At 44.5% G+C, this 85,501-nt stretch carries 79 protein-coding genes and 1 pseudogene; 55 read left to right on the top strand and 25 right to left on the bottom strand.

Features of this window, described 5'->3' with window-relative positions:
• The first annotated feature begins 280 nt into the window (after nucleotides 1-280).
• Complete coding sequence (locus tag RQP52_RS33865; protein ID WP_315955927.1) at nucleotides 281-1,330, top strand: sulfite oxidase; 1,050 nt, start codon at nucleotides 281-283, stop codon at nucleotides 1,328-1,330.
• Nucleotides 1,331-1,646: 316 nt separating this feature from the next.
• Here RQP52_RS33865 and RQP52_RS33860 read toward each other — a convergent pair whose 3' ends face one another.
• On the bottom strand, nucleotides 1,647-2,480 hold the full coding sequence (locus RQP52_RS33860) for a YitT family protein (protein ID WP_315955926.1): 834 nt from the start codon (nucleotides 2,478-2,480) through the stop codon (nucleotides 1,647-1,649).
• Nucleotides 2,481-2,866: 386 nt separating this feature from the next.
• The gene (locus tag RQP52_RS33855; protein WP_315955925.1) at nucleotides 2,867-3,988 is read right to left on the bottom strand and encodes a PepSY-associated TM helix domain-containing protein; all 1,122 of its coding nucleotides are present in this window, start codon (nucleotides 3,986-3,988) and stop codon (nucleotides 2,867-2,869) included.
• Nucleotides 3,989-4,288: 300 nt separating this feature from the next.
• On the opposite strand from RQP52_RS33855, the gene RQP52_RS33850 reads away from it, so the two are divergent.
• From RQP52_RS33850 to RQP52_RS33815, 8 genes are all read left to right on the top strand, one after another.
• The gene (locus tag RQP52_RS33850) at nucleotides 4,289-5,779 is read left to right on the top strand and encodes an FTR1 family iron permease (protein ID WP_315955924.1); all 1,491 of its coding nucleotides are present in this window, start codon (nucleotides 4,289-4,291) and stop codon (nucleotides 5,777-5,779) included.
• Between the two features lie 18 nt (nucleotides 5,780-5,797).
• On the top strand, nucleotides 5,798-7,009 hold the full coding sequence (locus RQP52_RS33845; RefSeq protein ID WP_315955923.1) for an EfeM/EfeO family lipoprotein: 1,212 nt from the start codon (nucleotides 5,798-5,800) through the stop codon (nucleotides 7,007-7,009).
• 24 nt (nucleotides 7,010-7,033) lie between these two features.
• The gene (gene efeB / locus RQP52_RS33840) at nucleotides 7,034-8,308 is read left to right on the top strand and encodes an iron uptake transporter deferrochelatase/peroxidase subunit (protein WP_315955922.1); all 1,275 of its coding nucleotides are present in this window, start codon (nucleotides 7,034-7,036) and stop codon (nucleotides 8,306-8,308) included.
• Nucleotides 8,309-8,469: 161 nt separating this feature from the next.
• On the top strand, nucleotides 8,470-9,111 hold the full coding sequence (locus tag RQP52_RS33835; protein ID WP_315955921.1) for a DedA family protein: 642 nt from the start codon (nucleotides 8,470-8,472) through the stop codon (nucleotides 9,109-9,111).
• Nucleotides 9,112-9,115: 4 nt separating this feature from the next.
• Complete coding sequence (locus tag RQP52_RS33830; protein ID WP_315955920.1) at nucleotides 9,116-10,129, top strand: alkaline phosphatase family protein; 1,014 nt, start codon at nucleotides 9,116-9,118, stop codon at nucleotides 10,127-10,129.
• Between the two features lie 165 nt (nucleotides 10,130-10,294).
• A complete protein-coding gene (locus RQP52_RS33825; protein WP_315955919.1) occupies nucleotides 10,295-10,870 on the top strand; it encodes a class I SAM-dependent methyltransferase in 576 nt (191 codons plus the stop codon).
• 105 nt (nucleotides 10,871-10,975) lie between these two features.
• Nucleotides 10,976-11,677, top strand: a complete 702-nt coding sequence (locus RQP52_RS33820; protein WP_315955918.1) for a response regulator transcription factor — start codon at nucleotides 10,976-10,978, stop codon at nucleotides 11,675-11,677.
• 112 nt (nucleotides 11,678-11,789) lie between these two features.
• Complete coding sequence (locus RQP52_RS33815; protein ID WP_315955917.1) at nucleotides 11,790-12,788, top strand: HAMP domain-containing sensor histidine kinase; 999 nt, start codon at nucleotides 11,790-11,792, stop codon at nucleotides 12,786-12,788.
• Between the two features lie 73 nt (nucleotides 12,789-12,861).
• On the opposite strand, the gene RQP52_RS33810 is transcribed toward RQP52_RS33815, so the two are convergent.
• Together RQP52_RS33810 and RQP52_RS33805 are read right to left on the bottom strand one after the other, a co-directional pair.
• The gene (locus tag RQP52_RS33810) at nucleotides 12,862-13,599 is read right to left on the bottom strand and encodes a helix-turn-helix transcriptional regulator (protein ID WP_315955916.1); all 738 of its coding nucleotides are present in this window, start codon (nucleotides 13,597-13,599) and stop codon (nucleotides 12,862-12,864) included.
• A gap of 56 nt (nucleotides 13,600-13,655) precedes the next feature.
• Complete coding sequence (locus RQP52_RS33805) at nucleotides 13,656-13,820, bottom strand: hypothetical protein (RefSeq protein WP_315955915.1); 165 nt, start codon at nucleotides 13,818-13,820, stop codon at nucleotides 13,656-13,658.
• A gap of 19 nt (nucleotides 13,821-13,839) precedes the next feature.
• Here RQP52_RS33805 and RQP52_RS33800 point away from each other — a divergent pair, with 19 nt between their 5' ends.
• The 5 genes from RQP52_RS33800 (at nucleotide 13,840) to RQP52_RS33780 (ending at nucleotide 24,374) form a co-directional block, all read left to right on the top strand.
• Nucleotides 13,840-14,250 (top strand): hypothetical protein, encoded by a 411-nt coding sequence (locus RQP52_RS33800; RefSeq protein WP_315955914.1) that lies wholly within the window; start codon nucleotides 13,840-13,842, stop codon nucleotides 14,248-14,250.
• 171 nt (nucleotides 14,251-14,421) lie between these two features.
• Entirely contained in the window at nucleotides 14,422-17,496 is a 3,075-nt protein-coding gene (locus tag RQP52_RS33795; RefSeq protein ID WP_315955913.1) for a hybrid sensor histidine kinase/response regulator, read from the top strand.
• Nucleotides 17,497-17,504: 8 nt separating this feature from the next.
• Nucleotides 17,505-18,662: a response regulator gene (locus RQP52_RS33790; protein WP_315955912.1), complete on the top strand. Its 1,158-nt coding sequence runs from the start codon at nucleotides 17,505-17,507 to the stop codon at nucleotides 18,660-18,662.
• A gap of 87 nt (nucleotides 18,663-18,749) precedes the next feature.
• Nucleotides 18,750-22,646, top strand: coding sequence for a beta strand repeat-containing protein (locus tag RQP52_RS33785; protein WP_315955911.1), 3,897 nt, complete (start codon nucleotides 18,750-18,752; stop codon nucleotides 22,644-22,646).
• A 99-nt stretch (nucleotides 22,647-22,745) separates the two neighbouring features.
• Complete coding sequence (locus RQP52_RS33780; protein ID WP_315955910.1) at nucleotides 22,746-24,374, top strand: S-layer homology domain-containing protein; 1,629 nt, start codon at nucleotides 22,746-22,748, stop codon at nucleotides 24,372-24,374.
• Between the two features lie 87 nt (nucleotides 24,375-24,461).
• On the opposite strand, the gene RQP52_RS33775 is transcribed toward RQP52_RS33780, so the two are convergent.
• The gene (locus tag RQP52_RS33775) at nucleotides 24,462-25,328 is read right to left on the bottom strand and encodes a helix-turn-helix transcriptional regulator (RefSeq protein ID WP_315955909.1); all 867 of its coding nucleotides are present in this window, start codon (nucleotides 25,326-25,328) and stop codon (nucleotides 24,462-24,464) included.
• A gap of 156 nt (nucleotides 25,329-25,484) precedes the next feature.
• Between RQP52_RS33775 and RQP52_RS33770 the strand changes: the two genes are divergently transcribed.
• The 9 genes from RQP52_RS33770 (at nucleotide 25,485) to RQP52_RS33730 (ending at nucleotide 34,088) form a co-directional block, all read left to right on the top strand.
• The gene (locus RQP52_RS33770; protein ID WP_315955908.1) at nucleotides 25,485-26,060 is read left to right on the top strand and encodes an amidohydrolase family protein; all 576 of its coding nucleotides are present in this window, start codon (nucleotides 25,485-25,487) and stop codon (nucleotides 26,058-26,060) included.
• Nucleotides 26,061-26,073: 13 nt separating this feature from the next.
• The gene (locus tag RQP52_RS33765; protein WP_315955907.1) at nucleotides 26,074-26,346 is read left to right on the top strand and encodes an amidohydrolase family protein; all 273 of its coding nucleotides are present in this window, start codon (nucleotides 26,074-26,076) and stop codon (nucleotides 26,344-26,346) included.
• Between the two features lie 2 nt (nucleotides 26,347-26,348).
• Entirely contained in the window at nucleotides 26,349-26,720 is a 372-nt protein-coding gene (locus RQP52_RS33760; protein WP_315955906.1) for a Rieske (2Fe-2S) protein, read from the top strand.
• A gap of 309 nt (nucleotides 26,721-27,029) precedes the next feature.
• Nucleotides 27,030-28,724, top strand: coding sequence for a DHA2 family efflux MFS transporter permease subunit (locus tag RQP52_RS33755; RefSeq protein ID WP_379173954.1), 1,695 nt, complete (start codon nucleotides 27,030-27,032; stop codon nucleotides 28,722-28,724).
• A 61-nt stretch (nucleotides 28,725-28,785) separates the two neighbouring features.
• Nucleotides 28,786-29,355 carry an NAD(P)H-dependent oxidoreductase gene (locus RQP52_RS33750; protein WP_315955905.1) on the top strand — a complete coding sequence of 190 codons (570 nt, stop codon included), beginning with the start codon at nucleotides 28,786-28,788 and terminating at the stop codon, nucleotides 29,353-29,355.
• Between the two features lie 110 nt (nucleotides 29,356-29,465).
• Nucleotides 29,466-30,572, top strand: a complete 1,107-nt coding sequence (locus RQP52_RS33745; protein ID WP_315955904.1) for a GntR family transcriptional regulator — start codon at nucleotides 29,466-29,468, stop codon at nucleotides 30,570-30,572.
• Nucleotides 30,573-30,812: 240 nt separating this feature from the next.
• Nucleotides 30,813-32,255, top strand: coding sequence for an ABC transporter substrate-binding protein (locus tag RQP52_RS33740; protein WP_315955903.1), 1,443 nt, complete (start codon nucleotides 30,813-30,815; stop codon nucleotides 32,253-32,255).
• 95 nt (nucleotides 32,256-32,350) lie between these two features.
• Complete coding sequence (locus tag RQP52_RS33735) at nucleotides 32,351-33,235, top strand: carbohydrate ABC transporter permease (protein WP_315955902.1); 885 nt, start codon at nucleotides 32,351-32,353, stop codon at nucleotides 33,233-33,235.
• A gap of 19 nt (nucleotides 33,236-33,254) precedes the next feature.
• Entirely contained in the window at nucleotides 33,255-34,088 is an 834-nt protein-coding gene (locus RQP52_RS33730; RefSeq protein WP_315955901.1) for a carbohydrate ABC transporter permease, read from the top strand.
• 130 nt (nucleotides 34,089-34,218) lie between these two features.
• On the opposite strand, the gene map is transcribed toward RQP52_RS33730, so the two are convergent.
• Nucleotides 34,219-34,965, bottom strand: coding sequence for a type I methionyl aminopeptidase (map, locus tag RQP52_RS33725; RefSeq protein ID WP_315955900.1), 747 nt, complete (start codon nucleotides 34,963-34,965; stop codon nucleotides 34,219-34,221).
• Between the two features lie 7 nt (nucleotides 34,966-34,972).
• Nucleotides 34,973-35,557: a TetR/AcrR family transcriptional regulator gene (locus tag RQP52_RS33720; RefSeq protein ID WP_315955899.1), complete on the bottom strand. Its 585-nt coding sequence runs from the start codon at nucleotides 35,555-35,557 to the stop codon at nucleotides 34,973-34,975.
• Between the two features lie 246 nt (nucleotides 35,558-35,803).
• On the opposite strand from RQP52_RS33720, the gene RQP52_RS33715 reads away from it, so the two are divergent.
• The 5 genes from RQP52_RS33715 (at nucleotide 35,804) to RQP52_RS33695 (ending at nucleotide 40,605) form a co-directional block, all read left to right on the top strand.
• The gene (locus RQP52_RS33715; protein ID WP_315955898.1) at nucleotides 35,804-37,246 is read left to right on the top strand and encodes a spore germination protein; all 1,443 of its coding nucleotides are present in this window, start codon (nucleotides 35,804-35,806) and stop codon (nucleotides 37,244-37,246) included.
• On the top strand, nucleotides 37,243-38,340 hold the full coding sequence (locus RQP52_RS33710; protein WP_315955897.1) for a GerAB/ArcD/ProY family transporter: 1,098 nt from the start codon (nucleotides 37,243-37,245) through the stop codon (nucleotides 38,338-38,340). The genes RQP52_RS33715 and RQP52_RS33710 overlap by 4 nt, the downstream gene beginning before the upstream one ends.
• Nucleotides 38,337-39,476 (top strand): Ger(x)C family spore germination C-terminal domain-containing protein, encoded by a 1,140-nt coding sequence (locus RQP52_RS33705; protein WP_315955896.1) that lies wholly within the window; start codon nucleotides 38,337-38,339, stop codon nucleotides 39,474-39,476. The genes RQP52_RS33710 and RQP52_RS33705 overlap by 4 nt, the downstream gene beginning before the upstream one ends.
• A gap of 42 nt (nucleotides 39,477-39,518) precedes the next feature.
• Nucleotides 39,519-40,034, top strand: coding sequence for a GrpB family protein (locus tag RQP52_RS33700; protein ID WP_315955895.1), 516 nt, complete (start codon nucleotides 39,519-39,521; stop codon nucleotides 40,032-40,034).
• A gap of 94 nt (nucleotides 40,035-40,128) precedes the next feature.
• Complete coding sequence (locus RQP52_RS33695) at nucleotides 40,129-40,605, top strand: hypothetical protein (RefSeq protein WP_315955894.1); 477 nt, start codon at nucleotides 40,129-40,131, stop codon at nucleotides 40,603-40,605.
• Between the two features lie 31 nt (nucleotides 40,606-40,636).
• On the opposite strand, the gene RQP52_RS33690 is transcribed toward RQP52_RS33695, so the two are convergent.
• Entirely contained in the window at nucleotides 40,637-41,791 is a 1,155-nt protein-coding gene (locus RQP52_RS33690; RefSeq protein ID WP_315955931.1) for an MFS transporter, read from the bottom strand.
• 337 nt (nucleotides 41,792-42,128) lie between these two features.
• On the opposite strand from RQP52_RS33690, the gene RQP52_RS33685 reads away from it, so the two are divergent.
• Entirely contained in the window at nucleotides 42,129-42,710 is a 582-nt protein-coding gene (locus RQP52_RS33685) for a TetR/AcrR family transcriptional regulator (RefSeq protein ID WP_315955893.1), read from the top strand.
• A gap of 128 nt (nucleotides 42,711-42,838) precedes the next feature.
• Here RQP52_RS33685 and nagA read toward each other — a convergent pair whose 3' ends face one another.
• The 4 genes from nagA to RQP52_RS33665 form a co-directional block, all read right to left on the bottom strand.
• Nucleotides 42,839-43,984, bottom strand: a complete 1,146-nt coding sequence (nagA, locus tag RQP52_RS33680) for an N-acetylglucosamine-6-phosphate deacetylase (protein WP_315955892.1) — start codon at nucleotides 43,982-43,984, stop codon at nucleotides 42,839-42,841.
• Complete coding sequence (locus RQP52_RS33675; RefSeq protein ID WP_315955891.1) at nucleotides 43,974-44,774, bottom strand: DeoR/GlpR family DNA-binding transcription regulator; 801 nt, start codon at nucleotides 44,772-44,774, stop codon at nucleotides 43,974-43,976. Before RQP52_RS33675 ends, nagA begins: the two co-directional genes overlap by 11 nt.
• Nucleotides 44,775-45,181: 407 nt before the next feature.
• Nucleotides 45,182-45,394, bottom strand: a complete 213-nt coding sequence (locus tag RQP52_RS33670) for a hypothetical protein (RefSeq protein ID WP_315955890.1) — start codon at nucleotides 45,392-45,394, stop codon at nucleotides 45,182-45,184.
• 59 nt (nucleotides 45,395-45,453) lie between these two features.
• Nucleotides 45,454-45,882, bottom strand: a complete 429-nt coding sequence (locus RQP52_RS33665; protein WP_315955930.1) for a MerR family DNA-binding transcriptional regulator — start codon at nucleotides 45,880-45,882, stop codon at nucleotides 45,454-45,456.
• Nucleotides 45,883-46,039: 157 nt separating this feature from the next.
• Between RQP52_RS33665 and RQP52_RS33660 the strand changes: the two genes are divergently transcribed.
• The 7 genes from RQP52_RS33660 (at nucleotide 46,040) to RQP52_RS33630 (ending at nucleotide 51,638) form a co-directional block, all read left to right on the top strand.
• Entirely contained in the window at nucleotides 46,040-46,549 is a 510-nt protein-coding gene (locus tag RQP52_RS33660; protein WP_315955889.1) for a DUF6022 family protein, read from the top strand.
• 270 nt (nucleotides 46,550-46,819) lie between these two features.
• Nucleotides 46,820-47,482 (top strand): signal peptidase I, encoded by a 663-nt coding sequence (lepB, locus tag RQP52_RS33655; RefSeq protein ID WP_315955888.1) that lies wholly within the window; start codon nucleotides 46,820-46,822, stop codon nucleotides 47,480-47,482.
• 520 nt (nucleotides 47,483-48,002) lie between these two features.
• Complete coding sequence (locus RQP52_RS33650; RefSeq protein WP_315955887.1) at nucleotides 48,003-48,227, top strand: DUF896 domain-containing protein; 225 nt, start codon at nucleotides 48,003-48,005, stop codon at nucleotides 48,225-48,227.
• A 163-nt stretch (nucleotides 48,228-48,390) separates the two neighbouring features.
• Nucleotides 48,391-48,954, top strand: a complete 564-nt coding sequence (locus RQP52_RS33645; protein WP_315955886.1) for an NADPH-dependent FMN reductase — start codon at nucleotides 48,391-48,393, stop codon at nucleotides 48,952-48,954.
• A 37-nt stretch (nucleotides 48,955-48,991) separates the two neighbouring features.
• A complete protein-coding gene (locus tag RQP52_RS33640) occupies nucleotides 48,992-49,990 on the top strand; it encodes a type I glyceraldehyde-3-phosphate dehydrogenase (RefSeq protein ID WP_315955885.1) in 999 nt (332 codons plus the stop codon).
• A 284-nt stretch (nucleotides 49,991-50,274) separates the two neighbouring features.
• The gene (locus RQP52_RS33635) at nucleotides 50,275-50,730 is read left to right on the top strand and encodes an NUDIX hydrolase (protein WP_315955884.1); all 456 of its coding nucleotides are present in this window, start codon (nucleotides 50,275-50,277) and stop codon (nucleotides 50,728-50,730) included.
• Nucleotides 50,731-50,996: 266 nt separating this feature from the next.
• A complete protein-coding gene (locus RQP52_RS33630) occupies nucleotides 50,997-51,638 on the top strand; it encodes a hypothetical protein (RefSeq protein WP_315955883.1) in 642 nt (213 codons plus the stop codon).
• A gap of 138 nt (nucleotides 51,639-51,776) precedes the next feature.
• Here the strand turns inward: RQP52_RS33630 and RQP52_RS33625 are convergent, their stop codons facing one another.
• Nucleotides 51,777-52,385, bottom strand: coding sequence for a hypothetical protein (locus tag RQP52_RS33625; RefSeq protein ID WP_315955882.1), 609 nt, complete (start codon nucleotides 52,383-52,385; stop codon nucleotides 51,777-51,779).
• Nucleotides 52,386-52,547: 162 nt separating this feature from the next.
• On the opposite strand from RQP52_RS33625, the gene RQP52_RS33620 reads away from it, so the two are divergent.
• The 6 genes from RQP52_RS33620 (at nucleotide 52,548) to RQP52_RS33595 (ending at nucleotide 58,425) form a co-directional block, all read left to right on the top strand.
• Nucleotides 52,548-53,066 (top strand): DUF4275 family protein, encoded by a 519-nt coding sequence (locus tag RQP52_RS33620; protein WP_315955881.1) that lies wholly within the window; start codon nucleotides 52,548-52,550, stop codon nucleotides 53,064-53,066.
• A gap of 47 nt (nucleotides 53,067-53,113) precedes the next feature.
• Complete coding sequence (locus RQP52_RS33615) at nucleotides 53,114-53,809, top strand: CTP synthase C-terminal region-related (seleno)protein (RefSeq protein WP_315955880.1); 696 nt, start codon at nucleotides 53,114-53,116, stop codon at nucleotides 53,807-53,809.
• Between the two features lie 144 nt (nucleotides 53,810-53,953).
• A complete protein-coding gene (locus RQP52_RS33610) occupies nucleotides 53,954-55,042 on the top strand; it encodes an endospore germination permease (protein WP_315955879.1) in 1,089 nt (362 codons plus the stop codon).
• Nucleotides 55,039-56,511, top strand: coding sequence for a spore germination protein (locus RQP52_RS33605; RefSeq protein ID WP_315955878.1), 1,473 nt, complete (start codon nucleotides 55,039-55,041; stop codon nucleotides 56,509-56,511). The genes RQP52_RS33610 and RQP52_RS33605 overlap by 4 nt, the downstream gene beginning before the upstream one ends.
• Before the next feature lie 5 nt (nucleotides 56,512-56,516).
• Nucleotides 56,517-57,662 carry a Ger(x)C family spore germination protein gene (locus tag RQP52_RS33600; protein ID WP_315955929.1) on the top strand — a complete coding sequence of 382 codons (1,146 nt, stop codon included), beginning with the start codon at nucleotides 56,517-56,519 and terminating at the stop codon, nucleotides 57,660-57,662.
• Between the two features lie 214 nt (nucleotides 57,663-57,876).
• Entirely contained in the window at nucleotides 57,877-58,425 is a 549-nt protein-coding gene (locus RQP52_RS33595; protein WP_315955877.1) for a hypothetical protein, read from the top strand.
• Between the two features lie 60 nt (nucleotides 58,426-58,485).
• Here the strand turns inward: RQP52_RS33595 and RQP52_RS33590 are convergent, their stop codons facing one another.
• Nucleotides 58,486-59,376, bottom strand: coding sequence for an AraC family transcriptional regulator (locus RQP52_RS33590; RefSeq protein ID WP_315955876.1), 891 nt, complete (start codon nucleotides 59,374-59,376; stop codon nucleotides 58,486-58,488).
• Between the two features lie 145 nt (nucleotides 59,377-59,521).
• On the opposite strand from RQP52_RS33590, the gene RQP52_RS33585 reads away from it, so the two are divergent.
• Nucleotides 59,522-60,433 (top strand): DMT family transporter, encoded by a 912-nt coding sequence (locus tag RQP52_RS33585; protein ID WP_315955875.1) that lies wholly within the window; start codon nucleotides 59,522-59,524, stop codon nucleotides 60,431-60,433.
• Nucleotides 60,434-60,503: 70 nt separating this feature from the next.
• Here the strand turns inward: RQP52_RS33585 and RQP52_RS33580 are convergent, their stop codons facing one another.
• Entirely contained in the window at nucleotides 60,504-61,301 is a 798-nt protein-coding gene (locus RQP52_RS33580) for an AraC family transcriptional regulator (RefSeq protein WP_315955874.1), read from the bottom strand.
• Between the two features lie 224 nt (nucleotides 61,302-61,525).
• Here RQP52_RS33580 and RQP52_RS33575 point away from each other — a divergent pair, with 224 nt between their 5' ends.
• Nucleotides 61,526-62,989, top strand: a complete 1,464-nt coding sequence (locus RQP52_RS33575) for a sulfatase family protein (RefSeq protein WP_315955873.1) — start codon at nucleotides 61,526-61,528, stop codon at nucleotides 62,987-62,989.
• 67 nt (nucleotides 62,990-63,056) lie between these two features.
• On the opposite strand, the gene RQP52_RS33570 is transcribed toward RQP52_RS33575, so the two are convergent.
• The 9 genes from RQP52_RS33570 to nikC all read right to left on the bottom strand — a co-directional run bounded on the left by RQP52_RS33570 (nucleotide 63,057) and on the right by nikC (nucleotide 71,967).
• A complete protein-coding gene (locus RQP52_RS33570; RefSeq protein WP_315955872.1) occupies nucleotides 63,057-64,136 on the bottom strand; it encodes a stalk domain-containing protein in 1,080 nt (359 codons plus the stop codon).
• A gap of 119 nt (nucleotides 64,137-64,255) precedes the next feature.
• Complete coding sequence (locus tag RQP52_RS33565) at nucleotides 64,256-65,143, bottom strand: DMT family transporter (protein ID WP_315955871.1); 888 nt, start codon at nucleotides 65,141-65,143, stop codon at nucleotides 64,256-64,258.
• A 15-nt stretch (nucleotides 65,144-65,158) separates the two neighbouring features.
• Nucleotides 65,159-66,472 (bottom strand): sodium:solute symporter family transporter, encoded by a 1,314-nt coding sequence (locus RQP52_RS33560; RefSeq protein WP_315955870.1) that lies wholly within the window; start codon nucleotides 66,470-66,472, stop codon nucleotides 65,159-65,161.
• Nucleotides 66,473-66,474: 2 nt separating this feature from the next.
• Nucleotides 66,475-67,173, bottom strand: coding sequence for a response regulator transcription factor (locus RQP52_RS33555; RefSeq protein ID WP_315955869.1), 699 nt, complete (start codon nucleotides 67,171-67,173; stop codon nucleotides 66,475-66,477).
• Nucleotides 67,173-67,940 carry a sensor histidine kinase gene (locus RQP52_RS33550; protein WP_315955868.1) on the bottom strand — a complete coding sequence of 256 codons (768 nt, stop codon included), beginning with the start codon at nucleotides 67,938-67,940 and terminating at the stop codon, nucleotides 67,173-67,175. The genes RQP52_RS33555 and RQP52_RS33550 overlap by 1 nt, the downstream gene beginning before the upstream one ends.
• Nucleotides 67,941-68,017: 77 nt before the next feature.
• Nucleotides 68,018-69,025: an ABC transporter ATP-binding protein gene (locus RQP52_RS33545; RefSeq protein ID WP_315955867.1), complete on the bottom strand. Its 1,008-nt coding sequence runs from the start codon at nucleotides 69,023-69,025 to the stop codon at nucleotides 68,018-68,020.
• Entirely contained in the window at nucleotides 69,022-70,053 is a 1,032-nt protein-coding gene (locus RQP52_RS33540) for an ABC transporter ATP-binding protein (protein WP_315955866.1), read from the bottom strand. The genes RQP52_RS33545 and RQP52_RS33540 overlap by 4 nt, the downstream gene beginning before the upstream one ends.
• Before the next feature lie 14 nt (nucleotides 70,054-70,067).
• Nucleotides 70,068-70,988, bottom strand: coding sequence for an ABC transporter permease (locus tag RQP52_RS33535; RefSeq protein WP_315955865.1), 921 nt, complete (start codon nucleotides 70,986-70,988; stop codon nucleotides 70,068-70,070).
• Nucleotides 70,989-71,067: 79 nt separating this feature from the next.
• Entirely contained in the window at nucleotides 71,068-71,967 is a 900-nt protein-coding gene (gene nikC / locus RQP52_RS33530; protein WP_315955864.1) for a nickel transporter permease, read from the bottom strand.
• A gap of 192 nt (nucleotides 71,968-72,159) precedes the next feature.
• Between nikC and RQP52_RS33525 the strand changes: the two genes are divergently transcribed.
• The 7 genes from RQP52_RS33525 to RQP52_RS33495 all read left to right on the top strand — a co-directional run bounded on the left by RQP52_RS33525 (nucleotide 72,160) and on the right by RQP52_RS33495 (nucleotide 81,613).
• Complete coding sequence (locus tag RQP52_RS33525; protein ID WP_315955863.1) at nucleotides 72,160-73,386, top strand: amidohydrolase; 1,227 nt, start codon at nucleotides 72,160-72,162, stop codon at nucleotides 73,384-73,386.
• On the top strand, nucleotides 73,383-74,867 hold the full coding sequence (locus RQP52_RS33520; RefSeq protein WP_315955862.1) for an amidohydrolase family protein: 1,485 nt from the start codon (nucleotides 73,383-73,385) through the stop codon (nucleotides 74,865-74,867). The genes RQP52_RS33525 and RQP52_RS33520 overlap by 4 nt, the downstream gene beginning before the upstream one ends.
• 39 nt (nucleotides 74,868-74,906) lie before the next feature.
• Nucleotides 74,907-76,133 (top strand): amidohydrolase family protein, encoded by a 1,227-nt coding sequence (locus RQP52_RS33515; protein ID WP_315955861.1) that lies wholly within the window; start codon nucleotides 74,907-74,909, stop codon nucleotides 76,131-76,133.
• 292 nt (nucleotides 76,134-76,425) lie between these two features.
• Nucleotides 76,426-76,959: an RICIN domain-containing protein gene (locus tag RQP52_RS33510; RefSeq protein ID WP_315955860.1), complete on the top strand. Its 534-nt coding sequence runs from the start codon at nucleotides 76,426-76,428 to the stop codon at nucleotides 76,957-76,959.
• 341 nt (nucleotides 76,960-77,300) lie between these two features.
• Nucleotides 77,301-78,869 carry a glutathione ABC transporter substrate-binding protein gene (locus RQP52_RS33505; protein ID WP_315955859.1) on the top strand — a complete coding sequence of 523 codons (1,569 nt, stop codon included), beginning with the start codon at nucleotides 77,301-77,303 and terminating at the stop codon, nucleotides 78,867-78,869.
• A 10-nt stretch (nucleotides 78,870-78,879) separates the two neighbouring features.
• A complete protein-coding gene (locus tag RQP52_RS33500; protein WP_315955858.1) occupies nucleotides 78,880-80,178 on the top strand; it encodes a purine/pyrimidine permease in 1,299 nt (432 codons plus the stop codon).
• 241 nt (nucleotides 80,179-80,419) lie between these two features.
• The gene (locus RQP52_RS33495; RefSeq protein WP_315955857.1) at nucleotides 80,420-81,613 is read left to right on the top strand and encodes an MFS transporter; all 1,194 of its coding nucleotides are present in this window, start codon (nucleotides 80,420-80,422) and stop codon (nucleotides 81,611-81,613) included.
• A 359-nt stretch (nucleotides 81,614-81,972) separates the two neighbouring features.
• Here the strand turns inward: RQP52_RS33495 and RQP52_RS33490 are convergent, their stop codons facing one another.
• Nucleotides 81,973-82,161 (bottom strand): sporulation protein Cse60, encoded by a 189-nt coding sequence (locus RQP52_RS33490; protein WP_315955856.1) that lies wholly within the window; start codon nucleotides 82,159-82,161, stop codon nucleotides 81,973-81,975.
• Between the two features lie 179 nt (nucleotides 82,162-82,340).
• Here RQP52_RS33490 and RQP52_RS33485 point away from each other — a divergent pair.
• The 4 genes and pseudogenes from RQP52_RS33485 to RQP52_RS33470 all read left to right on the top strand — a co-directional run.
• Nucleotides 82,341-83,104: pseudogene (locus tag RQP52_RS33485) on the top strand (LLM class flavin-dependent oxidoreductase); the annotation flags it as partial.
• Between the two features lie 114 nt (nucleotides 83,105-83,218).
• Nucleotides 83,219-83,578 (top strand): DUF1304 domain-containing protein, encoded by a 360-nt coding sequence (locus RQP52_RS33480; RefSeq protein WP_315955928.1) that lies wholly within the window; start codon nucleotides 83,219-83,221, stop codon nucleotides 83,576-83,578.
• 171 nt (nucleotides 83,579-83,749) lie between these two features.
• Nucleotides 83,750-84,529 carry a putative protein N(5)-glutamine methyltransferase gene (locus RQP52_RS33475; protein WP_315955855.1) on the top strand — a complete coding sequence of 260 codons (780 nt, stop codon included), beginning with the start codon at nucleotides 83,750-83,752 and terminating at the stop codon, nucleotides 84,527-84,529.
• Between the two features lie 82 nt (nucleotides 84,530-84,611).
• The gene (locus RQP52_RS33470) at nucleotides 84,612-85,121 is read left to right on the top strand and encodes a GNAT family N-acetyltransferase (protein ID WP_315955854.1); all 510 of its coding nucleotides are present in this window, start codon (nucleotides 84,612-84,614) and stop codon (nucleotides 85,119-85,121) included.
• Nucleotides 85,122-85,501 lie beyond the last annotated feature (380 nt).

The raw sequence follows: 85,501 nt of genomic DNA, 5'->3' as shown, positions 1-85,501 counted from the left end.
ATAGTAGAGCGTCCTCCTGGATGATGGAATTAAAGGGCTTTTGACCCGTTGCGTACTTCCATCGTACCGAGGCGCTCGTTTTTTTACAAAGCTGAAATTTATCCATCTACAGGAATCTAACGGGACACGATAGTTGAATGACTAAGCTGCCGGCAGTTCGGAAGCTTCACTACGTTAACGGGCAGAATAGTTTGACCATCAAACAATTATGGCCATCCAAGAATGGATGGATCCAGAATTTCATAAAATAGGGAATCCTTGCTTAGGAAAGGAGCCTTAAATGAATCTGTATGACCCCAAGCGAATTCCTCGCTCTATTATTCCTGAGAATCAGGAATTTCCAATGTTATCTCTTTCAAGCTGGGTTACACCAGAAAACAAGTATTATATCCGCAATCATTTCCCTTATCCTGTATTGTTATTAAATGATTGGGCGCTTAAAATAGAGGGACTTGTTCAAAAGCCAATTCTCCTGAATTATCAAGCGTTATTTCAATTTCCTCAAATCATATTGCCAGTTACTATGGAATGTTCAGGAAACAAAAGAGCGTATTTCCAACCTAAAGCCAAAGGGGTTCAATGGGAACAGGGGGCTGTCAGCCATGCGCTCTGGACTGGAGTGCCTCTTCGAACTCTTTTACAGGTAGCTGGAATAATGCCTAATGTTCGGGAAGTCATATTTGAAGGAATGGATACAGGTGAACGAGTAGACCTCCCAGGCACTTTCCGATTTGCCCGAAGCCTTCCTGTAGAAAAAGCTATGCATCCCGATACTCTGATTGCTCTCTGTATGAACGGAAAACCTATTCCCTACAAACATGGACACCCAGCAAGATTAATCGTTCCGAATTGGTACGGTATGGCTTCTGTCAAATGGCTTTACCGTATAGTGGCTACAGATCAAGTTTTTAAAGGTCCCTTTCAAAGAAATGATTATGTAGTATACCGTTCGGAGACAGATTCTCAGCGCAGACCAGTTACTTTAATGAAGGTGAATTCCGTAATATCCCAGCCCACGGATCAAACTGTTTTAAGACGAGGAAAGCATTTCATTACAGGTACAGCATGGTCAGGTCAGGGATCTGTTAAAATGGTTGAGATCAGTCTTGATCATGGAGGATCATGGAACTTAGTGAACTGGCTTGATTCAGAGGAAAAGTACAGCTGGAGAAGGTGGGGATGGGATTGGAATGTACCTGTACCTGGAACCTACCTTATTATGGTAAAGGCGACTGATGACAAGGGTAATATCCAGCCCCTTCAAGCGGAATGGAATGTGATGGGATATGAAAACAACTCAATTTCTCAAATTCAGGTATATATAGAGTGAACAGTATAAGGAATCATTGAACTAACGAAGAACGATAGTTCAGCAAGTCTTCTGACTTGTAACTATATTTAATTTGTCAGAAGTATTTCACATCTAATTCGTTACTCAAACAAATTACCCCAAAATCCATTTCAAAACTTTATTTGTCATTTTATTCTCATTGAGAAGGCCAGCAAATCCTTATACTTGCTGGCTTTCTTCATTTCAAGACCAATTTGTAATTTTAACAGTTGGTTGACAAGTAAGTTTTGAAATGACAAATAAATTTTTGAAACGCCGAATGAACTTTGGACTACTCAATCTACAAACAGAATTTTTAGGGATTCTGAATGTCGACAAAACCTTTACCAAACACATCCTGCACATTTTGAACTGTCATGAAAGCTTCGTGATCTGCGGATTTTACGATGTTCTTCAGCAGGGCAACCTCCTGTTTCTTGACTATAATATAGAGAATATTCATGGAAGTCTTCGTATAATAACCATGACCGCTTAAGACCGTAACACCTCGATCCATAAGAGTGTTTACTTGTTGAGCTATCTGGTCTTGTTTTTTGGAAATAATCGTTATAGATTTCGTTGGGTTCAATCCTTCTATCACGAACTCCATCACTTTGGTAGCTACGAAAAGCATAATAATGGTGAACATCAGTCTTTCGGGGCCAATGATAAAGTAAGAGGACATTGCTACAAGAACATCGCACAACAACAACGCAAAACTGATATTCCAGTCCCAGAACTTGTTCATGGCTATAATAACAGTGCCAGCAGTCGTACCTCCTACCCTAACAATAAGTCCGATGCCAAATCCAACCATAGCTCCTCCGAAAATGGAACTCACAATTAAATCGTTTGAAGCAATATGCCAACCCTGGGTCAGATGAAGAAACAATGAATGGAGAGAAACGGCAACGATTGTATATAATACAGTCTTTCTTGTTAACAAACGGCATCCAATTGCCAACAGTAACAGATTAATAATTAAACTTGTCCAACCTGGAGACCATTCCATCAAATAATATAAAATGATAGTAATGCCAACCACACCACCCTCGCCCAACTCGTGAGGGATGACAAACACATTAATGCCCAACGCAAAAGCTAGTGCACCAACTGTTATAATTAACAAATCTATGAATGTTCTTTTCACTTCTATAGCCTTCTTTCTCGCTATGGTACTAAGCAATGACGCAAGCCTGCCGTGTCATTTCATGCTATTGTTACATTTAAACACGGCCTTCATAACTTCTCAAGGAGTTATACTACCATGCTACCATGCTAACAATTTAACAGATTAAAGACAGACTTCACTGAAAGCTTTAGACGTATACAATCTCAGCTGGCTCTCCACCAGGCAGAGATCGCGGGAACTTAGAAGATGTTGATAGGACGGTAAAGACTCCTGGTGATTTAACTTCGAGGACGCTAGTACTCTTTCAAATAGAGAAAATATTCTTTAAAGAGCAAGGTATTTTTTCAAAAATAAAAGCACCGCGTTAAAGCTTTTCGCGGTGCTCTTTACTATGTATTTTTTTGTTACGCGGCAATAGCTTCATTAGTTTTTTTCTTCGCATTTCTTCTGCGGGTACGTGCTTTTAACTGCCACATGATGATTCCAGTGAACATTAATAGGAGAGGCGTCATTCCAAATACAAAGTAGATAAGCTTGGCAGTCTCCCCACCCCAAGTAGCAAAATGAAGTCCTTTTCTCCATGTGTTGTAAAGGTTAATGGCGAGATTTGGATTTGTTTTATACAAAATATCTCCCGTGGAAGCATCCATGTAAACCGTGCTATTGTTACTGCGTGATGCACCAAACCCTTCTTTCAAACCAACCTGAATGGATTGCCCGGGCTTGAGTGGAAGCTGAATTTTTGTCAATGTACTTTCCGGGTAAGACTTCTCAACCAGACTAACAACATTCTCAATGCCGATCATTGGTTGGTCTTTGCTTTTTGACTGTAAAGCTGAGGCAGGTATAGTATCCTTTGCAGTAAAGCCAAACCATACAGGAATTGATTTCTCATAGGCGTTAACGACACCTGTTAGCGTGATGATCAATAACACAGGAATAGAAATGATTCCAACGAGTTTATGTAGGCTCATATTATAGGCTAGTTTACCCCGATTTCGTATGAAACGAAAACCAAACGCCCATTTTCGAAGGCCTGGCCACCATAAATATATACCTGTCAGAAGGATTAGTAGCAATCCTATACCTAGAAATCCGACGAAGTAAGCGGCTTGCTGCTTGCCTATTACATCTGTTAGTAAAAAGTAGCGGTGCAAGTTATAAATAGTCGCGAATGGTTCACGACGTTCTTGCTGTACTTTTCCAAAGACTTTACCCGTGCCAGGGTCCGCATAGACTAATCCGGCATCTTTGCCACCTTCCTTGATAAGATGGATGTGATAGAAACCATCTTGAGCAGGCCATTCAATTCGATCCGATTTCAAAATAGGGTTCATCGCGTCTGCCTGCTGCTGAATGACTTTAACTCCAACATCTCCGGGTGTTGGTTGTTGGCCGATAGGATGAAGGAACCGTTCAACGTCGGGTTCGATCATTAAAAGGCTGCCACTTGTACAGGTAACTACAACAAAGATTCCAAGAATTAAACTGAGAAACAAATGAATGGTTAAAACAATTTTTCGCAAAGAGTATCCCTCCGGTATGGTTGTATAATGCCAATGTATTACTGAGAATCATTTTTAGGATATTGCAAATGATATTCATTATCACTTGCGATGTCAACAGCATTTTGAAAACGGGGCTAAGAATTTGTTTGATGTTTATATGTAAGCGATTACAAATATATGTATAATATTTCAAGCGGGTGATTGTGAAAATTGCAATTGACAGATCCAGTAAGGAGAGTAGAATAGACTGAGTAATCGATAATGATAATCAATGTTAATGAAATTTGTTTAAAAAACTATTATTAGGTGTGGTGATATATGCGCAAAGTTTTGATAATTAGTTGGATAGCTCTTCTTTTGATGTGGATTGTTCCGATTTCAGCGAGTGCAAGCGGGGAAGATGATCTGAAAAAGGCCGATGTGGACATCCAACAAGCTATTCAATTAGCCCAGAGCGGCAAGGTAGAGGATGCATCTAAGCTATTCGACAAGTTTCAAGTAAACTGGCTTACGATAGAGGAAGGCATTAAAGTAACTTCACTAGCCGCTTATCAAAAGATCGAGCAAGCCATGGGAGAGGTTTCATTTGCCACTTTGAAACAGCCCATTGATCAAGCCAAGCTTACAGATACATTGAAAGTGCTTCATGAATTAAATACAAGCTTCATATCCGGGAAGCTGGATGTTTTCGGGCAAGTAGCACAAAGCACGGAGAAGGTTACGATTGCCTCCTTGGTTACTTTGCTTGAAACAACGCAGGAGCAACTGAAACAAAGCGATTTTGAGGGAGCCAAAGCCAATATTGAGAAACTTCGGAGTTCTTGGCTTGACATCGAAAGTATTGTCTTAACACAGTCTTCGGCGGTATATGCCTTAATGGAAAGAGACATGGTTACAACTTATGCATTGCTGAGTGCAGAACCCGTTAAATCCAAAGAAGCCGCGATGACAGTCGAGCGCATGCATGAAGCTCTTGGACCATTAGCAGGTAAAACAAGCTATACCATGCTTGATGCCACGACCATTTTGTTAAGAGAAGGATTGGAAGCCCTTCTTGTCATTATTGCTTTGCTAGGCTTTCTGACCAAGTCAGGCCATGCAGATAAGAAGCGCTGGATCTGGTATGGTGTAGGCGGAGGACTATTCGTTAGTATTGTGCTAGGCATTATCGTTCAACAATTATTTTCCACAAGTGCTTTTGGTAACAACAACTTCCTAATTGCAGGTTGTACCGGGATATTTGCAGCACTTATGTTGGCTTATATGAGCTATTGGCTTCACAGTAAATCTAATATCTCAAATTGGCAGCAGTACATACGTAATCAAAGCGTAAAAGCATTAGCTACAGGCAGCCTTTTTTCACTAAGTTTGTTAGCTTTTCTAGCCGTTTTCCGCGAAGGGACCGAAACTGCCCTATTCATGATTGGCATGGCATCTTCGATCTCGATAACCTCTTTACTAGGCGGTATTTTAATCGGGGTTGGCATATTGATTGTTGTTGCTTTCTTGATCTTGAAGATCGGAATGAAGGTGCCGATGCGTCCATTCTTCCTAATTTCAAGTGTGTTCGTTTTTTATCTTTGCTTTAAATTTGCAGGCATGGGGGTACATGGCTTGCAGTTGGCAGGTTACTTACCTGCGACAACAGCATCTTGGTTACCGAGTTGGGAGTTCCTTGCTTTGTATCCAACGCTTGAAAGTGCAATTCCTCAGTTTGTTCTTCTTATCTGTGCTCTTATTGCGGTTCTAACGGATGCACGTAAAACGATGAAACTCAGAAAAACATCTTTGATTATAAAAGAAAACTAACATTTGGAGGTTTATCCTATGAATAAACGTAAACAATTAATCATTTTAACAGCTGCTATTGCACTTGTAGCAGTAGGGTGCAGCAAGGCGCCAACGGCTCCTGCAGCAACAACTGGCGCAACTCCTGTGGCAAGCCCTACACCAAATGTAACAAAAGTGCCAGCGAAAGAAGGCGCAGCAGCTTTTCTAAAGACAATCGATGGTTTGAAAGGACAGTTAGATAAAAAGGAGTTGACTGATCCTAAAAAGGTATCTTCTTCGCTGGTTGTTGACTGGGCTACCTTTGAAGATGAGGTTAAACTGAAATATCCTGAACTGTATGTAAAAGTTGAGAAATTTTTAGCACCATTAGAAGCAGGATTAACACAAGATAAGCTCGACTTTGCGATTCTGGGCCAGCTAAATGACGGTTTAAAAGGTGCATTAACAGAGCTGAGCACTTCCTTAAACGAGAATAAAGGTGCAGTAAACGACGCGGCGATTTCAGGTTCACAAGCTCTGCAAGAAGCCACGAAAGCTTATAATAAATACGTACAAGACCAAGGTAATCAAATGGTCTCGCTTTTGGAACAGTTAAACGCTGCTGTGAAAAGCGGTGATTTGAAAAAAGCGCAGGAAGCCTATGTTGCAGCACGGATGCCGTATGAAAGAATTGAGCCTGTAATTGAAAAATTCAAAGAGCTTGATGGTGTGATGGATGCGCGCGTTGACGACTTTAAAGATGAAAAAGATCCTGAATTTACAGGTTACCATCGTATAGAGAACTTATTATTTGTTCAAAAAGCAGTAAAAGACGCTGAACCTTTCGCTGCGAGATTGCTAGAAGACGGTAAGAAGATGCAACAAAGTATTGCTGCAACTAACATCGAAGCAACAGATTTTGTTACTGGTGTTGGTGAGCTGATGGAAGAAGCGCAGACCTCGAAGATTACGGGGGAAGAAGAGCGTTGGAGCGGTGCAACAGTACCTGTAATTAGAGCGAATGTAGAAGGCGCTCAGCAAATCTACGATCTTGTAAAAATCGAATTAAAGAAGAAAGATGCTGCGCTTGATGATAAAATTAGTAAAAGCTTATCAAGTGTTATTGAAGCTATGAATACCTTGTCTCCAGTGGGAACGACATGGAATGATTTTGCTAAAATTGAGCAATCGAAACAGATAGATTTGAAAAATAAATTGGAAGCATTAGCAGAACCACTTGTGAAAATGCCTGGAACACTAGGACAATAATCAATAAAGGAGTATGACATCGCTATGGGAGACAAAATAAATCGTCGTACATTTCTAGGGATGACTGCCGCAGGTGCTGCTGGATTGATTCTAGGAGATTTTATTGGCAAGGAGCAGCAACATGAACTTGGCACTCCTGTAACAAAACAAGAGGCAGCTGCTGATGGAAAGGCTGAAACGCTTCCTTTTTACGGTACCCATCAGGCCGGTGTCATAACTCCGCAGCAAAACTTTGCAAATGTTGCAGCTTTCGATATAACCATAGATGATCGACAGCAGTTACAGCAATTATTCAAGACTTGGACGGAAATGGCAGCCACCTTAATGGAGGGTAAACCGCTAGCAGCCGAACCGCAAGACGGCAAGTTTCCTCCAATAGACACTGGGGAGCAAATCGGACTGTCTACAGGTAAGCTGACTCTGACCTTTGCTGTTGGTAGTACTCTTTTTGAAAAAGAGGGAAAAGATCGTTTCGGACTCCGCTCACGCAAGCCTCAAGGTCTCACAGAGATGCCAATTTTTCACAAAGATTCTCTGCAGGATCAGCTGACACACGGGGATATTGTCGTTCAAGCTTGTTCCGACGATCCTATGATATGCTTCCATGCCATTCGAAATTTGGCTAAAGCGGCGCGAGGCGTAGCACATTTGAGATGGCAGCAAACAGGTCAGTTAGGCATTAAATCGGATGGTACGAAACGTAATTTGTTCGGTTTCAAAGACGGTACGAACAATCCCGCTCTGAATGATGAAGCTTTTATGAAAAATAACGTTTGGATTGAAAGTGCTGACGGAACCCCATGGCTTGAAGGCGGAACTTATATGGTCGTCCGACGCATTAATATGCGAATAGAGACATGGGATCAGCAACCATTTTCCAATCAGGAAGAAATTATTGGTCGTCAGAAAGTTTCTGGCGCTCCGATGGACGGTAAAAACGAATTTGATCAACCCAATTTCGCATCAGATTCTAAAGGTGATACTACGGCATTAGATTCCCATATTCGACTCTCCAATCCAAGAGATGGTGAGAAATCCGAACGTGAACGAATTCTTCGTAGGGGATATAACTTTATGGAGAATCTAGATAGTGTGGGAAGAATGAACGCAGGTCTCTTATTTGTATGTTTTAATAGAAATTTACAAACTCAATTTGAGTCCATTCAAAAGCGTTTAACAAACCCTAAAATGCCAGATCAGATGTTATCTTATACGACGACTACGGGTGGAGGATACTTTGCGGTACTTCCGGGTGTAGTAAGTAAAGACAACTATTTGGGTCAGAATTTATTTAGTTAAATAACTTATGAGAAAAACGAGAGACACATGTCTTTCGTTTTTTTATTTTATATCGGTAAATGAAAAGTTCTCATTTAATTCTCATTTTTTATTGTTAAAGTAGGAAACGAGCTTTATTAGAGGTACCTTACTGCAAATTTGCCCGAAAATATACGATTGAGGTGACTTTATTGCATCAGTTAATTGAATGGATTTCAAATAATGCTATAGGATTAATCACGAGTTACGGAGTATTGGGAATCTTTATTGGGATGTTGTTGGAGAGTGCATGTATTCCCATCCCAAGTGAAGTTATCATGCTTTTTGGAGGCTTTTTCATTCAAGAAGGTGCTTTTAATTATTTTGAGGTTGTTAGCGCTGGTGTATTAGGCAATTTAGTAGGATCTATCCTTATTTATTGGGTAGGAGCAACTGGGGCAAGAACATTGATAGAGAAATACGGTAAATACGTATGGATTCAAGCTGAACATATCAAAAAAGCTGAGCACTGGTTTAACCGATATGGTGAATACGCGGCTTTTTTCGGAAGAAATTTGCCCATCATTCGCACATTTATATCTTTACCTGCAGGTATTGCAAAAATGAATTTCTCACGCTTTGTTCTCTTTACATTTCTCGGATGTTTGCCTTGGAATTTGGTGTTAACCTATCTTGGTTATAAACTGGGAGAAAACTGGAATCGTGTCGAGCCCTACATACGACCGTTCAGCTATGGGATAGCGCTTATACTTGTAGTGCTTCTTTGTAGACACGTTTATAAATTAGTTCGAAATCATAAACGAAATTTTGGGACAGGACAATAAGTGTATGAAAGCATCTGTTGCGGTCATTTCTATTTTTATTTTGGTACTGACAGCTTGCACCAATATGGATCAAAGTCAACAAGTGATAATGAAGCCGACTCCAAGCGCTACTTCCATCGTTTCACAATCAAGTGCTCCAATTAGCTCAAGCCATCCACTTCAATCAGAGAAGGTCACTTCTAGCCAAACTCCTGCACCGACCAGTTCGGCAGCAACAGTTCCTGAGCAACAAAAGGTTACAATCCCGCCTGATGAAGGGACAAGACCTGATCATGTCGTCATTGTTGTAGAAGAAAATCACTCATATGAGACATTAATTGGGAATCGAGCTGCTCCCTACATCAATGCATTGACCAAGCAAGGTGCGTTTTTTACACATTCCTATGCCGTGGCGCACCCGAGTCAGCCCAATTATTTTGTTCTGTTCTCTGGCTCTGATCAGGGCGTTAAAGACGACTCTTGCGGACATTTGCTTAAAACTCCAAATTTGGCGAGCGAGCTGGTACAAGCCGGCTTTTCCTTTTCTGGATATTCGGAAGATTTACCTGGGATTGGTTCTACGGCTTGTACCAATCATCAATACGGTCGAAAACATAGCCCTTGGGGAAGTTTCTCTAATGTTGCGAAAGAAAGTAACTTACCGTTCTCTCAATTTCCAACTGATTATAGCAAACTCCCTACAGTTTCTTTCGTCATACCGAATTTGGATAATGATATGCACGATGGAACGATTCTATCCGCAGATAATTGGCTGAAAACCCACATCGGCCCTTATGTCACTTGGGCACAAAGCCATAACAGCTTGCTTATACTTACATGGGATGAGGATGATTCTTCGAAAGATAATCATATCCCGACGATCTTTGTTGGAGCGATGGTCAAACCTGTAACTTACGATCAGAAAATAACGCATTTAAATGTTTTGCGAACAGTAGAAGATTTATATCATCTGCCATATATGGGGGCTACCGCGGATGCATCTGCCATTCAAGGTATATGGAGGAACAAGCTCAAATAACATGAAACAAGGCTATCCCCAATAAGTCAGGAAATGACTAGGGGAAATCGAAAAGTGAATTCCCTTCCAACTTTCTTCAGAAATTCTTTATCTTTTTCTTAGCTCATTCTGCAGAATTTTTCGTTACGATAGTTGCAACGTACGGAATGAGAGGAGAGTTATTTCATGATTAGAGCCATGCAGGAGCAGCTTTTGTTTCTATATAAATTCATGCATGCACCGAGGCAGATCGGCAGCGTCGCCCCGAGCTCCGTGTTTTTAGCCAAAAAAATGCTCGAACCAGTTCAATGGAGTCAGGTAAGGAGCGTAGCTGAACTCGGGGTTGGCACTGGCGCCATTACCAGACATCTGGCACAAGTTCTGCATAAAGAGGCAAATGTTCTATTGTTCGAAAAAGACCAACAGATGCGAAGTCAATTGTCCGAGCGTTTTCGGCACTTCGCTTGCTATGCCGATGCATGTAACATGCAGCATGCCTTACAGAAAGAAGGAATCGATGAGCTAGATTGCATCTTGAGCGGTCTTCCGTTTTTTAATTTTTCGCCGGCTCTGCGCGAGCAATTAATGTGCCAGATCGAAACGACGTTGAAACCGGGTGGCTTATTCATCGCCTTCCAGTATTCGCAGCAGATGCGTAAGCAGCTCAGTCAGCGATTTGAAATCGAGCGAGTTCATTTTATTCCTCTCAACGTCCCTCCCGCTTTCGTATACGTCTGCCGTAAAAGGGGAGTATCTCGATAACAATATTTGCGTTTTTCGGAGACGTTTTTCCGGAAATATGGTAGCTTTGCAATAGGGCATTAGGCGGCGGCTGGTCGAAAGATAAAAATCGGGGAGTGATTGAATTTGACAATCAGCGTTCTTGTCGCAGACGACGATCCGGAAATTCGCGACGTCATTCGTATTTACCTGCAAAATGAAGGTTACTGCGTTTTTGAAACGGAGGACGGCGTTCAAACACTCGAGCAGCTGCGCCGTGAATCGATCGATTTAATCATTCTGGACGTTATGATGCCGAACATGGATGGAATCAGAGCTTGCTTCAAGATTAGAGAGATGACGAAAATTCCGATCATTATGCTCTCAGCCAAAAGTGAGGATATCGACAAAATAACGGGGCTTACGACCGGGGCGGACGATTACGTGGCCAAACCGTTCAATCCGCTAGAGTTAATCGCAAGAGTGAAGGCGCAGTTGCGCAGACAAACATTCACCGGCGCCGCTGATCATCAGGTCAAAGCTTCCGATGGCAGCGTAGTTGAAATCGACGAGCTGGTCATTAACAAAACCAAACATCTCGTGACGGTACGCGGCCAAGAGGTGCCTCTTACGCCAATCGAATTCTCCATTCTGGAGCTGCTTGCCGGTCATCGCGGGCAAGTGTTTAAAGTAGAGCAAATTTATAGAAACGTTTGGAAGGAAGATAAATTTTTGTCCGACAATACGGTAATGGTCCACGTGCGCAACATTCGAGAGAAGATTGAAGACAATCCGCGTGAGCCGCGATTTATCAAAACGGTTTGGGGAGTGGGTTATAAAGTTGAATAGAGACTTCTTTTCCCTCTTAAACTGGAAAAAAAGTATTAGGCTGCGCTTGCTCGGATCGCTTCTCTTTAGCCTTATCGTCGCTTTTATGGGATCGTCCCTCATCAATAGCCTTTTGAAATTTATTTTTCCGCAGATTATTGCACGGAAGACTGAAGGCGCAACTGTGGACTTTGTTGGCGTGGCCTTTATTTTCCTCGCGTTTCTGTTTTTCTTTTTGCTCATATTTTTCTTCCTGATGCGTCCTATCGTCAAAAAAGTGAGAACTCTTGCCGATGGACTCATGGCGATCGCAAAGGGGGATCTCAATTATCGGGTGCCCCTGCCGGGGCAAGACGAGCTGGGGGAAGTCGCTCAGAACATCAATTACATGGCCGAGCAGCTTCAAAACATGATGAAGAGAGAACGTCAGATCGAGACATCCAAAATGGAGCTGATCACGCACGTATCCCATGATTTGCGCACGCCTTTGACGAGCATCATCGGCTATTTGAACCTGCTCAAAAATGACCACTACAACGATCTCGAGGAACACAAGAGGTATATCCATAACGCTTTTAACAAGACCCAGCAAATGAAAAAGTTAATCGATGATCTGTTCGAGTATACTCGTCTTACCAGCGGCGATACAAGTCTTACCTTACAGAAGATCGATCTCAACAACCTCCTAGAGCAAATCATCATCGAGTTCGAGCCGATCGCGCAAGAGCTCTCTCTAACGGTCAAGAAGGATTGGGAACATCAATCTCTATTTGCTCATGTAGATGTTGAAAAGCTGGTGCGGGCGATCGATAATCTGCTCATGAATGCACTCAAGTTTTCCTTGAAGCCGGGCGAAATTACGGTTCGGCTTGCCCAACATGGCCAATCTATCTTGTTAGCAGTTGAAAATTGGGGAAACCCGATTACCAAGGAGCAGGAGAAGCTTTTGTTTGAGCGTTTTTATAAGGCAGAGCCCTCCAGAAGCGATCGAGACGTGCCTTCAGGAGCAGGACTCGGTTTATCGATTGCGAACTATATCGTCGAGCTGCACGGAGGGAAATTCGGACTTAAGCATGCAAACGGGCATTTCACCTTTTTTATTGAACTGCTGAAAACGGCTGAAGCGAAATAGCGTGCACTCATTGAGTGCACGCCAATTTATGTAGAAACAATTTATTATTCGTATGAAGTCCTAGTACCCCCATCTATTCTTTCCGCACCTGTCGCTGAATGCGATACTCCGTCGGAGATATACCTTCCAGATTTCTGAATGTTCGGATGAACGAGTTACGGTTGTTAAAGCCGATCTCTTCCAATATTTTCTGGATTGGCTTTGTTGTATGCTGCAGCATCTCCTTGGCTTTCGCGATTCGCAGCTCCTGCAGATATTTCTGAAACGTCATTCCTAGTTCTTTTTTCAACAATTTGGACATGTACTTGGGTGAGGTGTTGTATTTGTCGGCGAGCATGTCCAGACTAATGTCTTCGTAATAATATTCATCAATATACTGCTTAAATAACTTAAAATTAAATACTGGCTGACTAGGGGTACATGCCTCTAGAACACTATCGTAAAATGAAACGATGAAATCTGCCATATCCCCGATCGAGTGAGTACTGATGGACATGACGAACTCGCTGTAGTTCTTGAAGATGGATTCGTCCATCGTTTTATCAAGCTGCTTCAACGCTTGTGTGCCGATCAGATACAGATGCATATACAGCTGTCTACTGCTCATATCGGTCATGGCGCTGTTCATATTGGCAGTAATAATTGTCTTCAGCAGTTGCTGCAAATCCTCTTGCTTGTTGGAGAGCAGCAGGTTAAAGAGCTTGTTTTCATCTGTTTTACTTAGCAAATATCCAGACTCGTCCTGATTGTTCTCATTATAAATGCTGATCCTTTTAGTATCGAATGGGGATACCCGCCAGAGCGCCTTCATTGCCTCGACCGGCTCAAGCCGTCAAGCATGTGATGGCAGATCAAGTGCTCGCGATGTCAAGGAAAGAGGCGCTGATCGCGAAGGAAGCCATTGAGAAGGCGGGCATTATTTTTGCCCTCGACATGTCTCTCAAGCGTTGGCCGATTCATCTCGCCGCCAAGCAAGTGCTGGAGTCCGGCAGGATCGGATCGGTCACCAGTTTGAGGGTGCGCAACGCCCACTCGGGGGCGCTGGGAGGGCTTGGCCAGCAATGGCCGCCTCGCAGCCAGCATCTTCGAATTCGAAAACGGCACGATCGCCATCTGCGATACGAGCCATGTCGCCAATAATTCGCCGTTCTCTATGGAGATGTACGGCACAATGGGCAGCTTCCGTGCAAACGGTTTGAATGGGGTTCATCACAAGCTGCTGAAGCAGGAAGACGTGACGGTGCATTTGTTTACCCAAGAACAGCAGACGCACCCGAATCCAATGAGGTTACTTCCGCCTGTGCCGGGGGAGTCATCCATTCATCGCTGGATCAAGGCTATGGATGGCGATATGGAACTTGCTCTGAACGGAACACAGGAAGGCATCGCACTTGCTATCATACTTGAAGGTTTGTATCTATCAGCACGCACAGGAACCAAAGTATACTTTGATGAAATTTGATTATTTCGCCGAAGTTAAGTTCCTCGCTGAAAGGCGTTCACCCAAATGGGGGAACGCTTTTTTATCGTGATCAAGCGCTGCTCGTCAAACAGTATCTCGATTTTCAAAGGAATTTGTAAATTTTTGTCGAATACTCATCTATTATACTATTTGACAAAAAAGGCGAAGCGGATGCTTAAAAAGGGCAAGATCACTATAACGATTATTTGTATCATTTTAGGTTTTGTTGGGTTATTCATTAAATATGGGGCTACCCCGAATTATCCCGAGGCAGTAAAAGGCGAATTGGATTTAACCAAATGGGATTTTGCCAATAACGGGTCCACCCGCTTGGACGGGGAATGGGAGTACTATCGAAATCAGTTGCTCACCCCGGACGATTTCGATCCGCTAAGACATAACGGCAAACGGCCGGAGATGACAGGGTTCGTTCACGTACCAGACAGCTGGGAGAAGTATGCGGTCGGGGGCTTGAACGGGTCTTCGAATGGATATGCGACATTCCGGCTGCATGTTAATTTGCAGGGCGCCTCCGGACAGATCTACGGAATCAGGCAGATAAACATTAAAACAGCTCACAAGCTGTTCGTAAACGGCAGGGAGATCGGTTCCGGGGGACTTCCAGGGACGAACAGGCAGGCGACGATTTCCGTCAATACGCCATACGTTCATTTTTTGCAAATTGACGGAAACAATGCGGATATCATCGTCCAAGTAGCTAATTTTCAGTACTTCCAGGGAGGAATCACCCATCCTATTTATTTAGGGTATCAAGGAGACATTCTGTCCATGCGGGAGTTTGCTGTGGTGGAGGATTTATTAGCCACATCCTGCTTTTTGTTAATCGGCGCTTATTTCATTGTTCTTTTCTTGATGAGAGGACGAGAGCGTTCTTGGCTCTATTTTGGTCTGTGCTGTATAGCGGTCTGCGTATATTTGGCGACTCACGGCGAGAAAATTGCAGCGATGTTTGCGCCGGGGATTTCTTTTGAATTGTTTTTGAAAATACAAACAATCTCCGGTGCAGCATCCGAATTATTTCTCCTGCTATACGCCATGCAATCTTTTCCGGGACTATTTAAGAAAGTCGTCATGAAAGGGTTCGGATTGACTCTCGCAGTGAGATTGCTGCTTATTCTGCTTACACCCGCACCGGTCTTCAGTAAACTTAACAGCGTGGGACTGGTACTGGCATTTGTTGAGATCCTCTACGTCGCCTATGTGATGTCTGCCGGCATGATGCGACGGAGAGAAGGCTCGTTGTTGATGTTGATCGGCGCATTGTCGCTTCTGATCATTGAAGTCGCTTCCGCATTGGACATTTTGGGGATTTTATCCGTCCTGTCCATTCAGACTGCCGCTTGGATAAGTTTTGCCGTTGCCCAAGGGTTATTTTTGTCAAAACAGTTTGTGAATACGTTCAAGAAAGTGGAGACTCTTTCAGAACGGCTGCGATATATGGACCGATTGAAGGACGAATTTCTTGCCAATACATCCCATGAAATGAAAACGCCACTTCACGCCATCATCAATATTGCCGGGTCGCTGCTTGAAGGCGCGGCAGGTCCAATGTCGCCGCATCAGAAGACGAATGTAGCCATGATCAAAGATACCGGCAGGAGGATGGCCAACCTGTTAGGCGATCTGCTTGATTTCTCCAAATTAAAGAATGGAGAGCTTGTTTTGAAGCGGAAAGCAGTAGCTTTACAACCGATCGTTCGCCTTATTTTTGAGATGTTTCGCCATATGGCGGGGGACAAACCGGTGCAATTCGTTGATTTTCTGGACGATCGTCACTATGTTTATGTGGATGAAGACAGGCTCGTCCAAATTTTGAACAATTTGGTCGGTAATGCGCTTAAGTTTACGGATTCAGGTCAGATTGCCGTATCAGCGCGGGAGAATGATGGTTGGCTTGTGATTTCCGTTTCGGATACCGGCATCGGCATTCCGCAAGACAAGCTGGAAGTCGTCTTCGAATCGTTTGAGCAGGCTGGGAAGGCGGTTGCGATGGAGTACGGCGGAATGGGGCTCGGACTCAGCGTTACCAAACGATTGGTGGAATTGCACGGAGGAAGCATTTGGGTGGAATCGGAACAGGGGACAGGGGCCGTATTTACCTTTACAATGCCATCCGCAAATCGGGAAGACGAGAAACGGACCGAAGCGGGAATGAATTTGACGAACGCTTGGCAGGAGTTGGCTGCGCCCCAAATGACGTCTTCGAGTAATGTTCGATTGGATGGGGAAGGCATCTATACGATCCTGATTGCCGATGACGATGCTGCCAATCGGCAGGTGCTGCTCAATCTTTTGTCCGTCGAGAAATATTCAGTCATTGCCGTTTCCAGTGGCATGGATGCGATACGTGAAATTGAGATGAACCGGCGTATCGATTTGGCGATTATCGATCTGATGATGCCTGGCATGTCAGGCTACGAAGTGTGCCGGCATATTCGCAAACGATACTCGTTGTCGGAACTCCCGGTGTTGCTGTTAACTGCTAGAAATCGTCCGGAGGACATTGTGACAGCTTTCGACTCAGGTGCGAACGACTTTCTCGGCAAACCGATCGAGGCGGGCGAATTAAAGGCTCGCATCCGGACACTGCTTGAATTGAAAAAATCGGTTAGCGATTTAATTCATAGCGAGATGGCTTTTTTGCAGGCCCAAATTAAGCCCCACTTCTTGTTTAACACGCTCAATACGGTGATTTCAGTAAGTCATACAGACGTAAGCAAAGCTCAGGATTTACTTGTTGAATTGAGCTTGTACTTGAGAAGCAGCTTCGATTTCCACAACCGGGAACAACTCGTCTCGATCCACAAAGAGCTTGAACTCGTAGAGTCGTATCTGTTCATCGAAAAAGCCCGCTTTGGTCAGCAACTGCAAGTGATCTATGACATCGATGAGGACATTCGCTGCCGCATTCCTCCGCTCATTATTCAGCCAATTGTGGAAAATGCCATTCGGCACGGCGTGATGAAGCGGCCAGAAGGGGGAGTCGTGCGAATTTCCGTGAAAGCGGACCAAGACTGTCTTGTTATTGTTGTATCGGATAATGGACCGGGAATTCCAGATGAAACGAAAGCGTCTTTGTTAAAAGGAAAAAACGGGACGAGAGGAGTTGGGCTCGCCAATATCGAAGGGCGCTTAAGGACACTCTACGGAACGGCTTTAAAGATCGATAGTGTGTCAGGAGAAGGTACGCAAGTTATGATTCGCATTCCGAATTCGATTGGGTGAGGTGACTTATGCTGCGCGCAATATTAATCGACGATGAGCAGCCCGCGCTGGATTTGCTTAAAAAATTGTTGATGACGATCGGAAACATCGAGATTGTCGGAACGTTTACGAAACCGGGCGAAGCAATCCATAGGTTATTGCAGGAGCGCGTGGATGTTGTGTTTTTGGATATTGAAATGCCTGGCTTGAACGGGATCGAAGCAGCCGAACATATCATGGCGATTGACCCAGGAATCGATGTGGTATTTGTGACGGCCTATAATCATTATGCCGTCGAAGCTTTTGAGCTGAATGCCATCGATTACGTGCTGAAACCAACCACAGTTGAACGATTAAGGAAAACTACCACGCGGATCATGTCAGCTGGTAAGCAAGAAAAATTCAACAATGCGGGGCAAACAAGCAAATCCACGTTTATCTGTTTTGGCCGCTTTGAATGGATACGTGATGAGAACGCGGAAGCCGTGTCTCCCGTAAAATGGAGAACATCCAAGGAACGCGAACTGATGGCGTATCTCGTTCATCACCGGAATACGTTTGTTACGAAAGAAAAAATTCTGGAGGATATTTGGCCCAATGCAAATTTGGAGCAAGTTACCGCATTTTTGCATACATGTATCTATAGCATTAGGAAAAAGATAGCGAGCGCCGGCGACAACTATAAGTTGGAGTTTCATAACAACTGCTATCGTTTGGAGATACGTGGTGTTGAATGTGATGCGGCTGGATTTGAGCGGGTTACCGGTGGTGAAATGGTCATAACTCCAGATTCTATCGGGGAATTCGAGAAGATAGCAAACCTTTACAAAGGCAATTATATGGAGGAAGATGGTTTTGCTTGGGCGCAGGAAGCGCAGGAGAAATATAAAAGCGATTATATTGAGTTAATGAGACGAATGTCGGATTACTATTTATCTGTCAAAGAGTTCCGTGCGGCGGTACAATGTTTGCAAAGCGCCCTTCGCCATAACCCTTATCTTGACGATGTCAATGAAAGAGTATTGCTGGTATACGCGAAGTCGGGGGACCGATTGTCCATGATGAGGCATTATGAACGCTTTACGAAGTTATTGCAAGAAGAACTGGGAACCCTTCCATTAAAATCCACGGTTCGATTATTTTCCGAGCTGTACAGCGGCAACGCCGACGATGAGTCGAAGGCGTAAGCCGTTTTTTTTTGCTCAGAATTTGCTTAGAACGATGTGATAAGGTTAAACGAGCTAAGCATGAAATTTGGGGAAGGAAGATGAAAGTTGTCGAATAAAGGAAAAACGGCAAGAAAATTGAATGCGAATTTCTCTGCTTGGAAGCAAATGGCTTATAAAATCATTCGACTGAAATTATCATTATTGTTGCTGTTTAGCACATTTATGTGGATCAATCCTGGGAAAGATGCACATGCAGAACCAACTACGAGTTCTCTTGATAACTGGTACATTCGATCCACGGGACAAACTATGGTTGGCGTCACCTATGGCAACGGCATATATGTGGCGGTAGGTACAAGTGGAACGATAGTGACCTCCAGTGACGGAGTGAGCTGGGTGACTCGCACGTCGGGCACCACGAATACGCTTGATAGCGTCACCTACGGCAACGGCATTTTTATGGCTGTAGGGGTAAGTGGAACGATATTGACCTCCAGTGATGGAGTGAGCTGGACGAGCCAAACGTCGGGCACCTCGTATGAGCTTCGTAGAGTCACCTATGCCAACAGCACTTTTATGGTTGTGGGGTATGGGGGAACGATATTGACTTCCAGTGACGGAATGAATTGGACGAGCCGCACGTCGGGCACCGCGAATGTTCTTTTTGGCGTCACCTACGGTAACGGCACCTATGTGGTGGTGGGGACAAGTGGAATGATACTGGCCTCCAGTGACGGCGGAGTGAGTTGGACGCCCCGCACGTCGAACACCCCGTATCCTCTTTATACCGTTACCTACGACAACGGCACGTATGTGGCGGTTGGGGCGAGTGGAACGATCTTGACTTCCAGCAACGGAGTGAGCTGGGCGCCACGCACGTCGAACACCGCAAATGGACTTAATGGCGTGACCTACGGCAACGGTACGTATGTGGCGGTGGGCTTAAATGGAACGATATTGACTTCCAGTGACGGTGGAGCGAGTTGGGTAACCCGTACGTCGGGCATCACGATTCATCTTTCTGGCGTCAGCTACGTCAACGGCATGTATATGGCAGTGGGAGCAAGTGGAAGGATCTTAACCTCCAGTGATGGATCGAGTTGGACGAGCTCCCTGTATGGTGTAACCTTGAATCCTATTTACAGCGTCATCTACGCCAACGGCAAGTATTTGGCGGTGGACTATAATGGAGTCATATTGACCTCGAGTGACGGAGCGAGCTGGACGAGCCGCACGTCGGGCACTACGTTTCCTCTGTACGGCGTCACCTTCGACAACGGCAAGTATGTAGCGGTGGGGTATGGTGGTAGAATCTATACCTCCAGTGACGGAACGAACTGGACGAGCCAAACGTCGGGCACCGGGAATCATCTTTATGGCGTCACCTACGCCAACAGTAAATATGTTGCAGTGGGGGCAAGTGGAACGATCTTAACCTCCAGTGACGGAGTGATTTGGACAAACACTGCGTCGGGCATTCCGAATGATCTATGGAACATTACCTACGGCAATGACACCTATGTGGCGGTGGGTGCAAATGGAACGATCCTTACCTCCATGGACGGAATGAGTTGGACGAGCCAAACGTCGGGCACCACGAATATTCTTTACGGCATCAGTTACGGCAATGGTAAGTATGTGACGGTGGGTGCAGGTGGAACGATCATAACCTCCAGTGACGGAGCGAGCTGGATGAGCCAAACGTCGAGCACTTCGAATGAGCTTCGTGGCGTCGGCTACGGCAACGGTACGTACGTGGCGGTTGGAGCAAGCGGAACGCTCTTGACCTCCAGTGACGGAACGAGCTGGGCGAGTCACGCGTCGGGCACCTCGAGTGTTCTATATAGTGTCAACTACGCTAATCGCACGTATGTGATGGTAGGGTACTCTGGCACGATTTTGCAATCGTCAATCGTAGATGCGCTGACCAACGCGGCAACGCCGGGCATTGATACGCAGCCAACGGGCGCAGCGGTCAATGAAGGAGATAGCAGCCCGACTTTGAGTGTAGCAGCTAGCGTGAGTGACGGCGGATTGCTGACGTACCAGTGGTACAGCAATACGACGAACAGCACGAGCGGCGGCACAGCGATCAGCAGTGCAACAAGCCCAACCTATGCCGCACCGACGGCAACTTCAGGCACGACCTACTACTATGTGGTCGTGACCAACACGAACAACAACGCGAGCGGCAAGAAGACGGCAACGGCAACGAGCAGCATCGCTGTGGTCACGGTGAATGCACTGACCAACGCGGCAACGCCGGGCATGGATACGCAGCCAACGGGCGCAGCGGTCAATGAAGGAGATAGCAGCCCGACTTTGAGTGTAGCAGCTAGCGTGAGTGACGGCGGATTGCTGACGTACCAGTGGTACAGCAATACGACGAACAGCACGAGCGGCGGCACAGCGATCAGCAGTGCAACAAGCCCAACCTATGCCGCACCGACGGCAACGGTTGGTACGACCTACTACTATGTGGTCGTGACCAACACGAACAACAGCGTGAGCGGCACGAAGACGGCAACGGCAACGAGCAGCATTGCTGCGGTCACGGTGAATGCGCTGACCAATGCGGCAACGCCGGGCATGGATACGCAGCCAACGGGCGCAGCGGTCAATGAAGGAGATAGCAGCCCGACTTTGAGTGTAGCAGCTAGCGTAAGCGACGGCGGATTGCTGAGCTACCAGTGGTACAGCAATACGACGAACAGCACGAGCGGCGGCACAGCGATTAGCAGTGCAACAAGCCCAACCTATGCCGCATCGACGGCGATGGTAGGTACGACCTACTACTATGTGGTCGTGACCAACACGAACAACAGCGTGAGCGGCACGAAGACGGCAACGGCAACGAGCAGCATCGCTGCGGTCACGGTGAATGCGCTGACCAATGCGGCAACGCCGGGCATGGATACGCAGCCAACGGGCGCAACGGTCAATGAAGGAGATAGCAGCTTGAGTTTGAGCGTAGCAGCCAGCGTAAGCGACGGCGGATTGCTGAGCTACCAGTGGTACAGCAATACGACGAACAGCACGAGCGGCGGCACAGCGATCAGCAGTGCAACAAGCCCAACGTATGCCGCATCGACGGCAACGGTAGGTACGACCTACTACTATGTGGTTGTGACCAACACGAACAGCAGCGTGAGCGGCACGAAGACGGCAACGGCAACGAGCAGCGTCGCTGCGATCACGGTGAATGCGTTGACCAATGCGGCAACGCCGGGCATGGATACGCAGCCAACGGGCGCAGCGGTCAATGAAGGAGATAGCAGCCCGACTTTGAGTGTAGCAGCTAGCGTAAGCGACGGCGGATTGCTGAGCTACCAGTGGTACAGCAATACGACGAACAGCACGAGCGGCGGCACAGCGATCAGCAGTGCAACAAGCCCAATCTATGCCGCACCGACGGCAACGCCAGGCACGACGTACTACTATGTGGTTGTGACCAATACGAACAGTAGCGTGAGCGGCACGAAGACCTCAACGGTAACGAGTAACATCGTAGCGGTCACGGTGAGCATTGCACCTACTTATACGATTGCTCCTATAACAAATCAAACGTTAACTGAACTTACTCAAGGTTACGCTTCGGGTACCCAAGAGACAAAAACCATTAATATAACAAATACCGGAACGAGCGATTTATCGAATTTGTCGGCAGCGATTAGCGGCGAACATGCTAGTAATTTTGTGATTACCCAACCAAGTTCGACATTAGTGAGCGGAGCGGCCGCAACAAGCTTTACGGTTAAAGCAATAGACGGGTTGCCAACCGGCAGATATACCGCAACGGTAACGTTATCGGCAACACATATGACGGATGTGACGTTTACCGTAACACAAACTGTCAACTTGCTGAACTCTCCTGCGAGTCCGCAAAATCTCATAGCTACCGGAGGAGACCGTAATATTACACTAAATTGGAGCACGGTAACGGGAGCAACGTATTACAACATTTATATGACGACTGCTTCAAATGAATTTGGTGACGCTTAAATTGCTACCGTTACTTCTTCTACCTATCATGTACAAAACTTGTTAAACGGCACGACTTATTACTTTACAGTGAAAGCAGGTAACTCTGGAGGCTTGAGTGTGGAATCCAATCAAGCCAACGCCACTCCGGCAACGGTTCCGGCAGCACCAACGAATGTTTCGGCAGTAGTTGGAAATGGAACAGCGACCATTACTTTTACGGCTCCAACCGACAATGGAGGAAGTGCGATTACGGGGTATGAAGTAACAGCTTCATCAGGGAATATAACCGTAACAGGCCCATCAAGCCCGATTATCATTACGGGTTTGGTGAATGGAACGAGCTATACGTTTACGGTGAAAGCGATCAGTGATGTAGGAAAAAGTGTACCTTCTGCAGAGTCGAATGCGGTCATTCCGCAAACTTCATCCCGTGATGATAGGGATAGCAATACGCCATTTGCGCCTAACACTCCAACGACACCGGAGAACAAGATAACTAATGTGGATATACTTGTCAACGGTAAAGTGGAGAACGCGGGAACTGCAACAACGATCCAGCGAAACGGCCAATCCATAACAACGGTGGTTGTCGATCAGAAAAAGCTGGAGGACAAGCTCGTATCGGAAGGTCAGCATGCAGTGGTTGCGATTTCAGTAAACCATAAATCCGATGTGGTCATTGGCGAGCTGAACGGCCAGATGGTGAAAAACATGGAGGACATGCAAGCTGATCTTAAGATTATTACTGATCGCGCTACCTATACAATTCCAGCGCAACAAATCAATATTAACACCATATCCGAACAAGTCGGCAAGTCGGTAGCCTTGCAAGATATCAAGGTGCAAATTGAAATTGCCGTACCAACAATAGATACAGTGAAAGTTGTTGAGAACGCGGCAGCCAAAGGAACGTTCACGCTTGTTGTACCGCCGCTTAACTTTACAGTTAGAGGTACCTACGGAGATAGGAGCATCGAAGTATCGAAGTTCAATGCTTACATAGAACGAACTATTGCGCTTTCAAATGATGTTGATTCCAGCAAGATTACTACAGGTGTTGTTCTTGAGACAGACGGAACCGTTCGTCATGTACCAACCAAGATTGTTGTAATTGATGGCAAATATTACGCCCAAATCAACAGCTTAACGAATAGCACGTATGCTATCGTCTGGCATCCGTTCGAATTTAATGATGTGGCGGATCATTGGGCTAAACAAGCTGTGGGCGATATGGGCTCGCGGATGGTCATCGATGGTACTGGCAATGGTATGTTTAGTCCAGACCGGGAGATTACCCGCGCTGAGTTTGCAGCCATCATTGTTCGTGGATTGGGACTCAAACTGGAGCATGGAACAACAGAATTCTCGGATGTGAAATTGACGGATTGGTATAGCAGTGTTGTCACTACTGCTTATGCGTACCACTTGATAGGCGGCTTTGAAGACGGCACTTTCCGTCCAATGGACCGGATTACGCGGGAACAGGCCATGGTTATCCTCTCCAAAGCGATGACGATCACTAGATTGAATGCCGAGCTATCAATTCAATCAACAGATGTAATCCTTCGGGACTTTGGAGATATGTCAGAAGTATCCCCATGGGCGCTGAACAGCGTTGCGGACAATGTGCAGGCTGGCCTTGTAGCAGGAAGAAGCGGTAATGAGCTTGCACCAAAGGATTACATGACTAGGGCTGAGGTTGCTGCAATCATCCAGAGATTATTGCAAAAATCTGGGCTGATTTAGTAGAAGCGTTGTACAAAAAAACACGAGCCAAACTGGCATTGTGTTTTTTTGTGCTGTAATCAATACCGTCAATCAGGATGAAGGAAACTAACCGCCGGACTTTGCTGTGTTTTCGCGCACTTTACTCGGAGACACTGCGTAATATTTGCTAAACGCCCGGCTGAAAGAATATAAATCGGGATAACCGAGCGTCATGGCGATTTCCGAGACCGAATGCCGCGTTTGCTGCAGAAGTTGAAGGGCTCTCTCCATGCGGAGCTTTTGCAAATATTGGATAGGCGTCATCCCGATCTGTTCGGCGAATATTTTGGAGAAGTAAGCCCGATGAACCGAAATATACGCAGCGACGTCTTGCACGTTAATATTTTCGGTGTAATGCATATTCATATACTCTATGCTTCGAGGAATCCAGCCAGCAGGACCTGCATCTGGTTCTTCGGTGTTTTTTTGCGGGATCATAAGTCCGAATATGCGGTAGATTGCCGTAATCAAATCGACTTGTCGCCGACTGCTGTTATCTTCCTGTTGACTGAATAGATGGATGAGCGATGTTTCGAGTTCTTTCCCGATCATACCCAAGATATAAGGGGCAGAGGGATGGAAGCCGGCTTTCTCGAGCAGCAGCGGCGTTTGCCCGCCATCGATGGAAACCCAAATCATTTCCAAGGGCTGGCCGGACGGAACAATGAAATGGTGGTAGACGACACCCGGATATGCGCAAAAAACATCGCCTTTGGTTAGCTCAATGTGCTGATCTCCATAACGATGACGAACCTTTCCGTTTATAACAAAATGCAATGCGTAATAGTCGATCATCCGCTGCGGGAAGCGATAATCTGGCCCTGCTTTGAGGCGCCCCATCCGGACTGGCCATAAGCCTCCGTTCAAGGCTAGTTCGTCTACAACATAATTGCGTGATTCTTCATATTCGTCAGGATGCTGCCGCTTGCTCATGTCTTCGTCCCCACTTCCTGAATTCAGCCTGTTGACAGTAGGGTCAAGTATAACATTGACCTTACAAAATGCCAAACTGGAATTGCGAAATACCATTTTCGGACGGGGCGTTCAGGTTTTATGATAGTGAGGTAAAAAAGATGGGGAGATGAAAACATGAGTTTAATAGAAGCGACGCCCAACAAGACAAAGCAGCGCAAAGGCATTGGCATTATTGATAGCGATATCCATCATACGTTTCAGGACATCAAGCAGCTGTTTCCTTACTTGCCGCGAAAATACAGGGAGCGTATTGAACTGTGGGGACCGAGTCTTGGCGGGGGGCCGGGCACACTGAACGGAGGCAACATCGGAAAAAGAGCCGATTCTTTCCCTCCAAACGGCGGACCAGCCGGTTCGGATCTGGATTTCATGGTCGAGCAGCTTCTGAATCCTTTCGACATCCGCTACGGGATTTTGACCGGTGAATTTATAGCGAGCACGAACACTGCTGATACGTATTACTCGGCCGCACTGTGTTCCGCTTTCAACGACTATACGATTGAGCATTGGCTCGAGAAGGAGCCCCGGTTCAGAGGCTCCATCTACCTGCCGATTCACGATGTAGCTGCATCGGTACGGGAAATCGAACGGCTCGGTTCCCATCCCGGAATGGTTCAGGCGTATGTTCCGTCGGGTTCGTCCCATCCTTACGGAAATAAAATGTATCCAGGATTGGAAAGCACTGCGTGACCAGACGCCTTGGGTGAAGAAAAAGCCTAGCGAATATTTACTCACCAACATGTACATCGGCTCTCAACCGATTGAGGAAGCGCCGAACCGTCAAGCTTTCGATACGTTGTTCGAGGCTATGCACGCCAAGGAAAGGCTGCTCTTCTGCAGCGATTACCCGCACTGGGATTTCGACTCGCCGAAGCTCGTTTTCCCCAAGATGGACAAAGAAACGACAGAGAATGTGTTTTACAATAATGCTGCCAGGTACTATGGTTTGCCTATGCAGGACAGAACGGAGGAATAGCGATGGCGCAACATTATGTAGGAACATGGGATGAATTCACCGACGGCGAACCCAAAATTGTTGATGTAAAAGGGCGGAGCGTAGGCATTTATAAAGTATCCGGCAAGCTTCATGCCATTCTTAATTACTGTCCACATCAGGGGGCCAGCCTATGCAAAGGACCCGTTACATCATGGGTCACATCGCCGTTGCCCGGGCAATTCGTTTATGAACAAGAAGGGGAGATCGTTCGTTGTCCCTGGCACCATTGGGAATTTGACATTAAAACCGGCGGTCTAGTTGTAGATCATAAAGTCCGCACGAAAACTTACGAGGTTTTCGTAGAAACGTTTGACTTGTCGGTGGAGCAGGGGAAAGTGTACATCGAGGCGTAGCAGATCTAATGAAAACCTTATTCGAGAGCGAGAAGACTGTTTGTAGGTCTTTTGTTCGGATAAGGTTTTTTACTTCATACATCAATTTCGGGACCTTACAAAATGATAAATGGAAAATGTGCTTTTGGGCAAGGTGTCATAGATGTTTTGACCTGCATTTGGATACATAGCCGTCTTTCTAAACATACTAAAATTAAAGATTGGTAATGCCGTTTAATTTAAAGTATCTGGAGAGGATAGATAGCATTGAGTGTTGCAAATAAGGAAACAGGAAGTAGTTCAATCAAAAAAGGGCCTATTTTGTTTGTGATGATTTTGGGGGCCTTCTTAACCACATTGAATCAAACGATTATGAGTGTTGCAACCCCCGAACTTATGAAGGACTTTAATATCGCGGCATCGACGGCCCAATGGCTGACAACCGGTTACCTGTTGGTTAACGGAGTGCTGATCCCTATTACGGCATACTTCATGCAGCGTTTCAGTACAAGGCAGCTGTTTCAGGCATCGATGTTCATTTTCCTTCTCGGTACTGTCATTGCTGCAATCGCACAGGACTTCCCAACCCTGCTTACGGGTCGAATGATTCAAGCAGCCGGTGCAGGCATCGTGATGCCCCTCCTCTCAATGGTTATTTTAACACTGTTCGTGCCTGAAAAAAGAGGGGCCGCAATGGGAATGATGGGACTTGCTATCATTTTTGCTCCAGCCATTGGACCAACACTAGCGGGTTACATTTTGGAACACTACAAATGGGAGGTCATGTTTTATGGCATGATTCCGTTTGCTGTTATTGTTATCGCATGTGGGTTCATTTTTTTGAAAAATGTATCCGAACGAATCAACGCTCGCTTCGATATTCTAAGCGTCACTTTCTCTACCATCGGTTTTGGCTCCCTGCTGTATGGGTTTAGCAGAGCGGGAAGCTTGGGCTGGTCGAGCAATGAGGTTATTCTAACGATCGCGATTGGTGTTGTTTCACTTGCTATTTTCTCTTGGCGTCAGTTGACTTCGAATACCCCTTTGCTCGATCTGCGGGCATTCAAGTACAGTATGTTTTCCTTGACAACGGTCATCGGTATCGCGGTGACGATGATTATGTATGCAGATATGATGCTGCTGCCGCTTTATTTGCAAAATGCACGAGGATATACGGCTCTAGAATCCGGACTTTTGTTGCTTCCTGGTGCTCTCGTGATGGGTTTCCTAATGCCTGTAACCGGTAAACTGTTCGATCGATTTGGTGCAAAATGGTTGGCGATTATTGGATTGCTCATTACGATTGGAACAACCCTTGGTTTTACTGATTTAACAGACTCAACTACTTACACCTATTTGGTACTCATGTCTACTGCACGACGAATTGGAATGGCTTTATTATTGATGCCAATTCAAACCGCAGGTTTGAACCAATTGCCAACACGATTGAATCCTCATGGTACAGCAATCTCAAATACGATGCGTCAAGTAGCAGGGGCTATCGGCACCTCTCTGCTTATAACTGTCATGAGCGATCGAACCAAAACGCATCTTCAGGATATGATGACGAGTGGTGGAGCAACTGCGGGTGTAACACAAGCTCAACTTATAACAAATGCAACCATAGAAGGAATTAATGATGCCTATCTTGTTATTGTTGCCATCGGTGTTGTTGGACTGGTGTTTTCCTTCTTTATCAAAAGAGTAAAACAAGGCACGGAAGAAGTTCCATCGCTACAAGAAAGTGAATTAACGCCTACATATAGGCCCACAGAACGAGTTGGAGAGATTAAATATGCCACGCAGCAAACTGCTGCTGATAATGAGTTTCGTAATGCTATAAAAGGTTTTTCAAACAAATCTCAATCTCCAAAAAACGATATGCTTTTTAACGATAATGATTACAGGAAGGCTCTCCACGGGTTAAAGGGAAATGAGAAAGAGGCGAGTGATGTGGTTGTAATTGACGATAAAGCATATCGAGATGCTCTTAAAAAACTTAAAGAAGAATCAGATCAACTTTAAGTTTATAAGAATCGGGCTATTAGGAATAGTGATAAGACTACTATACGTAGGAGGGCATACGATGAAGATTTATATCGTTTATGATAGCGAGGTTGGGCATACAGAAAAGCTTGCTCGATCCATTGCAAAAGGTGCTAAAAATGTAGAAGGGACAGAGGTTTTTATCCATCATGTCAATAACGCAAATATCAGAGATCTTGCGCAGATGGATGCTATTATCTGGGGATGCCCCGGACACTTTGGCACGATTAGTTCGGGCTTAAAGGCTTGGATTGATAAGCTCGGTTCGTTATGGGCAGAAGGAAATCTAGTTGATAAAATCGGTGCCGTATTCTGTACAACAGCGACCGTACATGGTGGCATCGAGGCGACTCTGCTTAACTTGATTACACCGATGTTGCATCAAGGCATGATGGTTGTTGGATTACCCGCTAGTATTCCGGGGAATGCTTTTTACGGCAGCTATTATGGAATAGGGGTTACATCTCCGGATGAAGATACCGAAGATGAGCTTAGTCATTCACTATATGACAAAGGTATCCTACTAGGTGAATCTTTAGGTACACGCGTGGCAAATATGACAAAAATCTTCTTAACCGGTAAGGAGCACCTTTCTAGACAAGGCAGCTGATTATGTTCAGCTGTTTTTTCATTTTGACCGTTGGATAATAGATTAGAATTGATATTCATCCATGAAATGATATATTAAGTATATCAACATAAAGCGTTAGGGTGAATAAGATGGAAACGCATTTATACAAACAGTTGTATACGCATATCGTTCATGAGATTCAACAGGGGAAATTAAAGACTGGTGATCGTGTTTCATCCGAAAAAGAATTAGCCGAACAATTTGGTGTTAGCCGCATTACTTCCAAAAAGGCGCTCGAAAGGTTGGCAGAAGCGGGTGTTATCAAACGTATCCAGGGAAAAGGGTCGTTTGTGGCGAATGGTTATACTTCGGGTTTGGAGCAAATGCGCCAATCGGAGGAAAGAACGAGTGCGGAGAATGCTGCTCAAGAAAGACCTCTCATTGGATTAATTATTCCAGGTTTTTCGGATGAATATGGTTTGAAGCTCCTTCAATCCATGGAAAAGCAGAGCGCACGGCATGGTTGTGATTTCATCATCAAGAGGACCGGCGGGAGCAAAGAAGAAGAAGAGCATGCGATCCAACTTTTTGTCGGCCTAGGTGTCAAAGGATTAATCGTGACCCCCGTCCATGGCACGCATTATAATGCGGAACTCATTCGTCTAGTCTGGGGCAAGTTTCCTGTTGTATTGGTCGATCGGTATTTGAAAGGAATTCCGGTATGTTCCGTTTACACGGATAACAGAAAAGCGGCGGAAGATCTTACGCTTCATTTGATCGGGAAAGGCCATCAAAACATCGGCTATTTATCCCCGCCGGTTGAAAATACGTCAGCGCTGGAAGACAGGCTTCTCGGATACACGTTGGCTTTTACCCGGGAAGGGTTGAAGTTAGATCAGGACTATTGTTTAACGAATATTACAGGCACCCGTTCAGGTTCATGGGCAGAGGATTTAGAGACGCTCAAAAGCTTTTTAGAACAAAACAGCCATGTAAAAGCGTTTGTTGTTTCGGAATATCTGGTCGCCACCATGTTGGCTCAAGCCATTAACGCACAAGGAAAGATGTTGGAGACCTACGATATCGTCTGCTTCGACTCATTAAAAGATTTTATGGGAAAGCCGATTTTCACTCACATTCAACAAGATGAGAAACGGATGGGTGAGGAAGCGGTGGACTTGTTAATCTCGCAGTTATATGGAGAAGTTGTCACTGAACAAAGAATTGTCGAACATAGGATGATTGTGAAAGAATAGCAAGTAAAATTTATGAACAGAGAAACCGTGGAATTTAAATTCCATGGTTTTTTATTTTCTAGTTTCCCTGATGTGTCTACTACCGTCGAAAAAGTAAAATTTTGTACAAGCATGTCGCAAAATCGTAGTGGACATGGTAGATTTGGCCATATTATTATACTTAGTATACAAACACATTTACCGGCTTGTTTGTATCAGGAAGTGTCATACTATTCTTGCTTTTCTGAAGGAGGTAACAGTATGTATCGGAGCAATAAGAAAATGTTATCCATCTCCACCTGTGTCTTGTGTGCAACTGTGTTATTCGGCTGTTCGAAGGGGACTGAAACGACAAACACCACAGCCAGTACAACGGCCCCGGCAGCAACTAGTGCAGCTACAGCTGCAGCAAAGGAAACGAAAGCACCCGATGCTGCAAAAAAAACCATCACCATCACATATAGAGACGATGGTACTGGTGAGAACGGAACGCTTTACAAATGGTTTAAAGATGCGGCTGCCAGCTATCCGAACAAAGATGTCATCATCAAGCAGACGCCGATCCAGGCTTCTGAAGGCGATTACTTCGCGAAAATTGCGCTAGCCCTCAAATCGAAAGACACAGCACCGGATATCGTTACAGAAGACACCTTCATGTTAAACTCCGATGCCAGTGCCGGCCTCTTGTCTCCTTTGGATGACAAAGTAAAAAGCTGGGCCGACTGGACAAATGGTTCCTTCATCGAAGCGATGAAAAAAGGGGTAACAGCCGCCGACGGTAAAATTTACGGCGTACCGTATAACACGGACTCCCGGGGACTCTGGTACAACAAGCAAATTTTCAAACAAGCTGGACTGCCTGAAGATTGGAAACCAAAAACGTGGGATGAAGTCTTGAGCGCAGCAAGAACAATCAAGGAAAAAGCAGCCAAGGACGTTGTACCTTTCTGGATGAACATGGGTAAAGCAACGGGCGAAGCGACTTCCATGCAAACTTACGAAATGCTGCTTTATGGAACAGGCGAAAGACTTTATGATGATGCGACTTCGAAGTGGACCGTTAAAAGTCAAGGTATTATGGATGCGCTTTCATTCGTCGATACCATTAACAAAGAGAAACTTGGCCCTCCTCTTTCCAAAGTATTGAATGGCCAAGCGGGCAACTCCTCTGCTCGTGAATATTTGCCAAAGGGTAAACTCGGCATCTCCTTGGACGGTTCCTGGATTGCAGGCAACTATCTGCCGAATGGTGCAGCTCCATGGCCGGAGTATAAAGACGTGCTGGGCTTTGCTCCAATGCCGACAAGTAAAGGTCAAGCTCCAGGTTCCATTACTTTAGCCGGCGGATGGGCGCTGTCTGTTCCTGCTAACGCGCAGCATAAAGACGAAGCTTGGGACTTCATCAAATATGCCCTTAACAAAGAAAACACGCAAAAACTTGTAATTGCAAGCGGTAACATTACAGTTCGGGCCGACGTTGCCAAAGATCCGGGTTATACGCAAATGCCGTTTAATGCCATTGCTACGGATTATTTGAAAAATGCGGAGTTCCGACCTGCTCGTGATAAATATCCAGAAGTATCCACACAAATTCAGGCTATGGTTGAGTCTGTGGCGACAGGCACCTCACCTGCCGATGCGATGAAGAAGTATCAACAAGACGTAACGCGCATTGTTGGAGAGGATAAAGTCAGCGTGAAGTAATGGCAACACCTTGCCCTGGCGCCCTATTCTCAGAATACGGGGGTCAGGGCAAGCTTGGGTTGCCTACATCACCAAGGAGAAAGGAGAGAACTATGATGAGCAGTTCGGCAATCCCGATAACCTCGAGAAAGACGTACACATGGTTGTATTTTTTATTTCCTTCGTTGGCCGTTATGCTAGTTTTCTTCATCTATCCGATCTTGCTAACGTTTTTCTACTCATTTACGAACTTGGCATTGACCGGAGAATCGGCCAAACAGCTGAAATTTGTTGGTTTTGACAACTATGTCCGCATGTTCGCGGATCCAACGGTTAGAGTCAGTATCTGGAACACATTAGTTTTCCTGATCGGCTCAGCTGTCATCGGTCAACAAGTGCTGGGATTTTTGATCGCAATCTTGATGAAACGTAAAAATAAAACGTTCCGGCGTGTGATTGGAACTGTCGTTCTCGCAGGTTGGGTCACACCTGAAATTGTTTGCGCATTATGTCTCTACAGCTTTTTCGGCGACGAGGGTACGTTAAACGCCATTCTAAGTACACTAGGCATTCCGACGGTCACTTGGCTATACACCGTTCCGATGCTCACAATTATTTTAGCGAACGTCTGGCATGGAACAGCCTTCTCTATGCTTGTGTTTCAAGCAGCACTTGACGATGTGCCGAAAGAAATCGAGGAAGCGGCCCTTGTCGATGGAGCATCACGGTGGAAAATTTTAACTTCTATTATTCTTCCTTATATCAAAGGAACGATTACTACCAATGCGATGCTGGTTACTTTACAGACCCTAGGCGTTTTTGGCCTCATCTATGCGATGACCGGCGGGGGACCAGGCACAGCAACAACGACATTACCTATCTTTATGTATAACCAGGCCTTCATTAACTATCAGCTCGGTTACGGTACGGCCATTTCTTTATTGCTCTTGCTTCTGGGTATTGTGTTGAGTTTGTTCTATATTCGCACTTTAAAAGAGTAAAACCACAAGGAGAGTTGGTATGACTGAGATCTACCGTAAAGTCGTTTATCGCACCTTGCCCTACGCAGCCCTCACCTTTATCGGCATTTGTTTCCTGCTACCACTCTTATGGGTGCTAGTTGCCTCCGTGGATCCTAACGCGATGCAATCGCTCAAGGTCCCAAGCTCTTTGACAGCAGGCAACTATATCGACGTGATCACTAGTAGCGCCAACCAGCGCGCATTTCTAATAGGACTGTTCATTTCGGTCGGTCAAGCTTTGATTGTTGTTCTAATAGGTCTGCTAGCGGCTTATCCACTGTCTAGATATCAATTGAAGTATAAGAAGCCGTTCATGTTGACCATCTTATTTATGACTTCGCTGCCAATCACAGCCGTTATGGTCCCTGTGTATCAATTGTTTTTGACATTAAAGCTTTATGACAATATCTTCGGTGTCATTCTTTTTAAAGTCGCCTCTGCGATGCCTTATGGCATCTGGATGCTCAAAAATTTTATGGATTCCGTACCGAACGAGTTAGAAGAAGCGGCATGGGTGGATGGTGCATCCATTCTAGCAGGCATCCGCAGGATCGTCACTCCATTGATGATTCCGGGCATATGCACGGTTGCTATCTTTACCTTCTCCGGTAGTTGGGGCAACTTTTTCGTTCCCTACATTCTCTTAAGTACGCCTGAGAAGTTCCCGGCGGCGCTCAAGCTATACCAATTCTTCGGGCAGTACGGCATGGTGAGTTATGGTAAATTAGCAGCGTTTTCTACGCTCTATGCCATTCCGTCCGTTATCATGTATATTCTCTCTCAGCAATTTATGTCCAAAGGTTTCGGCCTCCAAGGCGGGACTAAAGGGTAGCGTGATTACGAAGATCGATATGTGAACGGACTGAAAATAAGATGCAACAGGAAAAACCCTTACCTATTAGAGGTGAGGGTTTTTCCTGTATTTAGAAGTCGGCGATTTCGTTGGTCGACCTCTAACTTTTCTATTGCGCGGTCAAAATTTGTGGACCTTCGGCCGTGATGGCGATCGTATGCTCGTATTGGGCAGCGAGCTTGTTATCTATCGTCCGTGCGGTCCAGCCGTCCGGATCGATTGTCATGAAGTAGCTGCCTTCGGTAATCATGGGCTCAATCGTGAACACCATACCTTCCTTGATACGAAGGCCTTTTCCAGGCTTGCCGACATGCATATAAGTCGGCTCCTCGTGCAGATCGCGGCCGATGCCATGGGCGAGAAGGTCGCGTACGACGCCGAAACCGTGTGACTCCGCATGCCGCTGAATCGCGCTCGTCACGTCGCCGAGTCGATTGCCGATCCGCGCCTGCCCGATGCCCAGATCAAGACATTCCTTCGTGACACGCATCAACTTCTCGGCCGTCGGCGAGATCTGTCCGACCGCATAACTCCAGGCCGAATCGCCTAGCCAGCCATCGAGCTCAGCGACCGTGTCGATCGTCACGATATCGCCTTCCTCAAGTGGCTTATTGCTAGGGAAGCCATGTGCGATCACATCGTTGGCGGAGGCACAGGTCGCATAGGCATAGCCCTTATAGCCTTTCTGGTATGGCTTTGCACCGTGCTTCAACATAATGTCCTCGAATATGCGATCAATCTCATTGGTGGTAATACCCGGTTTGATAAGCGGAGCGATTGTACGATGGCATTCAGCCACCACTTGGCATGCCTTACGGATAGCCTCAATTTCATGCTTGCTTTTTAAAATAACCATGTTCGTATCAGGACTCCTTTGTAATAGCTTGCATAGCGATTCGGGCGATTCGATCGACGTCCAGGTTGGAATTGCCCGCATAGTAGTGCAGTCCACAGCAACCGACCAGCACGGCGAGCATATGATCGAGGCTGTCGTCTTCGCACTGGGCGATCGCTTGGAGTGGAACATACAGCCGTTCCATAAATTTTCTTTTGGCGTGTTGTCGATCCCTTTCAGGCAAGCCTGCATAATGTTCCGCCGCCATTTTGTAGACGAGATATGCGCGGGCATCTGACTGCCACAGCTGAAGCAGCGTTTTACAGTACGTCAACAACTGGCTGTCATCCCAGGGGCCGCCGCTGGTGGACGCCCATTTTGCGATCACTTGCTCGCACCGCTCGAAGCCGCTTTCTAACACATCTTCTATTAATAAATGCCGGTTGGGGTAATAATGGTATACGGTCCCGTAACCAAGGCCAGCCTCGCGGGCGACGTCGCGAATATCAAAGCTGCCGCCCGTGCGAAAGTAGGAGAGCGCGGCGACGTCCAGGATCTGTTCTTTGCGCTGTATGCGTATGAGCTCATTTTGTTCTTTGGTGCGGGGGCACATAACGTGCTAACCTCCTTATATAGACCTGCAAATTTGTCGATATAAAAATAGTAACGCATGGGGAGGAGAAATGCAAAAGATTTGTTGGTATTTGATGGCAGAAGAAGGATGAAGGGGGACAAGCTCTCATGCATTATTAAGATTTAGTTTGACGTTCAATTTCTTCTTACTAAAAATTGGAATATAAGAAGCGGCAAAAGGGAAAAATAACCGAAACTTTCCATTCAAAGAAGAGAGGGAGCTCAAATGAAAGTCGATCCATCTCTAAACGTCAACGAAAAGTTGCTGCAAAATATGCTTTTCAATAGCGCTGACTTTAAATCGAGTACATTTCAAATCGGTAACTGTAGTTATCGGCTCTTTTATTTGGATACAATGATTGAACTTGCAGTGGTGCAGGAGCACGTCATTCGACCCTTGCTTCAGCAAACGGGAGTCCTCAATCTTCGTGAAACTGTGTCTGTCTTGGAATTTAAGGAGACGGAGTTACTGAGTGATGCGGTGAATGCACTTGTGGAAGGTAAAACGGTGCTTCAAGTCGATGGAGAAGTGAAGCTTTACTTACTTGGAACGGAAGCGAAAAAAGAGCGCGCCGTTAACCTGCCCGTAAATGAACGAGTACTGCGCGGATCTAATGAAGCGTTGATCGAAAATGTGAATACAAATATTAATTTGCTGCGCAAAATGATTGTCACACCAGATCTCGTCGTCAAATACTATTGTCTTGGCAGACGATCGAATACGAAAGTCGCCTTACTGTACTTGCAAGAGCTTGCTAACGAACAAGTGATCCAAGAGTTTGAGCGTAGAATTGGCCTTATCGACATCGATTATGTTGAAGCACCAGGCTTTATTCAAGAACTTATTGAGGATCGGAAATTCTCCCTGTTTCCACAATTGATGATTACGGAGAGACCAGATCGTGTTAGATCATATTTAATGAATGGAAAAATAGGGATCTTAACCGATGGTTCGCCGGATTGCATTATTGCTCCCGTCTCCTTCTGGGCATTCTTGCAATCCCCTGATGATTATCAAATAGGTTGGTTACTTGGCAGTGCTTTCAGGTTTCTTCGCATATTAAGCTTTATTATTGCAATGAGCTTGCCTGGCATGTATGTTGCGTTAGTCACATTTGATCCACGTATGCTTCCTTTTGAAATTTCATTAACTCTTCAAAGCTCTATGCAATACGTTGCCATGCCTCCGGTACTCGAAGCGATATTCATGTTGGTCACGCTCGAAATATTAAGAGAAGCGACTGTAAGATTAGCAAGTCCTATAGGCCAAACCATTGGTGTTGTTGGCGGTATAGTCATCGGAACTGTTGTTGTTCAGTCAAATCTGGTTTCCACCATGATGGTCATCATCGTTGCCTTTACGGCTGTTGCGTCCTTTAGTATTCCGTCTTATGAAATGAGCAGTGCCGCACGTTTATTGTCATTTCCTATCATTCTAATGGCCGCAACCTTTGGATTAATTGGCTTAGAATTATCTTACCTAATTGTGCTGACGCATTTAGCGCGTTTAAACACAATGGGACTCCCCTACTTTTATAGTGGATTCAACAAAAGTACAATTATGGATACCTTTTTCCGAGGACCTATTAAGAGTCTAAGGGAACGTACGAAAGAAAGCTTGTCCAAAGATAAAACGAGAATCCGAGTGCAGAGGGGTAAAAATGAATGATTCACCTTAAGAAGCTTTCTTTAACACAGCTTTTTAATCTCATTATTTTAACTCAAGTAGGTGTATCCGTCTTATCAATTCCCTTTGCAGAGTCCAAACACTCAGGTTATGACTCATGGATATCTGTATTCATCGGAGGGGTTATTGCGCAAGCGATTATCACAATTATCTATTGCCTTAGTGCGAGATACGCCGATCGGGCGTTGCCTCAATATATGAATAACATTGTTGGCAAGGTAATGGGATCTATTCTGAATATGGTCATAGGGTTATATTGTGCCGAGTCCAGTCTAATGGTCATTGTTTCTTATTCTGATGTGTTAAGCAGATGGGTATTGATTAGAACGCCCTGGTTAGTTCTAGTTGGGATCGCAGTCGGAATCGCTGCGTTCATCGCTTCTTCTTCACTCCGGTCTATTGCTGTAATTACACAGAACATCATGATTATGTTTTTTATTGCCATGGTCATCATTTTTATCAGTGGAATAGGAAAAGGGGACATTCGTCATTTTTTTCCAATCGGCAGTCATGGGATGGGAGCCATCATGAAGGATGCTCTGCCAGCCTTTTGGGCATATGCTGGTTATGAGCTTCTTCTGTATGTCTTTCCAACCTTAAGTTACCGAAAAAAGAAAGATGTCTTTCTTGTAATGACTGCCGCTAATGGATGTACCACTCTCTTTTATATGTTAATCTCTATAATTGTAACGTTTAATTTCAGTGAAAATCAGCTTAGAGTAATCCCTGAGCCTATGGTCTTTATACTCCGCCAATTTAAATGGCCTGTCGTGCAAAGTTTAGATATCGTATTCATGACAATTTGGCTTTCGGTTACGACTGTAACAGCCTATGTCTATTTGTTTTTGGCAGCCCGATACATTTCTTTTACTTTTGGAAAAGAGAAGGGGAACCACGCGGTCATCGTCTGGTTATTAGGGATCTTTTGTTTCGGATTAGGTCTATTTGGATCAGACCGCAAAGTTATCTTTCAATTTTCAAACTATCATAGTTTTGCTACACTTATCGTTATTGCCATCATACCGTCACTCCTTCTGTTAATTTCGATAACTCGGGGGAAGGTGGGGGCAAGATGAAGAGGGTTGTAGGAAGCATGGTGATCTTGTTACTTCTAACCGGTTGCTGGGACCGATTACCGCTGCGCAACCTTAAAATAGTTGATATAGCAGGGATCGATTATGATGAGAAGAGCAGCAAAGTATTGCTGAACTTTGTTGTAACCAAATTAAGTAGGGCTGGGCAAGGAAGCGGTATTTCTGTTTCGGAATCAACAGAGATTTCAGATTCAAAGGTAATCGGAGCGGTTGGGAAGGGGTTATATAAAGAACAGGGTCCCTTTATTGGGATTAATACAAGATTGTTTTTATTAAGCGAAAGTTTTGCAGCACATCAACCAGTTCGTGAGCTTTCCTTTTTGCTGGATACGCCATTTACAACCATTAATTCGCCGGTAGTCATTTTTGACGATCAAGATTCGCCATTTTTCAAACAGTTTAATAGCAGCACCATCACGGATAAAACAAAACTGTTAAATGATTTTGTGAAATCTTTAGAAACCTACGGTATTGTTCCCAACGTTACGATGATGGATTTTCTTTTATCTAAGGAAGAGCCATTAAATGATTTTGCATTACCTGTAATCAAACATGTCAATTCTCGGATGGAATTAAATGGAGCTTTATTATTTCGTCAGAGCGAAAGCACAGGTATTAGGCTTAATAATGAACAAGTTCAAAGCATAATGTTTCTCGTAGGGAACGGGAATGCTGTGCAGAAATTAAAGGGATTTTCATCCAAATTCAACTATGGGCGGGTTGCAAGGACGGGTCACTTGGATGACAAGGATTACGCTTTTTTTATCAAGAAAATAAACAGCAAAATCATCGCACATCAACAGTTGAGTGGACTTCCGGATATTACGATTAAGGTAAAAATGAATATATATGCAACCGAACTTGGAGAAGAGCTTTCTGGTCTTAAGACTGAATACGTCAATGAAATGGAAAAAGCACTAAGTAATCATTTAAATGAATTGGCAACCAATGCGATAAAAAAAATACAAGAGGCGAACTCGGATGTTCTTGGCATCGGAAAGGAGTTAAAAGCATTTCAACCAGCTCTATGGAAAACGTTGGAATGGAGAAAGGTTTATTCTCGCTTGTTGATCGAACCACAGTTTGAAGTTAGGATTTTGAATACAGGGATTGAATGATACATTTAAAAACTAGACCAAATAGAGGGAGTGATATAGGGGATGGGAATTGATGAGATTATTCGTGTAATTCCTTATGATGAAAAGTGGATTGCCTTATTTCAAAACGAAAAAATAAATCTTATTAAAGCTTTCGGAGATCATGCGATCGACATACAGCATTTCGGCAGTACCTCGGTACACGGTATGTTTGCAAAACCAATTATTGATGTTTTGATAGGCGTGAAAACTCTTGAGTTGAGCAATTCCGTAACTAATAAACTAACACAACTTGGATATGAAGGGTTCGGAGAAGCTGGTGTTAAGGGAAGGCTGTATTTTCGAAAACGCCAAGAAAATGCCTATAATCTTGCTGTCGTCATTTGGAATAGCGAGCAATGGGTAAATAATCTTCTCATAAGAAATTACTTGCGAGAAAACCCACATGTAGCCAAGCAATATTGTGAAAGAAAACTTGACGCAATTGAAAAAGGATATACTACACTGCTGTCTTATTCGGACGAAAAAGCCAATTATGTATCCAATTTACTCGAACAAGCTAAGAAAAATATTGGATAGGAGCTTAAAAACCTTATCCCAAGCCCTGGTTACATTTATCAGGGTTATTTTGGGTATTCTATAACTGAGAAAATTGGGAAGGATGCCAATACAAATGATCAATGAACAAGCTACTCATAGAAGTGAAATTTTTGCATTGCTTTGGTCTATTGCTATGCCAGGCTTAGGTCATCTTTATTTAGGCAACAAAATTATAGGAATCTTATTTATGGTCTATACTGGAATATTCATGATTTTCTCAAATCTGAATAACTGTATTTTTTATGCCTTTGCAGGAAATTTTCAAAAGGCAAATTCGATTTTTGCAGAAAACCCATCCATATTTTTCCCAGCAGTTTATAGCTTTGCTATCTGGCATGCATACAATTACGATGTAATCGTGCGTAAAGGTAATTCAAGTGAATATAAACTTACTGGATTCTTTTTCGGACTTTTGATCGGAGGAGTACCAGGGTCTAGTCAAAATTTTTTAGGAACGTATATCTTTACAGGATTAGTAGTAGGAATAATCTCTGGAATACTATTTCATCTTGTAGAAAAACTAATTTTTAATCATCTTAAAAAGAGTTGAAGCCCTTCAAACACACCGAGCCCGAATTTTATTATTTAAGGTGATGGGTCACTACCCAGAATAGAAGAGCTAAAGCACTGACAATTGCACCTATCAAGCACACTCCGTTCCAGCCTGAGTAAACATAGATACTGGTAGATGCGATTGACCCGGTGGCGCTACCAATGGAATAGAAAATCATGTAACCAGCAGTAAGCCTACTGCGTGCCTCAGGGCGCAAAGTAAGGATCATGCTTTGGTTGGTGACATGTACGGCTTGTACTGCCAGGTCAAGAAGGACAATACCGACGACTAATGCCAGAAGCGAATGTTGCGTATAACTGATTGGCAACCATGATATAAGCAACAGAATCAATGCCACGCCTGTGGTCCTCTGCCCTAAACCTCGATCGGCAAGACGACCTGCTCGCGCTGCTGCTAACGCTCCAGCAACTCCAGCGAGACCAAACGCTCCAATCGAAGTATGCGAAAGAGAAAGCGGAGGAGCGCTGAGAGGCAGCACTAGGGAAGTCCAGAATATACTGAAAGCGGTAAAAATCATCAAGGCTAGTGCAGCACGGATTCGCAGGATTCGTTCTTGTGCGAACAATGTGAGCAGCGAGCGAAGCAACTGTAGGTAGGATAATGATTCTCTTTTGTGCTCATAATGCGGCAGTACCCTATACAATACACATGCCATGATTAGCGTTAATAACGCAGAGACAAGGTAGACAGAACGCCAACCGGCTAAATCCGTTAATACGCCAGCGAAAGTTCGCGCCAGTAGAATACCAATTACGATTCCACTTGTCACAACACCCACGGCACGCCCACGTTCGGCTGGGGCAGCCAAAGTTGCCGCGAATGCAACGAGCGTCTGTGTCACTACGGCAAGCAATCCAACCACGGCTATGCCTATGAATAACACCATGCTAGTGGGGGCGGTGCCAACCACAATCAAAGCCAACACGGATACTAGCATCTGTCCAGCGATCAGCCAACGTCGATTTAATAAATCGCCGAGGGGCACTAGCAATAACAGTCCAAGTGCGTAACTAACTTGAGTGATTGTAATAACAATGCCGACGGATGAATGAGTAATACCGAACACGCTTGAAATAGCGTCCAGCAAGGGTTGTGCGTAATATATGTTGGCGACTGCCAGTCCGCAAGCGATCGCGAATAAGAGTGCAACATTGCGAGACATTAAAGATGCGGGCGCTGATTCTGCTGCTATAAGCGCCTTTTGAGCTGGTTCAACGTGTTTACTTGTATAATCCGCGGTAAGGACTTTCGATTCTTCAACAAGCTTCCCCAAATATAACGCCCCCTTAAATTTATGTTTATCTGATTCATAATATACTGATCGGTATGAAATGTTGTCTGATAAATATAACTCTAAAAAAAGATAACTGTCAAGAGATTACTGCAGAGGGGTAGCTGGAATGGAGCGAGCGTTGTAAAAAACCTAATCTTATTGACAGGATAATCTTCACATAATAAAATTATACCATACCGTTCGATATGAAAAAGAGGGGGTTGCTATGGCTCGACAACGCGAATTTGATGAGGGAAAAGCATTGGATGCAGCTATGCTGCTATTTTGGGAAAAAGGGTTCGAAGCTACCTCTTTAAGCGATTTGACATCAAGAATGGGCATTCAGCGTCCAAGCATATACGCCACCTTTGGAGACAAAAAAGGATTATTTGAAGCTGCGTTGCGAAAATATACGAGTTCCCATGCTGTCTATGTTCGCACCAATCTTCAAAACAGTTCTTCTGTTAAAGAGGCATTCCGTACCTTTTTTGAAAATATGGTGGCAAAAGAATATGAAAAAAGTCCGAACTGGGGGTGCTTTTGCATCAATTCGATGGTGGAACTTGCGCCTCATGATGAGAAATTTGAAATCCTAACAAGAGAACATCAGATGTATCTCTCGGTAATATTCCAAGAAACGATTGAACGAGGTTTGAGCTCAGGTGAGCTTGATGGCGGTATTAACGCAAAGGGTTTAGCGCAGACACTAGTCGTATCGTTAATAGGACTTACTGTGTTCATGAAATCTCGTCCTGATCGAGTATTTGTTGATAATTCTGTAAAAGAAATACTTACATTGTTAAAATAGAATCAAAAAATATGGGAGTGCCATTACAGGCAAACCAATCGTGGAGATAGCAGTGCCATTTATCATGGTCAAATCGAACTTTATCCTTCGATACAATACGGTGAACCTTATCCTAAATAAGGTAACAATTAGATGATATGGCCCTTAATCATTGTCCATTGCACTTGGAATTGTTTATTTAACAAGACAAGATCAGCGTCAAAGCCCGTGGAGATTCTGCCTAGGGTATCAAGGTTTAATATTCGTGCAGGTGTGGTTGAAGCCATTTGAACCGCGTCTTTTAAAGAAATGCCGGTTTCTACGGTAAGACGAAGTGCCTCATTCATCGTAACCGTACTGGAGGCTAAAGTCCCATCCTCTAGTCGAGCTACACCCTTGGAAACCGTAACATGATGTCCACCAAACACATAATTCCCATCACCTAGTCCCATGGCTTGCAAAGCATCTGTGATAAGTACCATGCCATCTGGTCCTTTCAGACGATGCATCATTCTAACGATCGCAGGATGCAAATGAATACCATCCACTATCGCTTGGAGGCTTACATGTTCTTCTTCAAAAGCGGCTACAACCAGACCGGGATCACGATGATGAATCGGACGCATGCCATTGAAACAATGCGTAACGTGACTCGCTCCGGCTTCAAAGGCTTGTTTTGCTTCCTCGTATGTGGCATCCGAATGCGCAACCGCAATTATGACGCCATTTTCTTTCAGAAAAGAGATGAGCTCCATCCCGCCAGGTAATTCTGGGGCTATTGTAACCATCTTAATCAGTCCATCTGCTTCGTTAAATATTTCTTTCATTTCAGTAAGATTCGGATGTCGTAAAAACCGTTCATTTTGCATACCTTTGCGCTTCTTATTCAGGTAAGGGCCCTCTAGATGAAGCCCAGCAATTTTGGCCCCGACTTCACGCCCGATTACACGTTTCACACTACGAATCATGGCTAGTAATTCTTCAATTGTAGAGCTAACGGAGGTAACCAGAAACGAGGTGCAGCCCGTTTCAGCACAAGCACGCGAAACCTCCTGAATACTCGCCACACTGCCATCCATCATATCGAGCCCGTTAGCACCGTGGATATGCACATCGATCATACCAGGTATCAATAAATGTCCTTGGCCATTTATAAGTTCATATTCGCCCTCCGGAAGAGAAGAAAGACCATTCTCTAGCTTTTCAATAATTCCGTTTCTTATCCAAAGTGTGGCAGGTAGAACAAGGTCGTCTGGTTGAATCACGTTTACGTTGTGCAAAATTTTAAGACTCATCTTTGTTATCCTCCTCGTATTTGTCTTTGTCTTTCTCTTCACATTGAATAATCGCTATATTTTTATTATGGAGTACTTCTCTTATTTCGTTAGGCACCTCTTGATCGGTAATCAAAATATCCACTAAGTCAAAATCTAAACGATAAACCGATTTGCTTGTAAACTTCGTAAAATCAGCCACGACGATTACCTGATCCGATCTGCGGGCCATCTCTTTTTTTACAGATACATCATCTTCGTAAGGAAAGTAAAGCCCATCAGTTTGGATAGATGTAGCTCCGATAAATGCCTTATCAGCTCTTAATTCTCTTAGCTTATCTATGACGGAAGGTCCATATAATAATCGATTTTTGGTATGTAAATAGCCACCGAGCACATATACTTGCAGATCTTCCCGTCCTGAGAGAATCCCTACAATATCTATTGAATGTGTGACAACTGTAATATTTTTAGCTGAAATTTGTTCTGCTACAGACTGTACCGTAGTTGATACGTCGAAAATGACTGTTTCCCGATCTTGAACTAGTTTAGCTGCTATCTTCCCAATTTTATTTTTACTGTCTGTTTCGTCAATTAAACGTTCCTGATAGGTGGCTATTTCCTTCTTCAATTGAGGTAAAGCGACACCTCCATGTGTACGAATAACAACCCCTTCTTGTACTAATTTAACAATATCTCTGCGGGCCGTATCCCTAGATACATCTAGAAGAGAGCAGATATCCATAACACTCATTGCATGGTTTTCACTAATATAGTCGAGTATTTTCAATAATCGTTCTTCTTGATACATTATTATCACCTCTTATAAGTGATTTTATCATAAAATGTAAGTATATCAAAGTAATTTTTAAGTATATTTAAGTATTTAAAGGAGTTTTCCTATTTTATTTGGCCAATTGATAGGCTTAATTTGTAATTGCCGTATAATCAGGATATGGAGTTGTTGCTATTGACCTAGATAAGGTTAAGACTGAATGGGTTGATGCTGCAACCATAGAACCTACTGGGCGAAAGGTCTGAAGAGTCGGTGGAAAGATCGGAGAAGCTGATCTTCATGATCCATCCTGCCCAACCAACTGGGCGAACGCTTATTACATTTTGTGTATTTAATGAGCTTGCTAGTTATTAGTTAAGCCTGCGGAAGGGGCGAGGGATTAAACTAACGGGAGGATAACTAATGTTTGATTTTCGACTGGGTTAGATCGGTGATTTTATCAATTGAATTAATTTGTATAACCTTGATATTCCACACATTTGAGAATCGATCCTCTTATCTAGGTAAGTCCGGATATTCTCGGCCAGCTTCATGATACTTTGGAGATCCACATGTTCGGCGGCGGCAATCGACTGCTTATATTTCACGGTTTCCTCTGAATAAACGGAGTTTTGCAGCACTTGGAGCAACCTCATTTTTTGCAGATGACCTCCATCGTAACAACGATAATGGTTTTCAGGATCTCGGTCTGCTGCTACATAACTGCTTTTTCCCAATAACGGATCGTTGATTTAGGTATTTTCGTCAACTCGGATACTTCATTGATGGTAAAGCGCTCTTTGGCATATGGAGATATATTTTCATTCGCTTGTAGCCGAATATCCTCGATCAACTTCTCCAATCTCTCTTTATCGTCGTATAAAACGACTTCCTTTTCCCTGATAGCCCACAAAGCGGTATGTATCTTGTCCTGCTGAAGATAATGAAGCACCTCAGTTGTCACTTCCATCCCGAATGCCGGGGCCAAGGCTTGAATACATGCCAAGTAAGTTGCATGCACGTCTGAATAAAAACGATAGCCGTTCGCTGATCTTTCCGCAGGAGGGATGAGGCCATTGGCTTCATAGTTACGTATGGTGCTGGGGCTAATCATGAATGTTGCTGCCATTTTTTTGGGACGCATTTTCAAATTGTGATCTCCCCTAAAAAATCAGAATTAAAGTTACTTGTAAGGTTTTCTGGAAATTCATAAGACTCTCCTTCTTATTATTCGATAAACCTTTCAATTTGCTTGTATGATGTACAATTTATTTGCAATGATGAAAAGGAGGCGAAAGTGTATGAATAAACAGTTTCCGAATTTCCGCCAAGACATGACAATAAAAGAAATGGGTGAAGCGGCCAATCGTTATATTGAGTCCGAATGGAAGCCCTTGTACGAAGCGATGCATAAGGACTTGACGGCAGCTTTTGCGGAAATAGAAGATGCGGCTTACGGCCTTTATTTGGACGGTCTGATGCCGGCTATATTTGAACAATTGGAAAGTGCCGGTTATAGTGCGATGGAGAAGCTTGAGGAGAACGATTTCGTCATCGCAAAGTGCTTGATTTTCAGAAACTCCCTTGAGAAATGGGGTACGGAAGATAACAGATCGAGAATATTTTGGAACGTGGTCCGTGACAGGCAAGGCAATCCGTTAGGTACTTTGCTATCGGAAATTCCTCACTCCCATCTGAAATTCGACATTCCTTCGGCACCAGTCGTTTATTCACTATCTGAGATTCTCAAGGATAAGATCGTGCAAAGGGTTAGGGAAATTAAAGAATCCGAGCTAAAAACGGGAGAATAGAGCAGTCAATGAAATAATGAACTTATTTCAAACGATACCAACACGGAATCCTCTTCATCATCTCCTTTAAAACAATGATGGCAGGCGTTCGTCGTTCGTCCCGACTTCATTCAATTAACGGGGAACGATAGAACAACGACACCAGGCTGCCGATATAAATGGCAGCCTTTAACGTAAACATTGATTATGAGTGGAATTTCATAAGATTGTTGGAATTTATTAGAGAAACTCCTCCATAATTGAGTATTATCTAAATTAGGGGGGATACCAATGAAGAAGTCATTAGTCATTGTTTTCTTTTTTCTGTTTGTTCTTGGCTGCAGTGAACAAAGCATTACTGACTCAATCACTCTAGAGTTGCCAAAGAGAGTTGAATTGAAACAGGGCCTAATTGCTATTGAAAATCATAACGATGGAATGGCGCGTCACAACTTAGAATACATCTCCAAAGACAAAGGGAAGATAGCTGTTGACCCGAATTATTTTAAGGAGAATGGATATAATCGCGGTGATGTAATTTATTATAAAACTCCTGCAATTGATACGAACAAGTATCCACGGCTAAATCCGCCTGAGTTTAACATATCAAGGGTTATTGCTCTTCCAGGCGAAGTGATTGAAATAAAGAAAGGTCAGGTTTATGTTAATGATAAAAGGTTAGATACCTTTTATGGTAAGGCCCTGAGTTGGGGGCTCGAAGAAAATGAGTATTTTATGACAGTTAACAAACCAGGCTCAGCTCTATGCGATGAATCATGCCAAAAAACCATGAAAGAATACTTTAGCATGGAAATGAATAAGGTTAGAGTACCTGAAGGGCATCTCTTTGTTATGGGTGATACGTGGTGGAGAAGTATTGACAGTCAAATTTTTGGTTCTTTGCCTTTCTCCAATGTCAATGGAAGGGTATTGGGATATGTTAGTAACGAATAACTTTCAGAATCCAAACCATTGATCAAGTTTAAACTAACGAAAGAACGATAGCTGGATTAGAACAACCCAAGCAGTCCTCGCAGCGACCCTGCTTTTTAGTTGAGCTAAAGGGAGGATAACGGAACTTACGATACTTGGGAGTGTATAATTAATCAACGACCGACGATGGAGGTGGGGCATGTCTAAACCAAATATGGGACTAAGAATAGTTTGGATTAATTGCACTATTCGGGTCTTACCGAATTTGGTCTTGGATACAACAGGGAAAGTTGTAGATTCAATAAATGGGAACACTAAACGGAGAAATATAGTTAAATCATAATACAACGGGAGTCGGCATACAATTTGAATCGATACTAGATCGCTATAACATCAAAGACAGCTTTTGATCTTGATCACTGAACCGGAAATCAAATTAATTGAAAGCAAGCTATTGACAATTATCTTAATATCTAATATCTTTATATTAAGATAAACGAATTTAAGATATTGTCTAATCGATTTCAAGGAGGTAATGGGAATGATTCCAATTTTGAACCGTATTAATGAACTGAGTAGAATTGAGCACAGTTCAGGTCTATCTGATACTGAGGAAGCGGAACAAGCAGCGCTTCGGACGCAGTATTTACAGATTTTACGCGGGCAACTATTAACAACGCTTCTGAATGTGTCTGTAATGGATGAATTAGGGAACGATATTACACCTAAAAAACTTCTTGATAAAAAAGTAGCTAATGATCAATAATTTTTTCTCAAATATCTTAAATTTAAGAATAAGTAAATTAAGATAGTTTTGAGATTGGCAACCAGACTGGTTATATAGCCGCGGCACCTAAACTAAAGTTATCCCACACTTAATATGGAAAGTATTGTATGATTATATGAGAATGAATTCCGGAGGTTGGCTGATGTCAATAAGAATAGGGATTATTGTAGGAAGTTTGAGGGAAAACTCTTTTAATCAGATGATTGCGAATTCGATTCCAGAACTTGTAGATTCCGTGGAATATGAAAACATATCGATTGCTAATCTTCCCCTCTATAACGCGGATTTGGATCATGGAGAAGGGCCAGGTCCGGTTAAGCATTATCGCGAGGCGATTCAGAAGACGGATGGCATTCTTATAGTTAGCCCGGAGTACAACTCAGGGATACCGGGAGTACTGAAAAATGCACTGGACTGGGCATCTACACCTACCAAAACAGCCGTCTTAATTCATAAGCCTTCAGGTGTGATAGGCGCAACACCAGGCGCAAAAGGGACGATTCTTTCGCAGCAGCAAATCAGACAAACGTTGGATGCCATCCAGTCCTATGTGATGCCTGCTCAAAAAATGTATATTTCTCAAATCACGGACAAGATTGATTCAAATACTCGTAAGCTCACAGATGATACGACTCGCAAATATTTACAGCGTTATGTTCAATCATTTGTGCAATGGATTAATCAGGTACAACGGCTTAATGAGTAGTGAAGATAATAACTAAACTATATATATGGAGGCTATTATGGGTAAAATTGCGATTTTTGGATTTGGACGTATCGGAAGACAGCTCCTTCGGGCGGCGTTGCAACAAAATTTGTTTGTCCCCTTTTCCATTTCGGATATTAAAGACGAAGCTACGCTTGCCGCACTTTTTGAAGTGGATACAAATTACAAACGTTGGCATGAGAAAGTATCTGCTCAAGAAGGCGCAATCGTAATCGGCGACCGAGAAATTCGTTATTTGAATTCGGTCGCAGAATTGCCGAATTGGGGTGAGTTAGGCGTGGAATTGGTCATTGATTGTACCGGACGAGCCGTTACGCGATCAGTAGCTGAACTGCACTTGGAGCGAGGCGCCAAAAGGGTGCTTGTCAGCGGCCCGAGCAAAACCTTAGAAGATTGCGACGCAGTACTTCTTAAAGGAATTAACTTAGAAAGCTTCGATCCGGAAAAGCATAAAATCATTAGCATGGCGAGTTGCACGACCAATGCGCTTGCACCGGTAGTCAAATTGGTCAGAGAAAACTATGGCATTCAATACGGATTATTCTCCACGATACACTCGTATACGAATACGCAATCGTTGACGGATCAGCCGATGAAAGACCGACGGGATTCATGGGCGGCAGCCGAGAACATCATTCCGTCATCCTCAGGTGCAGCCAAAGCTCTGAAATTCATTTGGAATGACCTGCAAATCACAGGCAAAGCCTACCGGATTCCGACCCGTACTGGGAGTATCGCAGAACTTAATTTAATAACGGAAAAACGATGCACCGTTCAAGAGATTAACGATATGTTTCGAGAAGCTGCAAGAGAAGGCGAATTAAAGGGAGTTCTTGATGTTTTGGAAGGGGAATGGGCCTCGTCCCGTATCGTAGCTGATCCCCATTCTTCGATTATTGACTTGCCTTTAACCCAAGTACAAGGTGAACTATTGTCTGTCGCTACTTGGTACGACAACGAATGGGGTTATGCTTCACGGTTGGCTGAGGTAGCCTCATATCTTGTTGCAAAATGATAAGCTAGACGATTGATAATGAATTGGATGCATCTTAGAATGTATGAGCGAAGCCAAAGGCGACAGCCAATACATTCTAAGATGCATCTTTTTTCATTTCCGACAACTCCTTTTAAGACTCCATCATTAACGGGTAACGATAACTCAATTCATACAGATTAATCAGACGACCATAAACGGCCGCTTTTTTCATGATACCAGGCAGGATAACGAATTCGTCTTCGTGAATACATTAATTATGTTTGATTAACTTAACGAAGGGTAAAAGACAAAGGAGACAATTCATGGGATATATAATGGACTTAAGAAACTTTGTTGGCTCAAGCCCGCTAATAATGGTTGGGTCATGTGTACTAATTTTTAATCAAGCAGGGCAATTATTACTCCAAAGGAGAACCGATAGTAATGATTGGGGAACCATTGGAGGCTCATTGGAACTAGGCGAATCATTAGAAGAAGCAGCAGCTCGAGAACTTTATGAAGAAGCAGGATTGGTTGCGGAATCCTTCAAATTCATAACGATTTTATCGGGAAAGGATATGTACTATAAGTATCCTCATGGTGATGAAATCTATAATGTTATGGCAATTTATGAAGCCCAGAATGTACATGGTAATCCTAAAGTAAATGACAATGAAAGCCATGAACTAAAATATTTTTATTTGGAAGAACCAATAGAGAATTTAAATCCTTTTACAAAGCATTATCTTAGAAGAGCTGGATACATAGTGAAGTGGTAATATTTCATTCAACTATCGGATAACGAAAGCTCCATACACATCCAGGAAGAGGCTGCCCATAATCGGCAGCCTTTTTAGGTTACAGTTTAGTTGGGAAAGTATAAATCGCAGTTGACAAAATCAATATATTCCATTATTTTGTAATTAGATATTAATCTAATTAGATAGATGATAAATTTGTCTGGAGAATCTTATCGAGAGTAGTATGTTTAGTTATATATACAAGCCTTTACAGTCAACAATTTGTGGACTAAATTGGGGGAATCATGTCAACGGTAGGAATCTTAGGAGTAGTTCATGACAATGAATTACGGAAGAGGTACCATTTAACTTTGGAATTAATAAGAGAGTTAATTCTAGAATTTAATCCAGATGTAATATGCGGTGAAGTACTTCCCGACAGTTGGGAGAAATACAAAACTGATTCCTCACATCGAGGATATTGGGGCGAACCAGCAAGCGAGTACTGGGATCTAATTTTTCCATTATGCGAAGAGTTGAAGGTTGATTTTGTACCTATTGATTGGGTGGAACTTGATGTTTGGATGGATTTTGACCCATTCAAGAATCATAGTGAGGTACAACGAAGTGCTTTGATTGCTGTATCAGAGCAATGGTTTCAAAGACAACTTTCCACTTGGCATTCCAGTGCTATTCCTTTCAATTCAATAGAATACGACAATATAACGAAACAAAAATACAAATGGTTAGAGCAAATTAACCCTGAGTCACATGTATTTCGATGGGAGTGTAGACATCTAATAATGATTCAACGAATTAATAACGCTATTAATAAACATCCAGGGAAACGATTCTTGTGTATCGTAGGTGCAGACCATAATCATGCGATATACGAAGGTTTGGTTAAAAATAAGGATATACAACTTGTATACCCTTTAAGAGAGTGAGGGGAGAATCATAATCAAGTGGTTCTTTCGCTCCTAGAAAAGACTAATTATTCTGTTCGGCCTAATCCGATACAAGAAGTATAAGGAATATAGCTTCAAAAAATGTCGGGTGAAAAGTGCTTTATCCCTATAAATAGCTTAATCAAATTGAACATCTTGATCCAAGATAACTTCTTTCGGTGAACTTTCCATTGGTGGTGCATAAGGAATCAAAGCGAAACGGACATCATTCATATTGTCAGGTAAGCGTGGAGTAATTAAAAAAGTTATTTGAGTATGCCCACCACCGCCATGAGAACCATTCCTGTGGACGTTGTATTGTTGACTGCCGCTAATATCGAGCAGCAGTTGGGGACGTATGTAACCAGTGTTTACGTCGTTTTGAAGTTGCTGTATTTCAACAAATACAATGCTGCTGTTTTCATGCTGCATGGAATGTGTTAGGGAATATTCAAAACCATCAACTATGGATTTCTTCATAATAGGTAGGACGTTTAAAAGTTCGCCGGATTCGTTAAGCATAATTGGAGTGCTGCTTGAATTAAGACTGTTAAGCAACCAATTGATTTGTGGAATGTCTAGACCATATTGGTTCGACCATTCTTGTACAAGTTCTCTAGAGGGAATGAGTCGCCTACCATTAGATAATGCTTTGCGTTCAGTTAGTAGTCGGATAAGGGATTCGTCAATTGCCTTGACTTCATCATTGTATTCGTTCGGTATCATTTTCAGTTCAGACCAAGCCATCATTATATCCTCCTTGATTCCAAAGTATTCCTTTTCCAATTATAACAATAATAAAGCGAGAATAGAAAAAGCAGCAATGAGGGGCTGCTCGTAGCGCAACCACGTTCTCCCATTTCGGTATAAATATTGTTCAAATATAAGCTAAATAAGTGAGGTATTTTAATGAATTATAATATGTATAGACAAGATATTAATCAAATGATAGACAGTTTACCTGATGAAGAATTAGTGAAAGTCTACTGGTCTATTGAAGAAATCCGCCAAAAATATCTTTTTACTAAAACCATGCAAGATAAAGGGGTAGTTATTGTAACTTTACTAGATAAAGAGCATGGAATTATGGATAAATGGGATAGCGTATTTGCAAAGAATATTAGCGACGAGACCAAAAGGCAAATTCGTTATGATCAGTATAAGTGGCATATTTTTAGTTTTAAGAAGCAAAATTGTATTGAAAAAGAAGCAGCGAGAAATGCATTTGATGCTGTAACTAAAACTGAATTATTTGTCATGTATCAAAATATACCTGATATTGTATTTGAATATAATAACGCTAGTGATATTGTTGCCTCCGATTTTGATTATGAGCAAGATATATATCTATTTGATAAGAGTTTTACATGGACGTATGTATACACGCATGAATCAATGTGCGGACCATACTTTTACAAAATTGATTAGGGCTAGTTAAGCTTTTCAAAAATCGAAAAAGAGGCGTACATACAAAAATGAAAATTGGCATTGTAGGTGACTTTAGTCCAAAGTATCCGTCGCAGATCGCTACTAACAATGCGCTTAGGCACACTTTAGGTAAATTAGGGATTTCTATTGAGTTTGAGTGGATTGCAACAGCAACAATAAATAAACAATTGGATGCCATCAAACATACTTACAATGGGTTTTGGATTGGCCCAGGTTATCCAGATTCTCTCGATGGGGTACTTAGCATTATTCAATTCGCACGTGAAAACGATATACCTTTGTTGGGAACATGCGGGGGATTTCAATACATCATTATGGAATATGCAAAAAATAAGTTGATGTTGGAACATGCAGCCCACGAAGAGCGCGACCCACATGCTTCGCAAATAATAATTAGTAAGCTGGCCTGCTCATTAGTTGGTCAGAAAGGTGAAGTTATCCTCAGGAAACATTCGAAAATCTTTGATATTTATAAGACCGAATATATAAACGAACAATTTAGGTGTAATTATGGACTAAGTTCCCAGTATGAAAAACAAATTCATGATAGCGGATTAAGAATAGTAGGAACTGATTCAGCAGGTAATCCAAGAGTTATAGAAATACCTGAACTTAAGTTCTTTATTGGTACGTTATTCGTTCCCCAATTAAGCTCCACTGTAGATTCAACTCATTGTATCATTGACTCCTTCATTACTACTGTAAAAGGGCGCCTAATATAGGTGCTCTTTTATTATGTATTCACTTATGTATGCACCTTTCAACGCAACGAGTCAGCCTCTTCGATGTAACCTGTTTCGTATAAATTCAGGAAAATGCAGCATACTACAGGAACAATTTACTAAATTAAAAATCGGAGGGTGCTGATGAAAAACGGTTCAATCACGTTTTTGCAAACAAGCATGATGTTAATGCTTTCTATTGGATTGTTAAACCATGTCATTATCATTCCGATGTTATTACAAAAAGCACAACGCGACAGCTGGATCTCTGTTCTGCTTGCGGGCGCGTTTTTTATGATTTGGGTTGTTTTGCTTTATTCGGTTATTGGTAAAAATCGGGATATGCCTCTATTCCAATGGCTCAAGCTTAAATACGGCGCAATGGTATCCTACTTGCTGGCAGGTTTTGCTTGCATTTACATATTTACTTTATCAACGATTACTTTAAAAGATACTGTTACCTGGATTCATCTTGCCTTCTCAACGAATACCCCAATCATTGTTTTAGCCTCTGCCTTGCTGATCGTTTGTTCTATTAATGCTTATAAAGGTATCGAGTCGATAGCTAATACAGCGGCTATCTTTTTACCATTTGTTGTCATATTAGGTTTTTATGTGATGACAGCCAATCATCCGAATAAGGAATACTCCTTGTTAAAGCCTATTCTGGAATTTGGCATGAAGCCCGTCTGGCATGGGGTTATATATGTCGAGGCAGGATTACTCGAACTATCGCTGCTGTTATTTATAAAGCACCATATCCGTACCCGTATTTCGTTCATGTCCCTTGTGGCACTGACCTTGATTCTGATTTTACTAACATTCGGTCCTTTAGTCGGCGCAATCAGCGAGTTCGGCCCCAAGCAAGCCTCCCATTTAAGGTTCCCTGCTTATGAAGAGTGGAGGCTAGTGACAATCGGTCACTTTATTGAGCACATGGATTTTTTAAGTATATATCAGTGGTTCAGCGGGGCCTTTCTGAGAATCTCACTGACTCTTTTTTTGATCAACGATATTCTGGGTATTGAGAAAAAAAGGAATAAGACCTTATCCCTATTCCTTATATGTTCTATTCAGTTAATAGCGACATGTTTGCCAATTAGTGATCCTAAATTTATTAATTTGATTACAGATATTCTGTTACCAGGTATATTTTGGGGGATGTCGGGCTATTTCCTAATTATTATTGGATTAATTCATTTCGGACACAGATGGAGAAGAGTGAAATCATGAGAAATAGGTTGGAATCGTTGGGATCAGCGGAGGAAGAACCATATGGTTCATTTCAGCGGTTGTTCAAAGACTGCAGCGATGTGCATATTAACAAACTGAATGTCACCCAACAAGATGGATCCTCATTTTTGTTGCTGTTTGTTTATTGCGATGGGCTGTGCGATACACACCGAATTCATCAATTTTTTATTCCTCATCTGATTGAAATGTTTAAAGAACACACCATATCGAACGACAGCGAACTACAGCGGCACCTACCCTTTCAGCTGAACCCGGTCCCGCAAGATTGGGATGACGAATACATCATAAATAAGATTTTTAATGGGGAGCTGCTGGCGTATTTCCATGAAACTGCCACCATGTACACATGGGATATAGCCAATGCCCCGCAGAGAAAAACGGAGGAATCGAGTGCCGAGATTTCGGTAAGAGGACCTCGTGACGGCTTTATTGAAGATGCGAGGGTCAATGTCGCGTTAATAAGAAAAAGATTAAAAACAAATGCTCTAGCCGTAGAAGAATATACGCTCGGAACGCAGACGCAAACCAAGACGTTGCTTCTTTATCTGAAAGATGCGATTAATCCAACCATTGTTGAGGAGGTTACATCCCGATTGGCCAGCTTGAAACTCAAAGGGATGATCAGCAGTTCTCAACTGGAGGAGGGACTAGAAAGTAATAAGTATTTTTCGAAGTTTGTCTATACCGGGAGGCCGGATTTTGCGGTGAACTCCCTCATGCACGGCAGGTTTGTCATTGTGGTCGATGGTTCCCCAACAGCGATCATTGGGCCCGTTAACTTTACCTTTTTGCTCAATACTTCGGAAGATGCTTATACCCTAAATTGGTTTGTCATGTTTACCCGATTGTTAAGGTTGTGTGGAATATTTTTTTCCGTGTTTCTTCCTGGATTTTGGATCGCATTGCTTACTTATCATCAGGATCAGCTCCCGTTTACTTTGCTGGGTACTCTGCTCATTTCCAGACAAGGTGTTCCGCTGCCGGCTCCTCTCGAAGCCGTTGTGATGATTCTTCTATTTGAATTATTTCGTGAAGCGGGCATGCGCTTGCCATCTTCATTCGGACAGACCATCTCTGTTGTTGGCGGATTAATTGTCGGACAGGCGGCCATCAGCGCAGGTATGACGGCACCGGGGATTCTGGTTGTCGTAGCCATCTCCGTATTAGCTTCGTTTACCATGGTGAATCAAAATATGGTTGGCTTCGTGAGTCTGATAAGATTAATCATACTGATTGTTAGCGGTGTACTTGGATTGTTTGGATTATTGATTTGTATGTTAGCTATTGCTATCTACATGGTTAATCTGCAATCGTTTGGAATCAAATATCTAAGTCCGGTGGCACCAATTAATTTCCGCGATCTATTGAAAATTTTATTCCGTATGCCTTGGGGGAAGAAGGAAGGTGTACCTGGCTTCATAAGAAAATCCGGAGATGATCAAACGTGAGGTTAATGCCCCTTTTATTGGTGATTGGAATTCTCCCTCTACTGCTTACCGGTTGCTGGGGGTTAAGGGAGATTGAGCATCTAGCCTATGTCAATTCGATTGGCATTGATTATGTGAAAGGCAAAGTGGTGTTCTATACCCAGATGATCAGTTTTAATAATATTGCCAAAAAAGAAGCGGGAGCCGGGATGAGCAAGGAAGTGGTTTCCATTGGCAAGGGTGAAGGTAGAACCGTGGATGAAGCTATCTTTGATCTTTACAAGACGTCACAGCAAAGATTGTCCTGGAGTCATGTGAAAACTCTAGCATTTACGGAAGCGGCGCTGCGGGAGGATGTCATTCATGGCATTTTGGACCAAATGGACAGGTATTATGAGTTCCGGTATACCATTTGGACGATGGCAACTCATGGCTCGATCTTGGATATATTTAGCACAAGCCCAACCCAAAACATGTCTACGCTATACTCACAATTAAATAACCCGCGTGACCGTTATTCCCAAAGTTCGCTTGTTGCTCCATTATATTTGTCCAAATTTATTTGGAAATGGGATGAAAATAGCCGAATCCTGTTGCTTCCCGAATTAAGCGTCAATGAAACTAGTTGGGTAGAGAATAAAAAGCCGTCACCACAGCTTCAACAAGATGGGGTATGCGCCATACAAAATAAACAATTGCTGGGGTGCTTTAAGATTGACGAAACTATGGGTCTACGATGGATGGAGAAAGAAACTGTACGCACCCCTTTGATGCTTCAGATTGACAATAAACCAATTGCGATGATGGTTGTTAAAAAGATTAAACCCTCCATCGAACCTAAGCTATCGAACGGCAAACTAACCTTTCACATTAAAGTCCAAATGGAAGGATCAGTAACGGAGCAGGAAAAGCCTGCAAAGGAGAGTGACATGAAAGAACTTGCTGAAAAGGAAATAAGGAAGCAGATTCAAAAAACCTATTTGGCCGGCCTTAAATTAGATGCAGACCTTCTAGGCCTTTCTGATTCACTCTACCGATCCAATCCGAAGGAATGGCACCGACTTGTTAAAAATGGGGTTTTACCTTTAAAGCCTGAGTCATTAGGGGAGATTGATATAAATATAGGAATAACTGATGTAGGGATCGCTAAAATACTTAAAAAGAAAGACTGAGGAATCTCGGAGCGTCGTTTGCTAGATAATTGATGATCTTGTCCTGCTGCATCCGTCCATACCAAATCAGACTATTTCTCATTTCATATATAGGAAATCTTAAATATTTTGAGAGTGGTGGTAGAGATGGCCTTTACGGTTCCTGTGGTTTCAATTTTCACAGCGGGTGCGGCTTCCGGCGGTACTTCCCAAGAGCGGCAAGCCCGGCAAGGAAATGACATTTCAAGCTCGAACCTGGCATGGGGAAGCGGCTTCTCCCCTGGAGTATGTCATCTATGTAAGCGGGGAATTCCTCACCAGTTCCGGCAACGTCATTGGCATGGGTGGACCGCGCTTCAAATTTTTTAACAGCACTACCGATTATGGTCTGTATGGGCATATCGTCATGAGCGACGGAGCACTAAATTCGTACGGGCTTGCACATGAAGCCGGGCACTGTTTATTCGGCCGGTTTTTGAACAGCAACCAGAACAGCTTTACGATTAACGATCCATCCAATCCTGGCAGCGATCACAGCAACAATCCGCAAAATCTCATGTTTCCAACGATTCCGAACGAAAATCCGCAGATTGTATCGTCACAGTGCAGCACCGCCAGACAAAGCAAAATTGTGCTGCAGAACGCTTCGAACAGCCGAGGCAGAATTATTAAAAACAATCTGACGACGATGAAAAAACTAAACGCCAGAATCATTGCCAAAATGAGATTTATGAAGAAGGATACGTTACGTCCCCCTGTAAAGAGAAGACGTAAGTTGGCCTAATGTGTAAGCTATCCCGGATCTGTCTTAGCGGACGACCCGGAACTGCTTTTTACATATGTTTCAGATAATAGAGGAGGAAGAAGAGCGGAATTCCTTGGGGGTAAGGTTGCGATGTTTTTTAAATGATTGAATAAAGTGATTGACGTGATTGAAACCAACTCTTCTGGCAATTTCGGTTATCGCATATTCCGTTGATGCCAATAGCTCGCAGCTCTTTTTAATGCGGTACTTGATCAAATAGTCGTAAGGGGTAATATGGATGCTTTTTTTAAAGCCGCGAGTACACTCCGATACACTCAAATGAGCCGCATCAGCGATTTCCTTTAACGTTATATGATTTGTAAAGTTCTGATGAATAAAGCTAAGCATCAATTGCAATCTTTCTTGTTGTAGTCTGCTATGCTTAGAGGCTTCCTCTGACGGTAACGAAATGTTCGAGATTAGGATTAACCATAACTTGACCGTTTTGATAGAAATCTCATACTGCCATCCCCAGTTCTTTTTCCATTCAAACTCCTTTTTCATATCGTTAAGGATTTGAAGGATTTCATTTTCCCATGCTGCGTCTCCTTTGATTTCTAGCGACAATAGGTAGGAGTTGGTATAAGGAAGTACATAATTTCTCTCCATGGCACTATCTGAATAAAAGGCGAGCAGCTTCTCCGGAAAATTAAAGCTCACATATTCCCCGTCATTCGTAAGGCGAGTCACAATGTGCAGAACACTTTTGTTGATAAAAATAGCCTGCCCCGCTCTTAAATCATAATCGATGCCATTGATTTGAATCGTCAGTTTTCCTTTGGTCACCAAAGTCATTTGTAATTCTTCGTGCCAGTGCAAGTCGTTAACTCCTCGGCCTAGAGGGACAGATCCGTGATTCGTATGGGTATACATGATATAGGGGAAGGCCTCGTCAGGATATTGAATGGCTTCATACAATTGTTTTTCCAAAGGGCAACTCCTTTTTGACTATATATCCATATAAATAAGGGATATAATTGCACAAAATATACATGGACGATGTTATTATTATATCCAGCTTCGGCTAACCTTTACAATTCTGTGCACAGGAGTTGTTGAACAGCTTGGAGGAATTATGGATAGATTAATGAAATCTGCCTTGCAATCGCATCCGTTTATTTTACTAGCCATCAGCATTTTATCCGTCTCGATCTCATCCATCATGATCAAATTTTTGGATTCGCCCACGTCCGTGGCCGGGATGTATAGATTATTTATTTCTGTCATTCTAATGTTCGCTTTTGTCCCATGGAGAAGGATTCGCACCTTACGGTTGGATAGAAAAGATTGGGGTATCGTGCTTTTGGCCGGTCTTTTTCTTGGCCTGCATTTTCTCTTTTGGATGGAATCTCTGGTCTATACTTCTGTAGCAAGCTCCATGGTCATCTTGTCGTTGCAGCCACTGTTTGTCATGATCGGTTCTTATTTATTATTCAAAGAACAAGTAAATCGGCTAATGGCCGGTTGCTTAATCGTTGCTCTTCTGGGTTCAATCCTCATCGCTTGGGGAGATATCGGGATTTCAAAAGCAGCACTGATTGGAGACGGCTTATCGTTAGCAGGAACGCTATTTGTTTCCTTCTATTTATTGGCGGGGCAGAAAATAAGCCATAAAATAGATGCGAATGTATACAGCATCATCGTTTTTTTTATTGGCGGCATCGTCCTGCTTCTCTACAATGTAATGAATAACATCTCACTTACGGGTTATGACTCGTCCGAATGGACGTATTTCTTGTTGCTTGCGATCATCCCGACCTTATTCGGACAATATATCTTTAATCTATTGTTGAAGTCAGTAGGGGCAACGACGGTCTCAGTAGGCATTATCGGTGAACCCGTTCTTGCCATAATTCTCGCCTATTTATTATTAGGGGAGGCCATTACCTTATTTCAGTTCTTAGGCGGTATGCTGACTTTATTTGGCATGGGCATGTATTTCTGGTCCAAGTCTTTGACTGGGAGCAGGAAAGCCACCAATCGTTGATTTGACCGGTAAACAGCGCCACCCGGGATGGGAGGCGCTGTTTCATATCTTAGTGCACGATCTGTTTCGGTTAAAAAAGCTGCAGCGATGGAGGGGACAATCCCGAATGCTTATACGCTGTCGGAGACATCGACGTATACTTTTTGAAAATACGGAAGAAATACGAATGATCGTAATAACCCAAATAATTGGAGATTTCGGTTACCGAAAGATCGGAATTCGTCAACAGATTGCAAGCTTCTTTCATACGCAATAAGTGAATGTACTGAATGGGGGAGACCCCCATAACTTCGCGAAACATGGAGATTGTATAGTTGGACGAGCGGTGTATGAGGGAGGCAAGTTCATCGATCTGAACGGGTTGCCTGTAGTGAGCGACCATGTATTTTTGCAATTCGTTCGCGAGCTTCAGCTTAATCGGCGCTGCTTCCACAAGTTCAAATTCACGTGCGGCCATTCCGACTAATTCCTGTAAAATCCCGCTGACCAAATATCGATTGAATTTGCCGTCTCCGACGACTTCGAGATATAGTTTTTCGAACCGGTGCTTGAAATACTCGAAGTTACGAATTTTACACTTGATGAATTGTCCTTTTCTGAAAATAGGAAGTTCCTCTGAATCCTCTTCCCCGTGATTAAACAGGACGGTGAATTTTTGATGTTCACCTTCATCGTTTTCACCTGCACGCAAGGTGTTAATCGGTAGGAACAGCAATTCTCCTTTTTCCCCAATCACCGTTCGATCGTTGATCGTGTATTTGATTTTACCCTCAATCATTAGCACCAGCACATTATGGTTTAACAACATCAAGTTAGTACGCCAGTTCGGAATGCGGTTATCAAAATGTACGGAAAGAAGGGACAGCATAGCAATGTTCCTTTCAGGCAGTATAACTAGACATTAGCAGTATACATGGAATAATTCAATAATCCTTTTATAAATGAGCTTTTTAATTAAATATTAGAAGAGAATCGTACACATGATCCATAAAATATGCATGGACTATCCACTAGTGTGTTTAGTACGATTCACATTAAGGAGAGCGTTTTCAAAGTATAAGCTTAAATCATACGAGAAGGAGAGTTTAAAAGATGAGAATCTTGCTGCTTGATTTGGACTCCACTAGACCCGACCATCTAGGATGCTATGGTTACCAGCGAAATACGTCGCCAAACATTGACAAAATTGCTGAGGAAGGCGTCAGATTTTCGAATTATTACACGTCGGACGCGCCCTGCTTTCCTTCACGGACAGCGCTTATGACCGGACGATTTGGCATCCATAACGGAGTTGTTGGACATGGCGGTACAGCTGCTGACGTTCGGCATGAAGGAGAGGACCGTCAGTTCCGCAGCCGATTAACGAGTGAATGTTTCCCTGCCTTATTTCGCTCCGCCGGTATGAAAACGGCTCTCATCAGCCCTTTCGGTGAAAGACATTCTGCCTGGACATTTTATGCCGGGTTTAACGAAATTCATAATACAGGAAAGGGCGGTATGGAATCCGCTGAGGAGGTTACTCCGCTCGTTTTGAATTGGATTCAGCAAAATGCGAAACAAGACGATTGGTTCCTATATGTGAATTATTGGGATCCGCATACCCCGTACCGCGCACCGGAGGAGTTCGGTAATCCGTTTGCGAACGACCCTCTGCCCGAGTGGATTACGGATGAGGTACTGAAGGAACATACGACACGTAAGGTTGGCCCACATAGCGCCCGTGAGATCAGCATGTTTGATAATAAAACGAATCCGAAATTCCCGCGCCACCCGGGAGATTTCACGGATCGTGATGGGCTACGTCGTGTCATCGACGGTTACGACTGCGGCATCCGCCATATGGACGATCATATCGGCATGTTATTTGGTGAGCTGGAGCGTCAGGGTGTGATGGAAGACCTCGTCGTGATCATTACGGCCGACCATGGTGAGAATATGGGGGAACTCGGGATCTACGGAGAACATGGAACCGCCGATCAAGGCACCTGCCGAATTCCGATGATTATCCGCTGGCCGGGCATGATGAAGAATCATTTGGATGAGGGCTTGCATTATCATCTGGATATTTTGCCGACGATTGCCGAGCTGTTGGGCAAATCACCGGCTCCGTCTTGGGACGGCACCAGCTACGCTGCGGCACTGCAGACAGGTGAAGCCTGCGGCAGGGACTATTTGGTGGTGTCGCAATGCGCGCATGTCTGCCAACGCAGTGTCCGCTTCGGCGATTATTTATACGTGCGGACCTATCATGACGGCTATCATTTGTTTGATAAGGAAATGCTCTTCAATCTGAAGGAAGATCCTCATGAACAGCATAATCTTGCACAAAGTGAGAGGGATCTATGCAAAGATGCCGTGTACTACCTGAATGAATGGCATGACGAGATGATGGATTCGATGGAGTTCGATAACGATCCGCTATGGACGGTTATGAAGGAAGGTGGGCCTTATCACGCGAAGGGTCATCTGCAAGATTACGTCAGCTGGTTGGAACAGACGGGGAGAGCTTATGCGATTCCTGAGCTTAAACGCCGGCATCCGGCGGAGTTCAGGTAGGATGGAAAAAGAGGCTCACCCCTCGTCATTTATATGACTTGGGGTAGCCTCTTTTCTATCAAAATGATTATCTTCTAGCGTTGAATCCGACAAAAGCCTTTGTATTGAAATCGAACACAGCTGTCAACGGTCCAAGAAGCTCGTCTTGGTCTGTGTTGTAAGTAACTGTCACGAAATTGCCGTTATCAGCTTGCACGTCAGCAAGCAATTTCTTTTGCTCATCGGTGGAAGCCAATACGCCTGCTTCTTTAGAGGAAACGATTTGAACAGCAGCTTCGTCTTGTTTTGTTGTAATATGAGACGCTTGCTCTTTCACTTGCGCCCATGCCAAGTTGCGGTACTCTTGCGCTGCCTCTGGCGACATTTTCGGAGTGCCTGTTACAGGGGATTGTGCCTGAACAACGAGCAAGTAAACTGGGCTTTGAGGAGGAAGGCTCTTCGTCTCCATCGGACCGTAGTAAGCTTTAACTTTCGTGCCGGCTTTCAAATCTTCCCAATTCACAGATTCGCCTTGGGATGTCATAACGCGAGTTTCTTTACCTGCGTTCAGTACTAAACCATCTAATTGAACTTGCCAGCCGTCATCTGTATGTTTTACTTCTTTGATTGTATCTTCTTTGACCAAACGGTCTGCATAAACGTTAATGTTTACAGCTTGTGCTTGACCTGGGTAGCTCATCGCCATTGCTGGTCCGAATCCGGCATCAATTTGAGTTCCGACTTTCAGATCGGCTGCAGTTAACGTTTTACCGTCCAAGCCTTTGATAACAGTGGATTTATCTACGTTTAAAATGACCCAAGTGCTGCCAAGCAGCTCGATGCGGGCGCTACCGTCATCTTTAGCTTGCACGCTTACAACGACACCGGTTGCACGCATCAAGTCAGCCGCTTCGTCGAGCTCGATTTCTTTGTTAGCTTCGTCATATTTTACGGTATATCCAAGCTGCGTTGCAGCATCGCGTACTGGGAGATAGGCTTTTCCATCGATGTAGACAGGTGTAAGCGCGCTGTCTTGTCCGTTAACAACAATTTTTACATCCTTTTGCAGGTAACCTGTTACTTTTTCCACGATGCCTTCAGCTCCGACTGCCGCCGTTGTACCAAGGATCCCAGCCAAAGTTAATATTACAGTTAGTTTCTTTTTCATATGATAAAGCTCCTTCCGGTTTTTGAAATGTAGGTTTTTTTATGTCGACAATTCATCAAACGGAAGTCGGTTCGAAAAGGTTGCAGTTGTCCTAAAAATTTGTTTGTTCATGGATTTGCTCACTGCGAAAACACCCTCTGAGACTTGCTTTTAGAAAAAGTCATAGAGGCTAACGTAACACCGCCCACGATGAACACGGAACCGAACATTTGCTGTGAAGTAACGAGCTGGCCGAGAACAAGATAGCCAACAATCATCGCGACAAACGGTTCCAGGTTCGAGAACATGGCCGCTTTCGCTGCTCCAACCTTTTGCAGTTGGCTGTTCCAAACGAGGGTGACGATGCCGTGCATCAAGATAGCCGTGACAATCAGCAAGATCCATGCCCATGCTTCATGGCTGATGTTCCAGCCTGTCCCATTCGCGAGCACAATCGGTACCATCGTGCCGAATCCGACCAAGGTCGAATAAAGTGTGATGATGATAGGCGGCAGCCTGCGAGTCAGCAGACGTACTAAGACAATGGAGATGGCAAACGTAATCATGGTGATAAATATCCAGAGGTGACCTATGTGAAATTCCAGCCGAGCTCCATTAAAAACGACGAGAAAAACGCCGGAGATAGCCATTAACGAGCCAACCAGCATGCTTATCGATAAAGTTTCTTTTAAAAATAGGGCTGCCAAAAGGGCTGTCGTAATGGGGGTTAGTGCGAGAATAAGCGCCGAGGTGGTCGGGTCGGCTGTTTCTAACCCTTGATAAAATGACCGCTGGTTAATAAATACACCGATGATACCAAGCAGGATAAGCAGCTTCCACTCCTGTTTGCTAATGGGAAGGAAGTGGTGTCGAATCCATGTATAACCAATTAGAAACAGGGATATGAAGAGCAAGCGAGCCATCGCAATAAATAAGGGGGAGAATTGTTGGACAAGGATGTTGCCAAAAACAAAGTTGCTCCCCCAAACGGTAACGCAAAAGATTAACAACAAGTAGGAACGAAGCATGTAAGTGAATTCCTCTCAATGATTTCCCAGGTGTTTCTTCATAAACTTACCGCACCAATACACAATCACGAGCAGGCTCGACACCATCATACTCACCCAGACGGCCTCTAAATTTCCTAATGTGTAGCGGTTTGAATAACCCGCGACCAGCCCGATCAATGCGCAGAGCGGAATGAAATTGTCCACTTTGCCTTTGCTGAAAACGATGAACAGAAGAGGGACAATGAGTGCCGCGTAGATAATGCCAAAGAAAAAGAGCAGATCCAGCAGTGTAGGGGTGAAAAAATAAGTAAGCACAAACGACAAAACGCCGATCGTTATCGCCAGCATATACCCCATGCGCATCTTCTGCTTCTCATTGGCGTCAGGCTTCAAGAGCGGATACACGTTGCCCGCAATGAGACTGATCATGGAGTGCAGCCCTGCTCCGAAAGCGGAGGTTACAGCGCCGAATGAACAGAGAACGAACAAAACCAACAGGAAGATTGTGTCAATCTTACGGATAAGATCAAATAGGAGCGAATAAATGTTATTAAAGCTGCCTGTAAAGATGACGACCATGATTAACGATGAAAAAGCTAGCGGAACGGTTGCCCAGATGAGCCCGGAAAGCAGGAAGGTAGGCACGATTTTTTTGCTTTCGATCATGTACAGACGCTGCCACGTTGCTTGGTCGACGAAAATTTGCCCGAAGCCAATTAATAGGCCCGTACACATAAAAAATAAGCCTTCATGATTGTTCAGCACAAGCAAATAAGGATGATAGAGGCGAATGCCTTGATAGACGTTTTCAACACCTTTGGCAATGAAGAAATAAAGAGGGATCAGGATAGCTGCGGCAAACATCAGGATGACTTGAACGAACGCCAAACGCTGGATAAGCGCCATGCCGCCAAAGCCGACATAGATAACGCAAAGCAGGAAGAAACAAAGCATGCCGATCGAAATCGGGACGCCTAGCAAAATGTTGACAAGCACACCGGCAGCCATTCCTTGCGTAAACAAGCCCTCAATGCTGGTGATAAGCAGAATCACGATCATCATCCAATAGCCGAGGCCGTGCAGTTTATTTTGAAAAAAGTCCCCAATGGTCAAGCCGTCGCCGTACTCTCTACGCACCTTTTTACCCAGCCATCCAAAAGCCATTAGCGCAATAGCTCCCATCAACGCATAGCCAATTCCACCAAAAATGCCGTATTTGACGAGCGCTTCGGGAGAAGCGAAGATGGTAATCCCGGTGACCCATCTGGCTAAGATCGCTATGACCCCGAGGCCAATGCCTATCTTGGCTGCTCCCTGCGCATATTCACGAAATGATTGGTACTGCAAAATTATTTCTCCTTCTCGCGAAATTCTTTCGGTGTTTGGTTCGTGCTTTTGCGGAAAATGGTACAGAAGTAATGCTGGCTGTTAAAGCCGCTTTTCTCTGATACGGTGGAAATACTCCACTCGGGATGAGCGATGAGATATTTTTTAGAAATCTGGATGCGGTATTGCATCAAGTATTCAGAGAACGACACGCCAACCTCATCATGGAAACGCCGACTTAGGTAGGTTGGGTTAATATGAACCTCCGCGGCAAGATCGGCAAGCGCGAGCTTCTCCGCATATTTTTCATGGATGATGGTAAGCGCGTCGTGAATGACATGGGAGTACTTGGATTGTGGCATTTTGTTGCGGTATTTGCTTAGAATATCCACTAATTCACTTTGAATGACCGGCTTTGTCATGTAATCCACTACGCCAAGCCGAATGGATTGTTTGGCATAGTGGAAGTTTTGGTAAGCGGTGACGATAATGAATTCCATATCCTGATTATGCTGACGCAGCTCTTCGCCAAGCTCCAGTCCTGATTTGCCTGGTAAATTGATATCAAGAAAAGCCAGATGAATTTTCACCTTTTGGCTAACCGCGGCAGCCTGGCTGCTATCGGATGCTTTGTACAAATTCCAATAAGGAAAAAGCGGGTGAATCAGATACTCAAGCTGTTCCAGCTCAAGGGGCTCGTCATCCACGAGTAATACGTTCATTAGGGCACCTCTTTTAAGTTAGGTTCTAGGATGAATGGCCATTTGACCTGCACTTTCGTGCCTGTCTCCGGGATCGATTGAATCTGCAAGCTGGCGTGATCGCTGAAGTAGAGATGCAGTCGGCGTCTGATGTTGTCCAAGCCATGCCCGCTTTTCTCCTCGATGGCTGCTTCCACTTGCTCCATCGTGCCATTATCGAAGACCGTAAGGTTAGCCATCTCTTGTTCGAGGAAAAAATGGATGTCCAGGTTCACGGCTCCAATTTTCCTCTCCAGCCCGTGCTTAAACGCATTCTCAACGATGGTTTGCAAAACAAAAGGCGGGATATAGGCATCCTGAATGTCATCCTCACAGGTTAGCGTGACCGTAAGGCGAGCGCCGAAACGCAGCTTTTGAATCTCGATGTAGTACTCTGTGTAACGAATTTCCTCCCGAAGAGGGATGACAGGTTCCGTGGTTTTATATTTAAACTTAAGGAATTGGGAGAAAACCTCAAGGGCTCTGACCAACTCTTCCGTCCGTTCCAATCGCGCCAGGGTTAGAATCACATTCAACGAATTGAATAAAAAATGGGGCTGAATTTGCTGATTTAATTGGTTGTAAAGCGATTGCTGAAGCTCTTTTTCCAGCTCAATTTTCTTCGTTTTGTTCTCCAAGAGATCGATGCGCTTCTCGAAAACGAACAAAAATAATAAAGTAATAGCTCCAATAATTGGAGCTAGAATAAACAATAAAATGAGTAAGGTAAAACCCTCAAAGCTAAGCATGAGATCCCTTCTGCATACGTTTTAATATATGGTTTCTCTACCAGTTTAAATTATTCGTCATGATAAAGCGAATGAAGTCAATAATTACCTGAAGCAATCAAGTGGCAAGCGACTTGATGTCCTTCACTGGTGTAGCGCAGCTCGGGTTCTTGCGATTTGCACGTTTCGACGACGAACGGGCAGCGTGTATGAAAGCGGCATCCTTGAGGCGGATTGATGGGAGAGGGAACATCACCGGTCAACAGGATACGCTCCTTCTTTTCCTTCTGATTAGGTACAGGAATGGCGGAAAGGAGTGCTTTGGTATAAGGATGCTGCGGGTTATCGAAAAGCGATTTTTTGTCAGCGATTTCTACGATTTTACCCAGATACATGACCATCACCCGATCAGAGATGTGGCGTACTACGCCCAGATCATGAGAGATAAATAGATAAGTCAGTTTATACTGTTTCTGCAGTTTCTTCAAGAGATTCAGAACTTGTGCTTGAATCGACACATCCAGTGCGGATACGGCTTCATCGCAGATGATCAGCTTCGGTTCCACAGCGAGTGCGCGTGCGATGCCGATACGTTGGCGTTGACCACCGCTGAATTCATGCGGGTACCGATCGATATGGTCAGGCCGTAACCCGACATTGTCGAGCAGTTCCTTAATACGTTCTGTCCGCTTTTCCTTCGGAATGACATCTTGTATGGCAAGTGCTTCACCGAGAATTTGGCGGACGGTTTGTCTTGGATTCAGCGATGCGAAAGGATCTTGGAAGATGACTTGCATGTCCTTGCGCAGCTTTCTAAGTTCGCCTTTATTCAGGCCCAGGACATCTTTATCCTGAAAATGAATATCTCCTCCGGTCGGTTCATCCAGGCGCAATAAAGCTCGTCCAGTAGTTGATTTGCCACAGCCTGATTCACCTACAATGCTCAGCGTTTCACCCTCATAGATGTTAAAGCTAATGTCGTCTACAGCTTTTACATGGTTGACGGTTCGTCCTAAGATGCCGCCTTTGATCGGAAAGTATTGTTTCAAATGGTTGATTTCAACTAAAACGTTCTTCTCCACGTCACGTTCCACAGGTATGGTCATTGGATGGAATCCCCCGCTTTCCTACGCGCATCAAGCTGTGCGTCCCATTCTGGTGTATACATCCAGCAGCGAACTTGACTGCCGTTACCTACATCGGTTAGCTCCGGCATTGTTGTCTGACATAACTCTCTGGCGTGAGGACAACGAGGAGCGAAACGGCATCCCTCCGGCATGTTGTAGGGACTTGGGACACTTCCTTTGATCGCTTGCAGCTCTTCTTGGTCTTGGTCCGCGCGAGGCAGAGAGTTAAGTAATCCGATGGTGTAAGGATGTTTCGGATTGTCAAACAATTCGCTGGCATCGGTATATTCGACGATTTTGCCGGCATACATGACAGCGACGCGGTCACATGTTTCCGAAACGACGCCTAGATCATGCGTGATCATGATGATACTCATGCCCAGTTGCTTCTGAAGCAGCTTCATTAAATCGAGGATTTGCGCTTGAATCGTCACATCAAGAGCTGTTGTCGGCTCATCCGCAATTAGAATTTCAGGGTTGCAGGCCATCGCCATCGCGATCATCACGCGCTGCCGCATGCCTCCGCTCAGTTCATAAGGCTCTTGTTTGGCGCGTTTCTCCGGGGAAGGAATGCCGACAAGACGCAGCATGTCGACGGCTTTCTCCCAGGCTTCCTTTCGGCTCATCTTCTGGTGATGGCGAAACACTTCCGCAATTTGTTCCCCAACCGTATACACGGGATTTAATGAAGTCATGGGCTCTTGGAAAATCATCGAAATTTCGTTGCCTCGGATGGCACCCATTTCTATTTCCGTTTTCTTCAATAAATCTTGCCCTTTGAACAGGATTTCCCCGTTAAGGATGCGTCCCGGGGGACTTGCAATCAACCTAAGAATGGAAAGCGATGTAATACTTTTACCGCAGCCCGATTCGCCTACAAGCCCGAGTGTTTCCCCTTTATGGAGCGTAAAGTCAATCCCGTCAACAGCTCTGCTTACGCCTTCATTGGTAAAGAAGTGTGTCTGAAGATTGCTTACTTCCAGAACCTTTTCTTGTTGTTTAAGCATCTCATTCCCTCCTTTTAATCCAGCTCGATACGTTTGTTGAAATTGCGATACAGTACGTCGACTGCAAGGTTAACCAAGACGAAAATCATGGACGCGACCAGTACGCCGCCTTGAACGACAGGCAAGTCACGCATGCGGATGGCATCTACAATCAGACGCCCAAGTCCGTTGATAGCAAAAACAGATTCTACTAATACCGTACCGCCGAGCAGTACGCCGAATTGTAGACCAACCACGGTAATGACAGGGATTAGCGCATTCTTCAAGGCGTGCTTATAGATAATAATGCGTAATTTCAAACCTTTTGCTTTGGCAGTTCGAATATAATCCTGGCGAATGACATCCAGCATGGTCGAGCGCGTCATCCGGGCGACAATGGCGGCACCTGAAGCACCTAGCGTGATGGCCGGGAGCACAACATGTTTCCAAGTTCCCCAGCCTGCGACAGGAAAGATGTGCATTTTCACGGAGAAAAAGTAAATCAGCGAGAGCCCGAGGCAGAAGCTGGGCAAAGATACACCGAGCAAAGCGATGATCATAATCGTAATATCAGATAGCGTATATTGCTTTGTTGCGGATATGATACCGGCAAGCATTCCCAAAACAATCGTGATGAAAATACTGGCCACAGCAAGTTCAATAGTGATAGGCAAACGAATCATGATTTCTTTAAAAACAGGCAGATTGGAACGTAGTGAGGTCCCGAAATCTCCTTGCACCACGTCAAAGACATACTGGACATATTGAATAAATAATGGCTGATCCAGCCCCAATTGATGCCGAATGCGTTCAACGGTCTCAGCGGAAGCCCCTTCTCCTGCGAGCAGAACGGCCGGATCGCCTGGCACGAGCTGCATAATCAAGAACACGACTAGGATAACGCCGAGCAGTACCGGGATCATCTGGAGCAGCCGGCGAATGATGTATACGAACATGGATATCCCCCTTAAAGTCTTCCTTTAGGAAGACTGGCTTCGAAAGCTTACGCTTAAGTTTTCTGTTAGGAAAACGAGCTTACTGTTTCATTCTTGGATCCAAAGCGTCTCTGAGCCCGTCTCCAAATACGTTAAATCCAATAACTAATGTAGAGATGGCAAGTCCCGGGAATAGAGCCAAATAAGGGACTGTGAATAAAAAGTCGCGGCCATTGCTCAGCATGGCACCCCACTCCGGCAAAGGTGGTTGAGCGCCTAGTCCTAAGAAAGACAAGCCTGCGGCAGAGAGGATAGCCGTTGCGAGCCTTAGAGTAGCTTGAACGATAATCGGAGACAGGATGTTCGGGAAAATGTGCACGAAGATGATCCGCATATCGCTGGCTCCTAATGAGCGAATAGCGTCGATGTATTCCAACTTTTTAACCGATAAAGTCGAACCGCGAACAATCCGGGCGAACATCGGAATGGAAAATACACCAATGGCGATCATGACATTGATTAAACTAGGGCCTAAGGCGCTTACGATAGCGAGGGCGAGCAAAATGCCCGGGAAAGCAAGTAAAACGTCAATCACACGCATGATGATCGTATCCACCCATTTTCCGTAATAGCCGGCAAATAACCCGAGAACAATTCCGAAGAATGCTCCGATAAACACGGCCACGAACCCTACGGAGAGTGAGAGGCGCGTCCCGACAATCAACCGGCTAAGCACGTCGCGACCCTTATCGTCCGTCCCCATCCAATGTTCGACTGAGGGAGGTTTAAGTTTGTTCACTAAATCAATATGATAGGGATCGTATGGTGCTAGAAGCGGGGCAAAGATTGCGACAAGGAAGTAAAAAAGAATCACGTACCCACCCAGCATCGCTAACTTGTTTTTCCGAAGCTTTAAATAAAATGTTCTCCACTTGCCAGGACGAGCGGAGAGAGCCTGTTTTGGTAGCGTTTGCTTTTGTTCAGCATATTCAACATTCATCTAGCAGTCCTCCTTTGTTTAATTAAAGTTATCAGAAAACAAGGCGAAGTAAATAAGCTTTGGACAACTCGTAAAGATACCTTAAATAGAAGTAAAGATTGTGAAAATAAAACACAGAATATTCTTTATAATTGAGGGTGTACGAGTAAATCGCACCGAATTTTGGGAAAAGGAAGGAAGGGTGAGCAATTCGTGAGTTCATCTTATTGGTTAACCAATGTTCGTCTGGAGAGCGGCTATTTGTATGAGAATGGCGTAATCTCCGGGACAGAAACTGAAATCTGCCATCTACGTATAGAGGGCGGTGTCATCAATGAAATCGTTACAGCTAATAAACCGCTAGAAACAGATCTTCCGAAGCAAGACGGAAAGAACCTGCTTATGCTGCCATCATTTATTGAGAAACATGTTCATTTGGATAAGACGTTAATTGGGGAAACGTGGCGCGCAGTCGTTCCTGTAGCTAATATCACAGGACGCTTCGAAGTGGAGAAACAGGTTCTCCCTTCACTGCCGACTTCGACCAAGGAGCGAGCAGAAAACTTGCTGGCTACGCTATTAAGTGCAGGCTCGACTGAAGTGCGCACGCATGTGGATATTTATCCGGAAGCAGGACTTCATAACTTGGAAGAAGTGCAGATGGCGTTAGAGCAGTATGAAGGGAAACTCTCTTACGAGATTGTAGCTTTCCCGCAGCATGGATTGCTGCGTTCCAAGTCCAAAGAGCTGGTTAGAGCAGCCCTTCGTGAAGGAGCTACGCTGATCGGCGGCGTTGATCCCGCCATGGTGGACGGGGACATTGAAGCTTCTTTGCAGCAGATGATGGAGCTGGCTGTTGAAGCGAATGCGGGCGTAGATTTACATCTGCACGATCCGGATTATTTGGGCACTTTTACCATGAGACGGTTGGCAGCGCTTACGATGGAAGCGGGTTTGCAAGGAAGAGTGGCGATCAGCCACGCGTTCGCTCTTGGCGAAGTGCCTGCCGGTGAAGCGGCGGAACTGTCCGCTATTTTAGCCGAGGCGGGCATTACGATCATCACAAGCGCGCCGCATAGCAGAACGCTGCCGCCGGTTCCGCTTTTGCATGAGAAAGGGGTGGCTGTTGCTGCAGGCTGCGATAATATTTTTGATACTTGGCAGCCTTTCGGGAACGGGGACATTTTGGAACGAGCAGGCCGCTTAGCCGAACGCTTCCGCTGGATTGACGAGTTGTCCTTGTCGCAATCGCTCGGTTTCATTACCGGTGGAAAGACACCGCTGGATCGAGACGGCAAACGCGCATGGCCTAACGTCGGAGATGAGGCAAGCGTGGTTCTAGTAGATGCTACTTCCACAGCGGAGGCTGTCGCGAGAAGAGCTGAACGCAAGGCCGTCTTCTACCGCGGGACATTGGTGGCAGGAGGACTTCAGTCATGATCGATTTATTACTCGTTCATGGCGTCGTTATCACGATGGATCAAGAACGTCGCATTCTAGAAAATGGGGCTGTGGCGATCCACGATGGGAGAATTCTCGAAGTTGCTGACACCGAGCAATTACTGGCGAAGTATGAGGCGAAGAAAACGATCGATTGCAATCACCACTGCATCCTTCCTGGCTTGATAGACGTTCATGGTCACGGCGGTCATTCCATGTTCAAGACAATCGCCATGGACAATATCAGTTTCTGGATGCCGATCATGACGCATACGTATAAGCACTTTGTAACGGATGAGTTCTGGTATTACGAAGGTAAGCTGAATGCGCTTGAACGCTTAAAGGCAGGGATCACGACAGGCGCCTGTGTGCTTGGTTCGATGCCTCGTTCGGACGATCCTATCTTTGCGCTTAATCATGCCAAAGCTTATTCCGAAGTTGGTATACGGGAAATCGTCTGTACGGGTCCGTGCAATCCGCCGTGGCCGCATTCGTTCAGCCGCTGGGTGGATGGGAAGCGGGTAACCAGAGAAGTGACTTACGAAGAAGTGTTGAAAGGTGCCGAGTCGGTCATTGAGGCTTTGCATCACGCACACGACGATCATATTCGTGCTTTCATCACGCCATTTGTGATCGTTACTTCCGTTAACCCGTCAGCCCCGACGCCGCCGGATCAGCTATATGGCTTAACCGATCATGATCGCTATCAAGCGAAAAAGATTCGTGAGATCGCTCGAAAATATAACACGCGGATACACTCGGATGCCTTTGGGGGCATGATTCATCTGGCGATTCAAGATAAAGAAAACGCTCTGCTTGGGCCAGATGTGCATCTGCAGCATTGCCGCGGCATTTCCTTTGATGAGGCGCGCATTTTGGCTGAAACAGGCACCAATGTTAGCTCTGCGCCAGGATTCGGACAGGTGAATGCGCGAACGCCGATTACGGAACTGATGGAAATGGGCGCAACGGTGGCGATTTCCACGGACGGTACCTCTCCGGCAGCCAGCTTTGATATGTTTCAAGCGATGCGCAAGACGCAGATGATTCATCAGGCAGCGCTCAAAGATTACTACTATTTGCCCGCTGGCAAGCTGCTTGAGATGGTCACAATCGATGCAGCCCGCTGTGTAGGCTGGGATGATGAACTAGGCTCTTTGGAAGCTGGGAAAAAAGCGGATTTGATTACAGTCAACATGCGCCAGCCCCATTTGACACCTGAGTATATGTATGTGCACCGTTTGGTCCATCAAGCCGTAGCGAGCGACGTAGACAACGTGATCGTGAATGGGAAAATCGTGATGGAAGACCGCCAAGTGCTGACCGTTGATGAATTCTCGGCACTTGATGAAGCGAATGAAGAAGCGAAGCGGACGATTGAGCGTGCAGGGCTGCAGAAGTATATGGAGCCGACCAAATATTTCTGGGGTCACGCCAGAGCTTATGTAGATGAGAAACGTTTTGATCCTGAGTTGCTCTAAGAGATTGCAAATTTGGCAGAAAGAAAGGGTGTAACCAACATGAGTATGACATCGACTTATTGGCTAACTAACGTTTGTTTGGAGAGCGGCTATCGCTATGAAAATGGAAGAATTGCAGGGACGGATACCGAGATCTGCCATCTCCTCATTGAGGATGGGAAGATTGCACAAATCGTTTCTGCTGACACAACCTTAGACAGCGAGCTGCCTAAGCAAGACGCGAAGAAGCTGCTTCTGCTTCCAGCGTTCCGCGATATGCATATTCATATCGATAAAACGTATTACGGAGGGCCGTGGAAAGCTTGCTCCCCGCCCGTGAACATTTTTACTCGTTTAAAGGAAGAAGAGACGCTGCTTACAGAGTTGCTCCCGACAGCCAGAGAACGAGCGGAAGCGATGCTTGGACTACTGCTGAAGAACGGCACGACCCACGTCCGCAGCCATTGCAATATTGATCCTTATATTGGCTTGAAAAATCTTGAAGCCACACTGCAAGCTTTTGAAACTTATTCCGGCAAGCTGTCTGGCGAAATCGTAGCCTTCCCGCAGCACGGACTGCTGCGCAGCAACGTTGTGGAGATGGCGCGCGAGGCACTGCGAATGGGAGCGACATCCATGGGTGGCGTAGACCCGGCTTCGGTCGATCAGAACATTGAGAAATCGTTGAATACGATTATGGAATTGGCTGTAGAGGCTGATGCTGACGTGGATGTTCACATCCATGATCCGGGTCATTTAGGGATCTTCACTTTCAAAAGGCTTGCCGCACTAACCGAGGAAGCGGGTTGGCAGGGGCGCGTAACGGTCAGCCATGCGCTAGGTCTTGCTGACGTTCCGGTCGAGCTGCAAAGCGAGGTGGCCGAGTTGTTTGCTCAGCTGGACATCGCGATCACCTCCACCGTGCCAATTAACCGAGCGACGATACCGATTCCGCTGCTCAAGCAAAAAGGCGTCTCCGTCTCATTAGGCGACGATAGCATTACGGATCATTGGTCCCCATTCGGCCAAGGAGACAGTTTGGAAAGAGTCGGCCGCCTGGCGGAGCGGTTCCGTTGGAGTGATGAGCGCTCGCTAGCGCAGGCGCTCAGCTTTATTACAGGCGGCAAGCTTCCGCTTTCTGCGGAGGGCGCACGCGTCTGGCCGGCTGTTGGCGACGAAGCAAGCGCGGTGCTTGTTCACGCGAGTTGTTCGGCGGAAGCGGTAGCGCGGAGAGCCGAGCGTCAAGCGGTGCTGTATCGTGGGAATGTCGTATCCGGTTCGTTGTAATCATCAAAGGCATAGTTTTCTCTCATTCGGGAGAGGGCTATGTCTTTTTTTTGTGGGTTTCTCTAATTCATGATCATATTTGTCATGCTAGTCAGGAAAACCCTGAAAATATCAATGAAAAAAGTGATTTCTCTAGTGTAGGATGGAATTGAAATTAATCCCAAATTAAGAATTTAATGAGAGTTTAAGGGGTTTACTGATTTAGGAGGTGAGTGAAATGTAATACATAAACTCGTTCTTAAACCCCATACCACAGGCACAAGTTAATAAAATAAAAAAGGAGTGCACTTTCATGAAACAATTTCTAATGAGGTACGGATGGATAACGATTTTGGTGCTTGTGTTAGTTGCATCCATCTCGTCATACGCAGGAACTTCGACGTCGTACGCATCGGGAGCACCGGTTGCTCTGAAACTTATTAATGAACGCAGCTTAAAGGCACTGTCAGTCAGTGGATGGGATAAACAAGCGGAAGGTGCGCTTATTCAACAATTTACGAATGTAGAAGCTGATTATCAGAAATGGTATCTCGAATATTTAGGAAACGGATATTATCATATCAGAAACGTAGGCAGCGGATATTTATTGGACGTCAGCGGAGTATCTTCATTTGATGGGGCCAATGTTATTCAATGGCCAAATAATAACGGGTGGAACCAACAGTGGGAAATTATCGCAACCGGCGAAAATGATCCGGTGAAAATTAGAAGCCGAGGCAGTGGCAAGTTATTGGACATGTCGGGACAAACGACATCCGATGGAGGGCAAGCCATTCAATGGTATGATAATGGCGGCCACAATCAGCACTGGTATTTATTATCATAACCCATATAAAACCGTCAAGGAGAGGTGAACTTGACGGTTTTATTATTTATTCAATGAAAAAGAAGTAAAGATTATATAAATACAAGTAAAGATTGTGAAACTAAATAATCTGAAAATTATTTATTATCTAAATAAGAAGACCATTCATTCGTAAAGGGGATTTTGCATGAAAGATATAATGTTAACGCTTTCTTAGTCGCAGCTTGTTTGCATAAAGAAAATAGTAAAGATATTGTAAATAGACGTAAAGAATGTGCAATGTTCTAAAGCTATTTTTTTCTATAATGCTAATAAGCCATTTAAAGTAGTAGATAAACGATAGAAATAGGAGGGTTTATACAATGAAAAGAAATCTTATTCTCGGCGGCTTTCTCGCGATATCTCTTGTAGGTATGTCCGTGTTGGCCGGATGCTCCTCTTCACCAAATTCGACAACAGATAATGGGAAAGCTGCGGAAGCTTCCCAAGCGGGCGGTACGCTGACCATCGCAAGAAAAGCGGACGCGAACAACCTGGACCCGCAATTTATTACAAACATTCCTTCAGCGAACTACATTTATGGTAAAGTCTACGAAGGCCTGCTCATGACAGATAAAAATATGGAGTACAAGCCTTCTCTGGCCTCAGAATGGAAACAAGTTGATGACTTAACTTGGGAGTTCAAGCTGCGTCAGGGTGTGAAGTTCCACGATGGCACGCCGTTCACGGCAGAAGCGGTTAAGAAGACGATGGAACGTGCTCTGGATCCGAAAGTCAATTCGCCAAGAGCAAGCAATTTCTCCATGGTCAAAGAAGTGAAGGTTGTGGACGACTATACGGTTCAATTCATTTTGTCTTATCCGTACGCGCCTATCCTGTCCATTCTTGCTAGCACTGAAGGCAGTATTCTTAGCCCGAAAGCCATTGCAGAACAAGCGGACAAGCTTTCTAAGAACCCGATTGGAACAGGTCCATTCAAATTTCAGTCTTGGACGCCAGGACAAGAGATGGTTCTTGTCAAAAATGATAGCTACTGGGGCGAGATTCCGAAAGTAGATAAGGTTGTTTACAAAGTAGTTCCTGAGGATACTACGCGTGTCGCCATGGTGGAATCAGGCGAAGTTCAGATTAGTGATCAACTGCCAGTAACCGAATTAGACCGCGTGAAAAACTCTTCCTCCATGACACTAGCTCGCACCGAAGGGCTTGGGGTAGAATACATCGGCTTTAATACGAAGAAAAAACCGTTCGATGACCCGCGTGTTCGTCAGGCATTCTCCTACGCCATTGAAAAGGACTCCATTATCAAGGGCGTTTATAACGGCGTGGGCAGCAAAGCGATCTCGGCTCTTTCTCCTAAGATGATAGGATTTAATGCTAATTTGGCCGAATATACGTACAACATCAACAAGGCGAAAGAATTGCTTGCTGAGGCTGGTTTTCCAAATGGGTTTAAAACATCGATTGTGACAGATGATAGAAAAGAGCGCATTAACCTGGCGGAAGTCGTTCAATCTCAGTTGAAAGGCATTGGCATCGACCTCGAAATCAAAGTGATGGAGTACGGTGCTTACCTGGATATTACCGGTAAAGGCGAACACAATCTGTTTATCGGCGGCTGGGGCAATGCGACCGGGGATGCGGATTACAATCAGTACAATGTGTTTCACAGCTCTTCCCATGGAAGCAAAGGCAATCTGGCTTTCTACACCAACGCGGAAGTGGATCAGCTAATTGAAGACGGCCGTCGTGAGAAAGATGTGGAGAAACGTAAAGCGATTTACGCCAAAGTGCAAGATATCGAGATGAAAGATAGTCCGTTAATTCCGATTCGCACAATTGATCACGTAGCCGTAACAGCTAAAAATGTCAAAGGATTCTCGTTGAGTCCAATCGGATATCTGATGTTAAACGATGTTACTGTAAAGTAAAGGAGGTACAATGGAAACACAAAATCGCCGGTTCTACGGCAGCTTAAGCACATTTCAATGGTTTATTTTCCTGCTGGCCAATTCTGTCGCACTGCCTATCGTCATCGGTGGCATTTTTCACTTATCGATAGAGGAAGTTTCGGCGTTGATGCAGAGAACATTTTTGGTCGTTGGCTTGAGTTCTTTCATCCAAGGATGGTTGGGGCATCGGTATCCGATTGCCGACGGCCCCGCAGGTTCATGGGTCAGTGTGTTTGTGATATTAGCAGACGTAGCAGTCAGACAGGGGCAAAGCTTGAAGGAAACGCTGCAAATTTTGGAGGGTGGATTCCTTATTGCGGGTCTACTCCTCCTTATCCTTGGCTTAAGCGGATATTTCCACCGCTTGCTGTTCCTGTTCACCCCTCTGGTTACCGGCTCTTTTCTTTTGATCTTGGCGCTCCAGCTTAGCGGTGTATTCATGAAAGGAATGATCGCTTTACAAGGAGAATCCTCCTTGCCCGATTATGGAACCGCAGTAATATCGTTTGGCGTTTTTATTCTCGTCATCCTTCTTTCTGTCAAAGGAAAAGGTTGGATCAAAAACTATGCCGTGTTGATCGGAATCTTATCCGGCTGGCTGCTGTATACGCTGCTCGGCAAAAGTTCGGCTTCCGTTCATACGAACGAATCTTGGGTTAAGCTGCCGGATTTGTTCGCATGGGGAAATCCGCATTTTAATGCCGGAATCGTAATCACGGCCATTCTGTTTACATTTATTTTAGTCTCCAATACGATTGCTGCGGTGTCGGCTGTGAGCCAAGTAGTCCCGGAAGCTCCGGCGAAATTAAAAGAAACCTTGAATCGCGGCGGAATAGCCGGGGGAGTTTCCCACTTGTTGTGTGCTGTATTCTCGACAATTGGCGTCGTTCCCTTACCGGTATCCGCGGGCTTTATACGACTAACCGAACAGACGCGGGTTCGCCCGTTTCTTGTGGCTTGTCTGGCCTTGTCGGGGATTTCCCTGGTTCCGGTTATCGTTAATTTCTTGGCGCTGCTCCCAGGACCAATCGCTACGGCGGCCTTACTGGCATCTTTTGTTCAAATGATTGGGATCGCCTTTCAGTCTATTCTAAAGGAAACACTGGATCAACGCCGACTGACGATTCTGGGCATCACGCTGCTGATTAGCATTGGACTTATGTTTCTGCCGTCAACAGCATTTCAGGGGCTTCCATCGATCCTGCAATATGTATTCAGCAATGGACTGCTTGTAGGCACGATGATTGTGATTTTGCTCGAACAGCTATGGAAAGTCGATAAAGTATGAGCAAAGAATAAATATTTTATCTATAAAATTGTCGCTATCTGGCCCTACAGCTGGAGAAGCGGCAATTTTTTGCGTTGACAACGGTCATTGCAACCGAATACAGCTAAAATCTTCGTATTGCCCTTACAGGCAACTTCTGCTAAGATGATCTAGACTTATTAAAATGATTTAATAAGTATTATCGCTGCGGAGAAATCCGCTATACAGGCGTTGATGATTTCAAAGGAGAAGGGGTGGTACGATGGCAACCCTATTTTTAGTTGTTATCTATCTGGCATTTATTAGCCTAGGAATTCCGGACTCATTGCTGGGATCGGCGTGGCCCGTGATCCAGCCCGATATCGGTGCTTCATTTGGCTTCGCGGGGATCTTGTCGATGATTGTGGCAGGAGGTACCATCGTATCCAGTTTGGCAAGTGGGCGTTTGGTTCAGCGAGCGGGGACGGGCAAAATCACCCTGATCAGTTGCATCCTTACTGCAGGAGCGCTGCTCGGGTTCTCAATGGCACCTTCGATGATCTGGCTTGTCTTTTTGGCCATTCCTCTTGGTCTGGGCGGAGGTGCGATAGACGCGGCACTAAATCATTATGTAGCTGAAAATTATAAAGCCCATCACATGAACTGGCTGCACTGTTTTTGGGGTGTAGGGGCAACTCTCGGACCTATTATCATGTCCTTTTATATTGCTGAACACAACTCCTGGAGAGATGGTTATTCAACGGTATCTATGATACAGTTCACACTCGCAATTGTATTGCTTGTTACGCTCCCTTTATGGCAACGAGTCGCGGTTAGCAGGGAGGCTGAGGGTCTAGACAGTGAGATTCCACAAGAGCAGGTCGGAGAGCAGATACAACCGGCAGTTAGCTCCAAAGCTAACGTGCTTCAGATCAAAGGTGTTAAACAGACACTTATCGCTTTTTTGTTCTATTGCGGGGTTGAATCTACGGCAGGATTATGGGGAGCCAGCTATCTGGTCGGCGCAAGAAATATGACAGCCGAGACAGCTGCCGGATGGATATCTTTATACTATGGCGGAATAACGGTTGGAAGACTGATTACAGGGTTCATTACGATGAAAGTCCACAATCGTGTGTTGATCCGCTGCGGTCAGATCATTGCCATTGCGGGTGGGGTCATGCTGCTGCTTCCGCTGCCTCAAGTTTTCTTGGTTGGACTTATTTTGATTGGTATCGGGCTTGCCCCCATCTACCCTGGCTTGCTGCATGAAACGCCTGCACGCTTCGGTCGCGAGAATTCCCCCAAGTTAATGGGATTTCAGATGGCAGTTGCGTATACAGGTACCACGTTTTTACCACCGCTTTTTGGATTGCTCGCTACACAGACGACCATTCATTTATTCCCTTTTATTGTGCTGGCTTTTATTGTTTTGATGATGATGAGTACAGAGAAAGTAAACCGTATATTAAAATAAGGGCAATTCATTTAGCAAAACTATTTGCTAAACGGATTGCCCCTTTTTTCTTTGCGATGTTGTCGTTACATCACATGACTCTATGGTTCATCGTAAATTCCTCCGGAAATGATCAGACGACAATGCCAATACATGTTCATATTGCGAACCTCCCTGCTTTTAAAAAGTAAAGCTTATGCTCTTAAAACCTCTTCGTGGCATTCTTTACCGGGAATTCAGATATTGCGTAAGATGACATAGACCAATACTCCTGCGAGAAAAAGTGTTGAGACCAATGAGATTAACTTAAGGAAAGTTTCAACTCTTGATTTCATATGCGTACCTCTTTAATAGTTGATAAAACGCAGGAAAATCGGCATTTATTCTTTTGTTCTATAAACAATAAGGATGGAACTTCGTTGTAGTCCGGCATCATGTTTCCCTGTCTTCAGGATAGAGCCGTAGCATACGTTAATCACCTGATCATCCGATAGCTCAGTCAGAAATTGATTAGCTCTTGACTCTGCGTAGGATGAATCCGTGTCCAAAAATTCTTTAACTTGAATCACCTTCTAAACCTCCTTCCATAAAAAATGCATGAAATGTAAAAAGGACGAAATACAACAAGACATTCCGATATAGACGTGGAATGTCTTGCGTATTCCTCTGACCATACCACTGAAAGTAAACGCTGTCAATTTGGCGTAATTTCGATGAAATGGGCTGATAATGCCTAGTGGAATTATCGGAGTTTGCAACGCTCGATGGCATTTCCAATGGACGTGCAGAAATTATTGTGGGCCGAGGCTCTATGGTCGATGCGTTTCCATTGTTTGGTTATGATTTGAAAGACTACGAAGAGCTTTTCGAGCAGAAACTGGAACTATTATTGAAACTAATGGATTCGGAGAAAATATCCTGGAAAGGAAGGCATCGCCCCGCCTTTACGAATTTGGGTGTTTATCCGCGTCCAGTTCAGACCCCTTTGCCTGTGTGGATTGGCAGCGGAGGGAACCCCGAATCGGCCATATGCGCAGGCGTATTAGGATTGCCGCTTGTTTTGGCGATCATTGGCAGGAGCCCTGTGCAATTTGCTCCCATCGTGAAGCTCTATAAGGAAGCAGCTGCTCGTGCAGGACACGATGCGTCAAAATTACCGGTGGCTGTGCACTCGCTCGGTTTCGTTGCCGAAACCACCTTGCTTGCCGTCGACAGGTATTTTCCACCTACTCAGGCTTCCATAAATATGTTTGGTAAAGAACGCGGAAGGGGACATTATAGCCGTGCACAGTTCGATGCTTCTCGCAGCCTGGAAGGCGCACTATATGTAGGCGATTCCGAAACGGTGGCTAATAAAATCGTTCACATGAGCAAACAGTTAGGTTTCTCGCGATTTATCTTGCATTACCCGTTGGTACAATGCCGCATCATGAAGTTATGAAGGCTATTGAACTGCTGGGAACGGAAGTCGCACCGCGGGTTCGGGAACAGATTTCAAAAATCGATGCCTAAGGATACAAGGAGCTTCCCTCACGGGGGCTTCTTTTTACTATCGAAATTTAAGTTAATAAAATATAATAAACCTACTAGGGTGTACCCAATACGGTTTAGGAGGATAAGCTTATTATTGCGATAATTGCGTCAATTCTCGTGGGCATAGTGGCATTAGAACATGTATATATCCTTGTTCTGGAAATGTTTTTATGGACTAGTCCTCGCGGGATGAAGGCTTTTGGCATGACGAAGGAGCAGGCGGTGGCTACCAAATCGCTCGCTGCCAATCAAGGGTTATACAATGGATTTTTGGCCGCAGGACTCATTTGGGGACTTGTTCATCCAGATCCATTGATTGGGCGCTCCATTCAACTCTTTTTCCTTTGTTGTGTGATTGTTGCTGCCTTGTACGGTGGGGCAACCGCTAAAAGGTCGATTTTACTCGTGCAAGGATTGCCGGCTGTGATCGCCTTGCTGTTTGTTCTTTTGTAGGTCAATACAATGAAAAGGTCCTGTTAACACGGGGCCTTTTTTGCTGCCCAGTATTCCTGAACAAATGGATTGCACAGAAGAAAAGTTCCTTATAAGAGATTTCTACCTGTGCGGCAAACTGCACAAAGGATAAAATGAACTTATCGTTAATGAGAAACGTGGTGAATTTTTATGGAGATTATTACTTATGATCGTCTCGTCGCTGGACTTCGTGCTGCGGGTTGTGTTTTCGCAGAAGATGAAGCTCGAATGCTCATGTCGGCAGCAAAGTCGCCAGTTGAGTTAGTCGCAATGGCGGATCAACGAGCTTTAGGCCATCCACTAGAACACGTCATTGGCTGGATGGAGTTCTGTGGTCTTCGGATCGAGGTGGACCCTGGCGTCTTTATTCCCCGTCACCGCACAGAGTTTCTTGTTCGACGAGCCACTGAAATTGCTCAATCAGGGGATGTCGTCGTTGATCTATGTTGTGGAACAGGCGCATTGGGTGCGGTTTTGGCTGCAGAGCTGAAAGGGATTGAGTTGTATGCCGTGGACATTGACCCGAGAGCGGCGCAGTGCGCCCGCAGAAACATCACGGCCGTGGGAGGCCATGTATTCGAAGGTGACATTTTTGAACCTCTGCCCGTTACATTGCTTAACCGTATCGATATCCTGCTGGCTAACGCACCATACGTGCCAACAGAAGCTATCGAGCTTCTTCCCTCAGAAGCCCGTATCCATGAGGCTCGCCTGGCGCTTGACGGGGGAGAGGACGGACTTGATGTGCTGCGCCGTGTCGCGCTTGAAGCTCCGCTTTGGTTGTCGCCTGGCGGGCACCTGTTGGTTGAGGTTAGCGAGCGGCAGGCGCTGCAAGCCGTAGAGATTTTTGCTCGGAGCGGGTTGCTTCCGACCGTGTCCAGATTTGAAGAATTAGACGCTACGGTTATCGTAGGAATGAGACTCATTTGACATAGAACATACGTTCTGTTAATATTTGGAGAGTCATATATCGGTTGAGGCAATCATTGAGGTGAGGGGAATCGTACAATCAATGAAAATACCACATGTCAATCTAGTACCTTGGTCGGAATCTAATCTTGATTTGCTGCGTAAGATCAATGCTCCTGAGATGATGGAACACCTCGGTGGCTCTGAAACAGAGGCGCAGTTGCTAATTCGTCACCAAAGATATCTGGAGATCGGCGGCAAGGGGTCAGGTCGTATGTATAGTATTATCCTGCTGCCAGACAATGAGACGGTCGGCAGTATTGGTTACTGGGATAGCAAGTGGGAAGAAGAGAGCATCTATGAAATGGGTTGGAGTGTTCTGCCTACCTACCAAGGGAGAGGCATAGCGACAGCAGCGGTATTAGAAGCAATTGCTAACGCAAATATGGAGAAGAAACATAAATATATTCACGCCTTCCCATCTATTCATAACCCGGCGTCGAACGCAGTTTGCCAGAAGCTTGGATTTCAATTAACTAGTGATTGTGAATTTGAATATCCTCCAGGGAACTTTATGCAGTGTAATGATTGGAGACTAGGGCTCGATCTATGAAAAAATGTTTTTCTGATTAAAAGCTTGTAATAGTTTTAAATCCATGGTATATTGCAAATCCGCCTTTCAACGCGGATGAATAACGTGAGTAACTCATTTGGCGTCGTTTAAAGATCAGCTTGAAATAATCAGACAAATCGCTGAATTAAACATGTTGAAAACTTTAAGAGTGGCTCGAAAAAAACACTTGCAATTGAAATTCTTACATGGTATATTACTTCTCGCTGCTTCGGCAACGCGGCAGTGAACGAAAGAAATTGATCTTTGAAAACTGAACAACGAGTGAGTAAGCACAGTCGAGCAATCGACTATAAATGAGATGAATAATCTCGCTAGCAAGTCAATGAGCTATTCAGCTTTTCTATTATGGAGAGTTTGAT

It is taken from the genome of Paenibacillus violae (assembly GCF_032461945.1).
Taxonomy (GTDB): domain Bacteria; phylum Bacillota; class Bacilli; order Paenibacillales; family NBRC-103111; genus Paenibacillus_E; species Paenibacillus_E violae.
The sequence above is the reverse complement of the archived record's forward strand: the minus strand, read 5'-3'. Positions and strand labels throughout refer to the sequence as shown.

Bases quoted from the DNA above. Each gene is read 5' to 3' on its own strand.
- RQP52_RS33570 (WP_315955872.1), bottom strand. From the start codon at position 64,136: ATGAAAAAGAAACTAACTGTAATATTAACTTTGGCTGGGATCCTTGGT.
- RQP52_RS33755 (WP_379173954.1), top strand. From the start codon at position 27,030: ATGATTTTGGGGGCCTTCTTAACCACATTGAATCAAACGATTATGAGT.
- RQP52_RS33730 (WP_315955901.1), top strand. From the start codon at position 33,255: ATGACTGAGATCTACCGTAAAGTCGTTTATCGCACCTTGCCCTACGCA.
- RQP52_RS33545 (WP_315955867.1), bottom strand. From the start codon at position 69,025: ATGACCATACCTGTGGAACGTGACGTGGAGAAGAACGTTTTAGTTGAA.
- RQP52_RS33845 (WP_315955923.1), top strand. From the start codon at position 5,798: ATGAATAAACGTAAACAATTAATCATTTTAACAGCTGCTATTGCACTT.
- RQP52_RS33685 (WP_315955893.1), top strand. From the start codon at position 42,129: ATGGCTCGACAACGCGAATTTGATGAGGGAAAAGCATTGGATGCAGCT.
- RQP52_RS33865 (WP_315955927.1), top strand. From the start codon at position 281: ATGAATCTGTATGACCCCAAGCGAATTCCTCGCTCTATTATTCCTGAG.
- RQP52_RS33690 (WP_315955931.1), bottom strand. From the start codon at position 41,791: ATGTCTCGCAATGTTGCACTCTTATTCGCGATCGCTTGCGGACTGGCA.
- RQP52_RS33640 (WP_315955885.1), top strand. From the start codon at position 48,992: ATGGGTAAAATTGCGATTTTTGGATTTGGACGTATCGGAAGACAGCTC.
- RQP52_RS33470 (WP_315955854.1), top strand. From the start codon at position 84,612: ATGAAAATACCACATGTCAATCTAGTACCTTGGTCGGAATCTAATCTT.
- RQP52_RS33555 (WP_315955869.1), bottom strand. From the start codon at position 67,173: ATGAACGTATTACTCGTGGATGACGAGCCCCTTGAGCTGGAACAGCTT.
- RQP52_RS33540 (WP_315955866.1), bottom strand. From the start codon at position 70,053: ATGCTTAAACAACAAGAAAAGGTTCTGGAAGTAAGCAATCTTCAGACA.
- RQP52_RS33520 (WP_315955862.1), top strand. From the start codon at position 73,383: ATGATCGATTTATTACTCGTTCATGGCGTCGTTATCACGATGGATCAA.
- RQP52_RS33515 (WP_315955861.1), top strand. From the start codon at position 74,907: ATGAGTATGACATCGACTTATTGGCTAACTAACGTTTGTTTGGAGAGC.
- RQP52_RS33790 (WP_315955912.1), top strand. From the start codon at position 17,505: ATGCTGCGCGCAATATTAATCGACGATGAGCAGCCCGCGCTGGATTTG.
- RQP52_RS33535 (WP_315955865.1), bottom strand. From the start codon at position 70,988: ATGTTCGTATACATCATTCGCCGGCTGCTCCAGATGATCCCGGTACTG.
- RQP52_RS33575 (WP_315955873.1), top strand. From the start codon at position 61,526: ATGAGAATCTTGCTGCTTGATTTGGACTCCACTAGACCCGACCATCTA.
- lepB (WP_315955888.1), top strand. From the start codon at position 46,820: ATGAAGAAGTCATTAGTCATTGTTTTCTTTTTTCTGTTTGTTCTTGGC.
- RQP52_RS33600 (WP_315955929.1), top strand. From the start codon at position 56,517: ATGCCCCTTTTATTGGTGATTGGAATTCTCCCTCTACTGCTTACCGGT.
- RQP52_RS33585 (WP_315955875.1), top strand. From the start codon at position 59,522: ATGGATAGATTAATGAAATCTGCCTTGCAATCGCATCCGTTTATTTTA.
- RQP52_RS33630 (WP_315955883.1), top strand. From the start codon at position 50,997: ATGTCAACGGTAGGAATCTTAGGAGTAGTTCATGACAATGAATTACGG.
- RQP52_RS33825 (WP_315955919.1), top strand. From the start codon at position 10,295: ATGATTAGAGCCATGCAGGAGCAGCTTTTGTTTCTATATAAATTCATG.
- RQP52_RS33710 (WP_315955897.1), top strand. From the start codon at position 37,243: ATGATTCACCTTAAGAAGCTTTCTTTAACACAGCTTTTTAATCTCATT.
- RQP52_RS33605 (WP_315955878.1), top strand. From the start codon at position 55,039: ATGAGAAATAGGTTGGAATCGTTGGGATCAGCGGAGGAAGAACCATAT.
- RQP52_RS33505 (WP_315955859.1), top strand. From the start codon at position 77,301: ATGAAAAGAAATCTTATTCTCGGCGGCTTTCTCGCGATATCTCTTGTA.
- RQP52_RS33830 (WP_315955920.1), top strand. From the start codon at position 9,116: ATGAAAGCATCTGTTGCGGTCATTTCTATTTTTATTTTGGTACTGACA.
- map (WP_315955900.1), bottom strand. From the start codon at position 34,965: ATGGTTATTTTAAAAAGCAAGCATGAAATTGAGGCTATCCGTAAGGCA.
- RQP52_RS33775 (WP_315955909.1), bottom strand. From the start codon at position 25,328: ATGAGCAAGCGGCAGCATCCTGACGAATATGAAGAATCACGCAATTAT.
- RQP52_RS33615 (WP_315955880.1), top strand. From the start codon at position 53,114: ATGAAAATTGGCATTGTAGGTGACTTTAGTCCAAAGTATCCGTCGCAG.
- RQP52_RS33650 (WP_315955887.1), top strand. From the start codon at position 48,003: ATGATTCCAATTTTGAACCGTATTAATGAACTGAGTAGAATTGAGCAC.
- RQP52_RS33810 (WP_315955916.1), bottom strand. From the start codon at position 13,599: ATGAAGGCGCTCTGGCGGGTATCCCCATTCGATACTAAAAGGATCAGC.
- RQP52_RS33510 (WP_315955860.1), top strand. From the start codon at position 76,426: ATGAAACAATTTCTAATGAGGTACGGATGGATAACGATTTTGGTGCTT.
- RQP52_RS33665 (WP_315955930.1), bottom strand. From the start codon at position 45,882: ATGCGTCCCAAAAAAATGGCAGCAACATTCATGATTAGCCCCAGCACC.
- RQP52_RS33735 (WP_315955902.1), top strand. From the start codon at position 32,351: ATGAGCAGTTCGGCAATCCCGATAACCTCGAGAAAGACGTACACATGG.
- nikC (WP_315955864.1), bottom strand. From the start codon at position 71,967: ATGAATGTTGAATATGCTGAACAAAAGCAAACGCTACCAAAACAGGCT.
- RQP52_RS33675 (WP_315955891.1), bottom strand. From the start codon at position 44,774: ATGTATCAAGAAGAACGATTATTGAAAATACTCGACTATATTAGTGAA.
- efeB (WP_315955922.1), top strand. From the start codon at position 7,034: ATGGGAGACAAAATAAATCGTCGTACATTTCTAGGGATGACTGCCGCA.
- RQP52_RS33565 (WP_315955871.1), bottom strand. From the start codon at position 65,143: ATGCTTCGTTCCTACTTGTTGTTAATCTTTTGCGTTACCGTTTGGGGG.
- RQP52_RS33700 (WP_315955895.1), top strand. From the start codon at position 39,519: ATGGGAATTGATGAGATTATTCGTGTAATTCCTTATGATGAAAAGTGG.
- RQP52_RS33595 (WP_315955877.1), top strand. From the start codon at position 57,877: ATGACATTTCAAGCTCGAACCTGGCATGGGGAAGCGGCTTCTCCCCTG.
- RQP52_RS33625 (WP_315955882.1), bottom strand. From the start codon at position 52,385: ATGGCTTGGTCTGAACTGAAAATGATACCGAACGAATACAATGATGAA.
- RQP52_RS33475 (WP_315955855.1), top strand. From the start codon at position 83,750: ATGGAGATTATTACTTATGATCGTCTCGTCGCTGGACTTCGTGCTGCG.
- RQP52_RS33720 (WP_315955899.1), bottom strand. From the start codon at position 35,557: ATGTGCCCCCGCACCAAAGAACAAAATGAGCTCATACGCATACAGCGC.
- RQP52_RS33695 (WP_315955894.1), top strand. From the start codon at position 40,129: ATGATCAATGAACAAGCTACTCATAGAAGTGAAATTTTTGCATTGCTT.
- RQP52_RS33760 (WP_315955906.1), top strand. From the start codon at position 26,349: ATGGCGCAACATTATGTAGGAACATGGGATGAATTCACCGACGGCGAA.
- RQP52_RS33745 (WP_315955904.1), top strand. From the start codon at position 29,466: ATGGAAACGCATTTATACAAACAGTTGTATACGCATATCGTTCATGAG.
- RQP52_RS33795 (WP_315955913.1), top strand. From the start codon at position 14,422: ATGCTTAAAAAGGGCAAGATCACTATAACGATTATTTGTATCATTTTA.
- RQP52_RS33635 (WP_315955884.1), top strand. From the start codon at position 50,275: ATGGGATATATAATGGACTTAAGAAACTTTGTTGGCTCAAGCCCGCTA.
- RQP52_RS33620 (WP_315955881.1), top strand. From the start codon at position 52,548: ATGAATTATAATATGTATAGACAAGATATTAATCAAATGATAGACAGT.
- RQP52_RS33770 (WP_315955908.1), top strand. From the start codon at position 25,485: ATGAGTTTAATAGAAGCGACGCCCAACAAGACAAAGCAGCGCAAAGGC.
- RQP52_RS33715 (WP_315955898.1), top strand. From the start codon at position 35,804: ATGAAAGTCGATCCATCTCTAAACGTCAACGAAAAGTTGCTGCAAAAT.
- RQP52_RS33750 (WP_315955905.1), top strand. From the start codon at position 28,786: ATGAAGATTTATATCGTTTATGATAGCGAGGTTGGGCATACAGAAAAG.
- RQP52_RS33670 (WP_315955890.1), bottom strand. From the start codon at position 45,394: ATGAGGTTGCTCCAAGTGCTGCAAAACTCCGTTTATTCAGAGGAAACC.
- RQP52_RS33705 (WP_315955896.1), top strand. From the start codon at position 38,337: ATGAAGAGGGTTGTAGGAAGCATGGTGATCTTGTTACTTCTAACCGGT.
- RQP52_RS33495 (WP_315955857.1), top strand. From the start codon at position 80,420: ATGGCAACCCTATTTTTAGTTGTTATCTATCTGGCATTTATTAGCCTA.
- RQP52_RS33610 (WP_315955879.1), top strand. From the start codon at position 53,954: ATGAAAAACGGTTCAATCACGTTTTTGCAAACAAGCATGATGTTAATG.
- RQP52_RS33550 (WP_315955868.1), bottom strand. From the start codon at position 67,940: ATGCTTAGCTTTGAGGGTTTTACCTTACTCATTTTATTGTTTATTCTA.
- RQP52_RS33660 (WP_315955889.1), top strand. From the start codon at position 46,040: ATGAATAAACAGTTTCCGAATTTCCGCCAAGACATGACAATAAAAGAA.
- RQP52_RS33500 (WP_315955858.1), top strand. From the start codon at position 78,880: ATGGAAACACAAAATCGCCGGTTCTACGGCAGCTTAAGCACATTTCAA.
- RQP52_RS33740 (WP_315955903.1), top strand. From the start codon at position 30,813: ATGTATCGGAGCAATAAGAAAATGTTATCCATCTCCACCTGTGTCTTG.
- RQP52_RS33645 (WP_315955886.1), top strand. From the start codon at position 48,391: ATGTCAATAAGAATAGGGATTATTGTAGGAAGTTTGAGGGAAAACTCT.
- RQP52_RS33850 (WP_315955924.1), top strand. From the start codon at position 4,289: ATGCGCAAAGTTTTGATAATTAGTTGGATAGCTCTTCTTTTGATGTGG.
- RQP52_RS33580 (WP_315955874.1), bottom strand. From the start codon at position 61,301: ATGCTGTCCCTTCTTTCCGTACATTTTGATAACCGCATTCCGAACTGG.
- nagA (WP_315955892.1), bottom strand. From the start codon at position 43,984: ATGAGTCTTAAAATTTTGCACAACGTAAACGTGATTCAACCAGACGAC.